General features: G+C 70.6%; 98 protein-coding genes and 3 pseudogenes. 61 read left to right on the forward strand and 40 right to left on the reverse strand.

All coding sequences use genetic code 11. The features are described from left to right. Positions 1 to 77 precede the first annotated feature (77 nt). The 7 genes from AB0B66_RS05170 to AB0B66_RS05200 form a co-directional block, all read right to left on the reverse strand. A complete protein-coding gene (locus AB0B66_RS05170) occupies positions 78 to 473 on the reverse strand; it encodes a metalloregulator ArsR/SmtB family transcription factor (RefSeq protein ID WP_120317708.1) in 396 nt (131 codons plus the stop codon). 40 nt (positions 474 to 513) lie between these two features. Beyond that, entirely contained in the window at positions 514 to 1,044 is a 531-nt protein-coding gene (pyrE, locus tag AB0B66_RS05175) for an orotate phosphoribosyltransferase (protein ID WP_360523185.1), read from the reverse strand. 67 nt (positions 1,045 to 1,111) lie between these two features. Then, positions 1,112 to 1,990: an SDR family oxidoreductase gene (locus tag AB0B66_RS05180; RefSeq protein ID WP_360523188.1), complete on the reverse strand. Its 879-nt coding sequence runs from the start codon at positions 1,988 to 1,990 to the stop codon at positions 1,112 to 1,114. Between the two features lie 9 nt (positions 1,991 to 1,999). Continuing rightward, on the reverse strand, positions 2,000 to 2,659 hold the full coding sequence (locus AB0B66_RS05185) for a hypothetical protein (RefSeq protein WP_360523191.1): 660 nt from the start codon (positions 2,657 to 2,659) through the stop codon (positions 2,000 to 2,002). Between the two features lie 140 nt (positions 2,660 to 2,799). Next, complete coding sequence (locus tag AB0B66_RS05190) at positions 2,800 to 3,432, reverse strand: hypothetical protein (RefSeq protein WP_360523193.1); 633 nt, start codon at positions 3,430 to 3,432, stop codon at positions 2,800 to 2,802. A gap of 151 nt (positions 3,433 to 3,583) precedes the next feature. Then, the gene (gene clpB, locus AB0B66_RS05195; protein ID WP_360523196.1) at positions 3,584 to 6,163 is read right to left on the reverse strand and encodes an ATP-dependent chaperone ClpB; all 2,580 of its coding nucleotides are present in this window, start codon (positions 6,161 to 6,163) and stop codon (positions 3,584 to 3,586) included. A gap of 88 nt (positions 6,164 to 6,251) precedes the next feature. After that, positions 6,252 to 7,385, reverse strand: a complete 1,134-nt coding sequence (locus tag AB0B66_RS05200) for a hypothetical protein (protein ID WP_360523199.1) — start codon at positions 7,383 to 7,385, stop codon at positions 6,252 to 6,254. 255 nt (positions 7,386 to 7,640) lie between these two features. Here AB0B66_RS05200 and AB0B66_RS05205 point away from each other — a divergent pair, with 255 nt between their 5' ends. Then, positions 7,641 to 8,072 (forward strand): hypothetical protein, encoded by a 432-nt coding sequence (locus AB0B66_RS05205; protein ID WP_203694662.1) that lies wholly within the window; start codon positions 7,641 to 7,643, stop codon positions 8,070 to 8,072. A gap of 67 nt (positions 8,073 to 8,139) precedes the next feature. On the opposite strand, the gene AB0B66_RS05210 is transcribed toward AB0B66_RS05205, so the two are convergent. The 5 genes from AB0B66_RS05210 to dnaK form a co-directional block, all read right to left on the reverse strand. After that, the gene (locus AB0B66_RS05210) at positions 8,140 to 8,355 is read right to left on the reverse strand and encodes an antitoxin (protein WP_360523203.1); all 216 of its coding nucleotides are present in this window, start codon (positions 8,353 to 8,355) and stop codon (positions 8,140 to 8,142) included. A gap of 74 nt (positions 8,356 to 8,429) precedes the next feature. After that, positions 8,430 to 8,837, reverse strand: a complete 408-nt coding sequence (locus AB0B66_RS05215; protein ID WP_360523206.1) for a helix-turn-helix transcriptional regulator — start codon at positions 8,835 to 8,837, stop codon at positions 8,430 to 8,432. 6 nt (positions 8,838 to 8,843) lie between these two features. Continuing rightward, positions 8,844 to 10,007, reverse strand: a complete 1,164-nt coding sequence (gene dnaJ, locus AB0B66_RS05220; RefSeq protein ID WP_360523209.1) for a molecular chaperone DnaJ — start codon at positions 10,005 to 10,007, stop codon at positions 8,844 to 8,846. A gap of 80 nt (positions 10,008 to 10,087) precedes the next feature. Then, entirely contained in the window at positions 10,088 to 10,909 is an 822-nt protein-coding gene (gene grpE, locus AB0B66_RS05225) for a nucleotide exchange factor GrpE (protein WP_360523212.1), read from the reverse strand. Next, complete coding sequence (dnaK, locus tag AB0B66_RS05230) at positions 10,906 to 12,750, reverse strand: molecular chaperone DnaK (RefSeq protein ID WP_360523215.1); 1,845 nt, start codon at positions 12,748 to 12,750, stop codon at positions 10,906 to 10,908. The genes grpE and dnaK overlap by 4 nt, the downstream gene beginning before the upstream one ends. Positions 12,751 to 12,912: 162 nt before the next feature. Between dnaK and AB0B66_RS05235 the strand changes: the two genes are divergently transcribed. Together AB0B66_RS05235 and AB0B66_RS05240 are read left to right on the forward strand one after the other, a co-directional pair. After that, positions 12,913 to 13,536, forward strand: a complete 624-nt coding sequence (locus tag AB0B66_RS05235; RefSeq protein ID WP_360523218.1) for a GTPase domain-containing protein — start codon at positions 12,913 to 12,915, stop codon at positions 13,534 to 13,536. 77 nt (positions 13,537 to 13,613) lie between these two features. Then, positions 13,614 to 14,912, forward strand: coding sequence for a hypothetical protein (locus AB0B66_RS05240; protein WP_360523221.1), 1,299 nt, complete (start codon positions 13,614 to 13,616; stop codon positions 14,910 to 14,912). A gap of 100 nt (positions 14,913 to 15,012) precedes the next feature. Here the strand turns inward: AB0B66_RS05240 and AB0B66_RS05245 are convergent, their stop codons facing one another. After that, positions 15,013 to 15,228: a hypothetical protein gene (locus AB0B66_RS05245; protein ID WP_360523224.1), complete on the reverse strand. Its 216-nt coding sequence runs from the start codon at positions 15,226 to 15,228 to the stop codon at positions 15,013 to 15,015. A gap of 1,373 nt (positions 15,229 to 16,601) precedes the next feature. Here AB0B66_RS05245 and pdhA point away from each other — a divergent pair. The 22 genes and pseudogenes from pdhA to AB0B66_RS05355 all read left to right on the forward strand — a co-directional run bounded on the left by pdhA (position 16,602) and on the right by AB0B66_RS05355 (position 37,622). After that, positions 16,602 to 17,744, forward strand: a complete 1,143-nt coding sequence (pdhA, locus tag AB0B66_RS05250; RefSeq protein ID WP_360523227.1) for a pyruvate dehydrogenase (acetyl-transferring) E1 component subunit alpha — start codon at positions 16,602 to 16,604, stop codon at positions 17,742 to 17,744. Then, positions 17,741 to 18,730, forward strand: a complete 990-nt coding sequence (locus AB0B66_RS05255; protein ID WP_360524119.1) for an alpha-ketoacid dehydrogenase subunit beta — start codon at positions 17,741 to 17,743, stop codon at positions 18,728 to 18,730. The genes pdhA and AB0B66_RS05255 overlap by 4 nt, the downstream gene beginning before the upstream one ends. A 12-nt stretch (positions 18,731 to 18,742) precedes the next feature. Further along, positions 18,743 to 20,194 (forward strand): dihydrolipoamide acetyltransferase family protein, encoded by a 1,452-nt coding sequence (locus AB0B66_RS05260; protein WP_360523230.1) that lies wholly within the window; start codon positions 18,743 to 18,745, stop codon positions 20,192 to 20,194. A gap of 78 nt (positions 20,195 to 20,272) precedes the next feature. Beyond that, positions 20,273 to 20,770, forward strand: a pseudogene (locus AB0B66_RS05265) (flavin reductase family protein); the annotation flags it as partial. A 95-nt stretch (positions 20,771 to 20,865) separates the two neighbouring features. After that, a complete protein-coding gene (locus tag AB0B66_RS05270; protein WP_360523233.1) occupies positions 20,866 to 22,344 on the forward strand; it encodes an LCP family protein in 1,479 nt (492 codons plus the stop codon). Positions 22,345 to 22,467: 123 nt separating this feature from the next. After that, the gene (locus AB0B66_RS05275) at positions 22,468 to 23,700 is read left to right on the forward strand and encodes an LCP family protein (protein ID WP_360523236.1); all 1,233 of its coding nucleotides are present in this window, start codon (positions 22,468 to 22,470) and stop codon (positions 23,698 to 23,700) included. Between the two features lie 95 nt (positions 23,701 to 23,795). Further along, a complete protein-coding gene (locus AB0B66_RS05280) occupies positions 23,796 to 24,980 on the forward strand; it encodes an LCP family protein (RefSeq protein WP_360523239.1) in 1,185 nt (394 codons plus the stop codon). Positions 24,981 to 25,313: 333 nt separating this feature from the next. After that, on the forward strand, positions 25,314 to 26,276 hold the full coding sequence (locus AB0B66_RS05285) for an LCP family protein (protein ID WP_360524121.1): 963 nt from the start codon (positions 25,314 to 25,316) through the stop codon (positions 26,274 to 26,276). Between the two features lie 125 nt (positions 26,277 to 26,401). Further along, positions 26,402 to 26,737 carry a rhodanese-like domain-containing protein gene (locus tag AB0B66_RS05290; protein ID WP_360523242.1) on the forward strand — a complete coding sequence of 112 codons (336 nt, stop codon included), beginning with the start codon at positions 26,402 to 26,404 and terminating at the stop codon, positions 26,735 to 26,737. Between the two features lie 14 nt (positions 26,738 to 26,751). Further along, positions 26,752 to 27,525 carry a glycerophosphodiester phosphodiesterase gene (locus tag AB0B66_RS05295; protein ID WP_360524124.1) on the forward strand — a complete coding sequence of 258 codons (774 nt, stop codon included), beginning with the start codon at positions 26,752 to 26,754 and terminating at the stop codon, positions 27,523 to 27,525. Between the two features lie 61 nt (positions 27,526 to 27,586). Further along, a complete protein-coding gene (locus AB0B66_RS05300) occupies positions 27,587 to 28,810 on the forward strand; it encodes a HAMP domain-containing sensor histidine kinase (protein ID WP_360523245.1) in 1,224 nt (407 codons plus the stop codon). Further along, on the forward strand, positions 28,807 to 29,223 hold the full coding sequence (locus tag AB0B66_RS05305; protein ID WP_360523248.1) for an ATP-binding protein: 417 nt from the start codon (positions 28,807 to 28,809) through the stop codon (positions 29,221 to 29,223). Before AB0B66_RS05300 ends, AB0B66_RS05305 begins: the two co-directional genes overlap by 4 nt. A 79-nt stretch (positions 29,224 to 29,302) precedes the next feature. Then, on the forward strand, positions 29,303 to 30,190 hold the full coding sequence (locus AB0B66_RS05310; RefSeq protein WP_360523251.1) for a DUF5926 family protein: 888 nt from the start codon (positions 29,303 to 29,305) through the stop codon (positions 30,188 to 30,190). A gap of 388 nt (positions 30,191 to 30,578) precedes the next feature. Further along, complete coding sequence (locus AB0B66_RS05315; RefSeq protein WP_360523254.1) at positions 30,579 to 31,208, forward strand: NERD domain-containing protein; 630 nt, start codon at positions 30,579 to 30,581, stop codon at positions 31,206 to 31,208. A gap of 11 nt (positions 31,209 to 31,219) precedes the next feature. Then, positions 31,220 to 31,648 (forward strand): hypothetical protein, encoded by a 429-nt coding sequence (locus tag AB0B66_RS05320; protein ID WP_360523257.1) that lies wholly within the window; start codon positions 31,220 to 31,222, stop codon positions 31,646 to 31,648. Positions 31,649 to 31,685: 37 nt separating this feature from the next. Beyond that, on the forward strand, positions 31,686 to 32,201 hold the full coding sequence (locus tag AB0B66_RS05325; RefSeq protein ID WP_360523260.1) for a hypothetical protein: 516 nt from the start codon (positions 31,686 to 31,688) through the stop codon (positions 32,199 to 32,201). 174 nt (positions 32,202 to 32,375) lie between these two features. Continuing rightward, positions 32,376 to 33,332, forward strand: a complete 957-nt coding sequence (gene pheA / locus AB0B66_RS05330; RefSeq protein WP_360523262.1) for a prephenate dehydratase — start codon at positions 32,376 to 32,378, stop codon at positions 33,330 to 33,332. Between the two features lie 3 nt (positions 33,333 to 33,335). Then, a complete protein-coding gene (locus AB0B66_RS05335) occupies positions 33,336 to 33,689 on the forward strand; it encodes a metallopeptidase family protein (RefSeq protein ID WP_360523265.1) in 354 nt (117 codons plus the stop codon). 225 nt (positions 33,690 to 33,914) lie between these two features. Next, the gene (locus tag AB0B66_RS05340; RefSeq protein ID WP_360523268.1) at positions 33,915 to 34,652 is read left to right on the forward strand and encodes an AIM24 family protein; all 738 of its coding nucleotides are present in this window, start codon (positions 33,915 to 33,917) and stop codon (positions 34,650 to 34,652) included. 81 nt (positions 34,653 to 34,733) lie between these two features. After that, entirely contained in the window at positions 34,734 to 35,402 is a 669-nt protein-coding gene (locus AB0B66_RS05345) for a hypothetical protein (protein WP_360523271.1), read from the forward strand. A 37-nt stretch (positions 35,403 to 35,439) separates the two neighbouring features. After that, on the forward strand, positions 35,440 to 36,711 hold the full coding sequence (serS, locus tag AB0B66_RS05350) for a serine--tRNA ligase (RefSeq protein ID WP_360523274.1): 1,272 nt from the start codon (positions 35,440 to 35,442) through the stop codon (positions 36,709 to 36,711). Between the two features lie 86 nt (positions 36,712 to 36,797). Further along, positions 36,798 to 37,622, forward strand: a complete 825-nt coding sequence (locus AB0B66_RS05355; protein ID WP_360524127.1) for an HAD family hydrolase — start codon at positions 36,798 to 36,800, stop codon at positions 37,620 to 37,622. A gap of 39 nt (positions 37,623 to 37,661) precedes the next feature. Here AB0B66_RS05355 and AB0B66_RS05360 read toward each other — a convergent pair whose 3' ends face one another. After that, positions 37,662 to 38,192: a bacterial proteasome activator family protein gene (locus tag AB0B66_RS05360; RefSeq protein WP_360523277.1), complete on the reverse strand. Its 531-nt coding sequence runs from the start codon at positions 38,190 to 38,192 to the stop codon at positions 37,662 to 37,664. A 194-nt stretch (positions 38,193 to 38,386) separates the two neighbouring features. Between AB0B66_RS05360 and AB0B66_RS05365 the strand changes: the two genes are divergently transcribed. From AB0B66_RS05365 to AB0B66_RS05375, 3 genes are read left to right on the forward strand one after another with little or no spacing between them, the layout of a single operon-like run. Next, complete coding sequence (locus AB0B66_RS05365) at positions 38,387 to 39,583, forward strand: ABC transporter substrate-binding protein (RefSeq protein ID WP_360523280.1); 1,197 nt, start codon at positions 38,387 to 38,389, stop codon at positions 39,581 to 39,583. Next, positions 39,583 to 40,014 (forward strand): Lrp/AsnC family transcriptional regulator, encoded by a 432-nt coding sequence (locus tag AB0B66_RS05370; protein WP_203699059.1) that lies wholly within the window; start codon positions 39,583 to 39,585, stop codon positions 40,012 to 40,014. The genes AB0B66_RS05365 and AB0B66_RS05370 overlap by 1 nt, the downstream gene beginning before the upstream one ends. A 56-nt stretch (positions 40,015 to 40,070) precedes the next feature. Next, on the forward strand, positions 40,071 to 41,885 hold the full coding sequence (locus AB0B66_RS05375) for a beta-propeller domain-containing protein (RefSeq protein ID WP_360523283.1): 1,815 nt from the start codon (positions 40,071 to 40,073) through the stop codon (positions 41,883 to 41,885). A gap of 81 nt (positions 41,886 to 41,966) precedes the next feature. On the opposite strand, the gene AB0B66_RS05380 is transcribed toward AB0B66_RS05375, so the two are convergent. The 3 genes from AB0B66_RS05380 to AB0B66_RS05390 form a co-directional block, all read right to left on the reverse strand. Beyond that, the gene (locus AB0B66_RS05380) at positions 41,967 to 42,995 is read right to left on the reverse strand and encodes a hypothetical protein (RefSeq protein WP_360523286.1); all 1,029 of its coding nucleotides are present in this window, start codon (positions 42,993 to 42,995) and stop codon (positions 41,967 to 41,969) included. A gap of 142 nt (positions 42,996 to 43,137) precedes the next feature. Beyond that, positions 43,138 to 43,398 carry a DUF6457 domain-containing protein gene (locus AB0B66_RS05385; protein WP_360523289.1) on the reverse strand — a complete coding sequence of 87 codons (261 nt, stop codon included), beginning with the start codon at positions 43,396 to 43,398 and terminating at the stop codon, positions 43,138 to 43,140. Next, positions 43,395 to 43,982 (reverse strand): NTP transferase domain-containing protein, encoded by a 588-nt coding sequence (locus AB0B66_RS05390; RefSeq protein WP_360524131.1) that lies wholly within the window; start codon positions 43,980 to 43,982, stop codon positions 43,395 to 43,397. The genes AB0B66_RS05385 and AB0B66_RS05390 overlap by 4 nt, the downstream gene beginning before the upstream one ends. Positions 43,983 to 44,096: 114 nt before the next feature. Here AB0B66_RS05390 and AB0B66_RS05395 point away from each other — a divergent pair, with 114 nt between their 5' ends. Further along, positions 44,097 to 45,173 (forward strand): DUF4192 domain-containing protein, encoded by a 1,077-nt coding sequence (locus AB0B66_RS05395; RefSeq protein ID WP_360523292.1) that lies wholly within the window; start codon positions 44,097 to 44,099, stop codon positions 45,171 to 45,173. A 137-nt stretch (positions 45,174 to 45,310) separates the two neighbouring features. Further along, complete coding sequence (locus AB0B66_RS05400; RefSeq protein WP_360523295.1) at positions 45,311 to 46,204, forward strand: fructosamine kinase family protein; 894 nt, start codon at positions 45,311 to 45,313, stop codon at positions 46,202 to 46,204. Between the two features lie 232 nt (positions 46,205 to 46,436). Here AB0B66_RS05400 and AB0B66_RS05405 read toward each other — a convergent pair whose 3' ends face one another. Both AB0B66_RS05405 and AB0B66_RS05410 read right to left on the reverse strand, forming a co-directional pair. Beyond that, positions 46,437 to 49,076 carry a polynucleotide kinase-phosphatase gene (locus AB0B66_RS05405; RefSeq protein WP_360523298.1) on the reverse strand — a complete coding sequence of 880 codons (2,640 nt, stop codon included), beginning with the start codon at positions 49,074 to 49,076 and terminating at the stop codon, positions 46,437 to 46,439. Beyond that, complete coding sequence (locus tag AB0B66_RS05410) at positions 49,073 to 50,476, reverse strand: 3' terminal RNA ribose 2'-O-methyltransferase Hen1 (RefSeq protein WP_360523301.1); 1,404 nt, start codon at positions 50,474 to 50,476, stop codon at positions 49,073 to 49,075. Before AB0B66_RS05410 ends, AB0B66_RS05405 begins: the two co-directional genes overlap by 4 nt. A gap of 64 nt (positions 50,477 to 50,540) precedes the next feature. On the opposite strand from AB0B66_RS05410, the gene moaA reads away from it, so the two are divergent. The 5 genes from moaA (at position 50,541) to AB0B66_RS05435 (ending at position 56,915) form a co-directional block, all read left to right on the forward strand. Next, positions 50,541 to 51,545 carry a GTP 3',8-cyclase MoaA gene (gene moaA, locus AB0B66_RS05415; protein ID WP_360523304.1) on the forward strand — a complete coding sequence of 335 codons (1,005 nt, stop codon included), beginning with the start codon at positions 50,541 to 50,543 and terminating at the stop codon, positions 51,543 to 51,545. Between the two features lie 3 nt (positions 51,546 to 51,548). Beyond that, a complete protein-coding gene (locus tag AB0B66_RS05420) occupies positions 51,549 to 51,791 on the forward strand; it encodes a MoaD/ThiS family protein (protein ID WP_360523307.1) in 243 nt (80 codons plus the stop codon). Positions 51,792 to 51,807: 16 nt separating this feature from the next. Next, the gene (locus tag AB0B66_RS05425) at positions 51,808 to 53,088 is read left to right on the forward strand and encodes a metallophosphoesterase (protein ID WP_360524133.1); all 1,281 of its coding nucleotides are present in this window, start codon (positions 51,808 to 51,810) and stop codon (positions 53,086 to 53,088) included. 50 nt (positions 53,089 to 53,138) lie between these two features. After that, complete coding sequence (locus tag AB0B66_RS05430; RefSeq protein ID WP_360523310.1) at positions 53,139 to 56,192, forward strand: UvrD-helicase domain-containing protein; 3,054 nt, start codon at positions 53,139 to 53,141, stop codon at positions 56,190 to 56,192. A 114-nt stretch (positions 56,193 to 56,306) separates the two neighbouring features. After that, positions 56,307 to 56,915 carry a response regulator transcription factor gene (locus AB0B66_RS05435; protein WP_239168017.1) on the forward strand — a complete coding sequence of 203 codons (609 nt, stop codon included), beginning with the start codon at positions 56,307 to 56,309 and terminating at the stop codon, positions 56,913 to 56,915. 118 nt (positions 56,916 to 57,033) lie between these two features. On the opposite strand, the gene AB0B66_RS05440 is transcribed toward AB0B66_RS05435, so the two are convergent. Then, entirely contained in the window at positions 57,034 to 57,792 is a 759-nt protein-coding gene (locus AB0B66_RS05440) for a prepilin peptidase (protein ID WP_360523312.1), read from the reverse strand. Positions 57,793 to 57,845: 53 nt separating this feature from the next. Here AB0B66_RS05440 and AB0B66_RS05445 point away from each other — a divergent pair, with 53 nt between their 5' ends. The 3 genes from AB0B66_RS05445 to AB0B66_RS05455 all read left to right on the forward strand — a co-directional run bounded on the left by AB0B66_RS05445 (position 57,846) and on the right by AB0B66_RS05455 (position 60,568). After that, the gene (locus tag AB0B66_RS05445) at positions 57,846 to 58,325 is read left to right on the forward strand and encodes a hypothetical protein (protein WP_360523315.1); all 480 of its coding nucleotides are present in this window, start codon (positions 57,846 to 57,848) and stop codon (positions 58,323 to 58,325) included. Between the two features lie 10 nt (positions 58,326 to 58,335). Next, positions 58,336 to 58,857, forward strand: coding sequence for a DoxX family membrane protein (locus AB0B66_RS05450; RefSeq protein WP_360523318.1), 522 nt, complete (start codon positions 58,336 to 58,338; stop codon positions 58,855 to 58,857). A gap of 286 nt (positions 58,858 to 59,143) precedes the next feature. After that, positions 59,144 to 60,568 carry a glycosyltransferase 87 family protein gene (locus tag AB0B66_RS05455; protein WP_360523321.1) on the forward strand — a complete coding sequence of 475 codons (1,425 nt, stop codon included), beginning with the start codon at positions 59,144 to 59,146 and terminating at the stop codon, positions 60,566 to 60,568. Positions 60,569 to 60,639: 71 nt separating this feature from the next. On the opposite strand, the gene AB0B66_RS05460 is transcribed toward AB0B66_RS05455, so the two are convergent. The 3 genes from AB0B66_RS05460 to moaCB all read right to left on the reverse strand — a co-directional run bounded on the left by AB0B66_RS05460 (position 60,640) and on the right by moaCB (position 63,326). After that, the gene (locus tag AB0B66_RS05460; RefSeq protein WP_360523324.1) at positions 60,640 to 61,062 is read right to left on the reverse strand and encodes a molybdenum cofactor biosynthesis protein MoaE; all 423 of its coding nucleotides are present in this window, start codon (positions 61,060 to 61,062) and stop codon (positions 60,640 to 60,642) included. Beyond that, positions 61,059 to 62,246, reverse strand: coding sequence for a molybdopterin molybdotransferase MoeA (locus AB0B66_RS05465; protein WP_360523327.1), 1,188 nt, complete (start codon positions 62,244 to 62,246; stop codon positions 61,059 to 61,061). The genes AB0B66_RS05460 and AB0B66_RS05465 overlap by 4 nt, the downstream gene beginning before the upstream one ends. 81 nt (positions 62,247 to 62,327) lie before the next feature. After that, on the reverse strand, positions 62,328 to 63,326 hold the full coding sequence (gene moaCB, locus AB0B66_RS05470; RefSeq protein WP_360524136.1) for a bifunctional molybdenum cofactor biosynthesis protein MoaC/MoaB: 999 nt from the start codon (positions 63,324 to 63,326) through the stop codon (positions 62,328 to 62,330). A gap of 303 nt (positions 63,327 to 63,629) precedes the next feature. Here moaCB and AB0B66_RS05475 point away from each other — a divergent pair, with 303 nt between their 5' ends. Together AB0B66_RS05475 and AB0B66_RS05480 are read left to right on the forward strand one after the other, a co-directional pair. Next, positions 63,630 to 66,155 (forward strand): EAL domain-containing protein, encoded by a 2,526-nt coding sequence (locus tag AB0B66_RS05475; RefSeq protein ID WP_360523330.1) that lies wholly within the window; start codon positions 63,630 to 63,632, stop codon positions 66,153 to 66,155. Positions 66,156 to 66,240: 85 nt separating this feature from the next. After that, a complete protein-coding gene (locus AB0B66_RS05480) occupies positions 66,241 to 67,689 on the forward strand; it encodes a glycosyltransferase 87 family protein (protein ID WP_360523333.1) in 1,449 nt (482 codons plus the stop codon). Between the two features lie 15 nt (positions 67,690 to 67,704). On the opposite strand, the gene crcB (AB0B66_RS05485) is transcribed toward AB0B66_RS05480, so the two are convergent. The 4 genes from crcB (AB0B66_RS05485) to dnaB all read right to left on the reverse strand — a co-directional run bounded on the left by crcB (AB0B66_RS05485) (position 67,705) and on the right by dnaB (position 70,393). Then, a complete protein-coding gene (gene crcB / locus AB0B66_RS05485) occupies positions 67,705 to 68,067 on the reverse strand; it encodes a fluoride efflux transporter CrcB (RefSeq protein ID WP_360523336.1) in 363 nt (120 codons plus the stop codon). A gap of 280 nt (positions 68,068 to 68,347) precedes the next feature. Beyond that, positions 68,348 to 68,671, reverse strand: a complete 324-nt coding sequence (locus AB0B66_RS05490) for a DUF190 domain-containing protein (RefSeq protein ID WP_360523339.1) — start codon at positions 68,669 to 68,671, stop codon at positions 68,348 to 68,350. Beyond that, positions 68,653 to 69,045 (reverse strand): fluoride efflux transporter CrcB, encoded by a 393-nt coding sequence (gene crcB, locus AB0B66_RS05495; RefSeq protein WP_360523342.1) that lies wholly within the window; start codon positions 69,043 to 69,045, stop codon positions 68,653 to 68,655. Before crcB (AB0B66_RS05495) ends, AB0B66_RS05490 begins: the two co-directional genes overlap by 19 nt. A gap of 16 nt (positions 69,046 to 69,061) precedes the next feature. Next, positions 69,062 to 70,393, reverse strand: a complete 1,332-nt coding sequence (dnaB, locus tag AB0B66_RS05500) for a replicative DNA helicase (RefSeq protein ID WP_239120468.1) — start codon at positions 70,391 to 70,393, stop codon at positions 69,062 to 69,064. 391 nt (positions 70,394 to 70,784) lie between these two features. Between dnaB and AB0B66_RS05505 the strand changes: the two genes are divergently transcribed. Together AB0B66_RS05505 and AB0B66_RS05510 are read left to right on the forward strand one after the other, a co-directional pair. Further along, positions 70,785 to 71,435, forward strand: coding sequence for a hypothetical protein (locus AB0B66_RS05505; RefSeq protein WP_360523345.1), 651 nt, complete (start codon positions 70,785 to 70,787; stop codon positions 71,433 to 71,435). 169 nt (positions 71,436 to 71,604) lie between these two features. Next, positions 71,605 to 73,056: a von Willebrand factor type A domain-containing protein gene (locus AB0B66_RS05510; RefSeq protein WP_360523348.1), complete on the forward strand. Its 1,452-nt coding sequence runs from the start codon at positions 71,605 to 71,607 to the stop codon at positions 73,054 to 73,056. 177 nt (positions 73,057 to 73,233) lie between these two features. Here the strand turns inward: AB0B66_RS05510 and rplI are convergent, their stop codons facing one another. The 5 genes from rplI to AB0B66_RS05535 form a co-directional block, all read right to left on the reverse strand. Further along, positions 73,234 to 73,683, reverse strand: coding sequence for a 50S ribosomal protein L9 (rplI, locus tag AB0B66_RS05515; protein ID WP_360523351.1), 450 nt, complete (start codon positions 73,681 to 73,683; stop codon positions 73,234 to 73,236). A 14-nt stretch (positions 73,684 to 73,697) separates the two neighbouring features. Then, the gene (rpsR, locus tag AB0B66_RS05520) at positions 73,698 to 73,937 is read right to left on the reverse strand and encodes a 30S ribosomal protein S18 (RefSeq protein ID WP_120317647.1); all 240 of its coding nucleotides are present in this window, start codon (positions 73,935 to 73,937) and stop codon (positions 73,698 to 73,700) included. A gap of 52 nt (positions 73,938 to 73,989) precedes the next feature. Then, positions 73,990 to 74,505 (reverse strand): single-stranded DNA-binding protein, encoded by a 516-nt coding sequence (locus AB0B66_RS05525; RefSeq protein ID WP_191838515.1) that lies wholly within the window; start codon positions 74,503 to 74,505, stop codon positions 73,990 to 73,992. A 98-nt stretch (positions 74,506 to 74,603) separates the two neighbouring features. Beyond that, positions 74,604 to 74,894 (reverse strand): 30S ribosomal protein S6, encoded by a 291-nt coding sequence (gene rpsF / locus AB0B66_RS05530; RefSeq protein WP_120317645.1) that lies wholly within the window; start codon positions 74,892 to 74,894, stop codon positions 74,604 to 74,606. 353 nt (positions 74,895 to 75,247) lie between these two features. After that, positions 75,248 to 76,090, reverse strand: coding sequence for a hypothetical protein (locus tag AB0B66_RS05535; RefSeq protein WP_360523355.1), 843 nt, complete (start codon positions 76,088 to 76,090; stop codon positions 75,248 to 75,250). Positions 76,091 to 76,271: 181 nt separating this feature from the next. Between AB0B66_RS05535 and AB0B66_RS05540 the strand changes: the two genes are divergently transcribed. After that, positions 76,272 to 77,057: a deoxyribonuclease IV gene (locus AB0B66_RS05540; RefSeq protein WP_360523358.1), complete on the forward strand. Its 786-nt coding sequence runs from the start codon at positions 76,272 to 76,274 to the stop codon at positions 77,055 to 77,057. 10 nt (positions 77,058 to 77,067) lie between these two features. Next, positions 77,068 to 78,948 (forward strand): hypothetical protein, encoded by a 1,881-nt coding sequence (locus AB0B66_RS05545; RefSeq protein WP_360523361.1) that lies wholly within the window; start codon positions 77,068 to 77,070, stop codon positions 78,946 to 78,948. Between the two features lie 79 nt (positions 78,949 to 79,027). Here AB0B66_RS05545 and AB0B66_RS05550 read toward each other — a convergent pair whose 3' ends face one another. From AB0B66_RS05550 to AB0B66_RS05560, 3 genes are all read right to left on the reverse strand, one after another. After that, positions 79,028 to 80,455: a glycosyltransferase 87 family protein gene (locus tag AB0B66_RS05550; protein WP_360523364.1), complete on the reverse strand. Its 1,428-nt coding sequence runs from the start codon at positions 80,453 to 80,455 to the stop codon at positions 79,028 to 79,030. 105 nt (positions 80,456 to 80,560) lie between these two features. Further along, the gene (locus AB0B66_RS05555; RefSeq protein ID WP_360523367.1) at positions 80,561 to 83,509 is read right to left on the reverse strand and encodes a transglycosylase domain-containing protein; all 2,949 of its coding nucleotides are present in this window, start codon (positions 83,507 to 83,509) and stop codon (positions 80,561 to 80,563) included. A 3-nt stretch (positions 83,510 to 83,512) separates the two neighbouring features. Continuing rightward, positions 83,513 to 83,980: a DUF5318 family protein gene (locus tag AB0B66_RS05560; RefSeq protein ID WP_203695073.1), complete on the reverse strand. Its 468-nt coding sequence runs from the start codon at positions 83,978 to 83,980 to the stop codon at positions 83,513 to 83,515. Positions 83,981 to 84,195: 215 nt separating this feature from the next. On the opposite strand from AB0B66_RS05560, the gene AB0B66_RS05565 reads away from it, so the two are divergent. The 7 genes from AB0B66_RS05565 (at position 84,196) to AB0B66_RS05595 (ending at position 90,777) form a co-directional block, all read left to right on the forward strand. Beyond that, on the forward strand, positions 84,196 to 84,849 hold the full coding sequence (locus AB0B66_RS05565) for a PadR family transcriptional regulator (RefSeq protein ID WP_308440459.1): 654 nt from the start codon (positions 84,196 to 84,198) through the stop codon (positions 84,847 to 84,849). Between the two features lie 56 nt (positions 84,850 to 84,905). Next, positions 84,906 to 85,985, forward strand: coding sequence for an inositol-3-phosphate synthase (locus AB0B66_RS05570; protein ID WP_360523370.1), 1,080 nt, complete (start codon positions 84,906 to 84,908; stop codon positions 85,983 to 85,985). A 188-nt stretch (positions 85,986 to 86,173) separates the two neighbouring features. After that, positions 86,174 to 86,638: a DUF6584 family protein gene (locus tag AB0B66_RS05575; RefSeq protein ID WP_360523373.1), complete on the forward strand. Its 465-nt coding sequence runs from the start codon at positions 86,174 to 86,176 to the stop codon at positions 86,636 to 86,638. An 83-nt stretch (positions 86,639 to 86,721) separates the two neighbouring features. Next, on the forward strand, positions 86,722 to 87,219 hold the full coding sequence (locus tag AB0B66_RS05580) for a DUF6584 family protein (RefSeq protein WP_360523376.1): 498 nt from the start codon (positions 86,722 to 86,724) through the stop codon (positions 87,217 to 87,219). A 39-nt stretch (positions 87,220 to 87,258) separates the two neighbouring features. Then, positions 87,259 to 87,762: an NfeD family protein gene (locus AB0B66_RS05585; protein ID WP_360523379.1), complete on the forward strand. Its 504-nt coding sequence runs from the start codon at positions 87,259 to 87,261 to the stop codon at positions 87,760 to 87,762. 21 nt (positions 87,763 to 87,783) lie between these two features. Continuing rightward, positions 87,784 to 89,262, forward strand: coding sequence for an SPFH domain-containing protein (locus tag AB0B66_RS05590; RefSeq protein ID WP_360523382.1), 1,479 nt, complete (start codon positions 87,784 to 87,786; stop codon positions 89,260 to 89,262). A 141-nt stretch (positions 89,263 to 89,403) separates the two neighbouring features. Further along, positions 89,404 to 90,777, forward strand: a complete 1,374-nt coding sequence (locus AB0B66_RS05595) for an MFS transporter (protein WP_360523385.1) — start codon at positions 89,404 to 89,406, stop codon at positions 90,775 to 90,777. 256 nt (positions 90,778 to 91,033) lie between these two features. Here the strand turns inward: AB0B66_RS05595 and AB0B66_RS05600 are convergent, their stop codons facing one another. Next, positions 91,034 to 92,476 (reverse strand): CCA tRNA nucleotidyltransferase, encoded by a 1,443-nt coding sequence (locus tag AB0B66_RS05600; protein ID WP_360523388.1) that lies wholly within the window; start codon positions 92,474 to 92,476, stop codon positions 91,034 to 91,036. Positions 92,477 to 92,534: 58 nt separating this feature from the next. On the opposite strand from AB0B66_RS05600, the gene murJ reads away from it, so the two are divergent. Then, on the forward strand, positions 92,535 to 94,274 hold the full coding sequence (murJ, locus tag AB0B66_RS05605; protein ID WP_360523391.1) for a murein biosynthesis integral membrane protein MurJ: 1,740 nt from the start codon (positions 92,535 to 92,537) through the stop codon (positions 94,272 to 94,274). Positions 94,275 to 94,381: 107 nt separating this feature from the next. Here the strand turns inward: murJ and AB0B66_RS05610 are convergent, their stop codons facing one another. Further along, positions 94,382 to 95,902 (reverse strand): helicase HerA-like domain-containing protein, encoded by a 1,521-nt coding sequence (locus AB0B66_RS05610; protein WP_360523394.1) that lies wholly within the window; start codon positions 95,900 to 95,902, stop codon positions 94,382 to 94,384. 290 nt (positions 95,903 to 96,192) lie between these two features. Here AB0B66_RS05610 and AB0B66_RS05615 point away from each other — a divergent pair, with 290 nt between their 5' ends. From AB0B66_RS05615 to AB0B66_RS05645, 7 genes are all read left to right on the forward strand, one after another. Further along, positions 96,193 to 97,719, forward strand: a complete 1,527-nt coding sequence (locus AB0B66_RS05615; protein WP_360523397.1) for a protein kinase — start codon at positions 96,193 to 96,195, stop codon at positions 97,717 to 97,719. After that, a complete protein-coding gene (gene sigM / locus AB0B66_RS05620; protein ID WP_360523400.1) occupies positions 97,716 to 98,354 on the forward strand; it encodes an RNA polymerase sigma factor SigM in 639 nt (212 codons plus the stop codon). Before AB0B66_RS05615 ends, sigM begins: the two co-directional genes overlap by 4 nt. Continuing rightward, positions 98,354 to 99,199 (forward strand): hypothetical protein, encoded by an 846-nt coding sequence (locus AB0B66_RS05625; protein ID WP_360523403.1) that lies wholly within the window; start codon positions 98,354 to 98,356, stop codon positions 99,197 to 99,199. The genes sigM and AB0B66_RS05625 overlap by 1 nt, the downstream gene beginning before the upstream one ends. Before the next feature lie 118 nt (positions 99,200 to 99,317). Next, the gene (gene trxB / locus AB0B66_RS05630) at positions 99,318 to 100,241 is read left to right on the forward strand and encodes a thioredoxin-disulfide reductase (protein ID WP_360523405.1); all 924 of its coding nucleotides are present in this window, start codon (positions 99,318 to 99,320) and stop codon (positions 100,239 to 100,241) included. A 110-nt stretch (positions 100,242 to 100,351) separates the two neighbouring features. Then, positions 100,352 to 100,675: a thioredoxin gene (trxA, locus tag AB0B66_RS05635; protein ID WP_360523408.1), complete on the forward strand. Its 324-nt coding sequence runs from the start codon at positions 100,352 to 100,354 to the stop codon at positions 100,673 to 100,675. A 201-nt stretch (positions 100,676 to 100,876) separates the two neighbouring features. Beyond that, a complete protein-coding gene (locus AB0B66_RS05640) occupies positions 100,877 to 102,034 on the forward strand; it encodes an N-acetylmuramoyl-L-alanine amidase (RefSeq protein ID WP_360523411.1) in 1,158 nt (385 codons plus the stop codon). Between the two features lie 2 nt (positions 102,035 to 102,036). Next, positions 102,037 to 103,320, forward strand: coding sequence for a DUF2786 domain-containing protein (locus tag AB0B66_RS05645; RefSeq protein WP_360523414.1), 1,284 nt, complete (start codon positions 102,037 to 102,039; stop codon positions 103,318 to 103,320). Between the two features lie 21 nt (positions 103,321 to 103,341). Here AB0B66_RS05645 and AB0B66_RS05650 read toward each other — a convergent pair whose 3' ends face one another. Then, on the reverse strand, positions 103,342 to 104,013 hold the full coding sequence (locus AB0B66_RS05650) for a GNAT family N-acetyltransferase (RefSeq protein WP_360523417.1): 672 nt from the start codon (positions 104,011 to 104,013) through the stop codon (positions 103,342 to 103,344). Positions 104,014 to 104,182: 169 nt separating this feature from the next. On the opposite strand from AB0B66_RS05650, the gene AB0B66_RS05655 reads away from it, so the two are divergent. Both AB0B66_RS05655 and AB0B66_RS05660 read left to right on the forward strand, forming a co-directional pair. After that, positions 104,183 to 105,541 carry a PLP-dependent aminotransferase family protein gene (locus AB0B66_RS05655; protein ID WP_360523420.1) on the forward strand — a complete coding sequence of 453 codons (1,359 nt, stop codon included), beginning with the start codon at positions 104,183 to 104,185 and terminating at the stop codon, positions 105,539 to 105,541. Between the two features lie 7 nt (positions 105,542 to 105,548). Further along, a complete protein-coding gene (locus AB0B66_RS05660; RefSeq protein WP_360523423.1) occupies positions 105,549 to 106,532 on the forward strand; it encodes a D-alanine--D-alanine ligase in 984 nt (327 codons plus the stop codon). A 227-nt stretch (positions 106,533 to 106,759) separates the two neighbouring features. Here the strand turns inward: AB0B66_RS05660 and AB0B66_RS05665 are convergent. Together AB0B66_RS05665 and AB0B66_RS05670 are read right to left on the reverse strand one after the other, a co-directional pair. Then, positions 106,760 to 107,353, reverse strand: a pseudogene (locus tag AB0B66_RS05665) (hypothetical protein); the annotation flags it as partial. A 5,657-nt stretch (positions 107,354 to 113,010) separates the two neighbouring features. Further along, a pseudogene (locus tag AB0B66_RS05670) lies at positions 113,011 to 113,185 on the reverse strand (integrase core domain-containing protein); the annotation flags it as partial. Between the last annotated feature and the right edge of the window lie 2,158 nt (positions 113,186 to 115,343).

Genomic DNA, 115,343 nt, shown 5'->3' on the forward strand with positions numbered 1-115,343 from the left:
GTCGGCGTCGCGGCGATGGAGCCGGCCGCCCGAGGTCCAGACGAGCACGGCCCCGGCGCTTCAGGGCCTTGCCAGGGTCAGCGAGCCTTCTTGGTCGCGCGCTTGCGCGGCGGCGTCAGCAGCTCGGCGACGGTGGCGATGGCGGACGGCACCAGGCTGTAGTAGGCCCACACGCCGCGCTTGTCGCGGTTGAGCAGGCCTGCCTCGGTGAGGATGCGCAGGTGGTGGCTGACAGTCGGCTGGGACAGGCCCAGCGGAGCGGTCAGGTCACAGACGCACGCCTCGCCCTCGGGGGCAGACTGGATAAGGCTGAGCAGCCGCAGACGGGCCGGGTCGGCCAGTGCCTTGAGGACACCGGCGAGGCGCTCCGCGTCGGCACGCTCGATCGGCTCACCAGCGAGGGGCGAGATTTGAGGCAGCGGGGTTTCCACCAGAGCTGTTCCCACGTGATTTCTTCCTTCCAACAACAGCATCGATCCACCTACATATTAGCAGGTACGGATCGGAGTTCCGTTAGGCCGACAGGCCAAGGTCCGCCAACGTATAGGCGGCTCGGTACGACAGACCGGCAGCACGCACCGTATCGCCCGCGCCTCGATCGACAATAACCGCAACACCGATGACCTCGGCACCCGCCTCCCGCAGTGCATCAATAGCGGCAAGAACACTACCGCCAGTAGTCGAGGTGTCCTCGACAGCGAGCACGCGGCGGCCGGCCACGTCGGGTCCTTCGATGCGGCGCTGAAGCCCGTGCGCCTTGCCCGCCTTGCGCACCACGAACGCGTCCAGCGGACGCGTCGAGGTGTGCAGCATGGCAGCGGCGACCGGGTCGGCGCCGAGCGTGAGACCGCCGACGGCGTCGAAGTCCCAGTCCGCGGTGAGTTCGTTCAGCACGCGCCCGACCAGGGGCGCAGCAGCGTGGTGGAGGGTGATCCGGCGCAGGTCGACGTAGTAGTCGGCCTCCTGTCCCGAGGACAGGACCACCTTTCCCCGAACCACCGCGAGGTCAGTGATGAATTTACGCAGGTCGTCGCGGTCGGACATGGGACGGACACTACTCGCCGATGCTGAGAGCTCGATCTAGGGGGGTGCGTTGACCTCCCCACACTCGTCAGCTGTCGGCTTCGGTGTCCCGTCCGGTGCGCACCCGCGCCCCGCGCGCGAGCCGTCGCAGCAGCCGCGTCGGGGTGTGCCGCATGAAACCCACCAGCACTTTGTATTTCCAACTCGGCACGCTCACCGTGCGGCCCCGCCGCAGGTCACGCAGGCTGTCGGAGACGACCTGCGGAGCCTGCAGCCACAGCCACCCCGGCGTCTTCGTCATGTTGATTCCGGCCCGGTCGTGGAACTCCGTACGGGTGAATCCCGGGCACAGCGCCATCACCCGCACCCCGCGGTGGGCCACCGAAAGCGCCACCGACTCGCTGAAGTTGGTGACCCACGCCTTACTCGCCGGATAGGTGCTACCAGGCATCGCCGCGCCGAATCCGGCCACCGATGAGACATTGATGACATCTCCGCGGCCGCGCGCCGCCATCGCGGGCAGCGCCGCGTGCGTCAACCGCATCACCGCCTGCACGTTCACGGCCAGCAGGTGCAGTTCCTGCTCCACAGTGGATTTCAGGAACGGCGTGTTCAGCGACAGTCCCGCGTTGTTCACCAGCAGATCCACCGGCCGGGCGGTGTCGCGCAACCGCGCCTCCACCAACTCGCAGCCCTCCGTGGTGGCCAGATCCGCCGAAATCACACTCGCCTGCACGCCGTACGTCCGGCTCAGGGCCTCGGCGAATTCGGCCAGCCGGCCGGCGTCGCGGGCGACGAGCACCACGTCCCAGCCGTCGGTGGCCAGCCGGACCGCGAAGGCCCGGCCGATGCCCGCGGTCGCACCGGTGACCAGGGCGGTGCGGCGCTCGCCCGCCGGTTCCGGTGTGGTCTCAGGCGCTGTCGCGGCGTCGGGCACAGCGGTGCCTGCGGAAGGGGAGGAGGACATCGGCTCACCTCAAGCGGTCGTCGGCGGGGGCACCGCAGGGGTGTCGGGGCCCGGCGGCAGCGACCGCGTCCGGCTGAACCAGGCGTTCGCAGCCGGGATCGCGAGCAGCACCGCAGTGGCAATGTAGCCGAGAACCTGCCCGACGGAGGAGAGCCCGGAAAGCGCCGCCCACCAGCCGGGGAACGAGTCGACGAGAGCCTGGAACGCGCGCGTCGTCGACGGGTCCCCGCCCCCTTGCACCGTCACGTTGCCGGTGCCCAGGCTGACCGCGCCGGAGATGCCGCAGCAGGCCAGCAGGACGCCGAGAGCGCAGACGACCCAGGTGAGGATGCGGGCGATCTGATTGCCCTGCCAGACGCCCCAGGCCAGGGCCAGCAGCACGATCGCGACCAGCACCATGACCGCGGCGCTGACGACGAGCGCGATCTTGAGGCTCTTCTCCGCGGTGGCGAGGTCGGCGCGATTCACCCCTGCCAGCACGGCCCGTACCCGGAACCGATTCAGCGTGCCGCCGATCGCGGCCAGGTGCAGGATCGCGTTCACCAGATTGAGCAGGGCGAGCAGGGCGAGGATCGCTGCCGCGGCGGTGACGACCATGGGCCGGGTGAGCATCGTTCTGGGGCCGGCCGGGGACACCGGCTCCACCGGAGACGAGGCGGATTGCGACATTGGCGTACCCCCGATGCGGCCCGAAGATTGCTCCAGATCGGAAGTTACCTGCCCTACCAGGGAGTATGTGCCTGATTGGGGATATCCCCGGACTGCACGCGGGGCCGGCGCATGTCGCGCCGGCCCCGCGGTTCGCCAGGTCAGACGGTCGGGTACGCCGGCGGCGTCCACTCCGGCGCCGGCTTGCGGAAGTACGCGTTCGACGGCGGCAGCGCCAGCATGATGATCACGCCCAGCATCGACAGCAGCAGCACCACGTTCAGCACCGTGCCCACCGCGACGGACCAGGCCGGGGCGACCTCGGCCAGCCGGTCGGTGACCTCCTTCTGGTCGATACCACCGGCGCTGGACGAGCCCAAGCCGCTCCCGAGCCCCTGGAAGACCAGGCCGAAGCCGATGCAGCACAGGCCGATGCCGGTCAGCACCCACGTGGTGATCCGGGCCCACTGCTTGCCCTTGTTCACGAACAGGCCGAGCACGACGAAGAACACGGCGAGCGCGACATACAGCGCGGCGGTGACGTAGGCGGTGACGGTCGCGATGGTGGCGGTGGACTCGGCGAGGCTCGCGTCCATGCCCGCGTCCCGGTAGATGTCCTCGATGAGGCCCTCGGGCATCGACGAGAACGTGTACACGGAAATGGCCGCGCTGAGCAGCAGGATGGCCGAGATGACATAGAGCAGCAGGGCCGACACGGAAACCGTGGCCGGCCGCGGGGTGGAGCCCGGCGCGGCGGGAACGAGGTAACCGCTCGGAGGTGGCGTGTACGACATGCAGCACACCGTAATCGCCGGCCGCCAGGCGCGCCTGCGACCTCAGATCGATCGCCGCTCACCCCTCAGGAGGAGACGCGCCTGCTCCGCCGCGAACGCACACGACGGCGGGAGCGGTTCCCACCGCTCCCGCCGTCTGCGTATCGCCTGGTCAGGCCAGCTTGAGTGCGTCCCCGTCGCGGTCGATGAGCACCGTGTCGCCGTCGCGGATCTCGCCCGAGAGCAGCGCCTTGGCCAGCTTGTCGCCGATGGCCGACTGCACCAGCCGCCGCAGTGGGCGGGCGCCGTACACCGGGTCGTAGCCGTGGCTCGCCAGCCACTTGCGGGCCACGTCGGAGACCTCCAGGGTGAGCCGCCGGTCGGCCAGCCGCCGGCGCAGGCGGCTCAGCTGGATGTCGACGATGTGGGTCAGCTCGTCCTGGGTGAGCGCGTGGAAGACCACGATGTCGTCGAGCCGGTTGAGGAACTCCGGCTTGAAGTGCGTACGTACCACCGCCATCACCGCGTCGCGGCGCTGCTCCTCGGACAGGGTCGGGTCGGCGATCGCGTGCGAGCCCAGGTTCGAGGTGAGGATCAGGATCGCGTTGCGGAAGTCGACGGTGCGCCCCTGGCCGTCGGTGAGCCGGCCGTCGTCGAGCACCTGCAGCAGCACGTCGAACACGTCCGGGTGGGCCTTCTCCACCTCGTCCAGCAGCACCACCGAGTAGGGCCGCCGCCGCACCGCCTCGGTGAGCTGGCCGCCCTCCTCGTAGCCGACATACCCGGGCGGGGCGCCGACCAGCCGCGCCACGGAGTGCTTCTCGGCGTACTCGCTCATGTCGATGCGGACCATGGCCCGCTCGTCGTCGAAGAGGAACTCAGCCAGCGCCTTGCCCAGCTCGGTCTTGCCGACGCCGGTCGGGCCGAGGAACAGGAACGAGCCGGTGGGCCGGTCCGGGTCGGCGACACCCGCCCGCGCCCGGCGCACGGCGTCGGAGACCGCGCCGACCGCCTCGGCCTGGCCGATCACCCGGGAGCCCAGCGACTGCTCCATGCGCAGCAGCTTCTCGGTCTCGCCCTCCATCATCCGGCCCGCCGGGATGCCGGTCCACGCGGCGACCACCTCGGCGATGTCGTTCGCGCCGACCTCCTCCTTGAGCATCGCGCCGTTGGTCTGCAGGGCGGCCAGCTCGGCCTCGGCCCGCGCCTGCTCACGTTCCAGCGCCGGGATGCGCCCGTAGCGCAGCTCCGAGGCGCGGCCCAGGTCGAGGTCGCGCTCAGCCCGGTCGGCCTGGTCGCGCACCTCCTCCAGCTGCTCCTTGGCCGCCGAGATGGCCTGGATGTGCTGCTTCTCGTTGCGCCAGCGGTCGGACAGCGCGGCCATGTGCTCGCGCTTGTCGGCCAGCTCGGCGCGCAGCTTGGTCAGCCGCTCCGCGGAGGCCGGGTCGGGCTCCTTGGCCAGCGCCATCTCCTCGATCTCCAGGCGGCGCACCTGGCGCTCGATCTCGTCGACCTCGGTGGGCCGGGAGTCGATCTCCATGCGCAGCCGGGAGGCGGCCTCGTCCACCAGGTCGATCGCCTTGTCGGGCAGAAAGCGGTCGGCGATGTACCGGTCGGACAGGCTCGCCGCGGCGACCAGCGCGCCGTCGGTGATGCGCACGCCGTGGTGCACCTCGTAGCGCTCCTTGAGCCCGCGCAGGATGCCGATGGTGTCCTCGACCGTGGGCTCGCCGACCACGACCGGCTGGAAGCGGCGCTCCAGCGCCGGGTCCTTCTCGATGTTGTCGCGGTACTCGTCGAGCGTGGTCGCGCCGACCATGCGCAGCTCGCCGCGGGCCAGCATGGGCTTGAGCATGTTGCCCGCGTCCATCGAGCCCTCGCCCTTGCCCGCGCCGACGACCGTGTGCAGCTCGTCCAGGAAGGTGATGACCTGGCCGTCGCTGCCCTTGATCTCCTCCAGCACGCTCTTGAGCCGCTCCTCGAACTGCCCGCGGTACTGCGCGCCGGCGACCATCGCGCCCAGGTCGAGGCTGACCAGCTTCTTGTCCCGCAGCGATTCGGGCACGTCGCCGGCCACGATGCGCTGGGCCAGGCCCTCGACGATGGCGGTCTTGCCGACGCCGGGCTCTCCGATCAGGACCGGGTTGTTCTTGGTGCGCCGGGACAGCACCTGGATCACGCGCCGGATCTCGGGGTCCCGGCCGATCACCGGGTCGACCTTGCCGTCGCGCGCCCGCGCGGTCAGGTCGACGCCGTACTTCTCCAGCGCCTGGTACTGCTGCTCGGGGTCGGGGCTGGTGACCCGGCGGTCCCCGCCGCGGATCTGCGGGAACGCCGCGACCAGCGCCTCCTCGGTGGCGCCGGCCTGCTTGAGCGCCTTGCCGACCGCTCCGCCGACTCGGGCCAGGCCGGCCAGCAGGTGCTCGGTGGAGACGTACTCGTCCCCGATCGGGCGGGCGATCTGCTCGGCCGCGTTGATGGCGTTGACCAGTTCCCGGGACAGGCTCGGCTCGGCCACGCTCGACCCGCGCGCCGACGGCAGCTGCTCGACCGCGCGCGCGGCGGCCCGGCGCACGTCGGCGGGGTTGGCCCCGACCGCGCGCAGCAGGCCCGCGGCGGTGGAACCGCCCGTGTCGAGCAGGGTCAGCAGCAGGTGCCACGTCTCGACCGTGGCGTGGCCCCGCTGCTGCGCCGTCGCCGCCGCGTCCGTGATGACCTCGCGGCTCTTCGTGGTCAGACGCTGAGTGTCCATACGCTCCCTCGACTGATGGTCTCCGAACCAAAGTTGAGCCTACTGCACTCAACTTGTCCGGGCCAGTCGGGAGGGAGCCGTCGACGGGCTACTTCAAGGTGACCTTCACCCACTCGCGCGACCAGCCGTGGCCGGTGCCCAGATAGAACTCGCCGGGCGTGTCCTGCCGGGCGAACAGCGTGCCGTCGGGCAGCTCGGTGACCCAGGCCAGGCGCGGCGTGCCAGGAATCTCGACGTACCGGCCGGCGAGGTAGCCGACGGCGTCGGGCCCGGCGATGGCGAGCAGCCCGTCACCGGCCGGGGCCACCGTGTACATCTGGTTCGGCTGCTCCCGCAGGCCCTCGATCGGGCGGGCCCGCCAGGCGCCGTCGACCAGCTGCCAGATCAGCGGCAGGCCGGTCGCCTTGAGCACCGAGCCGCGTTGCAGCGAGGTCCCGCCGCCGGCGGACAGCATGTCCTGCTCGCCGACCAGCCAGACGTCGCCGGTGGGGGAGACCCGCACCGACAGCATCCACAGCTTGCGGCCGGGCTGGTCCGGCACGGCCAGCCGCTGCCAGGTGCGACCGCCGTCAATGCTGCGGGCGGTCTCCTTCTTCGGCTCGAACCGGGTCAGCCAGATCGCGCCGTCGGGCGTGACGACCGCGCCCGCGCTCTGATAGCCGTCGGGCAGCAGCACCGGCTTGCCCGTCTGCCAGTCCCGCAGCACCGGCTCGTCCGCGGCGAAGTCCACGCCGTAGCGCACACCGGTGGCGGCGTGGTAGTCGGCCGGCACGGTGGCACTGAAGGTGAAGGTCAGGCCGCCGTCGCGGGACAGGTGGTAGCCGCCGGCCTTGTCGCCCCAGATCATCATCTGCTGCGGGCCGACCACGTACAGCTGGATGCTCTCGTCCTCGGCGAGCGGCATCGGGCGCGCCTGCCAGGTGACCCCGGCGTCCGCGGTCGCGAACAGGCGGCCCCGGCAGGTCCCGTTGCCGCCGCAGTCGGTGAAGACGGCGTAGCCGTGGCGGGCGTCGGCGAACTCGACGAACGGCAGGTAGCCCGGCGGCACGCCGACCTCGGCCGTGCGCTCCTGCACCGCCGCCCGCGCGGGCGGGGACGCGGTCGTGGCCGGGAGCGGTGAGGGTGTGCCGGGGTCCTCGCCGCGCGGGGTGCACGCTGTGACCAGCGCGAGCCCGAGCGCCGTCATGAGCAGCGGGCGCACGCGGCCCGCGAACCTGTTCACGCTGGCGGAAGTCATACCCGGTCGAGCCGCGAACGGGCGGGCCGGTTCCCGTCGGCACCGGTCGATGGGGCGCTTTCGGTGTCCTGACGCCCAGCGGCCGTGCCGGGTTGGTCGCAATGCGTAACAGGTTGATGAAAGTACAGGCCGTGACCTTCCCTTGACCTGGGCAGCCGCGCTAGCGTGTCGCGGCAGCAGCGCCGCTGAATCTGGCCGCGTCTTCCCCCATCCCGCGTCTTCACAGCGGAGGAGATATCGATGAGCGCTTCTCCGGCGGTGTTCCGAGGATTCGCCAACCCGGTCGACCCCACCCCCAACGAGTTGCGCACCTGGGCGTACGCGCCAGACTCCGTGCCGCTCACCGCCATGCCGCCGGACTGGGACCTGCTCGTCTCCGGTGACCGGCTCATCGGGACCCTGTTCGACCTGGCGATGGACACCAGCTGCCCGGCCCGCCGCTTCACCATGCACTGCCTGTACATCTACGCCGCCGACGCGATCCGCACCGGCTTCAAGGCCCACCCTCGGCGCAAGCTGCGCAAGATGGTCGAGGAGGCTGAGGAGGAGGGCGACGAGCAGATGGCGATCTGGGCCCACAACACCCGCGTGCTGCTGGCCCGTCCGCAGCTCTTCGACTACCACGACTGGTGCGAAGGCGGCCTGGTCCGCCACTCGCGCAGGTTGCAGTAGGAGGACCTGACCTCGCACACACGGCTCCCCGCGGCACCTGACCGCGGGGAGCCGTGGCGCGATACGACTATTTCTTGTTCATCTTGTCGATCGCGTCTTTGGTCATGTCCTGGGCCTTGTCGACGTGACCGGCGTACTTGCCGCCGGTCTTGCTGTCGACGGCGTCGCCTGCCTGGTCGACGGCCTTCTTGGCCTTGTCCGACATCTGCTTGGCCTTGTCCGTGGCCTGGTCCGACTTGTCGTCGATACCGAGGGCGTCCTTGGCCTTGTCCAACATGCCCATTTCATCCCCCTCCGGGACAGTCCGACAATTCGGACTGACCCATGTCGACGATACCGGCCGGCGACCGGCCGGGTTCAGCCTTCGGCCGAACGCGGCCGCCACACCACCAGCGCGGTCGAGGTGCGGGTGCTCGGCAGCAGATCGGTGCGCGGGAACGCGGAGATGGTCTCCAGCTGCGCCAACCGCCGCTCGGCGTACGCCAGCTGCTGCTGGGCGTGCTCCAGCCGCTCGCGCAACTCCAGCACCAGCTGCTCCAGATCGATGATCCGCTTGACGCCGGCCAGGCTGACGCCCTCCTCCTGGCTGAGCCGCTGGATCTCACGCAGCAGCTCGACATCGCGCAGGCTGTAGCGGCGTCCGCCACCCGCGGAGCGGCCCGGCTCGACCAGACCCATCCGGTCGTACTGCCGCAACGTCTGCGGGTGCATCCCGGCCAGCTGCGCGGCCACCGAGATCAGCAGCACCTTGGCGTGCACGTCCACTGTGGATCACCTCCGTTCCAGGTGGTCCCGCCGCACCGGCGGGGCCAGCTCGGTGAAGCGCACCAGCGCGTCCCGGGCTTCCTCGGAGAGCTGCTGCGGCACCACTATCTCCACGGTAACCAGCAGATCCCCGCTGTGGCCATCACGTTTGGGCACACCCTTGCCCCGCACCCGCAGCAGCCGCCCGCTGGGCGTGCCGGCGGGCACCTTGACCTTCATCATGCCGTCCAAAGTGGGCACCCGGACCTCCGCGCCGAGCACCGACTCGGCGAAGGTCACCGGGACCGTCACGGTCAGGTCGTCACCGTTGCGGCCGAACATCGCGTCCGGACGCACGATCGCGCGGATGTACAGGTCGCCGGGGGCGCCACCGCGCTCGCCCGGCTCACCGCGCCCGGCCAGCCGGATGCGCTGCCCGTCGGAGACACCGGCCGGGATGCGTACGGTCAGCGTGCGGGTCTTGGTCACCCCACCGGTGCCGTGGCACTCGGGGCACTTCTGGTCGACGACCGTGCCCACACCCTGGCAGTCGCGGCAGGCCTCGGAGAAGCCGAACGCGCCCTGGTTGCGGTTGACCACACCGGTGCCCTGGCAGTGCGGGCAGGCCCGGGGGCGGGTGCCCGGCTTGGCCCCATCGCCGTGGCAGGTGTCGCACACGCCCAGCGTGCGCAGCGTCAGCGGCTGGGTGGTGCCCTGCACCGCGTCGGCGAAGTCCAGGAAGATCTCGGCCTCGACGTCGCGGCCACGGGCCGGGCCGCGCGGGGGAGCGCCGGTGCCGGCCCCGCCCGAGAAGATCGAGCCGAACAGGTCGGAGAAGCTCGCGCCGCCGAACCGCTGGTCCGGGCCCTGGCGTCCACCGCCCTGGCCGAACAGGTCGTTCACGTCGAAGTGCTGCCCGCCCGCGCCGCGCGCGCCGCGCCGGAACGCGCCGGCCTCGAAGAGCGAACGCATCTCGTCGTACTCGCGCCGCCGGTTCTCGTCCGACAGCACGTCGTACGCCTCGGACACCGCCTTGAAGCGCTCCTCGGCGGCGGTGTTGCCGGGGTTGTGGTCAGGATGCAGCTCGCGTGCGAGTCTGCGGTACGCCTTCTTGATCTCGCTTGCGGTGGCGTCCTTGGCCACTCCGAGCACGGCGTAGAAATCCTTCTCCAGCCAGTCTTTCGAGCTCATCCGTCCCCCTCCCCCAGTCGTGATCGAAGCTCCCTCCCCGCGCCCGGAATCGGGCGGGGGAAGGAGCCCCGGTCATGGTGTCATTCCGGTGCCGCGACGGCCACCATCGCGGGGCGCAGCAGGCGCTCGCCCAGCAGGTAACCACGGCGCATCACGTCGATGCACGTCGGCTCGGTCACGTCGGCGGACGGCAGGTGCGCCACCGCCTCGTGCCGGTTCGGGTCGAAGACGTCGCCCTTCTCGCCGAACGCGGTCAGGCCGAACTTCGCCACCACCGCGGCGATCTGGTCGGCCACCGCGCCGAACGGCCCGCTCAGGTCGCCGTGCTCACGTGCCCGGTCCAGGTCGTCGAGCACCGGGAGCAGCGCCGTCAGCACCTGGCCGGTGGCCAGCTCGGCCGAGACCGTGCGGTCGCGCTCCACCCGCTTGCGGTAGTTGGCGTACTCGGCGGTCACCCGCTGCAGGTCGGCGGTGCGCTCCTCCAGAGCGGACCGCAGCTGCGCGAGCTCCGCGCCCAGCACGGGTGCCGGCTCGGCCTCGGGCGCGGCCGTCACGGTGACCGGCTCGGCTTCGACGACCTCGCCCTCCACCGCCTCGGCGGCGTCCGGTCCGGCCTCGGCAGCCGCCTCCGGCTGCGCGACGACCGGCACCTCGATGGTGTCCTGGTCGGCGACGGCCTCGGCGGTGTCCGGGGTCGGGTCCTGCTCGGTGCTCTCCGGGGCAGGGGTCTCCTGTTCCCCGGTCGGCTGTTCGGTGCCGGCCGCCGGGGCGGCCGGCGTCGCCGGCTGCTCGGACATGGTCGCTCCGCTCGGGCTGATCTTGCGCTTGTTCTTGATCACGATGCGCTCGCCGGCGGGGGACTGCTCCTCCGCCGGCGAGGCACCCTGTGCCGCTTCGGTCACTTCTTGCCCTCGTCGTCGATGATCTCCGCATCCACGACGTCGTCGTCGGCACGGCCACCGGCCGCGTCGTGCTGCTGCTGGCCCGCACCGGCCGCGGCCGGGTTGTCACCCTGGTTGTACAGGGCGGAGCCGGCCGCCTGGGAGACCTGCGCCAGCTTCTCGTGCGCCGACTTGATCTTCTCCAGGTCGGTGCCCGCGAGCGCACTGCGCAGCTCGCTCAGCGCGTCGTTGATGTTCTCCTTGGCGTCGCTGGGCAGCTTGTCGCCGCTCTCGGCCAGGAACTTCTCGGTCTGCCACTGCAGCGCCTCGGCCACGTTGCGGGTCTCGGCCTCCTCGCGGCGGCGGCGGTCCTCCTCCGCGTGCTCCTCGGCGTCGCGGCGCATGCGCTCGATGTCGTCCTTCGGCAGCGACGAGCCGCCGGTGATCGTCATCGACTGCTCCTTGCCGGTGCCGAGGTCCTTCGCCGAGACGTGCACGATGCCGTTGGCGTCGATGTCGAAGGTGACCTCGATCTTCGGCACGCCGCGCGGGGCCGGCGCGATGCCGGTCAGCTCGAAGGTGCCGAGCTTCTTGTTGTACGCCGCCATCTCGCGCTCGCCCTGGAAGACCTGGATGAGCACCGAGGGCTGGTTGTCGTCCGCGGTGGTGTAGACCTCGGAGCGCTTGGTCGGGATGGTGGTGTTGCGCTCCACCAGGCGGTGCATGATGCCGCCCTTGGTCTCGATGCCCAGGCTCAGCGGGGTCACGTCCAGCAGCAGGACGTCCTTGACCTCACCCTTGAGCACACCGGCCTGCAGCGCCGCACCGACGGCGACGACCTCGTCCGGGTTGACGCCCTTGTTCGGCTCCTTGCCGGTGAGCTGCTTGACCAGGTCGGTCACGGCGGGCATGCGGGTGGAACCGCCGACCAGGATGACGTGGTCGACGTCGACCAGCTTCACACCCGCGTCCTTGATCGCCTGCTCGAACGGCGCCTTGCAGCGGTCCAGCAGGTCCTGGGTCATGCGCTGGAACTCGGCCCGGGTGAGCGTGACGTCCAGGTGCAGCGGGCCCTCGGCGCCGGCCGTGATGTACGGCAGGTTGATGCCGGTGGTGTTGGCGGCGGACAGCTCGATCTTGGCCTTCTCCGCGGCCTCCTTGAGGCGCTGCATGGCCATCTTGTCCGCGCCCAGGTCCACGCCATACTGGCCGCGGAAGGTCTTCACCAGGTGCTCGATGATGCGCTCGTCCCAGTCGTCGCCACCGAGGTGGTTGTCGCCGGAGGTCGACTTGACCTCGACGACACCCTCGGCCAGCTCCAGCAGCGAGACGTCGAACGTGCCGCCGCCGAGGTCGAAGACCAGGACGGTCTGCTCCTTGGAGCCCTTGTCCAGCCCGTACGCCAGCGCGGCGGCGGTGGGCTCGTTGACGATGCGCAGCACGTTGAAGCCGGCGATCTCACCGGCCTCCTTCGTCGCGGTGCGCTGCGCGTCGTTGAAGTACGCCGGGACGGTGATCACGACGTCGGTCACGGTCTCACCGAGGTAGGCCTCGGCGTCGCGCTTGAGCTTCTGCAGCACCCGCGCGGAGATCTCCTGCGGCGTGTACTTCTTGCCGTCGATGTCGACGGTCCAGTTGGTGCCGACCTCACGCTTCACGGACCGGATGGTGCGGTCCGGGTTCGTGACGGCCTGGCGCTTGGCCACCTCGCCGACGAGCACCTCACCGTTCTTGGCGAACGCCACGATCGAGGGCGTCGTGCGGGAGCCCTCGGCGTTCGCGATGACGGTGGGTTCGCCACCCTCGAGCACGGCCATACAGGAGTTGGTCGTACCCAGGTCGATGCCGACCGCACGTGCCATGTTCGTGTTCCTCCAAGATCAAGGTTGCCGCAGATTCAAGTTGAGTCCGGACGGCTCAATACTGACATGAGACCGGGAAGTGTCAAGCGGAAGGTTGAGTCGGTCACACTCAAGTTTGGTGGTGTCCTAGTGAGTTGTCCCTTTTCCGCTTACGCTTCCCCTGTGTATGACCAACGAGTAACCGAGGAGGGCGCGGTGCGCACCGGCCCCCTGCTCGCGGTGGTCGGCGGGCCGACCGGCGCGGGCAAGTCCACGCTGGTCAACAGCCTGGTCCGGTCACCCGTGAGCGCCACCGGCATCCTCCGGCCCACCACCCGCAAACCGGTCCTGGCCTGCCACCCGCGCAGCGTGGCGGCGACCCACGTGGCCGGGCTGCTGCCGATCGCCGCGCCCGCGCTGCCCGCGCACGTCGCGATCGTCGACTCGCCGGACCTCAACGCGGTGGACCAGAAGAACCGGGCGGCCACCGACGCCGCGTTCGAGCGGGCCGACCTCTGGATCTTCGTGACGACGGCGAGCCGCTACGCTGACGCCGAGGCGTGGCGGCACCTGAGGGCCGCGCAGCAGCGCCGGGTCGACCTGGCGGTGATCCTCAACCGGCTGCCCACCGAGGCCGCGGACGAGATCCTGCCGCACCTGACCCAGCTGCTCGGCGAACCGGTGCCACTGTTCGTGGTGGCCGAATCGGCGCTCGACCGGCAGGGCATGCTCTCGGACCGAGTGGTCACCCCGATCTGGGAGTTCCTCGACAAGACCGCGAGTGCGAAACTTGCCGAGTCAAGATGACACGGACGGCCGCTTCCGCGGGCGACGAGGGTTCAGGTCGGCACCGCGTCGGCTGAGGAGAGCGTGAGGAGGGACCAGTGGCCCACTCCACCCCCGGCAGTGAGTCCGTCACCACCAAGCTCGACATGGTCCAGCAGTTCGTCGACCTGGCGGGCGAGCATCTCGCCGGCGAGCCGGCGATGGAGAACGCGCGGACGGTCGCGGAACGCTCCGCCGACCGGCTGCGGCTGGCCCGCGGCTTCACCACCATCGCGCTGGCCGGCACCACGGGCAGCGGCAAGTCCAGCATGTTCAACGCGTTCACCACGATCGACCGGTCGCCCGCGGGCATCCTGCGCCCGACGACCTCCGAGCCGTACGCGTGCGTCTGGGGCAGCCTGACCTTCGCCGACGAACTGCTCGACTGGCTCGGCGTCTCGTCGCGCCGCCGGTTCACCCGGGAGTCGGCGCTGGACGCCAACGACGAGGTCGGCCTGCGCGGCATGATCCTGCTCGACCTGCCCGACGTCGACTCCGTCGAGCCGCGCCACCGCGCCGAGGTCGACCGGCTGCTGCACCTCGTCGACGTGGTCATCTGGATCTGCGACCCGCAGAAGTACGGCGACCAGCTCGTGCACGAGGGCTACCTGCGCCAGCTCGCCAGCTCGCGGGAGGGCCTGATCGTCGCCCTCAACCAGACCGACCGCCTGCAGCCCGCCCAGCTGCCCAAGGTCGGCGCCGACCTGCGCCAGCTACTCGACGAGGGCGGCCTGTCCAAGGTCCCGCTGGTGCCGACCTCGGCCACCGGCGAGGTCCCGCAGCTGCCGCCGGCCAAGCGCGGCCCGATCAAGCCGAAGCCCGGCCCGTTCGTCGCCGAGCGTTCCACCCGCGGGCACTCCGGCGTCTCCGCGCTGCGCGCGCTGCTGGAACCGATCATCCTGCGCGGCACGCTGGCCGAGGAGTCCGTCGACCGCGACCTGACCGCGAGCATCGCCGATCTGAGCAAGCTCGTCGGCGGCCCGGCCAGCCCGCCGACGATCAACCCGCTGGTCCGCGGGCTGTCCTCGGCCGGCACCGACGCCGCCCGCATCGAGCAGACCATCCAGGCGTACGCCGCCAGCGCCTCGGTCGGCCTCCCCGGTCCCTGGGCCAAGGCCGTCGAGCAGGCCGCCCGGTCCCGCCTGCACGAGCTGCCCGCTGCCCTGGGCCAGGCCGTCGCGTTCGCCGACGCCCAGCGCCCGCGCCGCAACTGGCTCCCCGGCGGCAAGAAGCGCGCCGACCAGAAGACCGAGATCGTGCTGCGCGCCGAGATCGACAAGGTCGCCCTGCGGTACGTCGTCGAGCCGGTCCGCCGCGCCCTGGCCGCGTACGAGCGCTCCCGCACGACCCTTTCGTAAGCGCCTCCTGCAAGATCGCTGTTTGTGGCCAAGAAGTAAGGCGTGACCACACTTCTCGCCCACAAACAGCGATCTTCACTTCGAGCGGGGGCGTGGGACGTCAGCGGCGAGCGTGTCCGCGCCGCGGTTCGGGCTTGCCGGCGTTCGCCTTCTTCTTGGCACCGTGCTTGGCGACGCGGTGCTTGGCGGCACCGTGGTTGGCGACGCGGTGCTTGGCGACACGGTGCTTGGCGACACCGTGGTTGGCGGCACCGTGGTTGGCGACGCCCTGGGGCTTGGCGCTGGTCCCCTTGCCGTGGGGCTTCGGGCTGACCACGTCGCGGCGGCTTGGGAGCTTGCGGCCCTGGCTCCGGCGCGCGGACAGTTCGGTCTCGCCTCGGAGACCTGCACGGTGCAGCCCGGACCGCAACAGGCGGGAGGCCGTGGCGGCAGGGTCCGCCGATGCGCGCGACTTCAGCGGGCCTCGGGCAGTGGCCTGCGGCAGCTGACGTGATGACGGACGACGGACGACCGGTGCCACAGGGCGGGCGGCGACGACGTGTACGGAACTCGCACGCCGCACCGGGCCGGGACGCTCACACTGTTCGCCGCCGCTGCCCGGGCCACCGGCACCGCCACCAGGCCATCCCGGCCAGGCGGGACCGTTCGGCCGCCCGGGACCACCATGACCGCCCGGCCGCCCCGGCCCGTCAGAACCGGGCGGGCGGCTGGGATGGCCGTGCCCACCTGGCACCCAGGGACCGCCTGGATGGGGGGGTCCCGGGAACCAGGGCCCGCCTGGGAAGGACGGCCCGCCTGGGAACGACGGGCCGCCTGGAAACGACGGGCCTCCCGGTGGCGCGGGCTCGCCGGGGGTGGACGGTCGGGGTGGGCCGCCGGCGGGCGGGAGAGGGCGGGCCGGGGCCGGTGCGGCCGGTCGCCAGATCGGGCGGATCGGCAGCGTGACGGCCGGGCGACGGCGTTCGAGCACGGGTACGGCGACATCGTCGGACCGCTCGTCGTCCTCGTCGTCGTTTACCGCCGGTCCGCCTCGCTGTGCGAGTCCCGGGTCGTTCTGCGGGGCGGGCCGGACCGGGCGGTCGGGCAGCCGGAACGAGCCGTGGGCGAGGTGGTCGCCCGGCACCACGAACGGCTGCACCGGCCCGGCCAGGCGCTCGCCGAAGTCGGGGTCGACCCCTTCGACACCGGCCCGCAGCACGATCCAGGTCGGCACAGCGGTGATCCCGACCAGCAGCGCGACCAGCAGGCCGTGCCGCCGGGAGGGAGAGCGGCGGGGGGTCGGTGCGACGGGGGCCCGGAACGCCGCCGGCACCGCGGGGGGCGGGGGCGGCGGAGGCGGCGAGCCGAAGAGGTCTTCGAGGAAATTGTCGTCGGGCATCGGAGTGCTCCTAGGGCACGGGGGAATTCGCCCAGAATGCCCCAACGACATCCATGATCCGGGTATTTGAGGTATTCCTAGACGCAGGTTTTTCCGCTACCGGTTGCCAATATCACCTGCCCGGCCTGTGACTGCCGCCACCGATACGGCAGTATGGGGGCCAGGCGGCAGAGTGGCCGTGGTCACCGCGTACTCCGGACTCACTACTGCCGCAGCCAGGCGTCTTCGCCCCACGAGGGACACGACGTGGCGCCACCGATGCGCGGCAGACACACCCCGTCGCCGACGCACCACTGACAGGGAGAACACGGATGACCAAAGTCGAGCGCGCGGCCTCCCGCCGCGGCGGCAAGCGCTCGGGGCCCCCCGAGCCGGAGTTCGTACAGCTCCTCACCCCCGAGGGTGACCGAGTCTCACACCCCGACTACTCCGTCGACTTCACCGACGACGAGCTGCGCGGGCTGTACCGCGACCTGGTCACGGTGCGCAAGCTCGACGCCGAGGCGACCGCTCTGCAGCGCCAGGGTGAGCTGGGCATCTGGGCCAGCCTGCTGGGCCAGGAGGCGGCGCAGGTCGGCTCCGGCCGCGCGCTGCGCAAGCAGGACATGGCCTTCCCGACGTACCGGGAGCACGGCGTCCTCTACTGCCGCAACATCGACCCGATCATGCCGCTGGGCCTGTTCCGGGGCGTGGACCAGGGCGGCTGGGACCCGGTGGCGCACCGGTTCAACATGTACACGATCGTCATCGGCGCGCAGACGCTGCACGCGACCGGCTACGCCATGGGTGTCGTCAAGGACGGCAAGGTCGGCGACGACGACGAGACCAGCGAGGCCGTCATCGCCTACTTCGGCGACGGCGCGACCAGCCAGGGCGACGTCAACGAGTCGTTCATCTTCAGCAGCGTGTACAACGCGCCGATCGTGTTCTTCTGCCAGAACAACCAGTACGCGATCTCCGAGCCGCTGGAGCGCCAGACCCGCATCCCGCTGTACCAGCGCGCGGCCGGCTTCGGCTTCCCCGGCATCCGGGTCGACGGCAACGACGTGCTGGCGACGTACGCGGTGACCCGCGCGGCACTGGACAACGCCCGCCACGGCCAGGGCCCGACCCTGATCGAGGCGTACACGTACCGCATGGGCGCGCACACCACCTCCGACGACCCGACGCGCTACCGCGTGGCCAGCGAGGTCGAGGCGTGGCAGGCCAAGGACCCGGTCGTGCGCATGCGCAAGATGCTGGAGAAGCAGGGCCTGGCCGACGAGGCGTTCTTCGCCGCCGTCGACGAGCAGGCCAGGGTCGAGGCGGTGGCACTGCGCGAGCGGGTGCTGTCGATGCCCGACCCGGACCCGGTGACCATGTTCGACCACGTCTACCCCAACGGCTCGCCACTGATCGACAAGCAGCGCGCCGAGTTCGAGACCTACCACGCCTCGTTCGAGGGGAGCCACTGATCATGGAGACGCTTACCCTCGGCAAGTCGCTCAACCTGGGCCTGCGCCGCGCGATGGAGGACGACAGCAAGGTCCTCATCATGGGCGAGGACGTCGGCAAGCTCGGCGGCGTGTTCCGCATCACCGACGGCCTGCAGAAGGACTTCGGCGACGACCGCGTCATCGACACCCCGCTGGCCGAGGCCGGCATCGTCGGCACCGCGATCGGCCTGGCGCTGCGCGGCTACCGCCCGGTCGTCGAGATCCAGTTCGACGGCTTCGTGTATCCGGCGTACGACCAGATCGTGTGCCAGGTGGCGAAGTTCCACTACCGGTCGCGGGGCAAGGTCAGCCTGCCCATGGTCATCCGGATCCCGTTCGGCGGCGGCATCGGCGCGGTCGAGCACCACTCGGAGTCGCCCGAGGCGTACTTCTCGCACACCGCCGGCCTCAAGGTCGTGGCGTGCAGCAACCCGTCCGACGCGTACTGGATGATCCAGCAGGCCATCGCCAGCGACGACCCGATCATCTTCTTCGAGCCCAAGCGGCGCTACTGGGAGAAGGGCGAGGTCGACACGGCCGCGCCGCTCTCGTCGGCGTACCCGCTGCACAGCTCGCGGGTGCTGCGCTCCGGCGCGGACGCGACACTGCTGGCGTACGGCCCGATGGTGCGCACCTGTCTGGACGCCGCGACCGCGGCGGCCGAGGACGGCCGCAACCTGGAGGTCATCGACCTGCGCTCGCTGTCCCCGCTGGACATGGCCCCGGTGTTCGAGTCGGTCCGCAAGACCGGCCGCGCCGTGGTCGTGCACGAGGCCCCGGGCAACATCGGCCTGGGTGCCGAGGTCGCGGCCCGGATCTCCGAGGAGTGCTTCTACTCCCTGGAGGCCCCGGTGCTGCGGGTGACCGGCTACGACATCCCCTACCCGGCCTCCCGGGTGGAGGAGGAGTTCCTGCCCGACCTGGACCGCGTGCTCGAGGCCGTCGACCGTTCCTTCGGGTTCTGAGGGGGCTGACACATGGCGATCAACCAGTTCCCCCTGCCCGACCTCGGTGAGGGTCTGACCGAGGGCGAGATCCTCAAGTGGCTCGTCGCCGAGGGTGACGTCATCGAGCTGAACCAGCCCATCGTCGAGGTGGAGACCGCGAAGGCGGCGGTCGAGATCCCGGCGAAGTGGGCCGGCACCGTCGTGAAGATCTTCGTGCCCGAGGGCACGGTGGTCGAGGTCGGCTCCCCGATCATCTCGATCGACACCGGCGGCCCGTCCGCGCCGGTCGCCGACGACATGTCCCAGGGCGCCGCTGCCCAGGCCGAGAAGGCCGCGGGCGAGGAGGCCACCGGTGGGCTGATCGGCGAGACCACGGCGTCGGGCCGCACCGCGGTGCTGGTCGGCTACGGCCCCCGGGTCACCGCCGCCAAGCGCCGCGCCCGCAAGGGCGACGCTCCCGCGGCTCCCACTCCGGCTCCGGCCGCGCCCGCTCCGGCGGCGCAGGTCGTGGCGCCGGCGGCTCCGGCCGCCCCGGCGAGGGCCACCGCTGCCCCGGCCGCCACGGCTCCGGCCGGTGCTGCTCCGGCGACGGGTGCCAACGGGCACGGCGTGCTGGCCAAGCCGCCGGTCCGGATGCTGGCCCGGACCCTCGGCGTGGACCTGTCCACGTTGACGGGCACCGGCCCGCAGGGCTCGATCACCCGGGACGACGTGCAGGCCGCGCTGGCCGCCCCGGCCGCCGCCGCGCCGCGCGCGCAGGTGGTCATGGTCCCGGGCGAGCGCGAGACCCGCGTGCCCATCAAGGGGGTACGCAAGCTGACCGCGGCCAACATGGTCGCCTCGGCCTTCACGGCTCCGCACGTCACCGAGTTCCTGACGGTCGACATGACGCGGTCGATGAAGGCACTGGAGCGGCTGAAGGCCGACCGGGAGTGGCGTGACGTGCGCGTCTCGCCGCTGCTGCTGGTCGCCAAGGCGGTGCTGCTGGCGGCGAAGCGCCACCCGATGGTCAACTCGTCGTGGGACGAGGCGGCGCAGGAGATCGTGGTCAAGGACTACGTGAACCTGGGCATCGCGGCGGCCACCGAGCGCGGCCTCATCGTGCCGAACATCGCCGACGCGGGGCGGCTGTCCCTGCGGGAGCTGGCCGACGCGATGACCGACCTGGTGGCGACGGCGAAGTCGGGCAAGACGCCGCCGTCGGCGATGTCCGGCGGCACGTTCACGATCACCAACGTGGGCGTGTTCGGTGTGGACACCGGCACCCCGATCCTGCCCCCGGGCGAGGCCGCGATCCTGGCCTTCGGCGCGGTGCGGGAGACTCCGTGGGCGCACAAGGGCAAGGTCAAGCTGCGCCAGGTCACCACGCTGGGCCTGTCGTTCGACCACCGCATCATCGACGGCGAGCTGGGCTCGAAGTTCCTCCGGGACATCGGCGCCTTCCTGCACGACCCCGAGGCGACGCTGCTCGCCTGGACGTGATCCGATGGGAAGGGCACCTTCTACAACGCGGAGCGTTGTGAAGGTGCCCTTCCTTTCATTCGAGGAGCGAGCGTCGTGATCCATGACACTGATCCCTTCGCGACCCCGGAATCGGAGCGCAGTGAGGTGCGCCGGTTGCGGGGGAGGTTCGGGATGACGGTGTGCCTGTGGACCGCGCCGGGGCCGGCCGGGCTGACGGTGTCGTCGACGCTGGTGGCCGACGGAGACCCGGGGCGGCTGCTGGGCATCGTCGACGACGAGTCGGAGCTGTGGCCGGCGATCGAGCGGGCGGGCGTGTTCGCGGTGACGCCGCTCGGCGAGGCGCACCGGCAGCTGGCCGACCGGTTCGCCGGGTTGATGCCCGCGCCGGGCGGGCTGTTCAAGCAGGAGCCGTGGACCGAGACGCCGTACGGGCCGGTCCCGGCGGGCACGACCACCTGGGCGGGCTGCCGGCTCGACGGCTCGCGGCCGTTCGGCTGGGGGCTGCTGGTCGAGGCGAGCCTGGTGGAGATCACGCTCGGTGACGCCGTGCCGCCACTGCTGCACCATCGTGGCAGGTACACGACACTGTCGTGATCAAGGCGGATCGGGAGGCAACCACCCTGTGAGCTGCCGCGCCACGATCATCACGTACCGGGGGGTTGTCGCAGACGCCTCGTAGGCTGGTTCTCATGTCCCAGCAGACGCCTGACGAACCCGAGGCCACCCCCCAGGCTGGGGACGCCGGTGCCGAGGACGTGTCCTCGACCCCTCCGGCCAAGCCCGCTCAGCGCCCGACCGGCCGGGCGTCGGTCGGCCGCGCCTCGGTGACCCCCCCTCCGGGCGGTTTCGCCAACCTGCCCACCGGTCCGTACCCGTCGGTCGGCGGGTCGTCGGGCGACGAGAAGAACAAGCCGGCCGCGCGTGTCTACGGCCGTGCCGCCGCCGGTGGCTCGGCGGACGGCAAGCCGGCCGACGACAAGGCGGCGGGCCGCGGTTCCGCCGCGCGGGCCACCAGCGGGCGGGCCTCGGTGCCGTCCACGCCGTCGGGCGCGGCCCGGGTGTCGTCCTCCTCCTCGCGTGGGCGCGGCAACGGAGGCTCGGCGCGGGTGCCGGTCTCCGGCACCGGGAACACGTACGGCTCCGCGAAGAAGAAGGTCCAGCCCAAGTGGGGCCGGATCGCGCTGGTGGCGCTGATCGCGCTGGCGCTGTGCGGCGGCCTCGGCCTGGGCGGCGCGTGGCTCTACGCCAAGAGCGTCGAGGGCGACCTGTCCCGCACCGACCCGTTCAGCGCGCTCACCGGCGGCCGGCCGCCCAAGACCGTCAACGGCAGCCAGAACATCCTGCTGGTGGGCAGCGACTCACGCGACCCGGACGCGCCCACCGACCAGGGCGGGCAGTGGCGCACCGACACCATGATCATCATGCACATCCCGTCCTCCCAGGACCGCGCATACCTCATCTCGCTGCCCCGGGACCTGCACGTCTACATCCCGAAGGACGCCGCGCAGGCCGACTGCGGCACGCGCAAGGCGAAGCTGAACGCCGCGTACGCCTTCGGCGGCATGCCGCTGCTGGTGAAGACGGTCGAGTGCTACAGCTCGGTGCGCATGGACCACGTGATGCTGATCGACTTCGGCGGCTTCACCGAGGTGGTCGACGCGATCGGCGGCGTGGACATGAAGATCGAGAAGACCATCACCTCGATCCACAAGCCCAAGCGCACCTTCACCAAGGGCACCATGCACCTCAACGGCGCCGAAGCGCTGGACTACGTACGCCAGCGCAAGCAGTTCCCGGACGGCGACTTCGCCCGAATGCGGCACCAGCAGCAGCTGCTCAAGGCGCTGCTGGACAAGGCGGCCAGTGGCGGCATCCTGACCAGCCCGGGCAAGCTCAACGACTTCCTCGGGGCGGTCACCAGCGCGGTCACCGTCGACCAGGACTTCAAACTGATCGACATGGCGATCCAGTTCCGCGGCATCCGCAGCGACGACCTGGTCTTCCTGACCAGCCCGCACCTGGGCAGCCAGATGGTCGGCGGGGAGAGCGTGGTCGTCTCGGACAAACCGAAGGCCATCGCGCTCTACGAGGCGGTCGGGAAGGACCAGATGAAGCAGTGGTACGAGACCAACGTCAGCCCGCCACCGTCACCATCTGTCAATAATTAGCAATGAAAATTCGTCGCAAATCGGTCTAAATACATCTGATTTGGTCTATGCAGCCTCGCGGTTCCGTAGGCCGAGCTATTACAGTGGCTCGGTCTACGGTCAACCAGACCCCCGGGGGAACGCGTGGCGAACAAGCAGCGGCGAGGCGGTGCCCAGAACACCGTGCCCAGCCAGCGGAGTCGCCGACCCGCGGACGCCTACGACGACGAGCCCTCGGGCAGAAAGAACGGCCACTCGCTCAACAAGGGCAAGGGCAAGAAGAAGTCCAAGCGCGCCGCCCCCCTCTGGGCGAAGCTGACGCTGACCTTCGGCGCCCTGCTGATGATGGTGGCCGGCGGCGCGATCGTCGGCGTCAAGTCGTTCGAAGGCCAGCTCACGGACAACGTCGCCGTCGTCGACGTGCTGGGCGACGCCGGCAAGGCCGACACCGGGCCGAAGGGCAGCGACCTCAAGGGCCCGATCGACATGCTGCTGCTGGGCATCGACGTGCGCGCCACCCAGGAGAAGAACAACGCCCGCGCGGACACGGTCCTGCTGCTGCACATCCCGGCCACGCACGACCAGGCATACCTGATGTCGATCCCGCGCGACACCCAGGTCGACATCCCCGCCAACCCGAAGACCAGGTACAACGGCGGTACCGACAAGATCAATGCGGCCTTCTACTTCGGCGCGCAGAACGGCGGCGGCTGGGCCGGCGGCCTGGGCCTGACCGCGAAGACGGTCACCAAGCTGACCGGCATCACCTTCGACGGCGCGGCCGTCATCGACTTCGGCGGCTTCAAGAAGATCATCGAGGCCCTCGGCACGGTGAACGTCTGCGTCGAGGAGGACGCGGAGTCGCTGCACTACTACTACGTCAAGGGCAAGATCACGTACGTCAACGAGCACAAGGCCGCCAGCCAGGGGCTCAAGCCGTACGTGCACAAGAAGGGCTGCAAGGAGAAGCCGGGCTGGGAGGCCCTGGACTACTCGCGCATCCGCAAGTCGCTCGACGACGGCGACTACGGCCGCCAGCGCCACCAGCAGCAGCTGATCAAGGCGATGGCGAAGAAGGCGAGTTCCAGCGGCGTGCTCACCGACCTCGGCAAGGTCAACGCCCTGATGAAGGCTGTTGGCGAGTCCATGATCCTGGACACGCACGGCGTCCCGCTGATCGACTTCATGTTCTCCCTGAAGGATCTGGCCGGCGCCGACCTCGTGCTGCTGAAGACGAACGCGGGCTGGTACAACAGCTCGGGCAGCGGCGGCGAGGCACTCAGCTCCAGCACGATGCAGATGTTCCGGGCCGCCAAGAACGACACCCTGGGCCAGTTCACCCTGCTCAACCCGGAGTTCGTCAACAGGGAGAAGTGACCGCGCCACGTAAACGGCGAAACCACTGCAACGCACCGGACCTGGGGAGTCACGTGGCGACATCGACGCTGGACAGAGACGAACGGCGGGGCCAAGTGCCACGTCAGCGCCCCCGCCGGGGTGACGACGCGGAACCGGCTTCGACGAAGACGAAGAAACGCAAGAAGAAACGCGGCGCCTCACTGGCCGCCAAACTGGCGATCACCTTCGGCGCGCTGCTGATGATGATCTCCGGGACGGCGATCGTGGGGGTCAGGACGGTCGTCGGCAACATCGAGGGCAACATCCAGGTGACCGACAACGACACGCTCGCCGATCCGGAGGCCTCGGCCGAGCCGGCCGCCCCGGCGGGCAAGGAGTTCGCCGGAGCATTCAACATCCTGCTGCTGGGCATCGACACCCGGACCGGCCAGAAGGCGACGAACGCCCGCTCCGACACCATCCTGATCCTGCACGTCTCGAAGAACCACGACCAGGCGTACCTGATGTCGGTGCCGCGGGACGTGAACATCCCCGGCTCGCAGCAGCGCATCAACGGCGCGTTCACGAACGGCCTGGGCAGCGACGGCGACTGGCGAGGCGGGCTGAAGTCGGCCGCCAAGTCCATCGGCAAGCTGACCGGCATGACGTTTCAGGCGGCGGCCGTCATCGACTTCGGCGGGTTCAAGACCTTCATCGACGCCCTCGGCACCATCCCCATGTGCGTGGAGGCCGACACCAAGTCGATCCACCACTTCGTCGTCAAGGGCAAGGCCAAGTACATCGGCGGCATCGCCGACGAGCACGAGGCCGACAGCTACGCCCGGCGCAGCGGCAACCCGCGCTACCTGCACAAGAAGGGCTGCCGGGAGATGGAGGGCTGGGAGGCCCTCGACTACGCGCGCCAGCGTTACCTGCCGGACGGCTCCGGCGACTACGGCCGCCAGCGCCACCAGCAGCAGCTGATCAAGGCGATGGCGAAGAAGGCCGGCTCGGCCGGCGTGCTCGCCGACTTCGGCAAGGTCAACCAACTGATCGCCGCGGTGGGCAAGTCGATGCTGCTCAGCCTGCCCAAGGGCATGGGTGTGACGGACTTCCTCTTCACGATGAAGGACATGGCCGGAGCTGACCTGGTGCTGCTCAAGACCAACTCGGGCACCTACGAGAGCGTCATCGTCGGTGGGCAGTACCAGGGCGAGGGCCTCGACAAGACGACCAAGGACATGTTCCGCGCCGCCAAGAACGACAAGCTGGGCAACTTTGCACTTATCCATCCAGAAGTCGTCAACAACGAGAAGTAATTTCAGATTCAACGCCTCCCGGAGTGAGCGGTCCATACGCTGAGAGTGAGGATTTCTCACTCCCGGGGAGGCGGCATGGCCAGCTCCGCGTGGCATTCCGGCGACGGCGGGAGGGATGGGGCCCGAGCCACGGGCCTCGGCTGGCCCTCCCCGGCGGCGGCACCACCCGGGCACGGCTCACCCCGCTCCGGTCTCGGCTGGCCGGAGATCCCGCGTGGGACCGGAAACGCCCGTCGGCACAGCCATCGCGCCGCCCGGATGAGCCGCTCGGAGCCGCCACGCCGCCGCGCCCGGCGCTGGCCGCAGGTGCTGGCAGCGATCCTCGTGGGACTGGTGCTGCTCGCCGGTGGCGGCCTGGTCGCCGGGCAGGCGCTGATGCACCGCTACGAGTCGAGCGTCAGCCGTGACGTGCTGCTCGACCCGCGCGCCCGGGACATGGCCGACTCGCAGGTGGGCTGGCGGCGGCTCAGCGGCCCGCTCAACTACCTGCTCATCGGATCCGACCTGCGAGAGTCGAACCCGGGGGCGGGGCAGCGCTCGGACACCATCCTGGTCGTCCAGGTGGACCGCGACCTGAACCACGCGTACGTCATCTCGATCCCGCGCGATCTGCGGGTGGAGATCCCCGAGATGGGCGGCACCTCGTTCGGCGGGGCGCGGCAGCGTATCAACGCGGCGTTCGAGGCCGGCGGGGGTGGCAGCGGCGGCGTACAGCTGCTGTCGGCCACCCTGACCGCGCTCACCGGGATGCGCTTCGACGGTGCGGCGGTGGTCGACTTCGGCGGCTTCACCCAGGTCATCGACAGCCTCGGCGGGGTGAACATGTGCGTGGACACCGAGGTGCGCTCGATCCACACCAAGCGCCTGTTCACAGTCGGCTGCCGCGAGATGAACGGCGCCGAGGCGCTGGACTACTCCCGGCAGCGGTACGGCCTGCCGAACGGCGACTTCGACCGGCAGCGCCACCAGCAGCAGCTGGTGAAGGCGATCCTGAGCAAGGCGCTGGACAGCGGGGTGACCCGCAACCCGCTCAAGCTCGACCAGTTCATCCGCGGCATCGGGCAGTCGCTCACCCTCGACACCGGCGAGGCGACGCTGACCGACCTGCTCGTCGCGCTCCGCAACATCCGCCCGGACTCGCTCACCGGCATCCGGGTGCCCTCCTACCCGCAGAGCATCGGCGGGGTGTCGTACGTGCTGCTGCAGGACGGGGCCGAGGACCTGTTCCGGGCCATGCGCGACGCCGATCTGGCCACCTGGGTGCAGCAGCACCCGGAATGGATCAACGCGATCTGAACGTCAATATGCGGAGCCCGCTCCGCGGCCTTAATCGGTGTCCAACCTCCGCTGCGCTCCGGCTGGACACCGAGCGGCCCCTCCGACGGGCTCCCAAGCGGTGCAAGACCCTTACACTTGCAGGCGTGTTCGCTGCGCAGATCCCCACCGCCACCGTCGCCGAGGTGCCCGCCGACGCTTTCCTGCTCGACGTCCGCGAGGACGACGAGTGGGCCGCCGGCCACGCCCCCGCGGCTGTCCACCTGCCCATGATGCAGATCCCGGCCCGCATGGCCGAGGTTCCGCAGGACCGCGAGGTCTACGTGCTCTGCCGGGTGGGCGGCCGTTCCGGCCAGGTCGTGTCGTATCTGCGCCAGCAGGGCTGGGACAACGTCACCAACGTCGACGGCGGCATGATGGGCTGGGCCGCCGCCGGCCGCCCGGTCGTCGCCGACGAGGGCCGGGCGCCGCAGATCATCTAGTCGTGAGCGAGCGTATGAGCCCCACCCCCGACCCGACCCCGCTGGTCTTCGCGCATCGTGGCTCGTCGGCCGCTCTGCCCGAGCACACGCTGGGCGCGTACGCGCGCGCGCTGCGCGAGGGCGCCGACGGCATCGAATGCGACGTGCGGCTGACCCGCGACGGGCATCTCGTGTGCGTGCACGACCGGCGCCTGGACCGGGTCAGCGACGGGCGGGGGCCGGTGGCCGCGTACACGCTGGCCCAGTTGCGAGCCCTCGACTTCGGCTCGTGGCACCCCAGCGGGCAGTCGGCCGGGGTGCTGACGCTGGAGGAGCTGCTCGACACGGCGCGCCAGGCCGGGCGGCCGGTGCGAATGCTGATCGAGACCAAGCACCCCAACCGGTACGGCAAGGCCGTGGAGTACCGGTTGCGGGCGGTGCTGAACCGCCACGGCCTGACCAGCACGTCGGCGTCCGCGCCGGTGCGGGTGACGGTGATGTCGTTCTCGCCGCTGGCGGTGCGCCGCTCGCGCGAGCTGCTGCCGTCGCTGCCCACGGTGCAGCTGATGGACCTGCTGCCACCGGGCCTGCGCATCAGGCGGCTGCCGTTCGGCACCCGCATCGCGGGCCCCGGCCTGGAGCTGGTGCGCCGCCGGCCGGATCTGGTGCGGCGGCTCAAGGCCGGCGGCCAGCAGGTGTACGTGTGGACCGTCAACGCCACCGACGACGTGGACCTGCTGCTCAAGCTCGGTGTCGACGGCATCATCACGGACCGCCCGGCCGAGGTGCTGGCACACCTCGGTCGTTGAATCATCACTGATCGGTCACGAGCCCTGGCGCGTCGCTGTTCCGGCAGGCAGGATCCTGCATGTGGAGGTGGCGTACCGCGAGCTGACGTTGGGTATCGCCGCGCTCTTCAACGACCCGGTCACCGGCCGCGGCGGCCTGCCCGCCCTCGACCGCCTGCTGCACCTCGGCCAGTACGCGCTGGGCGTGCCCGGCATGGCGCTCTCGGAACTGCACCTCACCGGCGGGGCCGGCCGGGTGATCGCCGCGACTGGCACCGCCGACTGGGCGCTGGGCCGGCCGGTCCAGCCTGAGGTGGTCACCGCCGTCCTGCGCCCCGGGCCGACGACCTACCGGGTGGAGCTGGGCGCGGTCGACGACGAGGCCTCGGACCAGATGTCGTCGCTGGGCAGCCGCTGGATCCTGCTGCACCGGATCGACCTCGTCGGCCGCCCGCCCGCCCTGCTGGGTGCGTTCATGCCCGACGACCGGCCGGCCGACGCCGACCAGCTCGCGGTGATGGCGCTGCTCGGGGCGACCGTCGGCCGCCTCTACAGCGAGCGGGCCGGGCTGCCCGTGCAGAGCGCCGGCGACGACCTTGCCGACCGCGAGCTGTTCATCGCTGTCACCAGCCACGAGCTGCGGACCCCGGTCACCGTCATCAAGGGGTACGCGGACACGCTGCGCGACCACTGGAGCCAGCTCGACGACAAGGCGCGCCGGGAGGCGGCCCGGGTGATCGGCCAACGCAGCGACGAGCTGGCCCGGCTGGTCGACCGCCTGCTGGCCGCGAGCACCGACACGGCGGTCGGCACACTGTCGCCAGGCCCCTTCGATCTCGTCGAAGCGCTTCGCCACGCCGCCACGAACCTGCCCGCCGATCTGCGCCGCCGGTTCCGCCTGGAGTTGCCGGAGCGCCTACCGCTGGCCTACGGGGACCGCGCCACCATCCCGAACGTGCTCACCGAGCTGGCCACCAACGCCGACAAGTACTCGGCCCGGGAGGAGACCGTGGTGCTGTCCGCCGGCAACGACCGGCGCACGGTCTACTTCCAGATACTCGATCGGGGGATAGGGATCGCCCCCGGGCAGGCTCATCAAGTGTTCGAGCGGTTCTGGCAGGCGGACAGCGGCGACGGACGGCGGTACGGTGGTGCCGGTCTGGGTCTTTATCTCGTCCGAAAGACTATTGAACGACAAAACGGATGGGTGTCCTTACGTCCCCGGGATGGGGGAGGTACGGTCGCAGAGGTACGGCTGCCGCGAGGTGACGTCAAGAGGGATGCGAATGCATCCGGGGAGGCATGATCGTGTCGATGGCTGTCGCTGAGCGAGCCTGGTGCGTGGTGGTCCCCCACCACGCCCGCGGCGCGCAGCAGGCACGACACCGCCTCGCCGCGGCTCTCGCCGACGCGGTCACCCCGAACCTGCTCGCCGACGTGGTCTCAGTCGCCGCCGAGCTGGTCGGCAACGCCGTACGCCACGCGGAGCCGCTGCCGGGCGGGGTCGTCCGGCTGGCCTGGCGGTTGCGGATCGTCGAGTCGAAGCAGGTCATCGAGGTGCGCGTGACCGACGGCGGCGCCCAAGGGCTGCCCCGCCCGCGCACCGCGGGCGCCGAGGACCCGGACGGCCGTGGCCTCACCATCGTCGATGCGCTCGCGGTCCGGTGGGGTGTCGAGCGGGACGGTCTCGGGCAGAGCGTCTGGGCGGAACTAAGCTGACCCGGTGATCCCACGCCAGCTGTCCGAGAGGCGAAAGAAGCCTCGGGCAGGCTGCGCCGAGCGGAGCTGAGGAGCAGCCGTGAGCAAGAAGAATCGCCTGGACAAGAAGCAGCAGGCGAAGGAGCAGAAGCAGCCGAAGGTGCGCGACGTCTTCGTGGCCCGCCCGTTCGCCGGGCTGGCCGCCGAGACCGAGCTGGTGGCGCTGCGCGAGCTGGTGCCCGCGGCGACCGCGCCGCTCACCCTGGCCCCGGAGTACGCCGAGAAGTACGGCGACCGCCAGATCACGCTGGCGACCATCCTCCCGATGGCCTGGCCCGCGCTGACCAAGACGGACGGGCGCATCCTGCTCGGGCTGCAGCGGCACGAGCGCTCCGGCGACGTGAACCGCGACCTGGCCGTGGCACTGCTGTGCGCGCTCGAGGGCGAGCCCGGCGCGCCGGTGAACGTGCCCCCGCTGCCGGGCGAGGGTCCGCGCCTGGGCGACCTGCTGGTCGACGCGCCGCTGGACATCACGGTGCACGAGGGCTTCGACTTCTGGCTCGACGCGGACCAGGAGCGCGACGCCGAGGTGTCGGCGTCGCTGGACGCCGCCAACGCCTCGGTCTACCCCACCGTGCGGATGGCCGCGGCGCCGGCCGCGTACTGGTGCCGGGTCCCGGAGAAGGCCCACGTGCGCTGGGTGCTGCCCGACAGCGAGGATGTGGCGCTCAACGCGCTGGCCCGGCTGAGCGCGGCGGGCGAGCTGAAGCTCACCGACGAGACCAAGTTCGCCGGCATGTTCCGGGCGCACGGCCTGCTCGTCCCGGTGTGGGACCTGCCGTCGGCCCCCGAGGCCGGTGCGTGGGAGGAGTCGCTGGCCGCGGTCTCGGCGCGGTACGCCGCGGCGAAGGCGGTCGACGAGCCGCTCACCCCCGACCAGCGCCGGGCCCGGCAGGGCCTGCTCGGGCGCCAGCTGACCCTGCGCTGACCTGCCTTTTCACGCGTTCTCCGCTGCGCCCGTGCTGCTCCGGCAACACGGGCGCAGCCGTGTCTCAGGCACGCTCACCGCACGGCGGCCCGGCACGTGAGAATCTCGGCGGTGCGCGGCGACAGACCTGCCGCGTGAGCCCCAGGGAATGAAGCTGAACCGGACATTCATCCATTCATTCTTGCTGAGTGCCCGATTTGCCCCCTGACACATCGATGAGCGAACACGTACGGTAAGGGACACCTAACTCAATGCGTGTCGTTCCACCCGGAGGCACCCCATGACCGTCTACCCCGATCGTGCGCCCTTCCTGCGCCCGACCTTCGGACGCTCCCCCAGCCTGCCGGTGCCGTCAGGACCAGACACCGCCCCGCCCCCCGGTTCCCCCATGGACTGGGCCCGTCGCCGCCGCGCCGACCGAGCAGTCCGGCGCATGTCGGCCGCCGAGGATCGCGCGGTGCACCGCCTCGGTCGCGACTGGCACGTCATCGAGTGGCCGCACGCATTGCTGACCAGCCAGGCCGCGCAGGCCGGCACGGCCAAGCCGCAGCAGCCCTCCAACGCCGGCTTCCTCGCCATCGGCCCGGGTGGCATCTTCAGCGTCTCGATCGCCCAGCACGGCCGCAGCCGGGTGCTCATCGCCGGCGACGTGGTGCAGATCAGCGGACGCCGGCCGCCGTACATCTCGCAGGCCCGGCGCGACGCCAAACGCGCCGCCAAGGCCATCTCCGCGGCGATCGGGCAGGACATCAAGGTGTTCGCCGTGCTCGCGTTCGTCGGCAGCGGGCCGATCAGCGTCAACGGCCTGCCCAAGGAATGCATCGTCACGTCGTACCGCGAGCTCGACAAGGTGCTCGACTCCACCGGCCGGCGGATCACCGGAACCACGGCCGAGAAGCTGTCCCAGGTGGCCCGCAACCCCGCGATCTGGGTCAACCAGCCATACGCCGCGGGCAGCGGTTACACGTGGCATCCGGAAGGCGCGACCCCCGGTGACAAGGGCACTGCACGCGGGTAACGTGAGCAGCGATGACCCACATCGAGCTCTCCCTCTCCCCGTTGGAGCCGATCGCCGTCGACCCGCTGCACAGCTGGTCGGTCCCGGTTTCCTCGGCCGAGGAGTCGTGTTTGGTCATCGACGCCGCGGGCTTGATCGTCGCCGCCTCCTCGTCCTGGGTCCGGCTGCTCTCCGTGGAGCACCACACCGAGCTGGCCGGGCGGGACGTGCGCGAGGTGCTGTGCCTGATCGACTTCACCGCCGCCGGCAACGAGCTGGGTGAAGCAGAGCGCGAGCAGATCCCCCCACTGCTCGCGCTCACCTCCAAGCGACCCGCACGCGGACTGCTGCGGGTGCGCGGGCCCCAGGACACCCCCAGCCGCACCCTCGACGCCGTCGCGACCCCGCTGTGGCAGAGCGGGCAGGTCGTCGGCTCACTCAGCTTCTTCGCGGCGGTATGACCGCGGGTAGGGCGACCACGCGCTAATCTCGTTGCCCATGCCCCTGCGTCCAACCCGTCCGTCCAACCCGGCCCTCCCGCTCGCCACCGCGTGCCTGGTCGGCGCGGCTCTGCTCAGCGGTTGCGGAGTTCCGCCCGAACTGCAGCCCAAGCCCGGCGGCACCGTGCCGCAGCCGTCCGTGTCACCCAGCGCGGTGACGCTGCCGCCCAGTTTCAGCCTGCCGCCGTCGGCCCCGCCCAGCAGCCCCGGCCCCTTCCCCGAGCTGACCGTCACCGACTGCCAGGGCCGGCCCAGCGGCGACCAGATCATCGCCGCGGTGCGCCGCAAGTCGTCGATCCTGCCCGGCTCGGGCACGGTCACCGTGACCAGGCCCCCGGTCTGCGCCGGAACCTGGCAGTACACCGTGCTCACCGTGGCCGGTCGCGAACCCCTGCAGGTCGTCACGAAGGGCGCGCCCACCTCGCTCGACCTGGTCACCGCGGGCACCGACATCTGCACCGTCGAGGTGCGCAACTTCGCCCCACCCGGCATCCGCATCACCGCCGGCTGCTGACTTCGGCCGCCGACCGCACCGATGGCCGCGACCGCCAGCGCATTCGGCCGCCGACCGCACCCGCCAGGAGCGGAAGTCCGCGCAGCGGACGAGCGACCGGCGGGTAAGGGAGGCTTCCGAGGCCGAATGCCGTGGCCGCGGATGCGGCCACCAACGACTCAGTAGGCTGATCTCATGCCTGGAGTGCCGCCCACTCGTTTCGTCTATCTCGGTCCGGAGAGCACCTTCACCGAGCAGGCGCTGCTCACCATTCCGGCCGCCGGGAGAGGCATCCGGACGCCCGCCCGCAGCGTGCCCGAGGCGCTGGAGGCCGTGCGGGCCGGCGATGCCGACGCGGCACTGGTCCCGTGGGAGAACTCGATCGGCGGCGCCGTCGGCGTGACCCTGGACGAGCTGGTCGACGGCGACCCGCTGGTGATCACCCGCGAGGTGGTCATCCCGGTGGAGTTCGTGCTGGCCGTCCGCTCCGGCACCACGCTGGCCGGGGTGCGGTCGATCGCGGCGCACCCGCAGGCGTCCACGCAGTGCCGCGGCTGGCTGCGGGCGTACGCGCCGGACGCGACCGTGATCGACGTGCTGTCCAACGGGGCCGCCGCGGCCGGGGTCGCCGCGGGCGACTTCGACGCCGCGATCTGCGCCCCGATCGCCATCCAGCGCTTCGGCCTGCTCCAGCTCGCTGACAAGATCGCCGATCACCCGGACGCCGCGACCCGGTTCGTGCTGCTGTCGCGGCCCGGCACGCCGCCGGAGCCGACCGGCAACGACCTCACCTCCCTGGCCGTCTGGATCTCCCACGACCGGGTCGGGGCCCTGCTCGCGGTGCTGACCGAACTGGCCGTACGCGGCGTGAACCTGACCCGGATCGAGTCCCGGCCCACCGGCGAGCGCCTCGGCCGATACGTCTTCTTCCTCGACTGCACCGGCCACGTCGCCGAGGCGCGGGTCGGCGAGGCGCTGCAGGGCCTGCGCCGCATCTGCGCCGGGGTGCGTTTCCTCGGCTCGTACCCCCGGGCGGGCCTGCCCGGCGCGGCGCCGGAGCGGCCGGTGCCGCCGCCGCCGGGACTGTCCGACCCGGACTACACCGACGCTGCCGCCTGGCTGGGCCGGCTGCGCCGGGGCGAGCTGTCCTGAGCCATGGCCGTCGAGATGAGCCGGGAACGCTTCGAGGAGCTGGTCGCCGACGCCCTCGACGAGGTCCCGCAGGAGCTGCTCAACCTGATGCGCAACGTCGTCATCCTGGTCGAGGACGAATCGCCGCCGGGCGGCCCGGAGCTGCTCGGCCTGTACGAGGGCCACGCGCTCACCGCCCGCGGCTGGGACTACGCCGGGGTGCTGCCCGACCGGATCACCATCTACCGGCACCCGATCCTGCGCATCTGCGACACCGACGACGACGTCGTCGAGGAGGTCGCGGTCACCGTGGTGCACGAGATCGCCCACCACTTCGGCATCGACGACGACCGCCTGCACGAACTGGGCTGGGGGTAGAGGGTCTACCGAACTGTCGGCTTTCGTCCGCCGATGGGCGCCGTAAAGGAGCGTGGCATCGCGAAGCGATGTAGCGACGCGCGGCAACCATCGGCTTTCGGGACGAAAGCCCGCGCCCGCGGAGGCGGGCGCCAGCAGTTCAGTCACGAAGCCGACTTTCATACTTGTGCAGGTCAACTACGCTCGGTGCGTTTCTCCGCCCCCGTTTGTATGGAGGATGACGACATGCAGAGCGCACTCTTCGCTGCCGAGAACCTGGAGAAGGAGTCCACGACTCCCGGTCTGACGCTGCAGAACTCGAAGATGCTGAAGATCGAGCTGAACGGCGAGGTCATGGCGCGCACCGGCGCGATGGTTGCCTACCAGGGCCAGGTGCAGTTCCAGGCGCTCGGCTCCGGAGGCGCGGCCAAGTGGCTCAAGAGCAAGATCACCGGCGAGGGCGTGCCGCTGATGAAGCTGACCGGCCGCGGTGACGTGTTCCTGGCCGACCGGGCCGCCGACGTGCACCTGATCGACCTGGGTCCCGGTGACGCCCTCAGCGTCAACGGCACCAACGTGCTGGCCTTCGAGTCGACGCTGAACTACGACATCAAGATGGTCCAGGGCATGGGCATGTTCTCCGCTGCAGGCCTGTTCAACTGCGTGTTCACGGGCCAGGGCCGAATCGCGATCACCACCAAGGGCACCCCGGTCGTGCTGACCGTGGACGCGCCCACCTACGCCGACCCCCAGGCGGCGATCTGCTGGTCGGCCAACCTGCAGACCGGCTACCACCGCGCCGAGCAGCTGGGCATCGGCACCCTGCTGGGCCGCAGCACCGGTGAGGCCTTCACCATGAGCTTCCAGGGCCAGGGCTTCGTCGTGGTGCAGCCGTCCGAGGAGCCCCCGGCGGGCATCGCCGGCGGCAGCGGCGGTGGCCAGCAGCAGCAGGGCGGACTGCTGGGCGGACTGCTCGGCCAGTGACCCCGGCGCAGGACCGGTGACGGCAGGCCCCTCCCCCGTGGAGGGGCCTGTTTTTTCAGCCGTACATGGGATGATGCGCCCATGTCCGAAGACCTCGATGTGGTGGAGTTCGGCCCCGAGTCGGCCGCCCCGGAGCGCCGCCGCCCCGGCTGGCGTGCGATCACGACGGACTCCCGGCTGACGACAGGGCTCGTCGTGCTGGGCGGCGCCGCGGCGATCGCGTCGCTGATGGGGGAGTGGCAGATCATCGACACCACCCGCTCCGGCGACGAGTACTTCGCCAGCATCCCGCAGGTGACCAGCTCGGTCTGGTCGACGACCGGCGGCACGCCGTACCTGTCCGGGCTGACGCTGCTGGCGGCGGCCACCGCGGTGGCACTGTTCGGGCCGGTCGCGGCACGCGCGACGGCGCGGCTGGCCGCACTCGGCACCTCGGCGGCACTGGTCGTGGTGCTGGCGGCAGCGGCGAGCGTGCTCAGCACGACCAGCGAGCTGCCGCGCGTGTTCGGCGGGTTCATGAACACCGAACTGCTGTCCCGCTTCAGTTCCAGCCCCGGCCGCGGCATGTGGGCGGCGCTCGCGGCGGTGGCCCTGCTGGGGCTGGCCATGCTGTCGGCGCACCGGCGCGAGCCCGAGCCGTTCCGCGGCCGGCACGCCGCAGCCGACGACGGCGACGAGCCCGACGACTACGAGTCGGGCGACATCGATTTGACGGTCACCACCGCCGCGCCGTTCATACGGCAATACTGACGCGAAGCTCCGCGCGGGTGCCGGTACGCTTTTCGACGTGATTGATCTGCGTCTGCTCCGCGAGGACCCCGAAGCCGTACGAGCCAGCCAGCGCCTGCGCGGCGACTCCGTCGACGCCGTCGACGACCTGCTGCGCGCCGACGAGTCGCGGCGGTCCGCGGTGGCGTCCTTCGAGGCGCTGCGCGGTGAGCAGAAGCAGCTCGGCAAGCTGATGCCGAAGGCGACCGGCGACGAGAAGACCGCGCTGCTGGCCCGGACCAAGGACCTCGCCGCCGAGGTGAAGGCGGCCGAGGCCGCGGTCAACGAGGCCGAGCAGGCGCTGCGGGCCGCCCAGTTCGCGATCGCGAACGTGGTGCAGGACGGCGCGCCCGGCGGCGGCGAGGACGACTACGTCGTGCTGCGCGAGGTCGGCGAGCGCCCCGTGTTCGACAACCCGCGCGACCACCTCGCCATCGGTGAGCTGCTCGGCGCGATCGACACCGAGCGCGGTGCGAAGGTGTCGGGCGCCCGCTTCTACTACATGACCGGCGTGGGCGCGCTGCTGCAGCTCGGGCTGCTGCAGATGGGCCTGTGGCAGTCGGTGGAGGCCGGGTTCACCCCGATGATCCCGCCGGTGCTGGTCAAGCCGGAGTCGATGGAGGGCACCGGTTTCCTCGGCTCGCACGCCGCCGAGGTCTACCACCTGCCCGCCGACGACCTGTACCTGGTCGGCACGAGCGAGGTGCCGCTGGCGGCGTACCACAAGGACGAGATCCTGAGCCTGGGCGACGGGCCGCTGCGCTACGCCGGCTGGTCGAGCTGCTTCCGCCGGGAGGCCGGCTCGTACGGCAAGGACACCCGCGGCATCATCCGGGTGCACCAGTTCGACAAGGTCGAGATGTTCTCGTACTGCGACCCGGCCGACGCGGCCGAGGAGCACCTGCGCCTGCTGGCGTGGGAGGAGGAGATGCTCGGCAAGCTGGAGCTGGCCTACCGGGTGATCGACGTGGCCGCGGGCGACCTCGGCTCGTCGGCGGCGCGCAAGTTCGACTGCGAGGCGTGGCTGCCCACCCAGAACCGGTACATGGAGGTCACCTCGACCTCGAACTGCACCACGTTCCAGGCCCGGCGGCTGAACACCCGTTTCCGCGACGCCGACGGCAAGACCCAGACCGCGGCGACGCTCAACGGCACCCTGGCCACCACGCGCATGCTCGTGGCGCTCCTGGAGCAGCACCAGCAGCCGGACGGCTCGGTGCGGGTGCCCAAGGCGCTGCAGCCGTTCGTGGGCGGCCGTGACGTGCTGGAGCCCGCCAAGGCAGGGTCCTGAGCGGCGTGCCCGACCACGGGGGGACGGGGCACGTCGAGGTGCCGGAACGTGACGCGGTCGGCCGGTCCGAGCTGCGCAGCGACGGGCTGCGTCCGCGCGGGCTGCCCAAGCTCGTCGCCACCGACCTGGACGGCACCGTCGTCCGGTCGGACGAGACCGTCAGCGGCTTCACCCACGCGGTCTTCGAGCGGGTGCGCGCGGCCGGGGTGCCCATCGTGGGCGCCACCGGCCGCGGCCCCCGGCTGGAGGAGCTGAGCCGGATCGATCTGCCGCACGCCGACCTGCTGGTGCTGGGCGGCGGCGGGCGGGTGCTGGATCTGCGCGATCCGTCCGCGCTGCGGGTACTGCGCGACGCGCGGCTGCCCGGCCCGGTCGTGGCCGGCCTGGTCGAGGCGCTGGAGAACCGCCTCGGGCGGGTGAAGCTGCTGGTCGAGGTCCTGGACACGCAGCGCGCCCCGCTGTGGGGCGACGACGTGGACGACTGGCCGTATCCGGATGACCTGAAGTTCCGCCCGCGCGAGGAATCGCTCTGCTACGACGTGATCAAGGCGTTCGTGAAGACCGACGACACGGACTCCGACACGCTGCTGCGTACGGCGCGGGGCTTGGTCGCGCCCGAGGTGGCCGCGTTCACGCACTCCGGGCTGGGCTGGGTGGAGGTCACCCCGCCCGGCGTCGACAAGGCGACCGGGCTCGCCGTGGTCGCCGCGGAGCTGGGCATCGACCCGGCCGACGTGCTGGTCTTCGGGGACATGCCCAACGACATCCCGATGTTCGAGTGGGCCGGGCACCGGGTGGCCGTCGCCAACGCGCACCCCGAGATCCTCGCCCTGGCCGACGAGGTCACCCTCTCCAACGACCGCGACGGCGTAGCCGTCTACCTCGACGAACTCCTCAAACGCGAACCCTGACCCACCGCTCGCCGCGGGCGAGCGGTGGGTGCGGTGGGGTCAGAGGTACTGGCCTGGTGAGGTGGTCTTGCCGGGTTCGATGTGGGTGCCGGGGGGCAGGGCGGGCACGTTGCGCATCTGCTCGAGCTGCATGCGGGCGGCCATCTGCTGGGCCACCAGCGCCGCCTGGATGCCGTGGAACAGGCCCTCCAGCCAGCCGACCAGTTGCGCCTGCGCGATCCGCAGCTCGGACTCCGACGGGGTGGCGCCCTCGGTGAAGTCGACGGAGATCCGCTCCAGCTCGTCGCGCAGCTCGGGGGAGAGCCCGTCCTCCAGCTCGACTATCGAGCGGCGGTGGATCTCCACCAGGCGCTGTCGGCCGGCCTCGTCGAGGGGTGCCGCCCGCACCTCCTCCAGCAGCTGTTTGATCATGCTGCCGATGCGCATGACCTTGGCCGGCTGCTCGATGAGGTGGCTCGGGTCCTCCTCCCGCCCGGTGGCACCGTCAGGGTTGACCTCGACCGTGCCGATGGGCCGACCGTCCGGACCGACGACCACGACACTCTTCTCTTCGGGATGCTGCTGGCTCACCACGACCTCCTCAGCGTCGAACCCACCCATCCTAGATCCCGAGACGCAGGCCGATGTTGATCATTGACGGGAGTGCCGGGACACGGTAGAACGCCACAGTGGGTCATAAGACCGCGCGCCCACAGTTTGGCGACACCCCCCACGGCCGTGCCCTTCGGTACGCGCGTCCGGCCGAAGTCACTCTGGAGGACACATTGGACGGCCTTGACCGTCGCAGGCTGCTCGGACTGCTGACCGGCGTCGGCGTTGCGGGCATGACCGGCGGCCTCGCGGGCTGCTCGACCGCCGGCACGCCCAGCGAGCGCAGCGGTGTCAGCATCGGTCTGCTCGTCCCCGCCACCGGAGCGAACAAAGAGGTCGGCGCCGACCTCGAACTGGGCTTCAAGCTCTACGTCGACCTGCACGACGGCAAGCTCGGCGGCCGCCCGGTGCGCATCGAGGTGGAGGACGAGGGCGAGACCACCAAGTCCGGCGCCGCGGCCCTGGAGAACCTCTACAAGGCCCAGGTGCTGGCCGTCGTCGGCGTGGCCAACCCCGACCTGCTGCCGTTCGTGCGCGACCGGGTCGAGGAGGCGAAGGTGCCGCTGCTGGCAGCGCACGCCTCCCCGGCCGAGATGCCCAGCGCGCCATACATCTGGCGCACCTCGTTCCTGTCCGACGAACCGGCTCTCGCCATCGCGCACTACCTGCGCCGGCGTTACGGCAACGGCAGCGGCAAGGTCAGCCTCATCACCACCCCCGGCACGGCGGGCACCGAGCTGATGCTCGGCTTCACCGGCGTCTACGGCGGCGGCGCGCAGGAACCCATCGTCGTGAAGTCCGGCATCAAGCCGACCACCGCGGAGTACGCCTCATACGCCGGCCAGATCGCCGCCAAGAGCCCGCGGGCGATCTTCTGCAATCTGCCGAGCGCGCACATCGTCAAGTTCATGGCAGCACTGTCGGACGCGGGGCTCAAGCCGGGCCGCGACGTCGAGATCTACGCCCCGGGTGCGGTCGCCGAGGGCAGCGCGCTCGACGACCTCGGTGACGGCGCGCGCGGGCTGTTCACCGCGATGCACTACTCGGCCGACCTCAACAACCTGGCCAACCACACGTTCTCGTCGTTGTTCCAGTCCAAGTTCCAGCGCTCCCCCACGGCGTTCGCGGTCGCCGCGTACGACGCCGCCGCGGTGCTCGACCAGGCGCTGACGCTGGGCGGTGACGCCACGCCCAGCGCGCAGAAGGTCAACACGCTGCTGTCGAACGTCGGCCAGGTGATCAGCCCGCGCGGGAACTGGCAGTTCAACCAGCAGCGTTCGCCGCAGCAGAAGTGGTACCTGCGCAAGGTCGAGAAGGACGGCCCCATCCTGTCGAACGTGCTGATCAGCGACCTCGCTACCCTCGGGTAGTGCAGTTGGACGACGTTGACCAGCGAATCATCGCCGCGCTCCTGAGCGACGCGCGCACCACCTACGCCGAGATCGGCATGGTGGTGTCGCTGTCAGCGCCAGCCGTCAAGCGGCGCGTGGACCGGCTGCGCTCCGGTGGGGTGATCAAGGGTTTCACCGCCGTCGTGGATCCGGCGGCGGTGGGTGGCGGCACGGAGGCCTTCGTCGAGCTGTTCTGCACCGGGCGCACCACGCCCGCGCAGATCACGCAGGCCACCCGCCGCCACCCCGAGGTGGTCGGGGCGTACACCGTCTCGGGTGAGGCCGACGCGCTGGTGCACCTGCGCGCGGCCGACATCGCCCACCTGGAGCAGGCGCTGGAGCGGCTGCGCGCGGAGCCCTTCATCACCAGCACCCGGAGCATGATCGTGCTGTCCCGCCTGGTCGACTGACGACGGCTTCGACGCCGGAGGGAGCCGGGAGCGCCGTCCGCGCGTCGAAGACGGGCATGAGACGAAGCGTGCTCTGCCTGCTCACCGCGTTATCCCTGGCCGGGTGCACGGCGGGCGGTGGCGTGACCGAGGACCGGCCGCCCGCGCCGGGGCCGGCGCCGGAGTTCCGCCTGGTGTCGTACGACTCCTGCGAAGCGCTGCTGACATCGGTGCGCGAAGCGGCCAAACGCGCCGTGACGCCCTGGGGCCTGCCCGGCAGCCGGTGGGGTGTGCCGCTCGCCTCGGCCGCCGAGGGCGCGCGGGCGACCGGGGGTGCGGCCGACACGGCCAAGTCCTACTCCGGCACCAACACCCACGAGGCGGGCGTCGACGAGCCCGACATCGTCAAGACCGACGGGCGGCGCATCGTCACCGTGCTCGGCGAGACCCTGCGGGTCATCGACGCGGCGACCCGGCGGCCGGCCGGATCACTGCACCTCGGCAGCGGCACGCATCAGCTCTTCCTGCAGGGCGACCGGGCGCTGGTGCTCACCGGCCAGTACGGGATGACCATGTTCGGCGGCATCGCCGACAGCAACCTGCGCGGATACGGCGGACCGTCCTCGACCCGGCTCCGGCTGGTCGACCTGTCCGGCGAACCCCGGGTGACCGGCCAGTACGAGATCGGTGCCGAGCTGACCGACGCCCGGCTGGCAGACGGCACCGCCCGCGTCGTGGTCACCTCCTCCCCGATGATCGACTTCACCTGGCTGGAGAAGGGCACCGACGCGGACCGCATCGCCGCGAACCGGAAGGTCATCGACGCCGCGCCGCTGGACCGGTGGCTGCCCGCGTACACCGCCGACGGTGCCGGCGGGCGGATCGACTGCGGCCAGGTCAGCACGCCCGCCGAGTTCAGCGGAACCTCGCTGGTGACGGTGCTCAGCTTCGACCTGAACCGGGCCACGCTGGGCGACGGCCTGCCGGCGGCGGTGCTCGCCGACGCGCGCACGGTGTACGGCACGGGCCCCCACCTGTACCTAGCCCACGACGACGGCTGGCGGGGCGAGAAGGCGAAGAACCGCACGGAGCTGTACCTGTTCGACGTCTCGGGGCCGCGCCCGTCCTTCGCCGCCTCCGGCAGCGTGCCCGGCTGGCTGCTCAACCAGTACTCGCTCAGCGAGCACGACGGCGTGCTGCGGGTGGCCACCACCTCCGGCCAGCCATGGAACCGTGAGCAGCGCAGCGAGTCCACGGTGTACACGCTGCGCCGCGACGGCGGGCAGCTGCGGTCGCTCGGCAAGCTGGGCGGGCTGGGCAAGGGAGAGCGGATCTACGCGGTGCGCTTCCTCGGCCCGACCGCATACGTGGTCACCTTCCGGCAGACCGACCCGCTGTACGCCATAGACCTGCGCGACCCCGCCCGGCCGGTGCTCACCGGTGAGCTGAAGATCCCCGGCTACAGCAGCTACCTGCACCCGGTCGCGGACGGGCGGCTGGTCGGCGTGGGTCAGGACGCCTCCGACCAGGGCCGGGTGAGCGGGCTGCAGGTGTCGCTGTTCGACGTCGGCGGCACCGATCCGAAGCGGCTCGACCAGGAGAAGATCCCGAGCGGCTGGAGCGAGGCCGAGCACGACCCGCACGCGTTCCTGTACTGGCCGGCGACCGGCCTGCTGGTGATCCCGTACACCGCGTACGACCGGGGGCAGCAGGCCGGAGCACTGCTGTTCCGGGTCGATGCGGGCGCGCTGCAGAAGATCGGCGAGGTGAACCCGGGCGGCTACCCGCGGCGCAGCCTGGTCGTCGGCGACACGCTGTGGACGGTCACCGACACCGTGGCCGTCGCGACCTCACTGACCGGTGGCCCTCAGCTCAGCCGGATCGGCCTCTGACCTGGGCCGCGGATACTCCTGGCGGTCCGGTGCGAGCGGGGTTCGCGTCGGACCGCCAGGTCTGTCAGAGGTGCGGATCCGTCAGAGGTACTGGCCGATGCGGGCCTCGGGCACGTTGCCCGCGGGCTTGTCGCCCTCGCCGAAGAAGCGCTTGCCGCCGAACTCGCCGTGCAGGCGGTCGTCCAGCTCGTCGGCGAGCCCGGTCATCACCTGGATCGCCAGGGCCAGGTGGCTGGCCTGGAAGTCGCGGCCGAACACCGGGATCGAGGCCCAGACCGTGCCGGCGGTGCAGTAGAGGCGGCCGATCGGCATGCGGTTGGTCAGGTCGGACAGTTTCACGAACAGCTTCTCGCTCGGCTCGATGTCGGTCAGCACCGGCGAGAACACGTCGATCAGCGGCGGGTTCTCCCGGACGCGCACGAACACCATGGCCGAACCGGCCCGGATGCCGATGTCGCCGTCGCCGTCCACCTGCAGCTCGTCCGGGTCGGACTTGAGCATCGCGGAGACCACGATGCGCACCCGGTCGGCCAGCTCCAGCCCGCTGGCGTCGAGCGAGTCGATCGAGGGCAGGAAGGCGTCCACCGTCGACTCGTGCCGCGCGGTGCCCAGCGGCTCGATGGAGACCGGCTCCTCCTCGCCGTCGTGCGCCTCGTACACCAGGAACGCGGGGTGCGGTGCGCCGTACACGTCGCGCAGCGTGCGGGTGATGACGTTGGCCAGCCCGTCGGCCGCGCCGGCCATGCCGAAGTTGTCCCCCGAACCGGCCAGCACCCCGGGCGGCGACCAGCCCAGCGCGACCATCGCCGCGATCGCGGGCCGCTCCAGGCGGAACCCCTCCGGCAGGTTCGCGTTGCTGACCGCACGCGCCTGCAGGGAGCCGCCCTCCAGGCAGGCCACGTTCACGCCGTACACGGCGGAACCGGTGCCGGACGCGGTCGGGTCCAGTGCGAGCTCCAGCTCACTGCCGACCGGCAGCGTCGGCAGGGCTCCGGCCAGGGCTCGGGCGAACTCCCGCCACGCCTCGGCGACCTTCGCATGCAGGTCCGCGGTGGTGGGTTCGTCGAGCAGCCCGGCCTCCGCCAGGCCGGGAATCGACAGTTCCGACATCGGTGCGCCTCCTCGTCGAACCTGGATTGTCCCGGCACGCCGGCGGACAAACCTGGGTTCTCTGTCACCGAGACACTACCGACCGGAGGGAGATTCGCGTAGTCGGCCTTGCGACCCACCGCGCCCTTGTGCTGTGCGTCTCTCAGTCCTGGTCGGATGCACCGAGGCGGTGGGCCAGGCCGGTCAGACGGGCGGCCAGCTCCCGCGGGTCGCCGCCGCGACCGACCGCCAGCCCCAGCAGGTACGCGCTGACCGGCGCGCCCGGCCGGACCGCGTGGTGCGCCACCTCCCGAGCCAGGTCCAGCACCATCGTCACGTCCACGTCCGCACGGGGCAGGCCCAGCTCGGCACAGGCCGCATCGGTGAAGTCATGCAGGTCGACGCCCTTCGGCCGCTCGCTCACAGCGCCTCCTCGGTATGCACGTGGCGGGGCGTCCGCCTGTCGTTCGCGGCCCGCAGTTCGTCGGGGGTGTCGCAGTCATACCACGGCGGAGGCCCTTCCCCCGCCCACGGCAGCTCGACCACGTCGACGTCGGCGAGCAACGCGCGCATCGGGGTGCCGTGCGGGTTCGCGGGAATCCCGGCACGCAGCGCGCCGAGCCGCCACGCGGCACACAGGTGCTGCCGCCGGCCGTCCTCGTCGGTGAACATCACCACGTCCGCGTCCACGGCGAGCAGCGCCGCCACCGCGTCCCGGGTCAGAAAGGGCAGGTCGGCGGCGGCGACGAGCACCCGCTCGGCGTCCGCGGGCAGCACCGCGGCACCGGCGGCGATGGCCGCGACCGGGCCGCCGCCGGGCGGGTCCTCGCGGGTCAGCACGGCTGCGGAGGGCAGCTCGGCGGCCAGTTCGGGTGGCCCGACGACGACCAGCGCCCGAGCCTCGGCCACCGCTCCGAGGACCCGGCGCAGCATGGGCACCCCGCCGACGGGCAGCAGCGGCTTCGCGACGCCGCCCATCCGCCGGGCAGCGCCCCCGGCCAGCACCAGCGCCGCGTACGAGATCATCCGCGCTCCCCTCGCCCTGTGGACGAACCGGCGTGTCATCCACAGGCTAGCGATCATCGCTGTCTCCGTCGCGCCGCCGCGGGAAGGCTCCCGCACATGACGACCGACACCCCGACGTACACCTTCACCGAGCGTGCGGACCTGCTCGGATACGTGCCCTACCTGCTCGGCTTCCATCCGGCCGACAGTGTCGTCGTGCTGGGACTGGCGGACCGGCGCATCGGTGTCGCCGCTCGCGCCGACCTCGGGCGGCCCCGCCCGGAGACGGTGCGGCGGCTCAGCCGACTGCTGACCGCCGCAGGCCGGGGGAGCGCGGCGATCACGTCGGTGGTGCTCGTCGGCTACGGTCCCGATCCGACGGCCGCGGACGTGACCCGCAGCGTCGCGAACGCCCTCGACGCCCGGGGCTACCACGTGCGCGAGGTGCTGCTGCACGCCGGCGAGCGCTACCACTGCCTGCAGTGCGACGAGTGCACTCCGCCCGGGGGCGCGCCGTTCGACCCGAGCACGACCGCCGCCGCGGCGATCGCGACGTACGAGGGTCTGGTCGCCCAGCCCGACCGGGCCGCGGTGGAACGGCTGGTCCGGCCCATCGGCGGGCTGGCCGCCATCGCCATGGCGCAGGCCGTGGACCGCGCTGAGCAGCGACTCGCCGCCCTGCTCGGCGACGAGGAAGCCGGAACAAGGGCCGGGAGCGGCAGCGACGGTGAAGTTGGAAGCGAGCCCGCGAGCGACGGCGGTGAGGGCAGCAGCGGCGGGCCCGGCGAGGGTGCCGCCGATGGGCGGCTGGTACGGGCCGGGGTGGGCGCGGTCGAGGAGGCGCTCCGCGTGGCCGCGGCCGGTGGGCGGCTCGACGACGACGAGGCCGCCTGGCTCACCGTGCTCCTGCTGGACCTGCGCTGCCGCGACCACGCCTGGCAGCGGACCGACACCGAGCCCTGGCAGCTGGACCTGTGGCTGGACCTCACCCGGCGCGGCGAGCCCGCCCTGCTGGCCCCGGTCGCCAGCCTGCTCGCCTGGTGCGCCTGGCGGTCCGGCAACGGTGTGCTGGCCGGTGCCGCGGTGCGGCGGGCGCTGCTGGCCGACCCGGCGTACACGCTCGCGCATCTGCTCAGCGAGGCGCTCGACCAGGCCGTGCCGCCCGGCAGCATCGGTTCCTGGCCCGTGCCGTAGACGTTCGTCCGGCTGCCGGAGTCGCAGCGCCGACCCGGGTGAGCGCGGAATCCGGGAAATCGTGCTTGTTCCAGCAGTCGGGACACGCCTGGGCACGCCCGGGAGGCCTCGGCCGGGCGACGGCTCAGAATGGGACCGTGGACCTGGCCTACCTGCGCGCGCATCCGCACCTGCTGCCGACGTTCCTGCACCACCAGCGGATCCGGGAGACGCCCGTCGACGGCGGCTCGATCTGCCACACCAGCAGGCTGACCTTCGACGACGGCGAATCCATCTTCACCAAGTCGTGGCCCGAGGCGGCCGGACGGGCACCGGAGGGCTTCTTCGCCGCCGAGGCGAACGGCCTGCGCTGGCTGGCCGAGACCGGCACGGTCGCGGTGCCCGAGGTGCTGGTCGACACCCCCGACCTGCTCGGCATGGCGTGGATCGAGCACGGTCAGCCGTCGGCCGCGGCCGCCGAGGAGTTCGGCCGGGCGCTGGCCGCGCTGCACCGGGCCGGGGCGGGGGCGTTCGGCGCGCCGTGGCCCGGGTTCCACGGTTCCGCGCCGATGGACAACACCGCGCATCCCGGCCCGTGGCACGAGTGGTACGGCGAGCGCCGGCTGGGCGCGTACCTGCGGTTGTCGGTGGACCGGGGGGCGCTGGAGCCCGCCGACACGGCCCGGGTCGAACAGGTGCTGGCCGGGCTGGACCGGGTCGGTGGTGACGAGCCGCCGGCCCGGATCCACGGCGACCTGTGGACCGGCAACCTGCTCTGGGGCGCTGACGGCCGATGCCGAGTGGTCGACCCGGCGGCGCACGGCGGCCACCGCGAGACCGACCTCGCCTACCTGCGGCTGTGGGGCGGCGCACCGTTCCTGGACCGGATCCACGCCGCGTACGCCGAAGCCTGGCCGCCCGCCGACGGCTGGAGCGAGCGCGTCGCCCTCCACCAGCTCTCCATGTACCTGCTGCACACCGCCCTGTTCGGCGCGGCCTTCGCCCCCGGCGTCCGGGAAACCACAGCAGCCTGCCTCCCCCTGACCTCCTGACCACCACCGCGAGCGGCGGCCGGCGCGCAGCGGTCCGGCGGCACTTTCAAGGAAACTGCGGTTATCTCGAAACGCCTAAACGCAATTTCCCCGAAAGTGCGCTTAGGCGCCTCTCCTCCTCCCCCGCGCCCGGCACCACCCCGCCCTGGCCATCCGGCCATAGGTGTTAAGAAGGGCACCTTCCTCTACGTATGGCGATGGGAAGGTGCCCTTCCTTTGGGCTGACGGGGCGTTACAGGCGGGGGTCGGTGGGTTCGGATTCGCTGGCGAGGATGGCGAAGACGAGTTCGTGAACGCGCCAGAGCGGGCCGTCGCGGCCGACCGTGTCCAGAGCGGCCAGGCCGAGGCCGTGCTCGCGCAGGGCGAGCGCACGCTTGCGGCCGAGCTTGCGCTCGCGGAGCTTGGCCAGCTGTGCGGGCTCGGTGTAGGACGGGCCGTAGATGATGCGCAGGTACTCCCGGCCCCGGCACTTCACGCCGGGCTGGACGAGGCCCTTGGCTCCGCGCACGGACAGGCCCGCGTACGGCTTGACCACCATGCCCTCGCCGCCGGAGCCGGTCAGCTCCAGCCACCAGTCGGTCGCCCGTGCCACGGCGTCCGCGAAGGCCGCCTCGGCGTCGGCCGCGTCCGACCCGCCGGTCGGGTCGGTGGCCGCCGCGTCGGTGGCTGCCGCGTCCGTCGGATCGGCGGCAGCCGCCCGGTCGGTCCGCGCCGGCCGGGCCGGCAGGTCGAGGACCAGGCGGCGGGTCGGGGTGAACGTCGCCGGGTCGGCCTCGACCAGCCGGTCCGCGACGGACAGGTGCCAGCCGTGGTCGGCGTCGAGGTAGGCCTTGCCCTCGGCCGCCAGCACCGCGAACGGGGCCAGTGTGATGCCGGCGATCCCGTCCGTCGGGGCGACGTACCGGCGGTAGGCGTCGGTGAAGGCGTTCACGTCACGCAGCGATCCGGCAAGCCGCTCCCGCTGCGCGCCCGTGTCGAGGCCACGGGCCGCGGCGGCGGACAGCACGTCCAGCGCCGCGGGCAGCGCAGCGCGACCCGCGGTGCCGACGGCGGCGTACTGGTGGATCAGGGTCTGCGCCTTGGCGGACCAGGGCAGCAGCTCGCAGTCGAGCAGCAGCCAGTCGGTGTCCAGCTCGGCCCACAGCCCCGCCGTGGTCGCCGCGTCGCGCACCTTGCCGAGCAGTTGCTCGGTGCGCTCCGGGTCGAAGAACGGCCGCCCGGTACGCGTGTAGATAACGCCGGTGCCGCCGTCGTCGACGAAGCGTTTGGCCGCGACCGCCGCGTCCTTGCAGACCAGCACGACCGCGCGGGAGCCCATGTGCTTCTCCTCGCAGATCACCCGGTGTACGCCCGCGTTCCGCAGGTCGGCCAGCGCCTCGGCGGGGTGCTCCAGGTAGCCGTCCACGGCCGACGTCGACGACGGGGCCATGGTCGGCGGCAGCCACAGCAGCCAGCGCGGGTCGACCGCGAACCGGCTCATCACCTCCAGCGCCGCCGCGCTGTGCTCGGCGGGCACGGTGACGGTGCCGTGCAGGGTCTGCACGTGGCGGCGGCCGGTGACCTCGGACAGCCGCAGCGCGCCCGCGGCCCGGTCGGGCAGGGCGGCGGGGTGCAGCGGGCGGGCGGGCGCGTAGTACTCCTGTGCCGCGTCGACCTCGACCAGCTCCCGCTCGGGGTAGCGCAGCGCGGTGAGCTTGCCGCCGAACACGCAGCCGGTGTCCAGGCAGATGGTGTTGTTGAGCCACTCGGGCACGACGGTGGGCGTGTGCCCGTAGACGACCATGGCGCGGCCGCGGTACTCCTGCGCCCACGGGTAGCGCACCGGCAGGCCGAACTCGTCGGTCTCACCGGTGGTGTCGCCGTACATGGCGAAGGAGCGCACCCGGCCGGAGGCGCGACCGTGGTAGGCCTCCTTGAGGCCCGCGTGCGCGACCACGAGCCGCCCGCCGTCGAGCACGTAGTGGCTGATCAGGCCGTCCAGGAAGCCGGGCAGGCCGTCGACCGGGTCGGTCTGCAGCTGCGCGACGGTCTCGGCGAGCCCGTGGGTGAGCTGCACCTTGCGCCCGCGCAGGTGGCGCAGCAGCTTGTTCTCGTGGTTGCCGGACACGCACAGCGCCCGGCCGCCGGCGATCATGTTCATGACCAGGCGCAGCACGCCGGGGGAGTCCGGACCGCGGTCCACCAGGTCGCCGACGAACACGGCGGTACGCCCCTGCGGGTGGCTCGCGTCCACGGCCCGGCCGGAGTCGTCGCGGGTCAGTTCCCAGCCGAGCGCCGTGAGCAGCTGCTCCAGCTCGGCGCGGCAGCCGTGCACGTCGCCGACGAGGTCGAAGGGCCCGGTCAGCTCGGTGCGGTCGTTGAACAGCTTCTCGTAGCGCAGCTCGACGGCGGCCGGGTCGCTGACGACGTACACCTTGCGGAAGCCCTCGCGGGCCAGCTTGTTCAGCGAGTGCCGCAGGTCGCGGTGCTGGCGGCGCAGCACCTCCCGCCCGAACGTGCGGTCCGGCCGGGCCTGCGTGCGCTCCCAGCAGACCGCCTCGGGGGTGTCGATGACCACGGCGACGGGCAGCACGTCGTGCGCCTTGGCCACCTCGACCAGGGCGGCGCGGGCGTGCGGCTGCACGTTGGTCGCGTCGACCACGGTGAGCCGGCCTGCCCGCAGGCGCTTGCCCGCGACCAGGTGCAGCACCTCGAAGGCGTCCTTCGTGGCGGCCTGGTCGTTCTCGTCGTCGGCCAGCAGGCCCCGGAACGCGTCGCTGGACAGCACCTGGGTCGGCAGGAAGTGCTCCCGGGCGAAGGTCGACTTGCCCGAACCGGAGATCCCGACGAGCACGACCAGGGACAGCTCGGGCAGCGTGACCGTCGTGGTCATGCCGGCACCTCCTCGGCAACGGTGGTCTTGGTGAACAGGGCGAGCTGGGTCGGAGCGCCGACCTCCGGGTCCTCGTCGCCGACGGGCCGTAGCGTGTACGTGTAGCCGTACTCGGCGGCGACCTGGTCGCACCAGGCGGCGAACTCGGCCCGGGTCCATTCGAAGCGGTGGTCGTCGTGGCGGTGGCCGCCGGAGGGCAGGGTCTCGTAGCGCACGTTGTACTCGACGTTCGGCGTGGTCACGATGACCGCGCCGGGCTTGGCGTCGCCGAACACCGCGGCGCACAGCGCGGGCAGCCGAGGCAGGTCGAGGTGCTCGATGACCTCCATCAGCACGGCGGCGTCGTAGCCGCGCAGCCGCTCGTCGACGTAGGTCAGCGCGGACTGGACCAGCTTGATCCGGGCGCGCTGCCGGTCGGGCAGCCGCTTGAGGCGCAGCCGTCGCTCGGCGATCTCCAGCACCTTCGGCGACACGTCCGCGCCGACGATCTCGGTGTAGCGCTTCTCCCGGATCAGGTCGCCCAGCAGGGCACCACCGCCGCAGCCCAGGTCGAGCACCCGGGTCGCCCCGGTCTCGGCCAGCGCGGCGAGCACCGCGGCGCGCCGCCGTACGTTCAAGGGCTTGGTCTTCTCCACCACCGGTCCCTCGGCGACGGAGTCGTCGGCGGGCGCCTCCTCCAGCGGCGCGAGCGCCGCGTCGGCCTTGGCCGCCAGCGCCCGGCTGTGCGCCAGGTAGCGCCGGATGATCAGCGCGCGCTCGGGGTGCCCGGCGAGCCAGCCCTCCCCGGCCCGCAGCAACTTCTCGATCTCGTCGGGCGCGACCCAGTAGTGCTTGGCGTCGTCGAGCACGGGCAGCAGCACGTAGAGGTGGTTGAGCGCGTCCGCCAGGCGCAGCTCGCCGTCGAGGGTCAGGTCGACGTACCGGCTGTCGCCCCACTCGGGGAACGCCGGATCCAGCGGCAGCACCTCGCCGCGCACGGTCCAGCCCAGCGGGGCGAACAGGCGCTCGGCCAGCTTCAGGCCGCCCTTGGCGCGCAGCGACGGCACCCGGATCGACAGCGGGATCGCGGTCGCGGCCAGCTCGGACCGGTCCTTGGAGACACCGCGCGCGGCGGTTCGGAAGACCCGATTGAGCGCGGCCGCCAGCAGGCTGGACGCGGCGTACGGGCGGTCGTTGACGTACTGGTTGAGTTGCTGCCCGTCGGCGCGGGTGTCGGCGAGCCGCTGCGGGTCGATCTCGAGCAGCAGCGCGGCGGTGCACCGCTGCTCGCTCGCCTCCGGGTAGAGCACGGTGGCCGTGCCGTGGCTCAGTTCGAAGCTGTGCACGCGGTCGGGATGCTTGACGAGGAGGAAGCCGAGGTCGGTGGCGGGTGTGTGGGTCGTCGAGAGGGTCAGCAACACGGCGGCGATCCTGCCAGGTGACCAGGGGACGCGCATTCCGATTGTGACGCGATAGGTTCGTCAGGTGACCTCTGCCAGCACAGGCTTGATCGACCGGTACGGACGACGTGCCGTGGATCTGCGGGTCTCACTGACAGATCGCTGCAATCTGCGCTGTTCGTACTGTATGCCCCCGGAAGGGCTGCCCTGGCTGCCCAAGCAGGAGATCCTCACCGATGACGAGGTGCTGCGGCTGATCACCGTCGCGGTGACCCGGCTCGGCGTCGAGGAGGTGCGCTTCACCGGCGGCGAGCCGCTGCTGCGCCCCGGCATCGTCGGCATCGTGGCGGGCAGCGCCGCACTCACCCCGCGCCCGAAGCTGTCGGTCACCACCAACGGCATCGGACTGGCCCGGCTGGCCGTGCCGCTGCGCGACGCCGGGCTGGACCGGGTCAACGTCTCCCTGGACACCATCGACCCCGAGCGCTTCGCCGCCATCGCGCTGCGCCGCCGGTTCGACGACGTGATCGACGGGCTGTCCGCGGCCGCCGCGGCCGGGTTGACCCCGGTCAAGCTCAACGCGGTGCTGCTGCGCGGCATCAACGACGACGAGGCCCCGGCGCTGCTGCGCTTCGCCGTCGCGCACGGGTATGAGCTGCGTTTCATCGAGCAGATGCCACTCGACGCCCAGCACGGCTGGAGCCGCGAGCAGATGATCACCGCGGCGGAGATCCTGGCGGCGCTGGAGGCCGAGTTCGATCTCAGCCCCGACCCGGCCGAGCGGGCCGGTGCCCCGGCCGAAACCTGGTTGGTCGACGGCGGCCCGGCGAAGGTCGGCGTGATCGGCTCGGTGACCCGGCCCTTCTGCGGCGACTGCGACCGGACCCGGCTCACCGCCGACGGCCAGGTGCGCAACTGCCTGTTCGCGACCGGGGAGACCGATCTGCGGGGGCTGCTGCGCGGCGGGGCGGATGACGAGGAGATCGCCGCGCGCTGGCGTACCGCCATGTGGGGCAAACTGCCCGGCCACGGCATCGACGACCCGTCGTTCCTCCAGCCCGTGCGCCCCATGTCCGCCATCGGAGGATGACGAGTGCTGACGATCCGCTACTTCGCCGGAGCCCGCGCCGCCGCCGGGGTCACCGAGGAGCAGCTGCCCGCTGGACAGGACCTCGCGCAGCTGATCAAGGAGCTCGGTGCGGCCCACGGGGACGCCTTGAGCCGGGTGCTGCTTTCAGCCAGCTTCCTGGTTGACGGGCTAGCCTGGCACGACCGCCGCGCGCCTCTGCCGTCCGGCGCGACAGTGGACGTGCTCCCGCCCTTCGCCGGCGGGTGAGAGGAAGACCCCCGTGGTGCTGCAAGCGCTGATGTTCTTCAGCATGGTGTTGGTCGTGGTCGGCCCGATCCACTGGTACCTGTACAAGCGCCTGTTCAAGGACACCACTACGACGACCCGTGGCCGCCGGATCGGCGCCGCGGTGATCATCGGGCTGGCGCTGGCGCTGCTGGCGGCGTTCATCGTGCCGCGGGTGATCGGAGCGAAGGCGTCCTGGGTCATCCCGATGGTCGGCTACATGTGGCTCGCCGTCCTGTTCTACCTGCTGGTCACGCTGCTGGTGCTGGAGATCCCCCGCGTGATCGCCAACCGCACCTGGGCCCGCCGCGCCACCGCGCCGGTCGCCGACCAGGCCGCCGCGCCCGTTGCCGTCGGCGTGGCCGCGGGCGCCGAGCCCGGACAGGCCGAGACCGCGCTCGCCGAGCCCGGCCTGCCGTCCGCGCCCGCACCGGCGACACCGGACGGGCCGGCCGATCCGAGTCGGCGGTTGCTGATCGCGCGGAGTGCGGCGATCTTCGCGGGGCTGACCGCGACCGGCATCACCGCGTACGGCGTGAAGACCGCGCTCGGCGACCCCGTGCTCAAGCGGGTGCAGATCCCGCTCGCCAAGCTCCCCCGGAGCATGGACGGCTACAAGATCGCCCTGGTCAGCGACATCCACCTGGGCCCGCTGACCGGCATCGAGCACAGCCGGCGCATCGTACGCTCGATCAACGGCATGAACGCCGACCTGATCGCCGTCGCCGGTGACATGGTCGACGGCACCGTCGCCGAGCTGGGCGACGAGGCCGCGCCGCTGGCCGAGCTGCGCTCCCGCGACGGGTCCTACTTCGTCACCGGCAATCACGAGTACTTCTCCGGCGCTGAGGAGTGGCTGGTCGAGGTCGAGCGCCTAGGCATGCGGCCGCTGCAGAACGAACGCCTGGAGATCCGCGGGCTGACCCTGGCCGGCGTGAACGACGTCAGCGGCGGCGATCTGGGCGAGGGCGGGCCGGACTTCGGCAAGGCGCTGGGCGACCGGGACCCGAGCAAGCCGGTGGTGCTGCTCGCCCACCAGCCGATCCAGGCCTTCGAGGCCGCGAAGCACGGCGTGGACCTGCAGCTGTCCGGGCACACCCACGGCGGCCAGATGGTCCCGTTCAACCTGATCGCGGCCCTGCAGCAGCCGGTCATCTCCGGACTCGGCGAGGTCGACGGCACCCAGGTGTACGTGACCAACGGTGCCGGGTTCTGGGGCCCGCCGGTGCGGGTCGGCGCACCCCCGGATATCACATTGGTAGAACTGCGCGCGATGTAGGTAACAACTCTCACTGACGCGCGTGGCGGGTGCCACCGGACGGGCCGGGCATGTCAGGATGCTGCGTGCCCCCCGTCTGGACTGCTGATCTGCATATCCACTCGCGGTACTCGCGTGCGTGCAGCAAGGACCTCGACCTGCCCACGCTGGCCTGGTGGGCACGGCGCAAGGGCGTGGCCCTGCTGGGCACCGGCGACGTCACCCACCCCGCCTGGTACGAGCACCTGCGCGACTCGCTGCGCGAGGCGGAGCCCGGCCTGTTCCGACTCTCGCCCGAGGCCGAGCGCGACGTGTCGCAGCGGCTGCCCGCCCGGCTGGCCGCCGGGGAGCCGGCCCGGTTCATGCTCAGCTCCGAGATCTCCACGATCTACAAGCGGGGCGACCGCACCCGCAAGGTGCACCACCTGATCTACCTGCCCGACCTCGAATCCGCGCAGCGCTTCCGCGACCGGTTGGGCCGGGTCGGCAACCTGGCCAGCGACGGTCGCCCGATCCTGGGCCTGGACTCCCGCGACCTGCTGGAGATCACCCTGGAGGCGAGCCCGGACGCTTACCTGGTGCCCGCGCACATCTGGACGCCGTGGTTCTCCGCGCTGGGCAGCAAGTCGGGCTTCGACGCGATCGCCGACTGCTACGCCGACCTCGCCGAGCACATCACCGCGGTGGAGACCGGCCTGTCCAGCGACCCGGCGATGAACCACCGGGTGTCCAGCCTGGACCGGTACACCCTGGTCTCGAACTCCGACGCGCACTCGCCGCAGGCGCTGGCCCGGGAGGCGACCCGGTTCGACTGCGCGCTGGACTACCACGCGCTGAAGGCCGCGCTGGCCGGTGCGCCCGGTATGGCCGGAACGATCGAGTTCTTCCCCGAAGAGGGCAAGTACCACGGGGACGGGCACCGCGACTGCGGCATCAACTGGACCCCGGCCGAATCCCGGGCGACGAACGGCATCTGCCCGGTGTGCGAGCGGCCGCTGACCATCGGTGTGCTGGCCCGGGTCGAGGCGCTGGCCGACCGGCCGGAGGGCATGCCCGCGCCGAACGCGCGTCCGGTCACCCACCTGGTGCAGCTCCCCGAGATCGTCGGCGAGCTGGAGGGCGTCGGCCCGAAGACCCGCACCGTCGAGGGCCGGGTGAACGCGCTGGTCGCGGCGCTGGGCTCGGAGCTGTCCATCCTGATGGAGGCCCCGCTGGACGAAGTCACCGCGGTCGGTGGCGAACTGCTCGGCGAGGCGCTGCGGCGGCTGCGCGCCGGTCGGGTGCACCGGGTGCCCGGCTACGACGGGGAGTACGGCGTGATCCGGCTCTTCGAGCCCGGTGAGCTGCGCCCGCAGGACACCGCCGACACCCTGTTCGACCTGCCGGTCGCCCCAATCGCGCCCGCGCCGCGCAAGGCCCGTGCGCCGAAGCAGGCCGCGAGCAAGCCGGCGGTACGCCGCAGCAAGCCCGTCTCCGCGCCGCCGCTGCCGCCGGAGCCGTCGCCGCACGAGCCGTTCGAGCCGATGCTGGCCGGGATGGAGGAGGTCGGCACCGGGCTGCTGGACCGCCTCGACGCGATGCAGCGCGTCGCCGCGTCCGCCCCGGGCGGGCCGCTGCTGATCGTGGCCGGGCCGGGCACGGGCAAGACCCGCACGCTGACCCACCGACTGGCGTACCTGTGCGCGGAGATGAACGTCTACCCCGAGGACTGCCTGGCCATCACGTTCACCCGGCGGGCCGCCGAGGAGCTGCGGCACCGGCTGGGCGGGCTGCTCGGCCCGGTCGCCGAGGACGTGACCGTGTCGACGTTCCACTCGCTGGCCCTGTCGGTGCTGCGCGAGCACGAGCCCGACCTGGTCGTCGTGGACGAGCCCGGCGGCGAGGGCGTGACCCTCGACGAGCTGATCCCGCGCCTGGTGGCGCTGCTCAAGGCGCAGCCGTCGGTGCAGGACAAGCTGCGTTCGCGCTGGCCGTGGGTGTTCGTCGACGAGTATCAGGACGTCGACCCGGACCAGTACGCGCTGCTGCGCCTGCTGGTGCCCAGCGACGGCAACCTGTGCGCGATCGGCGACCCGGATCAGGCGATCTACTCGTTCCGCGGCGCGGACGTGTCGTTCTTCCTGCAGTTCTCCCGCGACTTCGTGGACGCCCGGGTGGTGCGGCTGACCCGCAACTACCGTTCGTCGGCGCCGATCCTCGCCGCCGCGGTGCAGGCGATCGCGCCGAGCTCGCTGGTGCCGGGCCGCCGCCTGGACCCGGCGAAGGTCGACCCCGAGGCGGCGCTGATCGGGCAGTACGCCGCGAGCAGCCCCGCCGACGAGGCCGCCTTCATCGCCCGCAAGGTCGACGAGCTGGTCGGCGGCGTGTCCCACCGGACGAAGGCCGACGTGCGCGGGGTGACCGGCACGACGGTGTCGTTCAACGACATCGCGGTGCTGTACCGCACCGACGCGCAGGCCGCCGCGATCGTGGACGCGCTGTCCCGGGCGGGCGTGCCGGTGCAGAAGCGCTCGCACGACCGGCTGCGCAGCCGGGCCGGAGTGAACACCCTGCTGGCCGAGCTGCGCTTGGCCACCGGCCTGACCGGCTCGGTCGCCGCGCGCCTGAAGCTGACCGCGAAGGTGCTCATCGAGCGGCCCGCGCTGGGCGGCGGCTCGCCCGAGCCGGACGAGGTGTGGGCGGCCGTGGACCTGCTCACCCCGCTGGCCCTGCGCTGCGGTCAGGATCTGCAGCGTTTCCTGGGCGAGGTGGCCACCGGCGCCGAGGTCGACGCCCTGGACCCGCGCGCCGAGGCGGTCACTCTGCTCACGCTGCACGCGGCCAAGGGCCTGGAGTTCCCGGTCGTGTTCCTGGCCGGCTGCGAGGACGGGTTGCTGCCGCTGCGCTTGCCCGGCTCCGCGCCGACCGAGGCGGAGGTCGCCGAGGAGCGCCGGCTGTTCTTCGTCGGGCTGACCCGGGCACAGCGGCGGCTCTACCTGAGCCACGCCGCGCGGCGGGTCCGCTACGGCAGCGAGCGAGACTGCCGGCCGACGCCGTTCCTGGCGGCGGTCGACGCGGGCCTGCTGGAGCAGCTCGGCGACCTCACTCCACGGCGGCCTCGTGACCAGCAGCTTCGCCTTATCTGACGAACCGTGACACCCGAACGAATGACTCCGGTGACGTGACAGTGACACCGGCGGGCCCGACGGCGCTCAGTAGGACGGAAGTGTCCGCAGCGTCACGAGGAGCCCCCCTTGTCAGTGAAGCTGATCACGGTTGACCCCGTCACGCTCGTGCGGCTGGGGTACAGCTTCGCCTGTTCGACCCATCCCGACATCGATCTGGTCGGCCAGGCCGCCACGGGCGAGGAGACCCGCGAGCTGATCGGCGACCTCGACCCGCACGTCGTCACCATCGACGCGGCCATCCCCGGCCAGGGCGGGCTGCAGCTGGCCGCCGAGCTGCGCGCCGCCCGGCCGACGCTGGGGCTGGTGCTCACCGGCCCGGCCGAGGACGGGCTGCTGCTGCAGGCGCTGCAGGCCGGGCTGTCGGCGTACCTGCCGCGCTCCGCGCCGGTGGAGCTGCTGATGTCGGCGGTGCGGCATGCGGCGGTGGCCCCGGCCTCGTTCACCGCGCCGAACCTCGCCGAGGCGATGGCCCGCCGCCGAACCCGGTCCACCGCGTTGAGCCCGCGGGAGGAGCAGATCCTGCAGCAGCTGAACACGGGCGGCAGCCTGGCCGCGATCGCGGTGCGCATGCGGCTGACCGAGTCGACGGTGCGCACCTACGTGGCCCGCCTCTATGACAAGCTCGGCGTGCACAACCGGACCCAGGCCCTCCAGGCCGCGGCCCGCCTGTATCTCATCTGACGATCCCGCCCGCCCGCCGCGTCCGGCAAGATCGTCCGACTTGCCAGGCAGGTGGGCGTGAGCGCGTTCAAGATACGCACAGGTGCCTGGCAAGTCGGACGATCATGGGGGCGTCGGGTCAGGACACCTGTGCCAGCTCGCCGGCCGCGACCAGGGCCAGCAGGACGCCACCCAGCAGGGCGGGGCCCATGGGCAGCGAACCGCGCCAGGTCACCCGCCGCAGGGCCAGCAGCACGACGGCGACGGCCCCGTTCAGCAGCAGGGCCAGCAGGCCGCCGAACAGCACCGCGCCCCAGCCGAGCCAGCCGAGCAGCAGTCCCGACACCCCCGCGACCTTCGCGTCGCCGAGTCCGATCTGGCCGCCGGTGAGCAGCGCCAGCAGTCCGAACGCGCTCAGCAGCGCCGCGCCGCCGGCCAGCGCGCGGCCGTACGCCGACCAGCCGCCCCCGGTCGCGGCCGCCAGCGCCAGCAGCACCGCGACGGCCACCGCCAGCCGCCACACGATGGGATCGGGCAGCCGCTGCACCGCCAGGTCGATCGCCGCCAGCAGCACTCCGGCAACGCTCAGCAGCAACCCGGCGGCCAGCGCCCAACCGTGGCCCGCGAGGCTCGCCGCGGTCGCCCCGGCGGCCAGCGCCCCCACCGGCACGGTCCACCAGGGACTCGGCCCCTGCCGTACCCCGCAGGAGGCGCAGCGCGCCGCGAACCGCCACCACCCGGCCGGCCCGGTGGCGAACGCCTGCCCGCATCCCGCGCAGCCGGGCAGCGCAGGTTCGCCCCAGGACACCGACAACCGGTAGGCCACCCGTGGCGTCACCGCGCCGAAGAATGCACCCGCGGCCAATGACAACATCGTGACGGAGGAATCGAGGGGCATGTCGCGCACGGTACCTTGGCACGACCCCGATCTCGTCTCAGCGGAGCCATGCTTTGCACACCCCTGACCGATTCCCGCCCGAGCCCTTGGCGCAGCCGACCGAGCTGCTGCCGATCGTGCAGGCCCCACCCCGGCCACGCATGGGCGGCCGGGGCCCCGCCGTCATCGGCATCGCGCTGCTGGCAGCGTCCCTGGTGATCTTCGTAGGCGTGCTCGTCGCGCTCAAGATCGTGCCGAACCCGTTCGGCTCCGCCGCCCCGCCGATCCCCGTCGCCACCGCGACCCCCTCCGGCCCACCGCGCACCGCGCGGTTCGCCCAGCCGGGTGACTGCGTGGCCAACCAGGGCAGCGAGAAGGAACCCGAACTCGTGCTGACCGAATGCGCGCCGGGCGCGCTGGAGGTGCTGGCGCGATTCGACGCGACCAGCGACACCGGCGAGTGCGCCGGCGTGAAGGACTACCGCTACCACTACTTCTTCGACAGCGAACTGGAGGGTTTGGATTTCGTCCTGTGCATGGGCGAACGTCCTTGATAATGGCGGTATGAGACCAGTACGAGGGGTCGCTCGGGCCCTGCTCGGCGGGCTGTTCATCGCGGCCGGCGCGCAGGCGCTGCTGAAACCCGACCGGTACGCCGTCAAGGCGGAGCCCCTCGCGGAGCAGGTCGTGCCGCTGCTGGAAGCCGTCGACCCGCGGCTGCCCACGGAGACCAAGACGCTGGTCCGGGTGAACGCCGGCGTCCAGGTGGTCGCCGGTGCGATGCTGGCCACCGGCACCGCGCCCCGGCCCGCCGCGGCCCTGCTGGCGGGCACCCTCATCCCCGCCACGGTGGTCGGCCATCCGTTCTGGCGCATCGAGAACCCCGAGCAGCGCAACAACGAGATGGTGCATTTCGCCAAAAATCTCGGATTGCTGGCCGGGCTGCTACTGGCCGCCGTGGACACCGCCGGCTCGCCCAGCCTGGGCTGGCGGGGCCGGAAAGCCGTGCACGACGCCCAGAAGTCGGCGAAGAAGTCACTGCGCAAGGCACAGGAGAAGGCGTCGACGCAGTTACATCTGGGCTGATCCCGGGTAGGGGCAGGGTGAGCCCGCCAGACATCGGCGTTTCTTCGTTCCGGTCCGTGCCGTTGCGACATACAGAGCGTGCGTTTTCGCAGCCAGAGGTACCAGTGTGACGCCAATCACCTTAACTTCGCAGGCTGCGTTAACCAGCTAGAAATGTCGCAAAGTCGTGTGGGATCGGACACGGTCGGGTAACACGGGAGGTACTGGAGTGGTGCGCCGTTCTAGGCTGCTCAGCAGACACGAACGGGCTACCGAGACCCGACCCCTAAAAGGAGGTGGCGACGCCATGCCGGCACGCGGCGTGCGCAGTCTGCCCCGCCTCACCAGGACCCCCCGAATCATCCGTGACTGGAGATCCCCCCAGTGGGATCGTCGCACGCTCGTCCGGGTCGGCATCGTCGCCGCCATCTGCTACGCCGCCTGGGTGACGGAGCAGAACTTCGGACGGTGGTACGACTTCTTCGACATGAAGATCTATCACGGCGCGGTGGTGTGGTGGAGCGGCGGCGGAGAGCTGTACGAGTTCATCGCACCTGACACGACGCTCGGGTTCACCTACCCGCCGTTCGCGGCCCTGCTGATGCTGCCCATGGCCGCGCTGACACCTGCCGCCGCGGGACTGTTCAACCTGTTCTTCGGCCTGGTCGCGCTGGGTGTCGTGCTCGCCGCTCTGCTGATCCCCGTCGCCGACCGGTGCGGCTGGCCGCGCTGGCTGACCGTCGCCGTCGCACTGCCGCTGTTCGCCGCGATCGAACCGGTGCGCGAGACGCTCGGCTTCGGCCAGGTGAACCTGCTGCTGTTCGCGGTGATCATGGCGGACCTGGTGGCGCTGCGCAAGGGCTGGCGCTGGGCCGGCGTCGGCATCGGCATCGCCATGGCGATCAAGCTGACGCCCGCGCTGTTCATCGTGTACTTCCTGGTCAGCAAGCAGTGGCGGGCCGCGCTGACGGCGACGCTGTCGGGCCTGGCCGCCACCGCCGCCGCATGGGTGATCGTCCCGCACGAGTCCGCCCTGTACTGGGGACACGTGATCTTCCAGACGGAGCGGGTCGGCGTCGCCGACATGACCCCCAACCAGTCGCTGGCCGGCCTGCTGTCGCGGCTGTACGACACCGCGACCGCGCCCAGCGTGCTCTGGATCGCGTTCGCGCTGGTGCTGCTCGCCGTGGGGCTGACCCGCGCCGCCGCGGCGCACGCCGAGGGCGACGAATTGATCGCGTTCACCCTGGTCGGCCTGACCGCGAACGTGGTCAGCCCGATCTCCTGGACGCACCACCTGGTCTGGGTCGTGCCGGCCGTCGTCGCGCTCGCCGACCAGGCGCTGCGCCGCCGCGCGGCCAGCCGCGGGCTGGCGGCCCGGGGACGGTCCACGCCGGGGCTGCGCGAGCCGATCTGGTTCCCGGCGCTGGTCGGCGCACGGCACGCGGGTGCGGCGATCGCGCTCTACCTGCTGTTCCTGATCTCGCCGATCTGGCCGTACGAGCACCAGCTCCCGGCCGTGTCGCACTACGCCGACGGCCTGTTCGGCATGCTGGCCGAGAACTCGCTCGCCATCGCGCTGATCGCACTGGTCGCGGCGCTGCCGTCTCGTCCCGGCGCCGAACCGGCGTTCGGCGGCAACACCGCCCCACGCCTACCCGCCACCCGCCCCGCCCCCGTCGTCCCGGCCCGTAAGGAGCCCGCCACCGCGGGCGCGCCGGCCGAGCGCTGACCCAGTTTCAGGGAAACTGCTGCTTCCACCTTCACGGAAGCAGCAGTTTCCCTGTTTTGCAGACCCTGGCGTCAGGGGCAGTTGACCCACTCGTCGGTGCCGTCGGTGAAGGTCTGGTGCTTCCAGATGGGCAGGCGCTGCTTGACCAGGTCCACGAGGCGGGCGCAGGCGTTGAAGGCCGCCGCGCGGTGCGCCGTGGAGACCGCGGCCGCCAGCGCGACGTCACCGATCTTCAGTGGGCCGTACCGGTGGGACACCGCCACGGCGTAGACGTCGGGGTCGTCGGCGAGCTCCTGAGCCACCTCGCGCAGCACGTCTGCGGCGCTCGGGTGCGACTCGTAGGTCAGCGTCGCCACGGACCGGCCGTGGTCGTGGTCGCGGACCACACCCGCGAAGCTGACCACCGCCCCCGCCCGGGGGTCGGCCACGGCCGCCTCATGCGCCGCCACGTCCAGCGGCTCGGTGGTCAGCTCGGCCAGCACGACGCGGTTCACGGCACCTCCACCAGTTCCACGGTGTCGCCGGCGCGGCCGGTGGCGCCGGGCGGGATCACGGCGAACCCGTGCGCGCCGGCCAGGCCGCGCAGCATCGCCGAGCCCACGTGGGACACCGGCCGGGCGAGACCGTCGACCGGGTCGATCCGTACCAGCGCCAGATGGGTGTAGTCACCGCGGCCCGGCACCGGCTCGCCGAGGGTGACCTGCGGCAACGCCGGCTCAGGCCGACCGGCCAGCCCGGCCAGCAGCGGGACCACCAGGGACACCAGCGCCACCACGGCCGACTGCGGGTTGCCGGGCAGCCCGGCGACGAACCGGGTACGCCCGCCGTGCGGCACTGCGGCGATCAGCATCGGAAAGCCGGGGCGCACCGCCACCGTGTTCACCACGTACGACGCGCCCAGGTCGGCCAGCGCCGGATGCAGGTGGTCGACCGGGCCGTGCATGGTGCCGCCGGTGGTGCAGACCAGGTCGACGCCGCTCTCCAGGGCCGCCCGCAGCGCCGTGACGTGCGCGTCGAGGGTGTCCCTGATCGGTGCGGGCGGAGACTCGCAGGCCACGCCCAGCCGGCGCAGATAGGCCGGCACGGCCGGGCCCAGCGCGTCGCGGATGCGCCCGTCGGCCGGCGGTCCCGAGGTGAGCAGCTCGTCGCCGAAGACCAGCATGGCGGCCCGCGGGGCGGGACGCACCGGCAGCGTGTCGTGCCCGCAGGAGGCGGCCAGGCCGATCACCGCCGGGGTGACCGGCGTGCCCGCGGGCAGCAACGGCTCGCCGGCGCGGGCCTCCTCGCCCGGCATCCGCCATTCCCGCTCGGCCTTCGGGGTGCCGTCGACCAGGTCGCCGCTGCGCGTCGAGTGCTCGACCCGCAGGATGGCCTCGGTCCCGTCCGGCACCATGGCCCCGGTGGCGATCTCGACCGCGACCCCGTCACCGGACAGCGGCGCCGGCACATTGCCCGCCAGCACTCGGCCGGTGACCCGCCACGGGCCCCGCCCGCGCAGCGCCCAGCCGTCGACGCTCGACGTGGGGAACGCCGGCAGGTCGCTGCGCGGCGCCAGGGCGGTGGCCAGGGTCAGCCCGTCGGCCTCGGCCAGCGGCACGGTGACCGGAGCGAGCTGCGCCCGCCAGCCCGCGGCGTGCACACCGCGGCGGGCCGACACCCAGTCCTCAGGAGCGGTCATGCTTCCTCCTCGCCGCGCGCGTCGTCAGCATGACCCGGGAGCGCATGATTCGCTCCGCCGCGCTCGCTCATGCTCTGAACCCTAGACCTGTGCACCGGTGCCGGCTGATGCCGGATGGTCCGCGCCGCGGAGCTGTTCCACGGCGTGTGGAAGCACCTGCGCCAGCACGGCGAGCCCGTCGCGGACCCCGCCGGTGGAGCCGGGCAGGTTGACCACGAGGGTCCGTCCGGACACCCCGGCGACGCCGCGGGAGAGCGCGGCGAGCGGGGTCGCTCCGCTGCCGCGTACCGCGTCGGCGATGCCGGGGACCTCGTAGTCGACGAGTTCACGGGTGATGTCGGGGGTGCGGTCGGTCGGGCTGATGCCGGTGCCGCCCGTGGTGACGATCGCGTCGGGCCGCTGCGCCAGGGCCGCTCGCAGCGCCTGGCGCACCGGCTCGCCGTCGGGCACGACCACCACGTCGGCCACCTCGCAGCCGAACGCGCGCAGGCCGTCCGCGAGCAGCGGGCCGCCCCGGTCCTCGTACACCCCGGTCGCCGCCCTGGTCGAGGCGACGATGACCCGTACCTTCGGCGCACCGAGGTTTGGCCCGGGGTCCGGCCGGGAAACCGCGGGCATGGCTCCGCGCTCCCAGAGGCCGGTCTTGCCGCCCTCCTTGCGCAGCACCCGCACGCCGTCGATCGCCGCCGCGGGATCGACCGCCTTGATCATGTCAATCAGCGCGAGACCGGCCGCCGCGACGCTGGTCAGAGCCTCCATCTCGACACCGGTACGGTCAGCGGTGCGGACGGTCGCCTGGATGTCCACACCGTCGTCAGTGACGGTGAGGTCCACGGTGACGCCGTGGATGGCAATGGGATGGCACAGCGGAATGAGATCAGGGGTGCGCTTGGCGGCCATGATGCCGGCGAGCCGGGCCACGCCGAGCGCGTCGCCCTTCGGCACGCCCCGCCCGCGCAGCAGATCGAGCACGTCACGCGTGGTGACGACGCGACCCGCCGCGACAGCGACACGCAGCGTGATCTCTTTGCCCGCGACGTCGACCATCCGGGCCTCCCCACGGGAGTCCACATGAGTCAGCTGAGGTGAGGAGGGAGCTGTTCCTTCTGTCACGACATGAGCCTAGTTGCTTCCTGGGCGAACACTGGAAGCGAACACTATGCGTAGGCGACTCACCACTAAACGTGATAAATCGCCATAGTTATTTGAAATGTGAATGCACCACTAGAAATCGACCGTGCAGAAACTACGCTCTGCATCAGACGTTGGCAAGCACAGGGGTCGAGTGGAAAGGAGTCGGAGATGCGCACCTTCGAGTGGCACTGACAATCGCTTAGGCTGTCCACACTCACGACCATCTGTCTCTGACGGAAGAGGTCCGACGTGGCCAGCCAGACCCCTGCTCCACAGCAGGCCGACCAGCAGCTCAAGCTGCTTGTTCGTTTCGTCGCGCTCATCGCCGGTGCCGTGGTGCTAGTCGCCGTCGGCACCGCGGCGAGCAGCGGGGTCGACTCCCGCACAGCCCTGCAGGCCGTCGCGCTGACCGCTTTGATCACGTTCGCCTCTCTGACCTCGGTGCGAGTGCGGGTGGGATCCAACAACCTGGACGTGACCTGGGCAGACTCAGCACTGCTGATCGCAGCTGTGCTGCTGCCGCCGCAGTGGGCGGTGCTCTGCGCCGCCGTCGGCATCACCATTGAGAAGTCCACTCGCAAACTGCCGCCGATCAAGTTCGTCTTCGGCGTGGCCAAGGGCATCGTCAACTGCGCCGTCGCGGCGGTGACCCTGGCCCTGGCAGGTGGTGCCGCTGATCCGCCGCTGGAGCACCTGGGCCCGCTGGCGCTGGCCTACCTCGCCGCCCTGATCGCCGACGAGATGACGATCATTCCGGTGATCGCGCTGGCGACCGGCACGAGCATGCGCGACCGCTTCCTCGCCGACCTGGACCTGCGCCTCGGTTCGGCGTTCGTGCGGTTCGCCGTGGCCGTGCTCACGCTCGCCGTGCTCGGGGCCGAGCCGCAGCTGCTCATCGCCATTCCGGCGATCGTGTTCAGCCTGCACCTGACCTATCGCGGCCGCCTGCGCGCTCGGGCCGAGCGGCTGGCCTGGCAGCAGCTGGCCGAGGCCACCGACGCCATGAACGTCGTGCAGATGGAAACCGTGCTGCACACCGCCGTCCGCAACGGCGCGCGCCTGTTTTCCGCCGACCGGGTCGAGATCGAGGTATGCCTCGACGGCGTGCAGCAGTCGGTCCACGGCACCCAGAGCGCCATCACCTACCACGGTCGGCCCGATCAGTCCCCGGCGGACGAGGCGACCACGGCCGTCGTCCCGCTGATCGGCGACAACGACGGCGAGCGCGTCGGCGAGCTGCGGCTGTGCTTCCAGGTCCCGGTCGCCCTGTCCGAGCGGGAGCAGTTCACCCTGCGGGCGTTCGCCGGCGCGCTGTGCACGGCGATCCGCAACGCGGCCTCGTACGCCCAGCTGGAGCAGATGGCCGGACAGCACCAGCACGATGCCACCCACGACCTGCTCACCGGGCTGCCCAACCGGCGGCGGCTGCAGCTGGACACCGAGGACGCCCTCGACCGCAAGCGCGGCGGGCGCGGTGTCACCGCGCTGCTGGTGCTCGACCTCAACCACTTCAAGGACGTCAACGACGCCCTCGGCCACGGCGCGGGCGACCAGGTGCTGATCGCGGTCGCGCAGCGGCTGTCGGCGGCCGCAGGCGACGAGGCGCTGGTGACCCGGCTCGGCGGGGACGAGTTCGCGGTGCTGCTGCGCAACCTGCCCGCCCCCGCACTCGCCCTCTACCAGGCCGAGCATCTGCTTTCCACGCTGCATGAGCCGGTCGACGTCGACGGCATGCCACTGGTCGTGTCGGCCAGCGCCGGGGTGGCCACCGGGCCGTGCGAGGGCGGCTTCGTGGAACTGCTGCGCCGGGCCGACATCGCGATGTACCAGGCCAAGCGCACCGGGCGCTCGGTGGCCGCGTACGCCCCCGACAACGACACCGCCGACCGGGCCCGGCTCGTCGTCGGCGGCATGCTGCCGCGGGCGGTAGCGGAGAAGGAGTTCATCCTCCAGTTCCAGCCCATCGTCGACCTGGCCAGCGGCGAGCCGATCAGCGCCGAGGCGCTGGCCCGCTGGCAGCACCCGGACAAGGGCATGGTCGACCCGCGCAGCTTCCTCGGCTCCATCGAGCGGTCCGGCCTGCTCACCGCGTTCACCGACGCCGTGCTCGACCAGGCGCTGGCCGGGGCGGCGCGCTGGCGCGAGCTGGGCTGCCGGTGGCCGGTCGCGGTGAACATCTCCCCGCGCAGCCTGCTCGACCGCCGGCTGCCCGCGCTGGTGACCCGTCGGCTGGACGACCACGGCCTGCCCGGCGACGCGCTGGTGCTGGAGCTGACCGAGTCGCACACCGTCAGCCAGCTGGACATCGTGGACAAGGTGCTCGCCGAGCTGGCCGAGCTGGGCTGCATGATCGCGCTGGACGACTTCGGCACCGGATACTCCTCGCTGTCGGTGCTGTCCCGGGTGCCCGCCAAGGAACTGAAGATCGACCGCTCGTTCGTGACGCAGATGGAGAACACCCCCAGCGCCGCGGCCGTGGTCCGCTCCCACCTGGAACTGGGCCGCCACCTCGACCTGCTGGTGGTCGCCGAGGGCGTCGAGCGCGACAGCCAGCGGCACATGCTCTGGGACCTGGGCTGCACCGCCGGACAGGGTCACCTGTTCGCCAAGCCGATGCCGATCGAAGAGGTCCTCGCGCTGATCACCGCGGACGACGGGCCCGTCCGGCTGGCCCCGCCGCTGCACGACCCGGCCGCCGTGGTGCGCATGCCCGCCAAGCGCAGCCCAGGCCGCGCCCCCCGCGCTTCGGGCACCACCGGCAGCAACGGCGGCTAACAGGAGGTGTCAGACTCCTCCGCATGAACGAGCGGATGACCGGCCCGGTGCACCCTGTCCGAGCCGCGCACCCCGGGATCCCGGCGTGAGCAGCGGGGCCGGGGACCGCGGTGTCCGCAGCGCACCGGGCCGAATCTGGCGATCGGTCGACCTCGCCGCGGGTGGGCTCGCCGCCGACCTGGGCCTGTATGCCCTGTCCGCGCTGTTCGCCTGGTCCACCGCGGCCGGCTCCACGCTCACCTCGCACCGCGCCTGGGGCGCGGTCGCCGTCTGGGGCTACGCCGCAGCGACGCTGGCCGTCCTCGTCCAGCTCCTCCTGCGCCGTCGCGCTCATGATCACTCGACTTGCCAGGCAGGTGGGGCAAAAGGCGCCCAAGATACGCACGAGTGCCAGGCAACTCCGGCGATCCTGACCGGCGCGGTCCGGGGCGGAACGGCGTGGGGGAGCGGGGAGGTCGCGCGGGCTTGGGTGACGGTCGGGGCGTGGGTGGCGGTGACGCTGGTGCCGCTCGTCGCGCAGGCGATGGCGCGGGCGGGCGGCATGAGCGGGCGGGCGCAGGAGGAGGTGCTCGTCGTCGAGGAGTCGGCGCGGCGCCTGCTCGACACCGGTACGCCCTACCTCGGCCGCGACGGCATCGCCGCGCTGCCCGAACCGCTGCTCGGATACACGCCGTACCAGCCGGGCATGGCCGTGTTCGGGTTGCCCCGCGCGGTCTTCGGCGACAGCTGGTGGACCGACGCGCGGATCTGGTTCGCGCTGGTCACCGCGCTTGTCGTGGCACTGGCGGCACGGCTGCTGCGCGACGGCAGCACCACCCGCGACGCGCTGCTCGTGCGCGCCGTACAGGCCGCGACCGTGCTGCCGCTGTGCGCGCTGACCCTGTCCACGGGCGGCGACGACCTGCCGGTGCTCGCGCTGTGCCTGCTGGCGTTCGCGCTCGCCGCCCGGGACCGGTTCGGCTGGGCGGGCGTGGCGATCGGCGCGGCGGCGGCCATGAAACTGCTCGCCTGGCCCGTCGCGCTGGTGCTCGGCGCGTACGCCCTGGTCCGCAGATCGGGCGGCCGCTACGCCCTGGGCGCGGCCGGTCTGCCCCTGCTCACGCTGGCCCCGGCGCTGCTGGTGGATCCGGCCGCCTTCGTGGAGAACGTGATCCGCTTCCCGACCGGCCACGGCCTGGTCACCAGCCCTGCCGCATCACCGCTGCTCGGCTACCTGATCGCCCAGCACGTCCCCGGTGGGCGGATCGTCGCGCTGGCCCTGCTCGCGCTCGCCGGCCTGGCCGTCGGCGTGTGGCTGCTGCGCCGCCCGCCCCGCGACGCCGGCGCGGCGGCCCTCATCACCGCCACCGGCCTGCTCGCGGCCATCGTCCTGATGCCCGCCACCCGCTTCGGCTACCTCCTCTACCCCGCCGCCCTCGCCCTCTGGTCCCTCCCCCTCCGCCCACCCCTGCCATCCCCCGTTGATCATGAACTTGAGGACGTGTTCGACGGCGTGTCGCCGGCACAACTTCATGATCACCCCGAGGTGGGCTGACCGGTCAGACGGGCGTCAGGCGGTCAAGGCATAGCCGGCGGTGGCGGCGGCGAGCCCGGCCGCCACGCTGACGGCGACGTTGGCGAAGGCCTGGCCGAAGCTGCCCGTCTCGACGAGCTTGACCGTCTCGTACCCGAACGTGGAATAGGTCGTCAGCGCGCCGCACAGCCCCGTGCCCAGCAGCGCCGTCACGCTGCCCGGCACGGCCCCCGCCAGCGCCGCACCGGTCAGCAGGCCGAGAATCAGCGAACCCGCCACGTTCACGGTCAGCGTGCCCCACGGAAAGACCGCGTCATGCCGCGCCTGCACCGCCCGGTCCACCAGGTAGCGCAGCGGCGCGCCCACGGCGGCCCCAAGCGCCACCAGCAGCACGGTCACCGTTCCCCCTCGCTCCGCTCCTCGTCCCGGCGCACCAGAACCCACCCGGTTCGCTCGCGAGACTCGCTCACCGTTTCTCCTCGCTCCGCTCGTCGTCCCGGCGCATCAGAGCCCACCTGGTTCACTCGCGAGACTCGCTCACCGTTTCTCCTCGCTCCGCTCGTCGTCCCGGCGCATCAGAGCCCACCTGGTTCACTCGCAAGACTCGCTCACCGTTTCTCCTCGCTCCGCTCGTCGTCCCGGCGCATCAGAGCCCACCTGGTTCACTCGCAAGACTCGCTCACCGCACCACCTCGACCGGGTCCAGCATGACCAGACCTTCGAGGCTCAGTTCGGACAGCTGCGGCAGGAAGCCGCGGATGCGCTCCTCCGCGTCGACGATGACGACCATCATGGGCAGTTCCTCGGCCAGCGACAGCAGCCGGTCGGTATGGATACGCGAGTGCGTGCCGAATCCCTCGACGCCCCGCAGCACCGACGCGCCCGCCAGCCCGGCCGCGTGCGCTCGGTGCACGATCTCGGTGTACATCGGGCGGTGCCGCCACCGGTCGCCCTCGCCGACCAGGATCGTCAGGCGCAGACCGTTCACCGTCGTACCAGCCATCGGGTCACCACCATCCCGCCGTACACCGCCGGCAACGCGACCAGCAGCGTGCTCACCAGATACACCGCCGCGACCGCGACCGCTCCGGCGTCCGCCAACCGCACGATGTCGACGGTATAGGTGGAAAAGGTGGTGTACCCGCCCAGCACGCCGGTGCCGAGGAACGGTCGCAGCAGCCGCCGCCCCGGCCAGACATGCGTGACCAGTGCCATCAGCACCCCGATGAGCAGGCAGCCGGTGACGTTGACCAGAAAGATCCCCCACGGGAACCCGGTGGGAGAGGGCGGCAGGACCTGGTTCACCGCGTAGCGGGCCAGCGCGCCGAGCACACCGCCTGCGGAGATGACCGCGAGCACGTCCCACTGCCTGCGCATGCCGCCTGGCCTGCGGTCAGATCGCCATGTCCACGAAGCGCGAGAAGTGCAGCTGCGCGGCGACGGTGATGGTGTCGGTGGGGCCGTTACGGTGCTTGGCCACGATGAAGTCAGCTTCTCCCGCGCGCGGCGACTCCTTGTCGTAGTAGTCGTCGCGGTGCAGCAGGATCACGACGTCGGCATCCTGCTCGATGGAGCCGGACTCACGCAGATCGGACAGCTGCGGCCGCTTGTCGGTGCGCTGCTCGGGGCCACGGTTTAGCTGGCTGACCGCGATCACCGGGCACTCGACCTCCTTGGCCAGCAGCTTCAGGCCACGCGACAGCTCGGAGACCTCCTGCTGGCGGCTCTCGGTCTTCTTCGGCGAGCTCATCAGCTGGAGGTAGTCGACGACGATCAGCTTCAGGTTGTGCCGCTGCTTGAGGCGGCGCGCCTTGGCCCGGATCTCCATGAGGTTCATGTTGGGCGTGTCGTCGACGAAGATCGGCGCCTCGGAGATCTCGCCCATGCAGCGGGCGAGCTTGGTCCAGTCGTCGTCGGACAGCTGCCCGGAGCGCAGCACGTGCAGCGGCACCCGCGCCTCCGCCGACAGCAGACGCATCACGATCTCGGTCTTCGACATTTCCAGCGAGAAGATGGCACTGGCCATATCGGCGCGAACCGCAGCGTGGCGAGCAAAATCCATTGACGCAGTTGACTTCCCAAGACCGGGTCGACCAGCCACGATGATGAGCTGGCCGGGCTGCAGCCCGCTGAGGAGGCGGTCCAGGTCGCTGAAGCCGGTCGGCACGCCGCGCATGCTGCCGTCGGCCGCGCCCACCGCCTCGATCTCGTCCAGCGTCGGCTGGATCATGTCGGCCAGGATCGCGAAGTCCTCGCTGACCCGGCGCTCGGTCACGTCGTAGATCGCCTGCTGGGCGAGGTCCACGACGTCGTCTACGTCACGGCCGGAGCCGGCCGCGGAGCCGTAGCCCAGTTGCACGATCTTCGTGCCCGCCTCGACCAGGCGGCGCAGCACCGCGCGCTCGCTGACGATGCGGGCGTAGTAGGACGCGTTGGCCGCGGTGGGCACCGTCGAAATAAGCGTGTGCAGGTACGGCGCGCCGCCGATGCGGGCCAGGTCGCCGGCGCTCTCCAGCACCGCCGCGACGGTGATCGCGTCGGCGGGCTCACCGCGGCCGTAGAGGCCGAGCACGGCGTCGAAGATGGTGGAGTGGGCGGGGCGGTAGAAGTCGTTCGCCCGCAGGATCTCGACCACGTCGGCGATGGCGTCCTTGGACAGCATCATGCCGCCGAGCACGCACTGCTCCGCGGCGACGTCCTGCGGAGGGGTCTTCTCGAAGGGCACCTGTTCGGCCGCCGGGGCTGCCTGGACCGCGGTGAACTGCCCGCGTACGCCGTCCCCGACCGATGTCACGGCGCCTCCCCTCACAACCCGATTCGATTGACCCTAGGCGCGTGAATCACCCCGCACAAACACCCGCGGGGACAAGACTGGGGGCAACCTGTGGACAACCGGCCCCAGCCTGTGGGGGACCCTGTGCACAGCCTGTGGACAACTTTCCCCCACAGGCTGTGGATAACACGTTGACCTGCTATTTCGATTCACACAGGCTGTGCAAACAAGATTCTTCTCAAGATTTTTTGTCTGGCGTGGCGCGGGTCATAAGATCGCCAGTTGCCTATTCTCGCCGGTTCGGGGGATTGCCTGAGATATCGGTCTCCGCCAGGCTCCGACCGTGGGATATCCGGATTGGTCGTCACAGAACGACGGCTGGGGAGCGCAGCCGCCTGCCGCACCCAACGTGCGGGCGGGCGGCTGGCCGGGGCCGTCGGACCCCACCATCCCCCGGCAGCGCAACGCCGTCGACCGGTACGGCACCGCCGACGACTACGGCCAGGCCGCGGATTACGGCCAGCCCGCCGACGCCGGCTTCCACACGTACGTCACCGGCGAGAACTACGACGGCTACGACGACCGCTGGCCGGACAACCTCGCCAACGTCCACACGCCGGAGACGCGTCAGGGCTACGGCACCGGCTACGACGAGCCGTCCCGCACCGAACGCGACTACTGGACCGCGCTGCTGTGGGCCGCCGGCTTCTACGCCGTGCCGCTGGTGGTGCTGATCGTGCGCGCCCTGCTGCTCTCCGGCCGGTCCGACCCCGCCTGCGTGGCCGCCGGGCTCGGCGGTTGCGAGTCGGAGCGGTCGGCCGCGCTCGGCGACCTCATCGCCGGGGCCCCGCGCTGGGGCCTGGCGCTGCTCGGCGCGCTCGCCATGGCGGCGGTGCTGCGCTGGGCCAGCGACAGCTGGCGTCCGGCCACGATCGGCTTCTGCTCCGCCGTGGTGGCCGGCGGCGCGACGACCGTCCTGCTCAGCATCATCTGAGGCATTCTCGCCAGATCACGGCGAGCGCACGGTTTGGTCACGACCGGTTCCGCTTTCATCTCAGGTGTGCCACGGAAGCGGTAAATGATCATCACTGCGCTTCCCATGAAGTCCGGTATCCGACCCGGCCGGAATCACCCGGCCCGGACCGGCTTCACGGGAGGTCCCGATGAAACTGAAGATCTCGGCCGTCGTCGTCTGCGCGCTGCTCGCCCTGGCCGGCTGCGCTTCGGGCGACGCGCCGGACAGCGCTCCACATCCACCCAGCAGAGGCGACGGCGCGCAGAACGAGACCGGACCGCAGCGGCCGTCGCGCGACGACCTGTCCACCTTCGCGCTCGACGTGGACACCGCCTCGTACGGCTACGCCGCCGGCCGCCTGCGCGACGGCCGTCGGCCCGACCCGGACACCGTGCGGCCCGAGGAGTTCGTGAACTCCTTCGACCAGCACTACCCGCAGCCGAAGGGCGACGGCTTCGCCGTGCACGTGGACGGCACCCGGCTGCCCGCCTCGCACGAGGCCTCCGGGGACACCCGGCTGCTGCGCATCGGCCTGCAGACCCGCGGTGAGGACAGCGAGCAGCGCAAGGACGCCGCGCTCACGTTCGTCATCGACGTGTCGGGCTCCATGGCCGACCCCGACCGCCTCGACCTGGTGCAGGACGCTCTGCACACGCTCGTCGACCAGCTGCGGCCCAGCGACGCGGTGGCGATCGTGACCTTCAACGACCGCGCCAAGGTGGTCCGCGAGATGACCCGGGTCGCCGAGAAGCAGCGGCTGCACGACGCCATCGACTCGCTGCGGGCAGGCGGCAGCACCAACCTCGGCGATGGCCTGGTCACCGGGTATGAGACCGCGCGAGACGGCTTCCGTGCGGGCTCCAGCAACCGGGTCATCCTGCTGTCGGACGGTCTGGCCAACACCGGCACCACCGACGCGGACCGGCTGCTGCGCCAGGTCCGTGAGGAGGCCGACAAGCAGATCGCGCTGCTCGGCGTCGGTGTCGGCAGCGACTACGGCGACGAGCTGATGGAGCGGCTGGCCGACCGTGGCGACGGGTTCGTGGTGTACGTCTCCGAGCGCCGCCAGGCCCGGGACGTCTTCGTGCGGCGGCTGCCCGCGACGCTGGCGCTGCGCGCCCTGGACGCGAAGGCGCAGGTCCAGTTCGACACCGCGACCGTCGCGTCGTACGAGCTGGTCGGGTACGAGAACCGGCAGGTCGCCGACGAAGACTTCCGCAACGACCGGGTCGACGGCGGCGAGGTCGGCCCTGGCCACTCGGTGACCGCCCTCTACCTGGTGCGGCTCAAGCCGGGCGCGACGGGCCGGATCGCGGAGGTGCGGGTGCGATGGCTGGACCCGAGCACGAAGCAGCCCTCCGAGACGTACGAGTCGATCGCGGCCGGCGACCTGTCCGGAGAGTTCGCCTCGGCCGACGCCCGGCTGAAGGTCTGCTACGCGGCCGCGTTCTTCGCCGTGGCACTGCGCGGCGGTGACGGTGCCCGCGCCGTGAACCTGGCCGACCTCGCGAAGATCGCCGACGAAGCCGCCGGCCGCCTCGACGAGCGCCCGCTCGACGACCTCGCCGACCTCATCCACACCGCCCAGCGCCTGTCCTGACCCATCCCCACCCCACCCCGCCGCAACTCTTAAAGAGTCGCGGTCTCCAGCCCGGCTCGTGGCCGCAACTCCTTAAGAGTTGCGGCCGGGTTCGGGCCGGCCCGGTGGGGTGGGGTGGGGTGGGACGCAGCAGGCCCCCGGACCGTGGTCCGGGGGCCTGCTGCGTGTTGCGGGGTCTTACTTGGCGGCGACCACGTTCAGGTTGAACTTGGCGGTCACATCCGGGTGCAGCTTGATCTGCACCGTGTAGCCACCGGTCGACTTGATCGCCGACGGCAGCTCGATCTTGCGCTTGTCCAGCACCGGACCGCCGGCGGTCTTGACCGCCTCGGCGACCTCGGTCGCGGTCACGGAGCCGAACAGGCGGCCGCCCTGGCCGGCACGCGCCGACAGGGTGACCTTCAGGCCCTCGAGCTGCGACTTGATCTCGTTGGCGTGGCCCAGGTCGCGAACCTCACGAGCCCCGCGGGCCCGCTTGATGGACTCGACCTGCTTCTCGGCGCCCTTGGTCCACAGGATCGCGAAACCCTGGGGGAGCAGGTAGTTGCGGCCGAAGCCGTCCTTGACCTCAACGATGTCGCCGGGAGTGCCGAGACCGGACACCTCGTGCGTCAGAATGATCTTCATCAGGTGCCCTCCTCTCAGCGACCGGTGGTGGTGTACGGCAGGAGCGCCATCTCACGGGCGTTCTTGACCGCACGAGCGATCTGCCGCTGCTGCTGCGTGGTCACGCCGGTCACCCGCCGAGCGCGGATCTTGCCGCGGTCGGAGATGAACTTGCGCAGCAGCGCGGTGTCCTTGTAGTCGATGTAGGTGATCCCCTCCTTGTCGAGCGGGTTCACCTTCTTCTTCGGTTTGCGCAGGGCCGCAGCCTTCGCCATGATCTCTACCTCAGTCTGTTTCCACTGACCGGGGACCGTGCACGGTCACCTGTCAGAACGGTGGCTCGTCGTCGAAATTGCCACCCGAACCGCCTGCGGGAGCAGCCGTCGCCCACGGGTCGTCGGAGAAGCCTCCGCCGCCGGAGCTGTTGCCGCCGCCGCTGGAGCCGGAGCCGTAGCCCCCACCGCCTCCGCCGCCGGAACGCGACATCTTCTGCACCTTCGCCGTGGCGTACCGCAGCGACGGGCCGATCTCGTCGACTTCCAGCTCGTAGACCGTGCGCTTCTCGCCTTCCTTCGTCTCGTACGACCGCTGGCGCAGCCGTCCGGAGACGATGACGCGGGAGCCCTTCTGCAGCGACTCGGCTACGTTCTCCGCCATCTGCCGCCACATGTTGCACGACAGGAAGAGCGGCTCGCCGTCCTTCCACTCGCCGGACGCGCGGTCCAGCGTGCGGGGGGTCGAAGCGAGACGGAACTTCGCCACAGCCGCACCCGACGGGGTGAAGCGCAGCTCAGGGTCGTCGACAAGATTGCCGATGACCGTGATGGTGGTTTCTCCAGCCATGACCTTCTCCTCGGTTCACATTTGTTCTGCCGCAAAGGTTCCCACAGGGATGCGACAGCACACGTGAAGTGGTCCGGGCGTCGCGGGTGTCGGGAAGGTCAGCGAACTTCCGGACGGATGACCTTGGTGCGCAGCACGGACTCGTTGAGTCGCAGCTGGCGGTCCAGCTCGGCAACGGCCGCAGGCGTGGCCTGCAGGTCGATGACGGCGTAGATGCCCTCGGCCTTCTTGTTGATCTCGAAGGAGAGCCGGCGACGGCCCCACACGTCGAGCTTCTCGACCGAACCACCCGAGGTCCGGATCACGTTGAGGTACGTGTCCAGGGACGGGGCAACGGTGCGCTCCTCGAGACTGGGGTCGAGGATCACCATTACTTCGTAGTGACGCAAGACGTACTCACCTCCTATGGGCTTGGCGAGGCCGTTGACCGGCCTCTTCGGCTACGGACTGTCCGTAGCAGGAGGTCTGCGTCGTTCCATGCGAATGCCGCGGGATCTGCCCGCGGCACACGGAACCCGACCATGTTACCTGGTCGCCTGCCTGCGCCCGCGGTCGCCGCCCCACCCGCGCGCAGCCGGCGTCGGGATGTCGACAGACGGCGAGACGCGGCCACCTGATCCAGGTGACCGCGTCTCGTGAGGAGGACCGCGGGGCGCTCTTTCCGAACTGCTGGGTGGGACCTGGGGAGGAACGACCACACCGACGATGTTGGAGAGAAACGCCCCGCGGAGTATCTGTAATACTACGCGAACTCTGCCCGAGTTGCTCGCTGAGCGATAATAGCGCGGATTGCCCCGGCTGACACGCCAACGACACACACTGTCGCGATAATCGCAAGAAGTCCGATTGGCCCCTTGTCGGGGGAGGTGGAGGACACCCGCGTCGAGTCGAGCGTCTTCCCGTCGCCGCCGACCACCGACACCGTCGCCGGGGACTGCTCCACGCCGTCGCCGTCGTCATCGCCGTCGCCGGGCATGGGGAACAGCGTCGCCGTGGGGTCGGCCACCTCGGGACCTTCGTCACTCGCGGCTGGCGGCGTGTCGTTGCGGCTGGTCGAGCGGCTGGAGCTCGGCTGGCTCGCCGCCTTCGTCGGGCTGGGCTTCGCGGACGGCTTGCGGGTCGGCGTCGAACCGCTGTTGCTGCTGCCCTGCCCGCTGGTCGAGCCGGAGCTGGACGGGGTCGACGTCGAGCGGCTGGTGACCTCGACGGTCAGCGGCTCGAAGGTCGGGTTCAGGTTCAGCAGGCACTCGGGCACCATGGCGACCTTGACCGGGCCGCGGTGGAACTGCACCTCGACCGTCTCGCCGTCGGCGACGTCCGCGCTGTCCTTGCCGTCGATCTGCAGGGTCGCACCCTGGCCCAGGCCGTTGGTGAGGCGCACCTTCGACTCCGCGGCGACGGTGATCTTCGTGGTCGCCGGCTTGGAGCCGCACAGCAGCAGGCCCAAACCGCCGCCGCTGAAGCTGACGCCGGGCGCCGCCTCGGGCTCGGCGGCCCCGGCCGGGCTGGCGCCGAGCAGCGGCAGGCCCGCGAGAAGGCCGGCCGCCGCGAAGGCCGCGGCTCGCCGACGGATGGCGTACGACATGACGCATCTCCCCCTGGGGCGTGCGCCCCGGATTCCGGTCGCCTCGCGGGGGGCGAGGAGGCACGCCTCGCTGTTCCCCGGCTGGGGGAGCACGGTGCGGCATTGAAATCAACGCAACAAACCGGCTCCGGTTGCGCATGCGACCGCAGCGCCCGCCGCGCGGAGCGGTAATACTGGTCGAATGCTTATCGGGGCTCACGTCGATTATGAAGATCCACTAGCCGAGGCGACCGCGCGCAACGCCGATGTCGTGCAGTTCTTCCTCGCCGATCCACAGGGCTGGAAAGCCCCGGAGACCCGGCCGGACGCCGAGACGCTGCGGGCCAGCTCGGTGGAGATCTTCGTGCACGCCCCTTATGTGCTCAATCTCGCATCGACGAACAATCGCATCCGCATTCCCAGCCGCAAACTGCTCGCCCAGCACGCTGCCGCGGCGGCCACGGTGGGCGCCAGCGGCCTCATCGTGCACGGCGGACACGTCAACAAGGGCGAGGACGTCGCGGTCGGCATCGACAACTGGCGCAAGGCGCTGCAGCAGGCGCAGGAGAAGGGCGGCCTGCCGACCCGGGTCCTGATCGAGAACACCGCCGGCGGCGACAACGCCTGCGCGCGGCGCTTCGACGAGCTGGCCCGGCTCTGGGACGCGGTCGGCGAGTTCGGCGTGGGCTTCTGCCTGGACACCTGCCATGCCCACGCGGGCGGCGAGAAGCTGCTCGACATCGTGGACCGGGTGAAGGCCATCACCGGGCGGATCGATCTCGTGCATGCGAACGGATCACGAGATGGATTCGACTCCGGCCGCGATCGGCACGACAATCTGACAGTCATGAACAACGAACCCGGGATGATCGACCCCGAGCTGGTGGCCGCCGTGGTGCGCGCCGCCGGTGCGCCTGCCGTGGTGGAGACGCCAGGCGGGGTGGAGGGTCAGTCCGCCGACATCGCGTACCTGCGCGCACACCAGTAGAGGGGAACCTGTGAACGGGACCGACGCCGCGCCCGCCAAGGAGCCGACCGCCGTCAAGGAACCGGTTGCCCCTCGCCACGCCGCACCCGAGCCGCAGCCGGTCGAGGAGGACGCCTTCGCCCGCTTCGCCCCGGACACGGAGGAGGAGACGCCGACCCGGCTGCGCCGCGCGCTGCGGGGCACCCGCTACGCGCTGCTGCACGAGTGGGCGCTGGCCGCGTACGCCTCGCTGGCGCTCGCCGTCGCGATGACGTGGCCCACCCTGCGTTATCCGGCGTACACGATCCCGCAGGACACGGGTGACCCCACCCTGCAGGCATGGCAGATGGCGTGGTCCGGGCACGTGCTCAAGACCGACTGGTCTCAGCTGTGGCACTCGAACAGCTTCTACCCGGAGAAGTACAGCTTCGCCTTCTCCGACACCCTGCTCGGCTACGCCCCGGCCGGCCTGTTCGGCACCGGGCTGGAAGCCGCGCTCGTCCGCTACAACATCATGTACGTGCTGCTGCATGCGCTCGCCTTCTTCGGGGCGTACGTGCTGCTCCGACAGCTCGGCTCGGGCAAGACCGGGGCGGCCGTGGCGGGCGCGGCGTTCGCGTACGCGCCGTGGCGGCTGGCCCAGGCCGGGCACATGCACGTGATGTCGGTCGGCGGCATCGCCCTCGCGCTGGCCATGCTGGCCCGCGGTCACGGCTTCTCGTTGCGCCACGGCTACCGGCCGGAGCTGCGCAAGCCCGGCTGGGCACTGGCGGGCTGGCTGGTCGCGGCGTGGCAGATCAGCCTCGGCTTCGGCATCGGCCTGCCGTTCGCGTACGTGCTGGCGGGGATCGTGCTGGTCAGCGCGATCACGTACTTCGTGCGCAGCAGGTGGGTCTGGAGCGAGCCGAAGCCGTTCGGCTGGAAGCTGTTCTCGGCCGACGTGGTCGGTGGCCTGGTCTTCGCTGCGGTCGGCGGCCTGATGGCGCTGGCCTACTTCAAGGTCCTGGAGCTGCACCCGTACGCCGAGCGCTCGGACTGGGAGGTCGACTTCTACTCCCCGCCGATCCTGGGCTTCTTCACCAGCCCCGCCCAGTCCATGCCGTGGGGGGAGGCGCACTCCGGAGCGCGAGAGGTGCTGGGCGGCGCGGCGGGCGAGACCAGCCTGCTGCCCGGGTTCGTGCTGTACGGGCTCGCCTTCGCCGGCCTGGTCATGTCGGCCTGGACGCTGCGCAAGCGGATGCTGCTGTTCAGCGGCGTGGTGCTGTCGGTGATCCTGGCGATGGGCACCAAGTTCTTCGGCGGCCGACCCGGCTACATGACCCTGTACGACATCCTCCCGGGCTGGAGCGGCATCCGCACCCCCGGCAGGCTGGTCATCTGGACGACGCTGCTGCTGGCGATCCTGGCCGCCGGAGCGGTGACCGCGTTCGTCGAGCAGGCCAAGACGGTGTCGGAGGACCGGGTGCCAGCCCGGCCGCACCCGCTGCTGCGGCTGGCCACGTTCCTGCCGCTGCTGCTGGTGATCGCCGAGGGCCTGAACGTGACCGAGCACCCGGTGGTGCCGCTGCAGCCGCCGTCCATGGCGACCGCGCAGGCCCCGATGCTGGTGCTGCCCAGCGACCCGCTGATGGACATGAAGGTGATGGTCTGGTCGACGGACCGGCTGGATCCGATCGTCAACGGCAACAGCGGCTTCACCCCCACCACGCTCAACGAGATCCGGGAGCTGACCAAGACGTTCCCCGACCAGGCGAGCGTGAACCGGCTGCGCGAACTCGGTGTGAAGACCGTGCTGGTGCTTCGCGAGGAGGCCAAGGGCACACCGTACGAGCCGGCCCTGACCGCGCCCGCCGACGGGCTCGGCGTGCAGCGCACCGACGCCCCGGACGCGGTGGTCTTCACGCTGTCGTAGGCGGCGGACACGACGGAGCCCCCGGCACCTCGGAGACTATCCCGGGTGGCGGGGGCTCTCGCTTGCGCTCTTCGAGCCGTCAGGCGATCGCGGGGACCGGCCGGGCGGCTGCCGGGTCGGCATCCAGCGGCTCGTTGGCCGGGCCGCCGTCCGGGTCGGGGGTGTCGCTGTCGGCGTACGCCTGCCGCACGACGTCGAGCTCCGGGCGCACCATGTCCCGGATCACGAGCACCACCAGCAGGATCACGGTGGACAGCCGCATCATCGAGGCGAAGACGAACACCCACTCGGGGAAGACCTGCTTGCCTGAGGCGCCCATCAGCTCGCCGTAGAAGGCGACGAAGTAGCAGACCTCGGCCAGCTGCCAGGCCAGGAACGCCGGCCACTTCGGGCGGGCCAGCACCAGCAGGGGCAGCAGCCACAGGGTGAACTGCTGCGACCACACCTTGTTCGTGATCAGGAAGACCGCGACGACCACGAACGCCAGCTGCGCCAGCCGCGGCGGCGTCTTCACCCGCAGGCCGAACACGAGCAGGCCCACGCAGCAGAGCGCGAACAGCGCGAGCGACAGGTTCGTCACCAGCGGGACGTTGTTCCACAGCTCCAGCCCGAACGGGTCGAAGTGGCGGCCGACGTACCAGGAGGTGCCCCAGTCGATGATGCGTTCGGAGTTGAGGTCGAGGAAGCGCCGCCAGTTCTCAAAGTTGATCAGCATGACCGGCACGTTCACCGCCAGCCAGGCGATCACCCCCGCGGCGACCGCGTTGACCAGTGCCGCGTACTGCCGCGAGCGCACGGCGACGATCAGGATGGGCAGGAACAGGAAGGCCGGCCAGAGTTTCGCCGCCATGCCGAGGCCGAGCATCACCCCCGCCGCGACCGGATACTTCTTCGCCCACAGCCATATCCCGGCCACCGCCAGCACGATGGCCAGCAGGTCCCAGTTGACGGTCGCGGTCACCAGCAGCACGGGTGACAGCGCGAACAGTGCGGCGTCCCAGGGTCTGCGCCTTCGCAGCGACAGGATCATGGCGACCGTGGCGATGGCGAACAGGCTGAGCACGAACGCGTTGGTGTCGTAGAACAGCGTCGCCTGCGGGATCGCGCTGTTCTTCTCGCCGAGCGCGTGGATCGGCAGGCCCAGCGCGCCCATGAACGCGCCGGTCAGCACCGGGTATTCGACCGGGTAGTCGACGTAGGGCACCGCGCCCTCGTTGAGGTGCTCGGCGTAGTACAGCGCGAGCACGTCGGTGTAGCAGAAGTGGGTGTACTGCTTGTAGTCCGCCCAGGCGCCGTCCCGGCAGGGCGATTTCTGGACCCAGTGCAGTGCCAGGGTCAGGCAGGTGAGCGCGAGCACGATCCGCGCGGCCGTCCAGAACCGCCCGCCGCGCTGCGGCGTCTCGGGCACGGCATGCTCACCACGCGGTCCGCCGATCGCCTCGGCCAGGCCCCGGACGAAGCCGTCCTCCCTGGCGGGCGACACCACGTGCTCACGAACATCACTCATAGCCCGACATCCTGCCTCAGAATTCTGGGAAGTGCAGCAAGCCCCGCGTACCCCCTGGAAACGAAGAGGGACCCCCGTAGGGGCCCCTCTTCGTTCACGCATCTGTCACGGACAGGGTTTGCCTGGTTTCGGAATGCAGATCCCGCCACCGCCGGTGCCCGACGGCGTCGGCGAGGGGTTCGGGTTGTTGCCCGGACCACCCGGGCCGCCCGGGCCGCCCGGCTGGTTCTCGCAGCCCGGCTGGTTCGGGTTGAGGAAGCAGGCACCCGGGTCCGGGGTCGGCGTGGTCTCCTTGCCGTCGCCCGCGTCCGGGTCGCCGATGCAGCCGCCGCAGCCCTGCTCGATCGGCTTGGGACCGAACTTGAGCAGCTCGTTGGCCTTGTTCATGAACCCGACCCAGATTTGCCTCGGCAGGTCGCCACTGCCGATCTTGTCGCCCTCTCGGTCGAGGATCGGCCTCGACTCGCCGGCATAGTTGCCGACCCAGACCGCAGTCGCGATCTGCGGTGTGTAACCGACGTACCAGGCGCTGGAGTTCTGCCCGGACCACTTGTTGCCGGCCTGCCAGGTGCCCGACTTGGAGACCGAGTCGCGGTTGTTCAGCTTGTTGTTGCCGTAGTTCTTCAGCACCGCGTTGACCTCGCCGACGACCTTCGGGTCGATGGTCTGCTTGCCCTTGATCTTCGGACCGGTGCCGGGAACGGGCTTCCACACGCTCTTGCCGTCCTCGGTCACCTTGCGCTCGACCTTGGCGACGAAGTGCGGCTTGTTGTAGATGCCGTTCGCCGCGAAGGTGGCGATGCCCGAGGCGTGGTCCAGCACGGTGATCGGGTACTGGCCGAAGCCGACGTAGTTGCCGAGCGGAACCTTGTCGCCCTTCAGCTTGGTCAGGTCGTACGCGTGGTTGTTGTCGTCCCAGATCATGGTGACGCCGGCCTTGGCCGCCATGTCGATCACGGCTGCCGGGGTGATCTTCGCGGTGACCTTGTAGAACGGCACGTTGTACGACTTCTGTGCCATGAGGGCAAGCGAACAGTTGGCATGGCAGCCCGCGTCGGCGCCGTCCCGGCCGGCGTTGCGGATCTTGCTCGAGGCACCCTTCGGAGTGAACTCCGCCGGGTCCCAGTGTGAATCCACGGAGATGTTGTTCGCCACCGCCGCGGCCAGCGTGTAGATCTTGAACGACGACGCGGGGGAGTGGCCGCCGGCGACCCACTGGCCGCCTTCGCCGTTCTTGCCGGCCTTGTCGTACGTCGTGCCGTCCATACCGCCGTAGTAGGCGAGCACGGCGCCGGTCTGCGGGTTGATCGAGACGGCGGCCGCCGTGACGTTCCTGGGGTACTTGTTGAGCATGGAGGTCGACCTTTCGGTCACCTTGCTGACCTCGGACTCGCAGGTGACGTACTTGGGATCCTTGCTCTTCGCGTCGTCGACCACCAACGGCTTCTTGTCCTTGCCGATCCTGGTCTTGCCGTCCTCGGCGAGGGTGAAAGGTACGATCTTGTCTTTCTTGTCCCTGCAGGTGTCGGCCGTGACGTACTCGCGGTAGAGCCGCTTCTCCAGTTCCGTCTGCGCCTTGGCGTCGACAGTCAGGGTGATCTTGAGGCCGCCGTTCTTCCAATCCTTGATCGGCGGGTTCATGGACTCCAGTGCCTTCTTGACCTCGGGAGTCTCCATTTCCTTCTTGATGTAGTTAATCAATGGACCGTAGCTGGACCCCTTGATGCCCCAGGTCGCGTTGTTCTTGCCGCCGGGAGTGAACGTGACCGTCTTCGGGAGGCCCTCGGACTTGACCTGGTCCACCTCGGCCTGGGTGAGCGTGCCCATCTTCACCACGCTGTTGAGCACGTAGTTCCAGCGGTCCTTGGCAGCGGCCTCGTCGTTCTGCGGGTCGTAGCCCTTGTACTGGCAGTCCTTGAGTTCCACGTCGCCGCACTGCGGCTCGGGCTGCTTGAGCACCGCGCCGAGCAGCGCCGCCTGGCCGATGGTCAACTTCTCCGCGTCGACGCCAGGTCCGAAGTACGCCTTGGCCGCCGCACCCACGCCGGTCGCGCCGCGCCCGAAGTAGGCGGTGTTGACGTAGAAGCCGAGGATCTCGTCCTTCGAATACTCCTGCTCCAGCTCCCGGGCCCAGACCGCCTCGCGCAGCTTGCGGGCGTAGCTGACCTCGAGGTCGTCCGCCGCGGCACGCGCGTACTGCTGGGTGATCGTTGAGGCGCCCTGGGTGGCGCCGCCGGTGAGGTTGTTCCACGCGGCACGCGCGATACCCCACAGGTCGATGCCGTCGTGGTTGTAGAACTCCTGGTCCTCGCCCGCGATCAGGGTGTCCTTGATCTTCTTGTTGAGCACCTTCATGTCGACGATGCGGCGGTTCTCCGTGCCGAGCTGCGCAACCTGGGTCTTGCCGTCGGAGGCGAAGATCAGGGTGTTCTCCTGCAGCTTGAACTGGCCCGGCTCGGGCACGCCGCTCAGGAACGAGGTGAAGGCGATCATCCCGCCGCCGGCGAGCATGATCAGCACCGCCACCGAGGCGAGCGCGATGGTGAGCTTGTTGCGTTTCTTCTTACCGGGCTTACCGTTTTTACCGGCTTTGGCGTTCTTGCCCTTGCCGGCCGGCTGCTCGTCGTCCTCTATGTCGAGGCCCGCGGGGCGCACACTGGCCCGTCCCGCGACGCCGGGCACGCTGGCGCGGCCCGCGGGAGCGCCGACGCTGGCCCGCCCCGCGCTGCCACCGACGGTCGCCCGTCCGGCGGAGGCGCCGACGCTGGCACGTCCGGCCGCCGGGCTGATCGGGGGGTTCACCGGAGCCTGGCCGTAGCCCTGGTCTCCATAGCCGTTCTGGTCCGCGCCGCCGTAGCCGCCACCCTGGGCGTATCCGCCACTGCCGGCGGAGTACTGCCCGTAGTCCGCCTGGTCGCTCGACGAGTAGTCGTAGCCGTAGTCGTCGGATGGCACCGAGGCGCGGCCCGAATTCTGCACGGGGGCCGGGTATGACTGACGATACTGCTCGTCGTCATACCCGTTGCCGGCGTGAGGGTCGCCGTACGAAGTCATCTGTCACACCGTTCCGGTCGGGGATGGGGCGGTGGCGGCAGCCGCTGACAGCTGGGGGGCTGTCCTGTGTGCGCGTCCCAAGAGGTACTGCTCCACCAGGTGGTTCCAGTCACAGCCGCGGCACACCTCGACCACGTAGACCTGAAACTCACCCAGCGTGTCGGCCAGCACCGCGAGTTCAGCGCGTGAGCGCGCCTGACCCGCGGAGTTCTTGAGCTGATCGCCGTAGATGTAGTGCACGTTGATCACGAACTCGCGCCGGCAGATGGGGCACCGGTTCTCGGTGGCCTCGCCGTGGAAACGAGCCGCGCTCTTCAGGTAGGGCGAGGCATCGCACACCTCTGACGTGCCCACCCTTCCCGCGTACACCTCACGCAGCAGAGCTCGCCGCTGGAGGGAATAGTCAACGAATCCGTCGCCTCGCCGCTGGGCGGCACGAGGCGACGCAGAGACCCGTTGCTGCGCGCGCATGAAAAGGAGGGTAACCCCTCGTTCGGCCCGCCGCGACCGCCGTCACACAGCGTGACCAGCACTAAGCCGAGCGCTCAATGATCATCGGCTCCGGTGATCATCAGCACCGTTGTATTGCCTCGACCCGTCACCCCGTTCTAACGTAACGATGTATCGGCGCGATACATCGCGCATCAAGACCCAGACCGCGAGACCGATCAGAGGGGGTGGCCGACATGCTCGACCTGGCCATCCTCGGCCTGCTGCATGAGTCCCCGATGCATGGGTATGAGCTGCGCAAGCAACTCAGCACCAAGCTGGGCGCGATCCGCGCGGCGATCAGCTACGGCTCTCTCTACCCCACACTGCGACGGCTGCAAACCGCCGGCTGGATCACCGAGGCCGGGGAGACCCCCGCCGGCGACGCCGACGTACCGCCGCTGACCAGTCGCCGGGGCAGGGTGGTCTACAAGATCACGGCCGAGGGCAAGGAGCGGTTCCAGGACCTGCTGGCGCAGGTGGGGCCGGAGGCATACGAGGACGCCGCCTTCGGCGTGCACTTCGCCTTCTTCTCCCGCACCGACGTCGACATCCGCCTGCGCATCCTGGAGGGCCGCCGCCGCAAGGTGGAGGAACGCCGGGAGGGCTTCCGGGAGGTGCTCGCCCGAGCCGCGGAACGGCTCGACGCGTACACCCTGGAGCTGCAGCGACATGGCCTGGATGCCGCGGACCGCGAGGTCCGCTGGCTGGAGGAGCTCATCGCGAACGAGCGCTCCGGCCGCACCCCGCCACCGCGCGGGGCCGAGGGCGAGCTCCGACCGAGCCCGCGCACCACAGATTCCGCAAGACCGCTCACGGCCCGACCGGGCCCTGACGACTCCGCCGAGTGAGTTGGGCGGCGCGGCCGACCGGCTGCCCGCCTGAAGAGAAGAAGGAGGCAGGAGCTATGGGCTCCGTCCGCGTTGCCATCGTCGGTGTCGGTAACTGCGCCTCGTCCCTGGTCCAGGGCGTGGAGTACTACCGGGACGCCGACCCGTCCGAACGTGTTCCCGGCCTGATGCACGTCGACTTCGGCGGTTACCACGTCCGCGACGTCGAGTTCGTCGCCGCGTTCGACGTCGACGCCAAGAAGGTCGGCCGCGACCTCGCCGAGGCCATCGTGGCCAGCGAGAACAACACCATCAAGCTGTGCGACGTGGCGCCCACCGGCATCACCGTGCACCGCGGCCCGACCATGGACGGCCTGGGCGTGTACTACCGCGAGATGGTCGAGGAGTCCGACGACGCCCCGGCCGACGTGGTGAAGGTCCTCAAGGACGCCAAGGTCGACGTGGTGGTCTGCTACCTGCCGGTCGGCTCGGAGCAGGCGGCCAAGTTCTACGCCCAGGCGGCGATCGACGCGGGCTGCGCCTTCGTGAACGCGCTGCCGGTCTTCATCGCCTCCGACCCGGCGTGGGCCAAGAAGTTCGAGGACGCGGGCCTGCCGATCGTCGGCGACGACATCAAGAGCCAGGTCGGCGCCACCATCGTGCACCGCGCCCTGGCGAAGCTGTTCGAGGACCGCGGCGTGGAGCTGCTGCGCACGTACCAGCTCAACTTCGGCGGCAACATGGACTTCATGAACATGCTGGAGCGCAACCGCCTGATCTCCAAGAAGATCTCGAAGACGCAGTCGGTGACGTCCCAGATCCCGCACGAGATGTCCAAGAGCGATGTGCACATCGGCCCGTCGGACCACGTGCCGTGGCTCGACGACCGCAAGTGGGCCTACATCCGCCTGGAGGGCCGCTCGTTCGGCGACACCCCGCTCAACGCCGAGCTCAAGCTCGAGGTGTGGGACTCGCCGAACTCGGCCGGCGTCATCATCGACGCGGTGCGGGCCGCGAAGATCGCGCTGGACCGCAAGATCGGTGGCCCGGTGCTGTCCGCTTCGAGCTACTTCATGAAGTCGCCGCCGGTGCAGTACAACGACCACGACGCCCACGAGTCGGTCGAGAACTTCATCAAGGGCTCTGTTAATCGTTGATTTCGGGCCCGTTCTTGAAAAGTGTGAGCGGGCACACTCATTCATCTGACGATGGCCTGTCTACTGCGGAAATTGACGTACGTCATGCGGTAGATAGGCCATCGTCTGTACTAATAGGCCCTTGACGCGCAGCTTTACGGCACGCTCGGTGTATGGACCCTCGGCCCGCTGATATGCATAGTGGGGACATGGGTAAGTCAGATCTGATGGATCGGGTGACCACGGACCTGTCACGTGGCCATACCTACCCGGCGATCCAGCGCATGCACAGCCTGGTCGCCGCGCATCCCACCGACCTTGATCTGCGGCGCAGGCTTGCCGCGATCTACCGGGCCACCGGCAACGCCGTCGAGGCCGGCCGCTGGTCCTACCTGGACGACATCGCCGAACCCGAGGAACTCGAAGCCTTCGAGGCCCGCTACCCGGCACACCGTCGCCTCGACGCGCTCCGCTGGCCGACCGGCGCACCCGCGCCGACCGACATCTCCCGCGTGAGGCTGGCACCGCTGCTGGCCGCCGCTTCGGCACAGGCGCCGAAGCCGAACCCCCGCCGAGGCTCCCGCCTGCAGACGGCTGCGGCCGTCGCGACGCTGGTGGCACTGTCCACATTGGTGGTCATCGGTGCCCGGACCGCGCTGGACTGGATCTTCTAGCGCCGAGCGTCGGTATTGATCTGTGACCCGGCCGTTATAATTGCCCCTGGCGTGACATGCCACCGGTCCATAAGGATCAGGGCGTGGCAAAGGCGGACGTACTCGCCCGGGTGCGCGCCGATCTCGCGGCCGGGCATACCCATCTGGCTGTGCAGCGTCTACGGACCCTGCTGGCCGTCCTTCCCGACGACGTCGAGATCCGCGCACTGCTGTCCTCCATCTACCGGCAGACCGGTAATCCGGTGGAGGCCGGCCGGTGGGGCTTTCTCACCGATGAGGTGCGCGACGCCGAGCTGACGGCGTTCGCCAAGGCCAACCCCGATCCGTGGCAGCGGCTACGGCTGCTGCATTTCCAGGGTGACACCGTGCACCTGTCCGCCACCGCCACCGAGCGCCTGGTGCAGCTCGCCGACGAGGCGGAACGGTCGGGCAAGCCGACGCAGTGGGCCGGGTCCTACCGCGCCCCCACCAAGAAGCGCGGCGTCGTGGTGCCGTGCCTGTTCACCTTCCTGGTGATCGGCGTCGCCATGGTGCTGGCGGGCATCGGCGCCATCAAAGTCCTGAGCTGGGTAGCCGACTGACCGATCCCGTTGTTGCCCGAGGTCGCTACGGTTCCCGGCGTGGGTACGGCGACACTGGTCTTTTTGATCATCGGGGCACTCGGCATCGTCATCGCGGCGGTGGCCGTCCTCGGTGGTGACCTCCTCGACCTCGGCGACGGTTTCGTCTCCACGGAACTCGTCGCGTCATTGATCGGCGGTTTCGGCTTCAGCGCCGCCGTCGTGAACGAGCTGACCGGCGACGCCCTGGGCATCGCCGCAGTGGTGTTCATCGCGATAGTCGCCGCCATACCCCTGGCCATACTGGCCAGCTACCTGGTAAAACGCATGTCGAACATGCGGACCGACGCCACCCCGACCCGCGCCGACCTGGTCGGCACCCGGGGTGTGGTGGTCACCCCCATCCCTGCCGGCGGCTTCGGCGAGGTCCGCGTGCGCATCGGCGGGCAGCCGGTCAAGCTGTCCGCCCGCGCCGAGCGCCCCGTGCCGCTGGGCACCAAGGTCGTGGTGACGTCCGCCGTCAGCGACACCAGCGTGATCGTGCAGGAAGTCCCGGAGCAGTAGCTCCTTGAGAGAAGGAAGGCAATGACAGCCCTCACCATTGCGATCGCGGGCGGCGTGCTGCTCGTGCTCCTGCTCATCCTCTTCGTGCTGTCCCGGATCAAGGTGGCCGGCCCGAACGAGGCCTTCATCGTGACCGGCCGCAAGGGCCGGGTCACCGAGACCGCCGACGGCGCACGCTCCACCGACCTGTCGGGCCAGAAGGTCGTCATGGGCGCGTCGGTGTTCGTGCTGCCGGTCGTGCAGAAGCTGCAGGTCCTCGACCTGTCGAGCCGCCGTATCCACGTCGAGATCACCGGCGCGGTCAGCAAGCAGGGCATCCGTGCCAACCTGCAGGGCGTCGCGATCGTGAAGGTCGGCGGCACCGAGGACGCCATCCGCGCGGCCGCGCAGCGCTTCCTGCACCAGCAGTCCGAGATCGAGGAGTTCACCCGCGAGGTGCTGGCCGGTGCGCTGCGCTCCATCGTGGGCCGGCTGACGATCGAGGAGATCATCCGGGACCGGGCCGCCTTCGCCTCCGCCGTCGCGGAGGAGGCGGAGCACTCGATGACGAACCAGGGTCTGGTGCTCGACACGTTCCAGCTCCAGGACATCCTCGCCGAGGGTTCCTACCTGCAGGACCTGGGCCGCCCCGAGGCGGCCCGGGTGCTCAAGGACGCGGCGATCGCCGAGGCCAACGCCCGCCAGGAGGCCGAGCAGGCCCGGCTCAAGTCCGAGGAGTCGATCGCCGAGGCACAGCGCAACCTGGCCCTCAAGCAGGCCGGCATCCAGGCCGAGATTGACGCCGCCAAGGCCGTCTCCGCCGCGGCCGGCCCGCTGGCCGAGGCCGAGCGCCAGCAGGTGATCATCGCCGAGCAGCGCAAGGTCGCCGAGCAGAACGCCGAGCTCAAGCAGCGCCAGCTCGACACCGAGGTGCGCAAGCCCGCCGACGCGGCCCGATACAAGGTCGAGCAGGAGGCCGAGGCCGACCGCAACGCCCGGGTGCTCGCCGCCGATGCGGCCCGCCAGGCGACCATCGCCGCCGCGCAGGCCAACGCCGAGCAGTCCCGCCTGACCGGTGAGGGCGAGCGGGCTCGCCGCGCCGCGCTGGCCGAGGCGAACGCGATCGAAGGCGCCAAGGAGGGTGAGGCCGAGCAGCGGCGGCGTACCGCCATCGCGGACGCGGTCGAGCGCGAAGGCACCGCCGAGGCGGCCGCCATCCTGGCCAAGGGCCAGTCCGAGGCCGAGGCGATGCGCCTCAAGGCCGAGGCCTTCGCCCAGTACGGCGAGGCCGCCGTGCTCGACCTGCTGGTCAAGGTGCTGCCGCAGGTCGTCGCCGCGGCTTCCGCGCCGATGGGCGCGATCGACAAGATGACCGTCATCTCCACCGACGGTGCCAGCTCGCTGACCAAGTCCGTGGCCACGAACGTGGCCCAGGGCCTGCAGCTCGGCAACGACCTGACCGGCATCGACCTGCCGGCGCTGCTGGCCCGGGTGACCGGCGCGGCGAACACCAAGGAGTGATCCATCCGCGGCGGGCGTTCCGGTGATCGGGACGCCCGCCGCGCTCGCGATACGCACACCGCTGCGGGCGTTCCGGTCGTGGATGACCGGAACGCCCGCAGCGTTCATGTACGGACCTCCCGCGCCACGTAGGGTGGTGACGTGCCGCACCCCGTGATGCCGAACACCGTGCCGACGCCGAAGGTCGCCGCGACCTCGCGCGCGATCCTGGCCGGGGCCCCGTTCCGGCGGCTGCTCGGGGTCAGGCTCACCAGCCAGATCGCCGACGGCTGGTTCCAGGCCGGGCTGGCCGGGTCGCTGCTGTTCAACCCCGACCGGCAGTCCAGCCCGGTCGCCATCGCGGCCGGCTTCGCCATCCTGCTGCTGCCGTACTCGCTGCTCGGCCCGTACGTCGGCGTGCTGCTGGACCGCTGGGACCGCCGGGCGTCACTGTCGAACGCCAACCTGGCTCGCGCCGCGATGGTGCTGCCCGCGGCGGCGCTGCTGTGGTCCGGGGCGCAGGGGCTGGCGTTCGCGGTCTGCGCGCTCATCGTCATCGCGATCAACCGGTTCTTCCTGGCCGGCCTGTCGGCCTCGCTGCCGCACGTGGTCGAGGAGCGCAAGCTGGTCCCGGCGAACGCGCTGGCCTCCACACTCGGCACGATCTGCTACTCGATCGGCCTGTTCACCGCGGCGTCTGTGGTCGCGCTGCAGGTGGTCGGCACCGATCGGCACGGGTACGGCGCCATCGCGGCCACCGCCGCCCTCGGTTACCTGGTCTCCGGGCTGCTGGCGCGGCGCTTCTTCCGCCGCGACGAGCTAGGCCCGCTGGCGCACGAACGGGCCACCACGAAGCTCGGCGAGGCCGTGGTCCAGGTGTTCCGCGGCATGATCAGCGGTGCCCGGCACCTGCGGCAGCGGAGCAAGGCTCTGCGGATCATGGTACTGCAGTCGTCGTACCGCTTCCTGTACGGCGTGCTCACACTCGCGGTGCTGCTGCTCTACAGCCGCTACTTCGGGCACGCCGCCGAGCGGGTCGCCGCGCAGCAGGCCGGGGCCGCGCAGTCGATGGGACAGCTGGGGCTGGTGGTGCTCTCGGGCGCGGCCGGCGCGGCGCTCGCCGCCGTGATCACCCCGCTCGCGGTGCGCTGGTGGGACGCCCGGCGCTGGTTGAGCGGCGTGGTCGCCGCGGTGGGCGTGGTGGTGCTGGTCTTCGGGCTGCCCTTCGTCGCGCCGCTGCTGCTCGTCGCGGTGTTCCTGGTGAACGTGGCCTCGCAGAGCATGAAGATCATCGTGGACGCGACGATTCAGCGCGAATGCCTGGACGAGTACCGCGGCCGAATCTTCAGCGTCAACGACACCGCGTTCAACCTGTGCTTCGTCACGGGCCTGTTCACCGCGGCGCTGACCCTGCCCCCGAACGGCAAGTCCGCCCCCGGCCTGATCATCACCGCGACCGCATTCGTGCTCCTCGCGGCCTGGTACTGGTTCGCCACCGCCCGGCCGACCGCCCCTGACGCCGTCCGCCAGGCCTAGCCGCGCTGACATCAGCTGGTTGCCGCAGTTTCACCGAAACTGCGGGTTCACGGCCGCTGATTGCCGCAGTTTCCCTGAAACTGCGTCCGGGTGGGCCGCCTCCGGCCTGGCCGAGGGCGTCGCGGTGACGGGAGACGCGAGACGGCTCGGCCGTGATCGCTCGACTTGCCAGGCAGGTGGGCGGAAGCGTGTTCAAGATACGCACAGGTGCCTGGCAAGTCGGACGATCTTGCAACGCAAACTCCCGACGCGACGGTCAGGGGATGAGGCCCTCGGTGCGGGCCCAGCGCTGGAGTTCGGCTTCGGCCTCGTCGCGGTCGAGCGGGCCGCGTTCCAGGCGCAGTTCCTTGAGGTGCTTCCAGGCGCGGCCGACGATCGGGCCGGCCGGGATGCCGAGCAGCTCCATGATCGCGTTGCCGTCGAGGTCGGGCCGGACCCGGGCCAAGTCCTCCTCCTCCTGGATGCGGGCGATGCGCACTTCCAGCGCGTCGTAGTCCGCGGCGAGCAGGGCGGCCTTGCGCTTGTTGCGGGTGGTGCAGTCGGAACGGGTGAGTTTGTGCAGGCGGGCGAGCTGGTCCCCCGCGTCGGTGACGTAGCGGCGCACCGCCGAGTCGGTCCACTCGCCGCGGCCGTACCCGTAGAAGCGCAGGTGCAGCCCGACCAGCGCGACCACCGGCGAGATCACGTCCTTGGGGTATTTGAGCAGCTTCAGCCGCGACTTGGCCATGCGCGCGCCGACCATCTCGTGGTGGTGGAAGCTGACGCCGCCGTCGCCGCCGACAGCCTTGGTGGCCGGCTTGCCGATGTCGTGCAGCAGCGCAGCGAGGCGCAGGATCAGGTCGGGGCCGCCGTCGGCGGTGTCGAAGCCGACGGCGTTGCTGACCACCTTGAGGGTGTGCTCGTACACGTCCTTGTGCTGGGCGTGCTCGTCGATCTCCAGCTTGAGGCCGGCCAGCTCGGGCAGGAAACGGTCGGCCAGGCCCGTGTCGACCAGCAGCCGCAGCCCGGTCACCGGGTCGGCGCCGCACAGCAGCTTGGAGAACTCGTCCCGGATGCGCTCGGCGGTGATCCGGTCCAGGTCGGCGGCCATGTGCTCCATGGCGGTGACCACGGCCGGGTCGACGGTGAAACGCAGCTGGGCGGCGAACCGGGCCGCGCGCAGCATGCGCAGCGGGTCGTCGCCGAACGACTGGGCCGGGGTGCCGGGCGTACGGATCACCCGCGCGGCCAGGTCGGCCAGCCCGCCGAACGGGTCGGCGAACTCATGGCCGGGCAGGCTGACCGCCATCGCGTTGACCGTGAAGTCGCGTCGCACCAGGTCGTCGTGCAGGTTGTCGCCGTACTGCACCTGCGGGTTGCGGCTCACCCCGTCGTAGGACTCCGCCCGGTACGTGGTGATCTCCAGGCGGAGCCCGCCGCGCTGCAGTCCGATGGTGCCGAACTCGCGTCCGGTCTCCCAGATCGCCTCGGCCCAGCCCTTGACGATCTTGAGGGTGTCCTCGGGTCGGGCGTCGGTGCAGAAGTCGAGGTCGTCACCGAGGCGGCCGAGCAGCGCGTCGCGGACGGATCCGCCGACTAGGTGCAGCTCGAACCCGGCCTTGGCGAACCGGCGGCCCAGTTCGTCGGCGACGGGGGAGACGCGCAACAGCTCGGTGACGGCGTTGCGCTGGACGGCGGTGAGTTCAGGTGAGGGCGACATCGATCATCCAGCGTACTGGGGAGGCTGGTCATGGCCGTTCGCAGGTATGGTGCATCCCATGACAGCCCCCGATCGTCTCCCCCCGGTCGACGCGGACCAGACCACCGTGATCCCGCACGTGGTGGGAACGGCGCTGCCCGCGGAGGAGATTGAGGCCGCGGCCGAGCCCAGCTTCGAGGACGAGCACAAGGGGGCGGCCGGCAACTCGGCCATGATGGCGGTCGGGTCGCTGGTGAGCCGAGGGACCGGCTTCCTGCGTACCGCGACGATGGCGGCCGCGCTCGGCGGCGGCATGGTCGGCAACGCGTACACCACCGCGCAGATCTTCCCGGGGATGATCTACGAGCTGCTGCTCGGCGGCATCCTGTCCAGCGTGCTGGTGCCGATGCTGGTCCGGGCCCGCAAGGGCGACGCGGACCGCGGCCAGGCCTTCACCCAGCGGCTGCTCACCCTGACAGTGATCGTGCTCGGCATCACCACGGTGCTGGCGGTGATCTGCGCGCCGCTGCTGACCATCGCGTACGCCAGCCGGGACTCCTCCGAGGCCACCCGGCACCTGATCACCACGCTGTCGTACCTGATGCTGCCGACGATCTTCTTCTACGGCCTGACCGGCCTGTGCAGCGCGGTGCTCAACACCCGGGGGCAGTTCGCCGCCCCCATGTGGACCCCGATCCTCAACAACGTCATCGTCATCGCCACCGGCGGTTTCTACCTGGTGACGTTCGGGGCCAAGCAGATCGACCCCGAGGACATGACCCCGGGCCGCATCCTGGTGCTGGGCGGCGGCGTGCTGCTCGGCATCGTGGTCCAGGCCTGCGGCCTGCTGCCCGCGCTGCGCCGGGTGGGCTTCCGCTGGCGCTGGCGCTTCGACTTCCGCGAGCTTGGCCTGCGCCGGCTGGCCCGGGTCGGCGGCTGGATGTTCTGCTACGTGATCGTCAACCAGCTCGCGCTGCTGGTGCTGACGAACCTGCTCAACCAGGCGGGCGAGCAGGACGCGGCCGGTCCGATGATCTACAACAACGTCTTCCTGCTGATGATGATGGCGCACGGCATCGTCGCGGTCTCGATCATCACGGCACTGCTGCCCCGGATGAGCGCTGCTGCGGCCGAGGGCCGGGCCGGCGACGTGGCCGCCGATCTCAGCCGGGGCATCCGTACGGTCGTGGTGATGCTGGCCCCGATCGCGGTCACCTACCTGGTGCTGGCCCTGCCGATCTCGATCGCGCTGTTCGAGCGGGGCGCGTTCCACCGCGCCGACTCGATCGAGACCGCCCCGGTGCTGGCCATGGCCGGTCTCGCGCTGCTGCCGTTCGCGATCAGCCAGCTGTTCAACTTCAGCTACTACTCGCTGCAGGACACGAAGACCCCGGCGCTGCTCAACCTGCCGGTGATCACCATGCGGCTGTCCATCCAGCTGGGATGGTGGGCGCTGTTCGCCGCGTCGACCGCCGCGGTCGGCATGATGATCGGCAACGCCGCCTCGTACGCCTTCGCGGCGATCCTCTCGGCGACCCTGCTCAAGCGCCGGATCGGCCTGATCGGCCTGCGCCGGATCATGGTGACCCTCGGCAAGGTCGTGGTGGCCGCGCTGGTCGCCGCCGCAGCCGGCTACGGCACGGTCAAGCTGCTCTTCATGGGCGCCACCCAGTCCACGGTCAGCCCCTTCACCAGCTGGGTGACGCTGATCGCGGGCGGCATCGTGATCTGCGGCGTCTACGGCGCGTGCGCCCTCGCCCTCCGGGTCGGCGAGGTCCAGGACGTCGTCGGCATGGTCCGCCGCAAGATCGGCCGCTGACCCGGTCACTGCAGTTTCGGGGAAAGTGTCGTTTCGGGCGGGGTCGAAGGCGCAGTTTCCCTGAAACTGCCGCTGAGACGACGCAGGCATCAGCGGTGCGGGCGGCCTCAGCGGCGGCGGGTGCCGAAGATGGAGCGGATGATGGCGGTGCCGGCCGCGGCAGCGGCCGTGGTGAGCAGGCGCTTAGTGGTCTTGGAACCGAGGATCTGCTCGGCGAGGTTTGGCTCCGCCTTCGCCGGGGGCGGGGGAGCGGGCGCCTGCTGCGGCGGCACCGGGGCGGGTGGCGGCGCGAGCCGGGCCGCCAGCATCTCGTACGCCGACTCGCGGTCCACCGCCTGGTGGTACTTCGCACCCAGCGGCGACCCGGCGACCAGTGCCGCCATCACCGCGGGCTCGACAGCGGCCATCAGCGACTGGGGCGCCCGCAGCCGGGTCCACGCGACCGGGGTCGGGGAGCCCTTCTCGTTCAGCACGGTCACAATCGCCTCGCCCGTGCCGAGCTGGGTGAGCACCTCCTCCAGGTCGTAACCCGACTTCGGGAAGGTGGACACCGTCGCCTTCAGCGCCTTGGCGTCGTCGGGGGTGTACGCCCGCAGCGCGTGCTGGACCCGGCTGCCGAGTTGAGCGAGCACGTCGGCGTGCACGTCCTTGGGGGTCTGGGTGACGAAGAAGACCCCGACGCCCTTGGACCGGATCAGCCGCACCGTCTGCGTGATCGACTCCAGGAAGGCCTTGGAGGCATCCTTGAACAGCAGGTGTGCCTCGTCGAAGAAGAACACGAGCTTGGGTTTGTCCGGATCGCCGACCTCGGGCAGCTCCTGGTAGAGGTCGGCGAGCAGCCACATCAGGAACGAGGAGAACAGGGCCGGCTGAGCGACCACCCCGGGCAGCTCCAGGATGGTGACCATGCCCCGCCCGTCAGGGACGTTGCGCAGCAGGTCCGTGGTGGCGAACTCGGGTTCGCCGAAGAACGCGTCGGCCCCGGCGTCGGTGAACGCGATCAGCTCCCGCAGCAGCACCCCGGCGGTCTGCTTGGACAGCCCGCCGAGGCTCTTCAGTTCGGCCGCGCCCTCGTCGGAGACCAGGTACTGGATCACCGCGCGCAGGTCCTTCACGTCGACGAGCGGCAGGCCCTTCGCGTCGGCGAAATGGAAGACCAGGTTGAGCGAGGACGTCTGCACCTCGGTCAGGTCCATGACCTTGGCCAGCAGCAGGGGCCCGAAGTCGGTGATGCTGGCGCGCACCGGTACGCCGACGCCCTTGCCGCCGAGGGTGAGGAACTCGCAGGGATAGGACGTCGGGGTCCAGGGCTGGCCGAGCTCGGCCATGCGTTCGGTGATCCGTTCGGACGGCACTGCCGGGGCGGCCATGCCGCTGACGTCGCCCTTGATGTCAGCCAGGAAGACCGGCACCCCGGCCGCGGACAGTTGCTCGGCCATCACCTGGAGGGTCTTGGTCTTGCCGGTGCCTGTGGCGCCCGCCACCAGGCCGTGCCGGTTGAACATGGCCAGCGGGACCCGGATCGGGCAGTCCGGGTCGGCCTTGCCGTCGTCGCCGACGAGCGCGCCCAGGTCGAGCGTCGGCCCGTCGAAGGTGTAACCCGCCTTTGTCGCCGCCGCGTCCACCATGAGATACGTCCCCTTGCCGTAATTTGCCCGATATGGAGGAAGCGTAGCTATTTTGGGTCCCACGCACGGAGTATCCGAACCGCCGACTGATATACGTTCGAGTCCCGGAACCGGCCCCTTGCCGATGCGCCGATTCGTCGGATAGCTGTAAGGTCGCACTCGGCAACCGAGCGGAGCGCCTAGGCTCTCTAGATAGCGGACAACAATGCGACGGCTTCGACACGCGCCGAATGGCTGATCGACGCCACGCCGGGCTGATAGAGAGCGACTGCTTGATGAGGGAGGACGGGGTGACCCAGGTCGGCGAGGGTCCACGCGCGGCCGGGTCCGCTGCCGGAGCTCTGGGCGGGCTTGCGATCGGCGATGTGCTGGCCGAGCGCTACCGCCTCGAGGAGCACGTCAACGACGACAGCGCGGGCCGCCAGGTCTGGCGCGGGGTCGACATCGTGCTGCGCCGCCCGGTCGCACTGGTGCTGCGGACGCCGGGCGGAGCCGCTGCCGAGGAGATGCTCTCCGCGGCGGTCACCGCCAGCCGGGTCGTGCACGGCAACCTGATCGGCGTCTACGACGCGATCGACGAGGGCGAGCGGGCCTACGTCATCCGCGAGTGGATCGACGGCACCGCGCTGCGCGACCTGGTCGCCGAGGAGGGCCCGTTCGACGCCGAGCGCACCACCTCCGTGCTGCACGCGGTCGCCGACGCGGTGTCCGCGCTGCACGCCAGCGGGATGGCGCACGGCAACGTGCACCCCGGCACGGTCCTGGTCGCCGCCGACGGGCGGGTCGTGTTGGCAGACGCTCGCGTCGACTCGACCACGAGCAACGAGGCCGACGTGCGCAGCCTCGGCGCGCTGGCCTACTTCATGCTCACCGGCCACTGGCCGCGCGCCGAAGCGGGCCGCACGACAGCGCTGGCCGACGCCCGCCGCGACAGCACCGGCAGCCTGGTCGCGCCCCGCAACGTGCGCGCCGGCGTCCCCACCTACCTCGACGACCTCGTCATGGACCTGCTCGACCCGAAGCTGGCCCTGCCCACCGCGCAGGTGCTCACCGGCGAGCTGGCCCGCCTGGACACCGGCGAGCGGCTGCTCTTCGGCGGCAACGGCACCCTGCGGTTCGCCGACGAGAGCGCCGCGCCCGAGCCGGCCCCCCGGGCCGCCACCCCGCGCCTGATGGTCGCCGGCGGTGTCGCCCTGGCGCTGGTCGTCTCCGGTCTGGTGCTCGCCGTGCGGGCGCTCAACGCCGACGCGACCGAGCCGTCCACACTCCGGCCGACGCCCAACGTCACCGCGGAGGCCAGCGCCACCCCCGCGCCCCAGCCGCAGGCGATCAAGCTGCGCGCCGACCAGGTCCGCATCGTGGCCCCGGTCAAGGACCGCGACAACGAGAAGCAAGCGCCGAACATGGTCGACGGCAACCCGAAGACGCTGTGGCAGACGACCGGATACAAGTGGTCGAACTTCGGCAACACCACCAAGAAGGGCATCGGCATCCTGATCATGCTGGACAAGCCCCAGTTGGTGTCCAGCGTCACGCTCCAGCTCTCCGCCCCCGGCACGTCCGCCACCCTGCTGGGCGGCTCCGCCGCCGCGCCGGACTCCAGAGCGGGCGACAAGACCATCGTCGACACCTATCAGCAGGTCGCCGGCTCGCAGGCCTTCGGCAAGGACTCGGGCACCACCATCGTGTTCTCCACCGACGCCTCCACGCAGTACCAGTACCTGCTGGTCTGGATCACCGACCTGCCGCGCGACCCCGGCGAGTCGGACTACCCCTACCGTGTCGGCGTGCAGGAGATCGCGGTAGAGGTGCAGTGACCGGGCAGGACCCCCGAACGGACGAGGAGCTGCTGGCGGCCCATGCCGCCGGCGAGCCCGAAGCCTTCGGGGTGCTGTTCCGCCGTCACCGCGACCGGCTCTGGGCGGTCGCCCTGCGCACCACCAACGACCGTGAAGACGCCGCCGACGCACTGCAGGAGGCGATGCTGTCGGCGCACCGCGCCGCGGCCCGCTTCCGCGGCGAGGCGGCGGTCACCACCTGGCTGCACCGCATCGTCGTGAACGCGTGCGTCGACCGGCTGCGCCGCCGCCAGGCGCACCTGACCGTGCCGCTGCCCGGCCAGGCCGGCGCGGACGACGACGACCGGCACACCCCTGCCCGCAACGAGCCGGCCGCACCCAGCACCGACCACGACACCGCGATGGTGGTCCGGTCCGCGCTGGCTGAGCTGCCATATGACCAGCGCGCCGCCCTGGTGCTGGTGGACCTGCAGGGCTACTCGGTGGCCGAGGTCGCGCAGCTGATGGGAGTGGCCGAGGGCACCATCAAGAGCCGCTGCTCACGGGGCCGGGCCCGGCTCGCTGTGATGTTGGGACACCTGCGCAACCTCGGCGACTCCCCTGACGTCGGAGGGACACGAGCACAGGACGTCACACCGGGAGGGGGGCTCTGATGAGCGCAGTTGATCTCGACTTGCTGGCCGACTACGTCGGCGGTGCGCTGGACGGCACCCCGGAGCACCAGCGCGTCGCACGGCTCGTCGCCGACGATCCCGACTGGCGCTCCGCCGCCGCCGACCTGACGACCGCACTGGCCCTCGTCAACGCGGACCTGACGGCCCTCGGGGCGGCCCCGGAGCCGATGCCCGACGACATCGCCGCACGTTTCGACGCCCTGCTGGCGTCTCCGGAGTTCACCGCGTCCCGGCCTGTCCCGCCGCGCCCCGCGGTGGGGGAGCGCACGCTGAACCGGGACGCTCCCCGTTCCCGGGCCGCCCGCCGCGGCTGGCGACGCTGGGCCACCCCGGTCGTGGTAGCCGCGAGTGTGCTCGCGCTGGCGGGCATCGTGCTGCCGCTCGGCCCCCTCGCCACGTCGCAGCAGGACGCGGGTGCCGGCCTCACCGCGGAGAACGCTCCCGCCATCGCCGTGGCCCCTGATGGCGGCGTGCCGACCACCGCCAGCGGCACGGACTACCGCCGCGAGATGCTGGCCAGCGGGAGCATGTCGCAGAAGACCACACCCAGCTCCGAGGCCGCGCGGACGTTCGACGGCAGCGAGATGGCCGCCGCGACCGACCTGAATCGGCTGGGCGGCTCCGGCGAGGCGCTGGCGACCTGCTTCGCGGCGATCAGCACGGTGCTGCCGGGCACGGTCACGGGCGCCGACTTCGCCCGCTTCGAGGGGCGTCCCGCGCTCATCGTGACGGTCGACACGGCCACCGGCGGCTGGTGGTTCGTGGCTGGTCCGCAGTGTGGCCAGACCGGTCCCGACGAGCTGTTCCGCGCGCCCCGCAACTAGACACAGTGAGCTGACCCACCGCTGGGGCCGTAATGGAACATCCGCTCCGTACGATGGCGTTTCAGCCAGCGACAAGTACGGCGCGAACAGTTCGTGTCGACCCAAGGGAGCGCGTCTCGTGGAGAACGTCCGAAACCTGATCATTGTCGGCTCGGGTCCGGCCGGGTACACCGCCGCCGTCTACGCTGCTCGGGCCAACTTGAAGCCCCTGCTCATCGAGGGCGTCGAGTATGGCGGAGCGCTGATGACCACCACCGAGGTGGAGAACTTCCCCGGCTTCCCGGACGGGGTCATGGGTCCCGAGCTGATGGACCAGATGCGCAAGCAGGCCGAGCGCTTCGGCACCGAGTTCATCTCCGACAACGCCACCCGCGTCGAGCTGTCCGGCGACGTCAAGAGCGTATGGATCGGCGACCAGGAGTACCGGGCCCGTGCCGTCATCCTCACCACCGGTTCGGCCTGGCGGCCGCTGGGCGTGCCGGGTGAGCAGGAGCTGCTCGGCCGCGGCGTGTCCTCCTGCGCCACCTGTGACGGCTTCTTCTTCAAGGGCCAGCGCATCGTGGTCGTCGGCGGCGGCGACTCGGCGATGGAGGAGGCGACGTTCCTCACCCGCTTCGCCGAGCACGTCACGATCATCCACCGCCGCGACGAGTTCCGCGCCAGCAAGATCATGGCGGAGCGCGCGCTGTCCAACGAGAAGATCTCGGTCGAGTGGAACACCGTGATCGACGAGGTCCTCGGCACCGACGGCAAGGTCTCCGGCATCCGCGTGCACAACGTGATCACCGGTGAGTCCCGCGAGCTGGCGGTGACCGGCGTGTTCGTCGCCATCGGCCACGACCCGCGCAGCGACATGTTCCGCGGCCAGGTCGAGCTGGACGACGAGGGTTACGTGAAGGTCGACGCGCCGAGCACCCGTACCGACATCCCGGGTGTCTTCGCCGCCGGCGACCTGGTCGACCACACCTACCGCCAGGCCATCACCGCGGCCGGCACGGGCTGTACGGCGGCGCTGGACGCGGAGCGGTTCTTGGCCCATTAGGGCCAAGAACAGAAAGCACAGTCTCGCCCACCAGTGAGTGAAGCCGCGGCCTGGGCCACGCTGATCACGCGAGACAGCAGACGGAAAGATCTGAGATAGGAGAGACCCGAATGGGATCCGCGAAGGCGGTCACCGACGCGACGTTCGTCAGTGACGTACTGCAGTCCGACAAGCCGGTACTGGTGGACTTCTGGGCCGAGTGGTGCCAGCCGTGCCGCAAGGTGGCACCCGTGCTGGAAGAGATCGCCGGCGAGATGGCCGACCAGGTCACCATCGTCAAGCTGGACATCGACGCCAACCCGGAGACCGCGCGGGCCTACCGCGTCATGTCGGTGCCGACGCTGACCGTGTTCAAGGGCGGGCGGCCGGTGCAGTCGGTCGCGGGCGCCAAGCCCAAGGGCGACATCCTCCGGCTCATCCAGACGGCACTCTGACTCTGCACCACCCCGTGGGGCCTTCGAGCTGCGGCTCGGGGCCCCACGGGTTTGTCCGGCCGCCGGCCGTGGAACATGGTCATGGTCCGGCGGGCCGCGTACGGACGGCGCGTCGGAACGACTACAGGTTCGAGATCCCTACCGGCCCGCGCGGCGCGATAGGCTCCGGTGGCATTTGTGAGGTTTACCAGGAGGTCCGCTGTGCGAGCCATCAAGCGCGGTGAGCGCGGCCCGGCCGTCACCGAGATCCGGTCGATCCTGGTCGCGCTGGGGCTGCTGGAGGCCCCGGCCGACCCGGCCGAGGCGGACCACTTCAACCCGGCCACGGAACGGGCCGTGCGCGCGTTCCAGCAGGACCGTGGGCTGTCGGTGGACGGCGAGGTGGGCGCGGAGACGTGGCGCGCCCTGGACGCCGCCCGGTGGACCCTGGGCGCCCGCACGCTCTACTTCAGCGTCTCCGACCCGCTGCGCGGCGACGACGTACGCCAGCTGCAGGAGCGGCTGCTGGAGATGGGCTACGACGTCGGGCGCACCGACGGCGTGTACGGGCCGCGTACCGCGCGGGGCCTGTCAGCCTTCCAGCGCGAGATGGGCCTCACTCCCGACGGCACCTGCGGCCCGCAGACCCTGCACATGCTGCGGCGGCTGGGGCGCAAGGTGGTCGGCGGCTCCCCGCTGAAACTGCGCGAGGAGGTGACCTTCCGGCAGACCGGGCCAAGCCTGGTCGGGCGGCAGATCATCGTCGACCCGGGGCACGGCGGCTCCGACCCGGGCGTGGTCGTGCCGGACGGCCCGCTGCGCTGGACCGAGTCCGACCTGGCGTATGACCTCGCCACCCGACTGGAGGGCAGGCTCGCCGCGGCCGGCATGCGGGTGCACCTGACCCGCGGCCCGCTGCCGATCGAAGCGCCCAGCGACCTGGACCGCGCGCAACTGGCCAACGACCTGGCCGCGGACCTGCTGATCTCGCTGCACATCGACGGCCACCACAACCCGCAGGCCGACGGAGTCGCCACCTACCACTACGGCACCTCGAACGGCGTCACCTCGACGATGGGGGAGCGGCTGGCCGGCCTGGTCCAGCGGGAGATCGTGGCGCGCACCGGGTTGCGCAACTGCCACACCCACGCCAAGACCTGGGAGCTGCTGCGCTACACGCGCATGCCCGCGGTACGCGTAGACGTCGGTTACCTGACCTCCCAGAGGGACCGCGCGCAACTGATCGACCCGATGTTCCGCGAGCGCGTGGTGGAGGCGATCGTCGCCGCCGTGCAGCGGATGTACTACCCGGTCGAGATCGACGTGAAGACCGGCACCATCGACGTGAGCGCGCTGCGCCTGGCCCTGCCGAGCACCTGAGCATGCCGACCACCCCCACCGCCGCCGAGGCTCTCCGGTACGCCGACCGGATGCTGTCCGAGGTCACCGCCGCTCTGCTGTACCGCGACCAGCTGCGCTACCGCGTGGACTGCGAGCAGGTGTACAGCAGCACCCTCGATTCCCAGGCCGTCGACGCGGCCGTTTCCCGCGCACTCGGACAAGCGGTGCAGCACGCCTGGAACCGCAACTGGCGGCCCATCGAGCTGGACCACACCCTGGGCCGCTTCGCCGCCCGCGTCAAAGCCCCGAAGGCCGCTGCGGTCTGGATGGCGCGGCTGCTCGCCGACGTGCTCGCCGCCCGGACGCAGGCCCACGACCCGGCCACGGTCGACGAGCGCTGGGCGGCCGAACTGGCGGCACTGGACGCGACCGTGTGGTGGACCGCCGACACGGAACACCTCGCCCGGTTCGGCGAGCGGCACGGCCTCGACCGGCTGAAGGTGCTCGGTGGCGCGTTCGAGCTGATGCGCTGGCTCTACCAGGAACTGCCGCCGCTGGAGCCGGCCGGACACGCGCCCGGTTCGCCCATCCCGCCTCGTCGGAACGCATCCGGGTCGACAAACAGCGCCGACCAGCGCATGCTCGATCGAATCCGGGCATTGCTGGCGAAAGCGGAATCGACCGGTTTTCCCGAGGAGGCCGAGGCGTTCACCGCCAAGGCGCAGCAGCTGATGGCCCGGCACAGCATCGACCACGCGCTCGTCGACGCGGCGGCGGGCGCGAGCGACGGCCCGACCAATCGGCGCATCGTCATCGCCAATCCCTACGAGGGACCGAAGGCGATGCTGCTGCAGGTCGTCGCCGACGCCAACCGCTGCCGCGCACTGAACTTCAAGGACCTCGGCCTGAGCACCATCGTCGGCTTCGAACCCGACCTCGACGCCGTGGAACTGCTCTACACCTCGCTCCTGGTGCAGGCCGTGCACGCGATGACCGCGGCCAACCCCAGGGCCGACCGGTACGGCCGCAACGACGTGCGCTCGTTCCGGCAGGCGTTCCTCAGCGCGTACGCCGCCCGCATCGGCGAGCGGCTCGCCGAGGTCCGCGAAGAAGTCGACGCCGAACTGTCCGCCGGCACCGATCTGGTGCCCGTGCTCGCGGCCCGGAACGAGGCCGTGGACACGGCGTTCGAAGAGCTGTTCCCGCACCGGGTCAGCCGGACCGCCCGGGTGGTCAACGCCGCGGGCTGGGCCTCCGGCCGGGCCGCCGCGGACCGCGCGGAGTTGGCGGTCCGCCCGCGGCTGCCGGAGCCCGGCGTGCGCTGACGCGCCGGTCCGCAGCACCACTCAGTTGGTGGTGCTGCGCACCGCCGGCCGCACTCCCGGCCGCAGCAGTTCCGGGCTCATCGAGCCGAGCAGTTTCTCCAGCGCGTACTCCACGTCTGACTTCCACGACAGCGCGGTCCGCAGCTCCATGCGCAGCCGGGGGAAGCGCGGGTGCGGGCGCACCGTCTTGAAGCCCACAGCGAGGAAGAAGTCGGCCGGCGCGAGGCAGCTGAACTGCCGCGTGTCCTCGTCGTCGGAGTGCTCGCCGAACTTGGCGTCGCCGAACGCCTCGATGGCGCGGATGCCACGCTTGGTGAGGTCGCGGGCCACCGACTGGATCAGCACCCGGCCCAGCCCGCCGCCCGCGAACGCGGCCACCACGTGCGCCGTCATCAACTGCACGGCGTCGGGGGAGACCGGAGAGGTGGGGAAGGCGTTGCCGCGGGGAACGTACATCGGCGGCGCGTAGAGCACGAACGCGGCGGGCATCCCGTCGACGTAAGCGATCTTGCCGCAGGAGCCCCACTCCAGCAGGGTCTGCGAGACCCAGGCCTCCTTCTCCAGACCAGGGTCGCCGTTGGCACAGGCCCGCTCGCCGGAAACGGGATCAAGCTCCCAGAACACGCAGTTGCGACATCCCTTCGGCAGGTCCTCCAGGGTGTCCAGCGTCAGATTCACCACTCTGCGTGACATGAGCAGCTCCGTGCTCTTACCGCGGCGGAGCCGCGTGCGCCGAAAATTGGCCCGCCACCGAGCCAACCCATTGACTTTACGCCCGATTACGGCCTTCCTGCACCCTATCCCGTTGGATGGATTCGACCGAATGTCGGTTCAAGACCCACATGACCCAGCGTACGATTCGATGACCAACTGTTTGTCCAGCCGGGGAGGGACCGTGGCGGAGACGGGCACGACGCTCGACGACTACACCGATCGGTACGCGCAGCGCATCATCGGGATGACCGCCTCGGAGATTCGAGCTCTCTTCGCCGTGGCGAACCGCCCCGAGGTGGTGTCACTCGCCGGGGGTATGCCGTACATCTCCGCGCTGCCGCTCGACGCGGTCGGCGAGGTCATCGGCGAACTCGTCGCCAAGCAGGGCGCCAGCGCGCTGCAGTACGGCCTCGGCCAGGGCATGCCCGAGTTGCGTGAGCAGATCTGCGCCCTGATGGCCGACGTCGGCATCGACGCCTCGGTCGGCGCGTCGCCCGACGACGTCGTCGTCACCATCGGCGGCCAGCAGGCCCTCGACCTGATCGCGCGGCTGTTCCTCGACCCCGGCGACGTCGTGCTCGCGGAAGGCCCCACCTACGTCGGCGCGCTCGGCGTCTTCCAGGCGGCGCAGGCCCAGGTCGTGCACGTGCCGATGGACCACGACGGCCTCATCCCGGCCGCGTTGGAGATCGCGATCGAGGAGCAGCGCCGGCTCGGCCGCCGCGTCAAGTTCCTCTACACGATCCCGACCTACCAGAACCCCGCCGGCGTCACCCTGTCCGAGGAGCGCCGCGAGCAGGTGCTCGACATCTGCGAGCGGGCCGGGCTGCTGGTCATCGAGGACGACCCGTACGGCCGCCTCGGCTTCGAGGGCGAGGCGCCGCGGCCGCTGCGCGCCCGCCGCCGCGACGGGGTCTTCTACCTGAGCACCTTCTCCAAGACCTTTGCGCCGGGCCTGCGGGTGGGCTGGATCCTCGCCCCCCACGCGGTACGCGACAAGCTGGTGATCGCCACCGAGGCGAACATCCTGTGCCCGAGCAACTTCGCCCAGTCCGTGGTGAGCACCTACCTGTCCACCATGCCGTGGCGCCAGCAGCTCAAGACGTATCAGCAGATCTACGCCGAGCGCCGCGACGCGCTGCTGACCGCGCTGTCCGACCTGATGCCCGAGGGCACCACCTGGACCCACCCGGCGGGCGGCCTGTTCGTCTGGGCGACCCTGCCCGCCGGCCTCAACTCCAAGGCCATGGTGCCCCGTGCCATCGCCGCGCGCGTCGCGTACGTGCCCGGCACCGGCTTCTACGCCGACGGCACCGGTCAGCAGCACCTGCGGCTGAACTTCTCGTTCCCGCCGCCGGAGCGCATCCGGGAGGGTGTGCGTCGCCTCGCCGGAGTGGTCGAGCAGGAGCTGGCCACGCGGGCCGTGTTCGGCGACACCGGCCCCCTGGACGCGGTGACCGAGCTGCCGCGGCCCGGCGCGCATGCGCCCGGTCCCGACTTGGCATGATTCGAGGGTGACCGCACCGTCCGCTTCGCCTGCCGTCCGAGCCGATCTCCGCTGCCTGGTGCTGGCGGGCGGCCTTTCCTACGAGCGTGACGTCTCGCTGCGATCGGGCCGCCGGGTGCTGGACGCCCTGCGCGCCGTCGGCGTCGAGGCGGACATGCTCGACGCCGACGTGGCCCTGCTGCCCGCGCTGAAGTCCGATCCGCCGGACGCCGTGTTCATCGCCCTGCACGGCTCCACCGGCGAGGACGGCTCCCTGCGCGGCGTGCTCGACCTGTGCGGCGTGCCCTACGTCGGGCCCGACGCCCGCTCGGCCCGGCTCGCCTGGGACAAGCCCTCCGCGAAAGCGGTCTTCGTCGAGTACGGCATCCCCACCCCGGAATGGGTCGCGCTGCCGCACGACCGCTTCTCCGAACTCGGCGCCGTCGCCGTGCTGGAGCGCATCGTGGACCGTCTCGGCCTGCCCCTGATGGTCAAACCCGCCCAGGGCGGCTCCGGGCTAGGCGCCGCGGTGGTCCGGGACGCCTCCGCGCTGCCGGCCGCGATGGTCGGGTGCTTCGCGTACGATCAGACCGCCCTCGTGGAGCGCTATGTCGAAGGCGTGGACGTGGCGGTCTCCATTCTCGACCTCGGCGAGGGGCCGTTCGCGCTGCCGCCCGTCGAGATCGTGCCCAGCAACGGCGTGTACGACTACGCGGCCCGATACACAGCCGGCCTCACCACCTGGCATGCGCCGGCCCGGCTGTCGGCGGACACGAGCGCACAGGTGGTCAAGACGGCGCTGGCCGCACACCAGGCACTGGGCCTGCGTGACATGTCCCGGGTCGACCTGATCGTGGCTCCGGCGGGAGAGTGCACCGTCCTGGAGGTCAACGTCTCACCGGGCATGACCGAGACCTCCCTGCTACCGATGGCGGTGCAGGCCGGCGGACTCGACCTCGGAGAGGTGATCGCCCGCCTGGTCATGCAGGCCGCCGCCCGCCCCGCCGGCTGACCGGCACGGCTGAACAGCGAAGCGCCCAGGTTCCCACAGGAACCTGGGCGCTTCGCGTTATGTCGCCGGCTTGCGGCGCCTGCCGCTCGCCGCCGGGCTGGGCCTCACTCGCTCGGGTCCGTGTGACTACCACTCGTGCCACGGGCCGAGACGCGCCGTGTCCATCGGCGCGGAACCGTGGAACCCGTGCCAGCGAGCTGCCTCACGCGGGCCCGTCAGGAGTCGGTCAGTTTCGCCGGCGCCTGCCAGTCGATGCGTGGCGGCTGCGCCAGCGGCGTGCCGCCGAACTCCGCCAGCCACGCCGCGACGTGGGCCAGACTCTCCCGCCACTGGTCCTCGGGGATCGGCGGCAGGATGTCATCCCACAGCGGCAGGAACGTGCCGCGCAGTTGCAGCTGCCCGACCGGGCGAGCCATGAACCACACGTGGAGGTGTGCGGCCCCGTCGCCCCACCGGTAGACGTGGACCCGGGCCACCTTGTCCAGCGAACGGATGGCCCGCTCAAGCCGCACCGTCATGACGCCGAGTTCGGCGGCCAGCAGGTTCGGCAGGTCGCCCAGATCGAGGTGGGACCGTGGCTCCAGCATCAGCACCATCGGTAGACCCGTGGGCCGGTCCATGGTGCGTACGCGCCAGCGCTCGTTCACCCAGATGTAGGCATCGTCGGGTGCGGTGCACGCCGTGCAGTCAGCCGAGTCCTCACCCTTGCGGGACGGCTCGGTCTCTACCGGCGGGTCAAGATGCTTGATCTTGAAGTCGCCCTCGAACGGAAACGAGGGCCACGCAGTGAAGCCGGGAAGGGGCATGGGGGTATCGGCCACCTGCAGAATCTAGCCCAGCCAGGCGGTCCTGTCTCCCCCCGGCTGTGGATTCCCGAGCGCCGGTTTCACGTGAAACCACAGCCCACAGGGTGCCTGTGGATAACTTTGTGGATAGGTTGGGACCGCCCTGTGGAATGTGGCATCGTGACCTCGGTTACGCCATGAGTGCGCAGAGCGACGGCACGTCTGTTTACGTGCTGATCCCGTTGGCAGCACTCGGATCCGACACGTTCGTCGCGGTGGTTTCACGTGAAACATGACCTGTGGATAACTGGCGTCCGGCTGTGGAAAGAGGACAGTCCAAGGCTGTGGACAGCGGATACGTGACCTTCCTCGCACTTCGGCGGGGCAGTGGAGATCGTTGACCTTGGGCATGCGGGTTGTGGATAACTCCGATGACCTGTGTACGGACAATCTGGCTGTCCCAGCGTCGCCCAGGTGGGCTGGTGGTGGCCGATCGACTGGCAGGGGCCGGGGGTGGCGCCGACTTGTCCTCCGGGTGCCCGAGGTTCAGGGAGCTCGTCACGGGCACCAGCCGCGCTAGGGCTGGCTAACGGCGTCGCGGGTCGCGGGTGGCTGGCACCAGTGCCGTGCATCCCAGCTCGGCTCGGGCACGCCTTCGGATCCCTGGGCATGATCCGTAGGTCGAGATCTGGTGAGGGATCCACCGGTTGCCAACCACGTGAGGCCTGGCTCGCTCGGCCGGTTTCGGTGGCCAAGCGCGGACGGCCTGAGTTCGGCCCGCCGTGCACCAGACGAAGTCGAGGTAGCACCGAGCCACGAACTGGAAGCCCAGTGGCCGCCAATGCCGACCTGGTGTGCCCGGGATCGCGGGGGGGGGAGTCCGGGATCGCGGGGGGAGTCCGGGATCGCGGGGGGGAGTCCGGGATCGCGGGGGGAGTCCGGGAGGTCGGCGGAGTCCGGGAGGTCGGCGGAGCCGTCGGCCGGCTCGGCGACCTAGGCTACGGTCTCTGATGTCCTGCACGGGTCGGCAGCTCGGTCGCGTGGCATGACGGTGCCAGAAGTCATCTGTCCGCGTCGGCTAGGCGGGTCAGCGAACCGAACTCCTGGACGCAGCACATCCACCGAGAACTCGGCCCGTTATCCATGGCGACATGTTCTCTTAAGGTCTGTGTGCGGCTGGCGCTGGAGCAGCGGCCAACAGGCGGACGCCTCCAACGCCACCGCGACTCCGTGGGGGAGTGTGACTCGCGATCGGGTGCCAGACCCGTCGCCAGCGCTCGGTGCCGCGGTGACGCAGCAAAGACTGCAGAGCCGCGGTGAAGGCACTGGCAGACTTGTGCATTGCCTTCACCGCGACTTGGCTCGGTAGACCAACTGCCAGCTGTCCCGGCTCGGACGTTCGGTGCAGCCGCGATCAAGTTCCGGCACTGATCCAGATGCCGTGCAAGCTGACCACGTCATCGGCTGCTGGTGACGGCTGCTTGTGCTCGGCACTCAACAGTTGATCTGATATCGGCGGCTCGCCACCCTGATCCGGATGTGCGTTTGGTCAGATCGGTTAGGCAACGGGCCCTGTCCTCACCGCCTCGGTGCCAGCGGGACGGAATGGCTGAAGCGTGGCTGCCCCCGAACCACCACGACACCCGTCGCATGCTTGTCCACCCACCGCAGCCCGTCGCCAATTTCCGCACCGTGTCCGACCGGTGGCGACCCGTACCGCCACCAAACGGCGGTCCTTCCGGCCGACGCTGTCATCGTGGTTTCACGTGAAACCGCGTACAGGAGACCCCTTCGGCCGGGTCGCTTCTTCGCCCCTGCACCTCGTGCTGCGCGTGGATTCTCATCTCACGCGTCGGCTGTTCCCAGGACCGGCACCTTGCTGCTGCCCGTAGCCGGCGCCCTGCTGGCCGTACAGCTCGCCGTACCAGCAAGGGCGGCCGCAACCGCAGAGGCTCCGTGAAGTCGGCCGGGAGCAAGCCGGCTCACTGCTGCTGACCCGAATCGAAGTTGGATCAGCGACAGAGCCGGACCCAGCGGAGTTCCTGCCCTGGGCGCAGCGCGACGGCCACCGCGGCGGGAACTGGGCAACTTCACTGCCGGCATCGTCAATCAGGCACCCTCGCCATGGCAGCAACCTATCTGTTCAGGAGCGTGACAACCGGAGCTCCGGTCCTCGGTAGCTCAGTCTTGACCGCAGAGGGTCCATCGGTCACCACTGCGGCGGATCCCACGGGGTTCACCGATGGACCCGGATCGTCAAGGCTCCCGGCGGGCTCGGCAACCGGTGCCGAGTCCGCCACGACCACTGGACGCCCGAATCCGCGGGACCGCGAGAGGTGTGAAATCTCGTTCCGTCGGTCCGCCGAACGGTGGTGGTCTCACCCTGACGGCAGACGCATGGAGGCACCGGGACCATCAGCCCTACCGCAACACGACCAGGCCTGCTGTCACCATCAGGTCTCCCGGCACCACCAGGCCTGCCAGCAGGCATGGTCTCCCAGCTCGCAAGGTCTACCGAAACCTGAGAGTGTCAGGTCTCATCGGAGGTCGGGGACGCGGCTTCACTCGTAACCTCCGAGACCCCTGGCATCTCTGCCATCTCTGGGACCTCCGAGACTGATGTTCGCTGACGCACCAGAGCGTCGAAAACGCCGAGTCCGACGTGCGCTGGCTGGACTGTCGAAGGTCGTTGCGTCCATCAGCCGAACCAGTGGCTCGGTCCACGACGGGTGCATCAACGGGCGAGGTGGGCCTCTCTGGCAACGCGGCCGGACGACCCCACCAACCCGACAACGCCCGGCCCTAACCCACGTTCGACTGGAGTCCTGGACGGCTGCGCGCCAACCAAGCGCTGTGCCCGCGCAACGAAGTTGGGCGACCCGGCGACCTCGCCGAGTTGGCAAGGCGTACCCGCACCCACCCCAATCCAGGGAGAGCCCGCCATGCCCGCAGTTGTTGACCGCCGGCGGCCATCAGCCATCCACCAACACGCCGACCCGCCCACGTATCCTCGCTAGCAAAGCCCTCGGGGGACTCCAGGCGCCAGAACTTCGCGCGAATCGCCGGCGTACGTCGCCGACCCCTTGGGTTCCACGGGGCAAGGGCGGCCATGCGCGGGCGGCTCGGACCGCGGTGGCCACCCAGCGCTTCGCCGAATGCTTCTGCCTATGGGCGCTTGCCTCGACTGCGTGCGCCGCTTTGAGGCGAGCCAGCCTCCCGTCGGCCATCGCCGAACGCCATCCCGACGCCAACTCGGTGTGAGTCAACACCGGCCGTGTCGGCGCGGATCCGCTCGCCGGGCTGGAAGCGGAGACAGAACCACTCATGCGATCGCCGCGACGCACGGCTCCCATGCGCGACCGTGAACGGCCGGCGACCACGAGCAGAGCGCGTGTGACGCGAAACGGGATGACGACGCGGTGGCCGGTAGGGGCGATCCGACACGGACTTACGCGATGAAGGCTACTCCTGTGCGAACCACGAATCGCCCAATTGCACGCACCGTCCCAGCAATCCCGAACCACGCGACACCCCTGTTGCGGAAGGGAAAGCGCACCCGACGGTGCCCACGCATCTACGAGCCTCCGAACGTTGCCATCCAGATGACGCGCCGACCTACCTCAACACGGCACCGGTTGTCGCGCTGAGCCCCGCGCAGAACCGCAGACGACAAGCGAACAGGTGATGTATTTCAACCAGCCGAGCTGGAACTCCGGACCCACACCAACATGTGTCTTCCAGCGCAGCCACGCTCTGAGGGCACATCGCCTCCGTATGCTCGACTGGCCGGTCGCCCGTCGGCACACGCGTTGGCCGACGTCGCAGGAAGTCCTGTAGCACGTCTCCGCAGAAGTCCAACCACAGCCATGAACGCGATCATCGTGTTTCACGTGAAACACTGCGCCCGTCGACACCATCGCGCGTACCGACCGATCAGAACCCGGTCCGACCATCACTCACCTGCTCGCACGGGTACCCGTCGCATCACAGCTTCCAGAGCCCCTGGGCGATCCCACCTACATGCCGGACGCGACGGTCCGACTCACGCAGGATGCGTTCTAGGGGGAGCCTCACCGCACGGATAGACAGCCGGGGGAGCGCACTGCCACCTTGCGAAATGACGCCGCGAAGAGACCCGTGCTACGGCGATGAACCGGGCATCGTCTGACTCGAGCACGTTTGGTTTCGGCTCACCCCGCTGCGGACACCTACGGGGGAACTGCGACGCGGTCGCCGGTCAGCGGCTAACCCTTCGGTGATGTCGGTTCTGCGTGCAGGTCGACAGGCGGGCTCTGCGGCTGGGACCAGGCGTGCGCTGACCGATGTAGGTCTCCCTCCCGATGGCGTACCACTCGGCGGGCGAGGTGGCCCAGGACGTTTGTGCAAGGCAACGCGGTCTAGGCGGTGCAGCACTCGGCCGCGCACCACATCGAGATGCCGGACGCTGATAGCGCCCGGCAGGGGATCACGGGCGCTGCAACTGCGGGAGGGTCCGCCTGGACGTGGCTGAGACGAGCCCCGACGTCGAAGCATCCGCTCAGCACGGGCGACCCTGCGGGGAGAGTCATCGGCAGTAGCTGGAGCGCGGCAAACCCCACCAGCGTTGACGAACGCCGCATCAAATCTCACTAGGGCAGGCACACCCGTCGGCCGACCGGCAGTGATTGGTCGTGCATCGACTGCCTCCCCGCACAGGTCCGCATGGCAGTATGTGCCGCCCCTACGCCGAGCTGGGTAGTACAAATTCCGCCGGCGGGAGAGGCACACGTCGGCAGGCAACTGACACTGGATGCGCCGCGGAACCCATCCAGCCGATGTGGGCCACCAGTTGGTGAAGGCAGGCCCATGGCGGCCGACGCCGTGCCCGGTCGCACACCCGGCTGGGCGACTGCGTCTCCGCTCACACGCAGTGCGGCTGCGGACTTTCCTCTGCGGCCGATCCGAACCTTCACTCGCCGGCGGCTTCCCACCCGGTGCCTTCCCCCACCGGTAGCACAGTGAACTCCCCGGTGAGCCGCAAGGAGCACATGCGATCCTCCACCGCCCGTCCAGTAGCAATGGCCAGCTCTCCACCATCTCGTGGTTCCATCAGTCCCGCCTGGGTCGACCGCAATCCCTCTGCGGGCGGGGAGAGGTCGCAGCCACTGTCACTGCTGCCTGGCTCTGCATAACAAGCCCACCCTTCGTCACCGCTCTACGGCACCACCGGGACTGGTGACATCTCAGTCGGCCGCCGATCGAACCGGAGCAGCGGCAGCCGTGGCCCTGATCGCGACGCCAACAGGCACTGCGAGCTGACGCGAACGCCGGGTCTTGCCAAGGCAAAACTGCCCTTGTGCGTGCCCGTGCCCGTACGTCCCAACCACCCGAGCGGATCCAAGTGCGGCGCTGCACGGCGAGAGCCTGGGCACCCCCGAGACACGTCGCCGGTGGAGGCACTTCGTGCCGTCAGCTCATGCGTTGCCGGTCCCTCCCGACGGAAGCCCGGCGGAAGGCCTCCAGCATGGACGCTACGGAGCAGGCCCGCTCGGATCGTTCCCACGATCGGATCCTCAGCACCGGCCGACATGCCCCTCGACCACAGCAACGCGTGCTGGGCGGCGATCGCAAGGTTTCACGTGAAACAAAAAGATCGCTGGCACGCCTGATCCACGCTCTTCCGAAGCCATGGACGCCGGCCCGGGCTGGATGTTCTGTCTCGTGAGGTTGAGTACGCCACCGGCGGACGGCAAACCGGCCAGCGCGGTGTATCCGCGGTGCTGGTCGTAGGAGTGCAGCCAGGGACAGAACACTTGACGGCGTTCGGCCTCTGAACGGGTACAGCGGGGAGTAGGCCCATTCGTCGAACATGGTGCGGTTGAAGCGTTCGAACGAAGGGCAGCAGGGCCAGACTTTGCCCGGGTCAGACCCGCGCAGCACGGCACTACGACTCACGGACCTTGCCGTCGGCCTGGGGGCGGTAGCTACGGGTGCATTCATGGTGATCCCGGAGGCGGCGAGTGCGTCACGCCGGAGGAGTGACCGGGGAGGCTGGGCAGACCAGTACAACCTCCGGAAGCGCCAAGATTTAGCCGCCGTCCCCTACACCTCTGGCGGTGTAGACCTGGCCGGCGTCGACGTCCACGGTCACCGAGCTGCGCCTGGCGCACGACCACCACTTGCCTCGCCGCGCACCGGGGCAAGGCCTTCGAAAGTGCGATGGGCACGTGGGTCAGACAGCCTGACGTGACGCCATTCGGTCCGCTGGCCTCGATCCATCGCGTCAGCGGTCAGGCCGGCCGGTAGGACAGGCCCGACAGTCGGCGACATCCGGGAGGTACCAAGGGACGCCAACTCGGCAACCGGAAGGCGACTGGTGACGCGAGCAGCTGCAGGAAAGGAACGGCACCTCGTCGGCGCCTCCCACTCGAAACCGAAGCCAGCCGCGCGCTCTGCCGCCGCTGCTCGGAAGCACGCGCCATCTCGGAGATACCACCAAGGCCGGTGGCTACAACCTGGTCGGTCCGAGCAAGCAGCTTCGGCAAGACGGCCCGTCGTGCGCTACCAATCCCTACAGAACGGGGCTCTCACATCAGGCTCACCGCCCGCCATGGATCTGCTACGAGGGCACATCAGAGCCGACAATGCTGTCGTTGTCGCCGGAGACGGCCAGCGGTGTGGCAGCAGAGCGCACCTACAGCGGCCCTGGCGTGTCGCACTGATTCGGCCCGAGTTTGTCTGCTGAGGAGAAGGTTCAGCACCGGCTGCTGAGGGCGGCCCTGCATCCACCGCACGGCGACGACCCTATGCCCACCGCTCTCAACTCGGCACCGGCGGCACGCTCAAGGACGGCCACAGCGCCCACAGGGGAGTGTCGGTGCAACCGTGCCTTACTGGAACACCAGACCTGCTACGCGGCAGCGGATCTTTTGGTTTCACGTGAAACATCAACGCCGCAGCCTCGTGCTCTTCTCAGCCACCCACCGTGTGCAACAAGCGCCGCAGACAGCATCCGTGCGGAAGAGGGCTCGCACGGCACTCCAGGTGAGGCCTTTCGGGGAGAGGTGGCGAATCAAGTCGCCGACGATTGCCGTTCCAGTGAGCCGAAGGCCGGTCCGCGCGTGCCGCCGCCCGGGCCTGCCGAGCGCCACGCCCACCACCCGCGACCTCGCAGAGCCGAAGCCACCGTTCCGCGATTCCGCATCTGCCGAGGAACACCACCTCCACTCTCGCGGTAGGCACCAACGGTTCTCGCCACCGGCTACGCCGCGCAGCGCACCCACTCGGTTCTCACCCCACTGTTCAGCGCGGACCGTCAGACGCTCCGACGTCGAGCGCAACAACCGCAGACTTGCACGGTCTGCTCACACCATCGTGCAGACCCTGATCGGTAAGACCAATTCGCCAGACCCCGCACCGATACCATCGGCGAGCCCAGCGCCGGATGGCGCCAACGACCGATCTGGCCGGTCAATCCATGGGCCCTTTCGAAGGTGACGCAAGCGAACCACGGGCTGGACTCACGGATCCCTCAACCGATGCGGCACACCTGCCCACCGGGCCGATCCTGTCAACGCCGTCGACCAGCTTCCGTCAGCCTCATCCCGAAGCCCAATTCGCAGGCCCTAGGACCAGCCCATCCCGCGCCCAGGATTGAGCTTCAGGCCCGACCAGTCACCCGGGAAAACCGTGGTCCGACAGGCTTGGTCCGCAAGTTCTGTCGAACGCCAGTCAGGCACACCGTCAGCCCAGGGGGCACCATCGGACCCAGTCCTGCCGCCGCGGTCGCCATCTCCGGCTCCGGCCGGTCCGGCTGCCAGAGTTCGGCGAACCGGGGAAGGGGTCCCTCGACCAAGGAATCCGCACACTCGGGCCTTGGCCCAGTCCCACTTCGCGGGGCATCACTCCGGCAGGAGGCACGCGACTCTCCTTGGCTGCCGACCATTGCCCCGGACGAGGCGCACCGTCTCCAACGGCGAGACCCGGCCGGCAAGCAAGCCTTCGGCGGCCTTGTGGTTATGGACCAGGCGGGTCCAGTCAACACGAG

The organism is Catellatospora sp. NPDC049111, assembly GCF_040648615.1.
In the GTDB taxonomy this organism is placed as follows: Bacteria; Actinomycetota; Actinomycetes; order Mycobacteriales; family Micromonosporaceae; genus Catellatospora; species Catellatospora aurea.

Bases quoted from the DNA above. Each gene is read 5' to 3' on its own strand.
- AB0B66_RS05170 (WP_120317708.1), bottom strand. From the start codon at position 473: ATGCTGTTGTTGGAAGGAAGAAATCACGTGGGAACAGCTCTGGTGGAA.
- pyrE (WP_360523185.1), bottom strand. From the start codon at position 1,044: ATGTCCGACCGCGACGACCTGCGTAAATTCATCACTGACCTCGCGGTG.
- AB0B66_RS05180 (WP_360523188.1), bottom strand. From the start codon at position 1,990: ATGTCCTCCTCCCCTTCCGCAGGCACCGCTGTGCCCGACGCCGCGACA.
- AB0B66_RS05185 (WP_360523191.1), bottom strand. From the start codon at position 2,659: ATGTCGCAATCCGCCTCGTCTCCGGTGGAGCCGGTGTCCCCGGCCGGC.
- AB0B66_RS05190 (WP_360523193.1), bottom strand. From the start codon at position 3,432: ATGTCGTACACGCCACCTCCGAGCGGTTACCTCGTTCCCGCCGCGCCG.
- clpB (WP_360523196.1), bottom strand. From the start codon at position 6,163: ATGGACACTCAGCGTCTGACCACGAAGAGCCGCGAGGTCATCACGGAC.
- AB0B66_RS05205 (WP_203694662.1), top strand. From the start codon at position 7,641: ATGAGCGCTTCTCCGGCGGTGTTCCGAGGATTCGCCAACCCGGTCGAC.
- AB0B66_RS05210 (WP_360523203.1), bottom strand. From the start codon at position 8,355: ATGGGCATGTTGGACAAGGCCAAGGACGCCCTCGGTATCGACGACAAG.
- dnaJ (WP_360523209.1), bottom strand. From the start codon at position 10,007: ATGAGCTCGAAAGACTGGCTGGAGAAGGATTTCTACGCCGTGCTCGGA.
- dnaK (WP_360523215.1), bottom strand. From the start codon at position 12,750: ATGGCACGTGCGGTCGGCATCGACCTGGGTACGACCAACTCCTGTATG.
- pdhA (WP_360523227.1), top strand. From the start codon at position 16,602: ATGACCAAAGTCGAGCGCGCGGCCTCCCGCCGCGGCGGCAAGCGCTCG.
- AB0B66_RS05260 (WP_360523230.1), top strand. From the start codon at position 18,743: ATGGCGATCAACCAGTTCCCCCTGCCCGACCTCGGTGAGGGTCTGACC.
- AB0B66_RS05270 (WP_360523233.1), top strand. From the start codon at position 20,866: ATGTCCCAGCAGACGCCTGACGAACCCGAGGCCACCCCCCAGGCTGGG.
- AB0B66_RS05295 (WP_360524124.1), top strand. From the start codon at position 26,752: ATGAGCCCCACCCCCGACCCGACCCCGCTGGTCTTCGCGCATCGTGGC.
- AB0B66_RS05305 (WP_360523248.1), top strand. From the start codon at position 28,807: ATGATCGTGTCGATGGCTGTCGCTGAGCGAGCCTGGTGCGTGGTGGTC.
- AB0B66_RS05315 (WP_360523254.1), top strand. From the start codon at position 30,579: ATGGACTGGGCCCGTCGCCGCCGCGCCGACCGAGCAGTCCGGCGCATG.
- AB0B66_RS05320 (WP_360523257.1), top strand. From the start codon at position 31,220: ATGACCCACATCGAGCTCTCCCTCTCCCCGTTGGAGCCGATCGCCGTC.
- AB0B66_RS05325 (WP_360523260.1), top strand. From the start codon at position 31,686: ATGCCCCTGCGTCCAACCCGTCCGTCCAACCCGGCCCTCCCGCTCGCC.
- pheA (WP_360523262.1), top strand. From the start codon at position 32,376: ATGCCTGGAGTGCCGCCCACTCGTTTCGTCTATCTCGGTCCGGAGAGC.
- AB0B66_RS05335 (WP_360523265.1), top strand. From the start codon at position 33,336: ATGGCCGTCGAGATGAGCCGGGAACGCTTCGAGGAGCTGGTCGCCGAC.
- AB0B66_RS05340 (WP_360523268.1), top strand. From the start codon at position 33,915: ATGCAGAGCGCACTCTTCGCTGCCGAGAACCTGGAGAAGGAGTCCACG.
- AB0B66_RS05345 (WP_360523271.1), top strand. From the start codon at position 34,734: ATGTCCGAAGACCTCGATGTGGTGGAGTTCGGCCCCGAGTCGGCCGCC.
- AB0B66_RS05375 (WP_360523283.1), top strand. From the start codon at position 40,071: ATGAGACGAAGCGTGCTCTGCCTGCTCACCGCGTTATCCCTGGCCGGG.
- AB0B66_RS05380 (WP_360523286.1), bottom strand. From the start codon at position 42,995: ATGTCGGAACTGTCGATTCCCGGCCTGGCGGAGGCCGGGCTGCTCGAC.
- AB0B66_RS05395 (WP_360523292.1), top strand. From the start codon at position 44,097: ATGACGACCGACACCCCGACGTACACCTTCACCGAGCGTGCGGACCTG.
- AB0B66_RS05405 (WP_360523298.1), bottom strand. From the start codon at position 49,076: ATGACCACGACGGTCACGCTGCCCGAGCTGTCCCTGGTCGTGCTCGTC.
- AB0B66_RS05430 (WP_360523310.1), top strand. From the start codon at position 53,139: ATGTCAGGATGCTGCGTGCCCCCCGTCTGGACTGCTGATCTGCATATC.
- AB0B66_RS05440 (WP_360523312.1), bottom strand. From the start codon at position 57,792: ATGCCCCTCGATTCCTCCGTCACGATGTTGTCATTGGCCGCGGGTGCA.
- AB0B66_RS05450 (WP_360523318.1), top strand. From the start codon at position 58,336: ATGAGACCAGTACGAGGGGTCGCTCGGGCCCTGCTCGGCGGGCTGTTC.
- AB0B66_RS05455 (WP_360523321.1), top strand. From the start codon at position 59,144: ATGCCGGCACGCGGCGTGCGCAGTCTGCCCCGCCTCACCAGGACCCCC.
- AB0B66_RS05465 (WP_360523327.1), bottom strand. From the start codon at position 62,246: ATGACCGCTCCTGAGGACTGGGTGTCGGCCCGCCGCGGTGTGCACGCC.
- AB0B66_RS05490 (WP_360523339.1), bottom strand. From the start codon at position 68,671: ATGGCTGGTACGACGGTGAACGGTCTGCGCCTGACGATCCTGGTCGGC.
- crcB (WP_360523342.1), bottom strand. From the start codon at position 69,045: ATGCGCAGGCAGTGGGACGTGCTCGCGGTCATCTCCGCAGGCGGTGTG.
- AB0B66_RS05510 (WP_360523348.1), top strand. From the start codon at position 71,605: ATGAAACTGAAGATCTCGGCCGTCGTCGTCTGCGCGCTGCTCGCCCTG.
- rplI (WP_360523351.1), bottom strand. From the start codon at position 73,683: ATGAAGATCATTCTGACGCACGAGGTGTCCGGTCTCGGCACTCCCGGC.
- rpsR (WP_120317647.1), bottom strand. From the start codon at position 73,937: ATGGCGAAGGCTGCGGCCCTGCGCAAACCGAAGAAGAAGGTGAACCCG.
- AB0B66_RS05525 (WP_191838515.1), bottom strand. From the start codon at position 74,505: ATGGCTGGAGAAACCACCATCACGGTCATCGGCAATCTTGTCGACGAC.
- AB0B66_RS05535 (WP_360523355.1), bottom strand. From the start codon at position 76,090: ATGTCGTACGCCATCCGTCGGCGAGCCGCGGCCTTCGCGGCGGCCGGC.
- AB0B66_RS05540 (WP_360523358.1), top strand. From the start codon at position 76,272: ATGCTTATCGGGGCTCACGTCGATTATGAAGATCCACTAGCCGAGGCG.
- AB0B66_RS05550 (WP_360523364.1), bottom strand. From the start codon at position 80,455: ATGAGTGATGTTCGTGAGCACGTGGTGTCGCCCGCCAGGGAGGACGGC.
- AB0B66_RS05555 (WP_360523367.1), bottom strand. From the start codon at position 83,509: ATGACTTCGTACGGCGACCCTCACGCCGGCAACGGGTATGACGACGAG.
- AB0B66_RS05560 (WP_203695073.1), bottom strand. From the start codon at position 83,980: ATGCGCGCGCAGCAACGGGTCTCTGCGTCGCCTCGTGCCGCCCAGCGG.
- AB0B66_RS05565 (WP_308440459.1), top strand. From the start codon at position 84,196: ATGCTCGACCTGGCCATCCTCGGCCTGCTGCATGAGTCCCCGATGCAT.
- AB0B66_RS05570 (WP_360523370.1), top strand. From the start codon at position 84,906: ATGGGCTCCGTCCGCGTTGCCATCGTCGGTGTCGGTAACTGCGCCTCG.
- AB0B66_RS05575 (WP_360523373.1), top strand. From the start codon at position 86,174: ATGGGTAAGTCAGATCTGATGGATCGGGTGACCACGGACCTGTCACGT.
- AB0B66_RS05590 (WP_360523382.1), top strand. From the start codon at position 87,784: ATGACAGCCCTCACCATTGCGATCGCGGGCGGCGTGCTGCTCGTGCTC.
- AB0B66_RS05600 (WP_360523388.1), bottom strand. From the start codon at position 92,476: ATGTCGCCCTCACCTGAACTCACCGCCGTCCAGCGCAACGCCGTCACC.
- murJ (WP_360523391.1), top strand. From the start codon at position 92,535: ATGACAGCCCCCGATCGTCTCCCCCCGGTCGACGCGGACCAGACCACC.
- AB0B66_RS05610 (WP_360523394.1), bottom strand. From the start codon at position 95,902: ATGGTGGACGCGGCGGCGACAAAGGCGGGTTACACCTTCGACGGGCCG.
- AB0B66_RS05625 (WP_360523403.1), top strand. From the start codon at position 98,354: ATGAGCGCAGTTGATCTCGACTTGCTGGCCGACTACGTCGGCGGTGCG.
- trxA (WP_360523408.1), top strand. From the start codon at position 100,352: ATGGGATCCGCGAAGGCGGTCACCGACGCGACGTTCGTCAGTGACGTA.
- AB0B66_RS05645 (WP_360523414.1), top strand. From the start codon at position 102,037: ATGCCGACCACCCCCACCGCCGCCGAGGCTCTCCGGTACGCCGACCGG.
- AB0B66_RS05650 (WP_360523417.1), bottom strand. From the start codon at position 104,013: ATGTCACGCAGAGTGGTGAATCTGACGCTGGACACCCTGGAGGACCTG.
- AB0B66_RS05655 (WP_360523420.1), top strand. From the start codon at position 104,183: ATGACCAACTGTTTGTCCAGCCGGGGAGGGACCGTGGCGGAGACGGGC.